Genomic DNA, 115,343 nt, shown 5'->3' with positions numbered 1-115,343 from the left:
GGAATTTATTGACTGAAGACCCGAACGATACATTGGCAGCTGACCGCCAACGTTTCATTAATGAAAGTTTGGTCAAATTTATGACCGGAAAAGATCCTCTTTCTAACTGGGAGAATTTCCTCAATACGTTGGATACCAAGTTTGACATGCAGAAATATAAGGACACAGTAATCAAGCAATTTAAAGAAGCGGGCTTAATTAAGTAAATCAAGTAGAAACGGCTTCGCCGTCCTTTAAAAGGACGGTACCGTTTCAGCAAGAAAGATAAGGAACATTTATGCGCGAAGCATATAAATTCTTATCTTTTAAACAAAGAGAGAGGCTATAAATAGCCCCTCTCTTTATTGAAATATAAGAAAGTATAAGTTTTACTATATACTTTCTCCTTCTATTTTTCGAAGAAACGCTTATCGTCCTTAAAAAGGACGCCGAAGGCGTTTCTTCTTATCATATGCTATTATTTGTTTAATACAGATTTAAAAGGAAGATGATAGATGCGAAGAAGAATCAGCTTGCCTTTAAAATTATTTTTTATCGTATTTGCATTTGTATTAAGCTGCATAATCTTGATAAGTCAATTGTCTTACCACTATGTCCAAAAGGAAATAAGAAAAACTGACATTTATTACACCAACCAAATACTAGACAAGGTAGATCAGTATTTCACAGTTAATTTTTCCTCCTTTCAGACGATCCTGTTCTCGGTCGAAACATCGGTGAAAGCCAACATTGACAATACAGAAGTAATTAAAAAGCAATTAAGAGAGCTGTATGAACTCAATAGTAATTACGTCAGTAATATTTATTTGATCAAAAGCGATTTATCCATTCTAGGCGGGAGTACACCTACCCGAATATTCGATGAACCTTTAGCTGAAAGAGAACCTTTGTTTGATGCGGCTGACAAGAATAGAAGGACTACATTTGTCAGTGATCCTTACAAATCTAAATATTCCGGCTGGACAGTTACGATGGTTCGATATCTGAACAGTGCTCCGTTTCCTATGGCCATTGCTGTAGATTTGGATCTAAATGCCATTGAAGAAACCTTGTTCAAGATTAATAAAAAAGAACAAATGGATTTGGCTCTAATCACCGCATCGGGAAAAATCATTGCCGGATTTTCGGAAAATAAAGGACCCATGAATATTCAAGATCATACTTTTTCAATCGGTGAAACGACGGCGGAACAAATTCTGGATACTACAGAAACAAGCCTTCAACTACATACCAAGGATGGTATTCCAGTCTCCCTTCTGAAAAAACCGACTGAGAAATTCAACTGGACCATTATCTCGATCAACGATGAATCACGCTTGAAAGCTGCTTTGTCCAGATTGGAAACCTATTATATCGGGCTTCTAGCTGCAGGTCTTCTCTTAAGTCTGTTCATTTCCTTTTTTATTGCCAAATATATAAGGACCCCTCTCTATGCGCTCAAAACAAAAATGAAGCGGGTGGAGCAAGGCCTCCTCACAACTACAATATCGATTAACCGAAACGATGAGTTTGGAGATCTCTCCCGCGCATTCGATCGTATGCTTCAGCAAATTGTGGAACTGATACGGGGAGCAGAGCTACATAATGAACTTGAGCGGAAGCTGGAAATCCAAGTGCTTCAGTCTCAAATAAACCCTCATTTTCTGTATAACACGCTTGGTTCTATCAGCAATGTCATACGAATCGGACAAATAGAGAAAGTAGATGTGGTGATCGAGTCTCTCATTTCAATATTGGAATATGGGATAGCTGATGCTTCGGAGAAGGTTTCACTACGTCAGGAATTGCAAAATGTATCGGACTATATCGCGATCCAGAACATCCGCTATAACAGGAACTTCCACTTGATTGAAAATATCGAAGCAGATTTAATAGATTTCCCAGTTTTTCGAATGCTGCTGCAGCCCCTTGTGGAGAATAGTATCTTCCATGGTTACAACGGAGGGGGGATCGAAGGCCCTATTACTATTCATGGGTACAGGGAGGGCGGCATCGTCATCATAGAAGTAGTTGATCTAGGCGAGGGAATTCCAACTGATAAAATAAAGCATATTTTGATTTCAGAACCGAGTGATGTGGAATTGAAAAGGAAAAGAATCGGGTTAAATAATATTCATGACCGAATAAAACTTCACTACGGAGAACAATTCGGGCTTCAAATCATAAGCATACCTAAGGAAATAACCCGTGTTCAAGCCTTATTCCCAGCAGGCTCGTTTAAAGGAGATGCATGATGGTGAGAGACTACACCTGCTTCATTGTTGACGATGAAGATCTAATCATTCAGAGATTGGAATTGTTTTTTAACGAGCTCTCCCATAGGGATAAGCGATTTCATTTAGTGGGAAAAGCAAAAAATGGTCTGGAGGGGATAGAGGAGATCGTAAAGCTTAAGCCGGATATCGTGATATCTGATATCGTTATGCCTCGAATGGATGGAATTTCCATGATTGAGCAGCTAAAACCAAAGCTTCCCCATACCCAATACATTCTTTTGACCGCTTATTCATCCTTTGAATACGCCCAGAGAGCTATTCAAGCCAACGTCTTGGAGTACATTGTTAAGGTTCCGCTCAGGGAAAAGGATTTAGATCGCGCTTTAGATAAGGCAGCCGGGATTTTAAATGAGGTTAAGAAAAAAGAAGCGGAATTTCAATCGTTAAACGTATCCGTGCTTGAAAATAAATATAGAGTCCGAAAGCAATTTTTTAATGAGCTTATCAGAGGCGAAATTCCTTCTCATCGGGCATCAGATTTTGCCAATCGCATGCAATTCCATTTCTTTCAAGCCAACTATTGCTGCTTCATTGTTGAAATGAATTTGTATGAAAGTTTCCGAAACGATTATTCAGCGTCTGATCAAAACATCTTGAAATATGCGATTACGAATATAATCGAAGAAACTGTGGTGAATGGTGGCAGAGGTGTAGCAGCGGATCTATCCGATAATCGTTTTATTGGCTTTCTTTCCTGGGAAAATAATCGCAGCGATATGGACACGGAATATGCTTGCCATTCATTGGGTAGTCAGATCGTCTCCCATTTACATCAATATTTGAATCAAAGGGTATCCGTCGCTTTTGGAGGTCCGCACCGAGGCTGGGAATCTATCAAACAAGCTTACATGGAAGCTAATATCGTGAGTGAGGATTTCTATTATCATGAAGAGAAAGTAGTCAAAACACCCATGCATCGGTTCCATTACCGTAATGACAAAAAGGAGGACTTTCAGCTGAAACTGGCTGATTTTCTCACATGGGTACAAAGGAAAGTTTCCAAGGAAGAGCTGGAGAAAGAACTCTCTGCTTTAAACCAATTTGTAACGGATTATAAGATTCATAAGTCCATCATGGCACCTATGCTTCAAAGCTTGTACAGAGACATTACTGCGAAATTTAAATCAGGGAACTCGTTGACCACGGATGCATCAGAGTTTCCCATAAAATTCATGACATTTCGGGAGCAGCTTGCCTATATTGGCGACTTCACATTCGAATATGTACACGCTGGCCAGCTTTTACATCGTATAGAAATCATGAGTGCTATGCGCTTTATAGAGAAAAACCTGAAACAGAGATTAACGCTTGAGGCTATTGCTGAGGAAGTGAATTTAGCTCCATCGTATTTTAGCAGCTTATTCAAAAAAACAATGAACGAGGGCGTTATCAGCTACATCAACCGCAAAAAAATTCACTTAGCTCTCGAGCTGTTAAATGTTCAGGATTATTCTTTATTGGAATTGTGCGAGGAAGTAGGAATTGTGAATGAAGGTTATTTTTGCAAATTATTTAAAGAATATACGGGTGATACGCCTAAGCAATATCGGATAAAAATGACACGATATGAATCCAAATAAGGTTGCAAAAAATGTATAAATTTCTCGCGAAATCATGTAAAAAAAAGGTCATCAAAAGGCTTACCATGATAGAAGGATATAATCATGGAGGTTATCAAAATGGAGCTTATTAAAGCAGATGTAACCGTCGTAGGCGGAGGTATTGCTGGGATATGCGCTGCCATTGCTGCCGCACGCCAAGGGCTGCAGGTTTCACTTATTAATGATCGGCCGATTCTTGGAGGAAATGCGAGCAGCGAGGTCCGGGTTCATATAAACGGGTCAGCATATCTCGGAAACAGTCCATCCTATTATGCACGCGAGGGCGGATTGGTGGAAGAACTCAAGTTGAATATTTTTCACTATAATCCGTTATACAACAAGAAGCTTATGCTTTCGCTTTCGGATACGGTCTTGTTGGATATGGTTTATGCTGAGCCTAACATTTCTCTATTTCTGAATACATGCGTGCATGAAACGGGCATGGAGAACGGCAGAATTAAATGGGTTGAGGGCCTTCAATTGGCTTCCGAAAGAAAATTTCGTTTCGAAAGCCGAACCTACATTGATTGCTCCGGAGATGGAGTTGTCGGATATCAAGCAGGTGCTCTCTTCCGCTGGGGGAGAGAAGCGAAGCATGAATACATGGAAGAATTGGCTCCTGAAGTGGCGGACCATTACACCATGGGCGATACGATCCTGTTTCAAGCCCGTGACGTAGAATATTCCGTTCCATTCAAAAGGCCTGGCTTTGCGTATGATATTACGAAGTTGGCTTTTTTCGATAGTATCAGAAAAGGCTTAAACCATCGGGCTTTACCAAGAAAAATCAATGGGCTTGGCGGATTGTGGTGGCTGGAATACGGTGGACATATGGATATTATCAAGAATAATGAAGACATCGCATTGGAACTGCGGAAATTGGTGTACGGGATTTGGGATTATATCAAAAATAGCGGCGAATTTGATGATGTAGACAATCTCATCTTGGATTATGTATGCCCGATTCCTGGAAAGCGGGAGTCGAGGCGGTTCATAGGGGACCACATGTTGTCTCAGAACGATCTTACAGCAAAGCCGCATTTCGAAGATGCTGTATCCGTCGGTGGATGGTATATGGATTTACATGCGAATAAGGGCATCTACGATGAGGGGCCAGCTACAGCATGGAATTTCGTGCCAGGATTGTACAATATCCCTTTCCGCAGTTTATATTCACGAAATATTCCTAATCTCATGTTTGCTGGTCGCAACATAAGTGCTACCCATGTGGCTTTCGGATCTACTAGGGTAATGGCAACCTGCGGTTGTATGGGGCAGGCGGTTGGAACGGCTGCTTCGTTATGCTTGAAGTATGAGATAGACCCCGCGGCCATAGTCGAATCTCATATGGAGGAGCTGCAGGCGCTGCTGCTTCGAGATGGCCAAACGATTGTAGGGCTTCAAGAGGAATTGAATCCTTACTTCGCTGACGGATTAACTATTCGTGCCTCGTCTCAGCGCAGCTATGATAATCTTCATCCAACCGAAGAGATTCCCTTGGAGAAAGGGTTATGTTTGGTCTTGCCGATTCAGACATCCGTGGCTGAAAGTGTACGGATCAAAATTAAAAATAGGTCCGAGCATTCGGAAACTTTGCATGTAAAGCTGTTTGGCGGGGAACGGAAGGAAAACTACATTCCCACCAGCGAGTTGAAAGATTACCGCTTGGTTATTGCAGCCGGTCATGACGACTGGATTACGCTAAATTTGGGCTGCAAGAAACCGGCTGACGACAAAATCTACATCGTATTGGAAGGTACGGCGAGCCTTGCCGTCTACGGCAATGAAGAAAAAATAACAGGAGCGGTCAGCTTCCATTATAGGCCGGAAGAGCCGTCCAGGCTGAAGAAATTCAATAAGAGCATTTGCTTCAAGGATCTGTTACCGTCCCAGAGTATGTATAATCCCGAGAATGTCGTCAACGGCTTCTCCAGACCTTATGGTCTACCGAACGGCTGGATTTCTGAACGTACGGAAGAACAGGAATGGTTGGAATTCTGTTTTGCAAGCCCCAAAAATGTAGACGAAATCCATCTTGTTTTCAATTCACAGTTGGATTTGGAGCATTTCAACGACCCGATCGAGTCCCTTATCCAAGATTATGATATGACCTTGACCGTAGAAGACGGAACCGAGAGGACAATCATAACTCGTGGGAATTATCTCACGTTGAATAAACATAAGGTGGATGCGAAACATGTAACCCGAATCCGGATTAATTTCTGCGCAACGTATGGTTCGCCTTATTTTGAAGTGTTTGCAGTAAAATTGTTTGCTCCTAAAATTGATAAATGAGGTCAGGTGAAGTAACGATGAAGGAATTATTCCCACGTAATGGGCTCCCCAATATAATTCAGAAATTGGAAAATGGGGATACCGTAACAATCGTCTATTTCGGCGGCAGTAATACCCGTTCTGAAGGCTACAGGGTCATGACGGCGGATTGGCTTCGTGAGAAATATCCTAAGGCGGATATCCGCACTGTGAATGCAGGCATTAATGGGACAGGATCGGATTTGGGTTGTGCCCGTTTGGAGACAGATGTACTGCGTCATCGGCCTGATCTAGTATTTGTTGAATTTGTCGGTAACGATGGCGGAGATCCCGAATCCAAGGCGCGGATCGAAGGGATTGTCCGTCAGATCCGCAAGCGGAGCCGGTTTACCGATATCCTGTTCGTTTATACGCTGAAGGAGCGGGATGTGGCCTTATTTCAGTCTGGGGAATACCAGAAGGGGGCTCTAATGCAAGAGGAAGTGGCCGACTATTATGGTATTCCTTCGATTCATCTGGGCGTAGCGGTCAGTCACTTGGTTTCGGAGGGAAAACTCGTTTTTACCTCAAGGGAAGACGTGTCCATTTCTGGAGCCGTTGTTTTTACGCATGATTCGATCCATCCGACTATTCCCGAAGGACACCAGATTTACACGGATACGATCACCCGGTCATTTGAGGCAATTATCGAACTCAGAGGTCATCAGGGAAGGTTAGTACATCACTTACCTCAGAATCCGTTGGTTCCGGCTAATCCTTGGGAGTATGCGACCATGCTGTCACTGGATAGTCTTACTACTTTTTCCGCAGGATGGTCTTACATGACGCCCGATGATTTTGCTTTAGTGCGCGAGTACAATTGGTTGTTCCCCGGCCTATGGCGAGCAGTCGATCCTGGAGAGGCTATCACGGTGCAGTTCGAGGGCACCCATATCGGGTTATTCGATATCGGGGGGCCTGATTCTGGCAGATTGAAGGTGTCGGTGGATGGTGGGGAACCCTTTATTATCGATCGATTCACACTACACAACGATCATAATCGAAATCAGTATGTATTCTTGCCGGAGCTTTCGAATGGAAAACATACGGTTCGCTTTGAAATCGATACCGAGAAGACAGACAAAGCGGCCGTGTTTGAAGCATGCGGCAATGAACGAAGTAGAGAGCATGTTCGGCAGCATCCAGATTGGTATGATCAAACGGTGATTCAGCTTGGAAAGTTGTTATTAGTGCAGCCGCCATTATAATTAATCATTAGACTTTGTACAATTGGTAGACCTACATGATAACTGACTGCAGTTGAGCGGGCAGTTATCATGTAGGTCTCTTTTTTAAAGGACGACAAAGTCGTTTCTTCTTGCTTAAAATCTTATAAGAAATTCTTAAAATTAAACAAATTTCACAGTTCTGTAACATGCTATGATAAAACCGACAGAGTGGGCTTAGTCAGAAGGATAAGGCTAATTGCTTCTATACGATCTTCGAACAAAGGAGGGCAACATTATTTTGAAAGCGTTATCAACACAAGGGAGGCTGTGAGTTGTATGATAAAAAGGAAGCTGTTTTTCTTAATCGTTTTCATCGTGACGATATTAGTTCCTTTCAGCCTAGTCGGAATAAGGACCGCATACGCGGAGCCCTTACCGTATAAGACGATTATCATCGATGACGGGAGCATCACGATCAATGATGTTGTGACACCTGATGTGGGTAACGAGAACAACGGATATTCAGCTCCGAATTGGACCACAAGTACAGGGGTGAAGGGATATGCTAACTCCAGTTCTAAATATACGAGTACAGCAGGCAGAGCGATATCCTGGAATCCACGATTGGAAGCGGGAACGGCGAAAATTTCGTTATACAAACTTAACTGGGAAGATAAAGCAGATAACAATGTGAAAATTGAAATCGTCCACAATGGAACGACTGATGTTCTCTATATGGATTTGCGGCCTTCATTTGGTGCTCCTGCGGGATGGGTTGATTTGGGAGAATACTATTTTTCCGGAGATGGTAAAGAATTCGTTAGATTAACTCGGTCTACCAGCACAACCAGCACGATAATTACGCGAGCTGATGCGGTCAAGTTCGAAGGGAATATTCAGCAAAAAGAGCCGCATAAGACGATCATCATTGATGATGGAAGCATCACGATTGATGATGTCGTCACCACTGATGTAGATAACGCAAATAACGGGTTCTCCGCTCCTTATTGGACTACAAGTACGGGAGTGAAGGGATATAATAATTCCAGTTCCAAATTTACCGATGCAGTAGGAAGAAGCATCACATGGAATCCGCGATTGGAAGCAGGAACGGCGAAAATTTCTTTCAACAAACTTGATTGGGCGGATAAAGCAGACAGTAATGTTAAAATTGAAATTGTTCACAATGGGGTTACGGATGTCATGTTCATGGATCTGAGGCCCTCGTCGGGCCCATCGGCCGGATGGGTTGATTTGGGGTCCTATTATTTCAGTGGTGATGATAGCGAATTTGTCAGACTGACTCGAACGCAACCTACGACCGGAAAGATCATTACGCGGGCCGATGCGGTCAAGTTTGAAGGGAATATCCGGCAGCAAGCTCCGCCGTTGCCTCCGCTGCGCAGCCGTACATTGGCGAATCTCAGTTACACGGAAAAAGGCAGCATCGAGAATGCCAGCTACAAAGTAACCTTCTATGAGGCAGCTTGGGATGGTGGCAAATCCATCGTTCGGGATATGTTCTACAAGGACACGGATACGGGGAACTGGGTGCCTGTCAATAATGTGGCGGAAAGACTTGAAGAGCAATGGGTCTTATTGGATGGGAATGCGGGGAGTCTAACCAATTACTACGACACGATGAACAAACGCTGGATTACATTCGACGAGATTAATTTCCCTGACAGCCACACGGCGATATTAACCGATTCTTCACATGGGAGCGATTATGATTTACAAGTGAACTGGTCCATGTCAGGGGACAAACCTGATGTTTCCTTCGACTTTACACCCCGCCGGGATGGTAATTATGTGATCGGCTATCAGTCTTTTACAACTGAGCAAATCTCTGGCATCAATGAAGTGTTAAATGGTTTCAGGTCACACGCCAAAATGGTAGGTTCGGTGGAATCAACAAGCTTAAGGGAGCTAAGTGCTCCAATGAGTCTGGTTGAGAAGAATGACGGTTCGGGGAATCCATTGACGTATGGGGTATTTGTACCTTCGGATGAGCTTCCGGTTGAATTTGAACCGACGGGAGGTGTTACGAAACAAAGGCTTGGCATGAGCCTTGTCAACAACGAAGGCAGCGTGCAGCCAATCTTGTATGCTCCTCAATTAGGGACTTATTCGCAAATGACCGCAGAAAGCACTTATCAATTTCATATGGGACTAATCGCTCAAAAAAGCAATTTGTATGAGTCCTACGCGGATATTCTTCGCAATGAGTACGGTTATTCCGCATACCGGGAAAATGTATCAGATCAGTCGCTTACTGACGCGATGTTCAATATGATCGATTTACTTAAGATAGAGCCGCAAGGGGATGACTCTGTTGATTATGTCCCGTCACCCAGCGGATGGTGGAGCCGTGCCAAGGGCTTTATTGACATCGAAAACGAGGATAGTGTTCGAACAAGCTCGAATGCGGTTCTTTTGGGGGCTTACTATTTGACTGGGGATGACCAGCTTTACGATACGAGAGCATTGCCGTCCGTCCAGTATGGCTTATCGCGAAATGGTATAGGCTGGTCGCCGACGCAGAAGCCAGTATACGGTGTGCCGTCGTTATGGAAAATGGCAACCTTGCCGTTTGATTTTTCAAGCGTAGCCGCTGTCAATCAGATGATGGGGACTACGGCAGGAATTGGAGCGCTGGCACAGGAAGAGTACCTCGTGCGTGATCCTGACCAGAAAGACCGGGGTCCTGTCATTCAGCCCCTGATGATGTATCGTATGACGGGAGATGCGCAGTATTTACAGGCTGCCAAGGATGCAGCCGACAGCTATATCATGCAGCATATTGATACGCCTGCATCCGTAAATGTGAGTAAAAATGAGTTCATTTATTATTATAGCAAGCTGTGGATGGAGATCTTGGAGCTTTACGAGGAAACTCAGGATATCAAATACTTGAATGCTGCTTATAAAGAAGCCAAACGGTATGCAACTATGTTCGTTGCTCGTCCGGTTCCTGAAGGTGCCGTTACGATTCCGCAGCCTGAGACGTATAATTACGCGGAGTCGTTCCATTGGCCGGAAAGTGGTAAATATCAATATCCTCGGTTCAAGCTCCCAGAAGATGTAGCCGGAGGCGTACAAGCGGATAGTTTGCTTGTCTCTCCCAATGGATTGACGTTTGAAGCGGGAAGTACAACTGGTTATTATCGGATGAATGCTCAGGAAGCTCCATTCATGCTGAGATTGTCGCTCTATACAGGCGATAAATTGCTGCAGGATATTGCTCATAATGCAGTCATCGGACGATATTCGAGCTATCCAGGTTATTACTATAAGGGCTTCGCCGTTAGTCAACTTGAACCGGAGTTTCCTCTGGAAGGCCCAAGCGGGGCTACATCCATCTATTATCACCATATACCGGGACAGCTCGGGCAAACGATGGATTATTTGATCAGCGAGCAATCGTTGAAATCGAATGGAAGTATTACATTTCCTTCTGTATTTGAAACTAATTTTCTATGGTTCAAATATCACCTCTATGGAAATAAACCAGGTCATTTTTACGGTAATTCCAACGTTTGGCTCTGGATGCCTAAGGGGATAATTCAGACCAACCATTCTCAATTGAATTGGATAACGGGAGAGAGCGGGAATAAATTCTACATCGGGTTAAGCAACGAATCGGCAGCTGAAGTTCAGACTCCGATCGAATTGAATGCGCAAATCATTGGGTTCAACCCGGCACAAGATTATACCGTAACCATCATCCGCGACAATGGCACACCAGAGCAAGCGGTTATGAGTGGCGGAATCATTCAAGCCACGGTTTCAAGCAAGGGAATAACCGCTATCATAGTGGAAGGACTCAACATTGAAGTGCCGCTGCACCAGGTCAGAACTGCTGAAACATCGGATGCAAGCTATTTCTTCGATATCCACAGTCCAATAGATGCGGTTAAAGGCATGCTGATCGTCAAGCCCGACGAAACGGCTTACGATGCTTATGTGCAGGCAAAAACGACGAAACCAGCGACGATCCATTATTCCTTGGATGGCGGGGCTACGTATACAACTATTCCAGATAAGATCTATCCGATGGAATGGTCGATACGGGTAAACGATTTATCCCAAGCCTTCACTTATTATGTGGAATCGGACGGGAAACAGACTCGCAAGCGGACTCTCTTTCTGCCTGATCAGGTAACCGAAACTCCAGCTCAACCGGATTGGCAGGAGGGTTCATCCATCATTGTGGATAATACGGAGGCAGAGACAGAAGGGATCTGGATACGGGATACAACGGCTAACGACTATTACTATGATAACTATGTGTATGCCAAATCGACTGCCGGCACAGCGACAAGTAGAATTAAATGGCGACCTGAGCTGCCGGAAAGTGTTACTTACAGTGTGTACTATAAGCTTCCGCAAATAACCGCTGCTAGTGAAAATTGGGCAACGAATGCCTCATTTACCGTTTATTATAGCGGAGGCTCCGAGACGGTTACCGTAGATGAGACAGCGGCCAATGGGACTTGGGTGTACCTGGGTGCTTATCCTTTTGCAGCAGGCGATAGTGGGTACGTGGAATTAACCAATAAGGCCAATAAGTCACGGGTAGTTGCCGATGCGATGATGTGGGTGGACCCGAACAAGATACCGCAATTGGAGTCTGCGGTGATCCTGTCGAATCGGAACGAACTGCAGATGACTCAAACCGCACAACTAAGCGTAACCGGCTATTTGGATAATGGTCTGATTGGTGATCTATCACAGGCAAATGTGCAGTATTTCGTTGATCGAACCGATCTGGCTGAAGTGGACAGTAGCGGTTTGTTGACCCTTCTAAGTCTCGACGGGGAAAAGGATCACATTGAGGTATGGGCCACTGTAACGATTGACGGGGTGACCTTAACAACACCGCCTTTGACAATTGCGATCAGGGAATTAACGGTTATTGTCGACAGCACGAATACGACTGGGTTGTACACGACAGAAGGGTCTTGGAGCCAAAGCAATTTAGCCGGATACAAAATTGGTGTGAAGTCCCGTTACTCTACCGTTCAAGGATCATCCGCGACTTGGAAAGGACAGTTTCCAGAGGGGAAATATACGGTCTCCATCTACAAGCTCGTCCATACGACGGCAAATGACAATTATGTCAAAGTGGAAGTGAAGCATCAGTCGGTTACCGAGGTCACGTATATCGATGCAACCGTTGGCTCGTCGGGTTGGGTTAATCTTGGAACGTTCGACTTTACTGGAGACGGCAGTGAGTATGTTCGTTTAACCAGGGTTAGTCCGACAACGGTAGATCCACCAACTCTACCTGCCGATATGATTTATACGAGGGCTGATGCAGTCAAGTTCGAACGTCATTCCAGTAGTCCGCCGTTGCTTGCAAATGGGGTGCCAGGCAAACCGACACTATCGAATAATAGCGGTGTTGCGACAGGCTTACATGATGGCAATTACGAGGTTACGATGAATATGTGGTGGGGAAACAATGGCACACTGTATAAGCTGTACGAGAATGGCCAATTGATCCAAACGAAGTCACTGGGCGATGTTTCGCCAGCTGCCCAGACTTCCATTATTCCTATTCAAGGAAAGCCGAATGGAACCTATGTATATACATGTGAGTTATCGAATTTGTATGGAACGACTTCATGTGATCCACACACCGTCACCGTGACTGATGCGAAGCCCGGCAAACCTGTTTTGTCTAGTGACAACTGGGATCAAGATGGGGACTATAACATTACTGCTAATATGTGGTGGGGCACGAACGCAACACAGTATCGATTATATGAAAATGGCGAACTTATTGAAACGCAATCTTTATCTTCACAAACACCAAGAGCTCAATCGGCCACTACACAAATTTCAGGGAAATCGCCTGGCATCTATCAATATCGCTGTGAGTTTATGAATGGAAGTGGAACAACGGAAAGTGATACTATACAGATTATTGTAAAATAAACCTATGAGCTGAGTGGATGAGAACGATCCATTCGGCTTTTTTATTTCTTGGAATTTAGTATTGAACTATGCAAAATGCTAATCTTTCAAGGCTCTCAACTGAGTGATATTTACACGAACAGGTAGTAGTGCTTCAGAAATCCTAGCTAAGGAATTGAAGCAAGCAGGATTGCACCCGGATGAGGGAGAAGGCGTCGGATATTAGATGGAGAACGGACCAACTCCAGTGTAGTCTACTGAAGGCAGTCCGTTTTATTTATGGTCATGAGAGATAGAGGTGAACATTATGGCCCTCGGGATCAAGTCCCAAGGGCAGGATAGTTGAAAGAGAAACAACCTAACAAGATCCAGTTGTCGAGCGACAACAACATATACCGATTAATTTCCGCGTAAATCGCGGTTTTCTATTCAATCGAAAAGAGCCAAGCTTATGGTCCGATTGTCGTTCTTATATTAACTGATGTTACCACTGCATTGTATTCATTATCCCCATATACCCTAAATTGCTTGTGCAAGAGAATTCATCCGTCCGATCTAAGCCTAGACGCGAGGCAGGCTACGATACTGTGAAGGGGGCATCCCCCGTTTGTTCCGGAATATACGACTCAAATAGAAGCCGTTCTCATATCCGCACAGCTGCGCAATTTTGTCGATACTAAACTCTGTTTCTAGCAGCAATTTGCTAGCCCTGTCCAGCCGTAGCCGAGTCATATATTCAGAGGGGGTCATTCCGTAAGCCGCACGAAAACGTCTCGTCAACTGCACCGGGGTAAGCTGTAGCGAGAGCGCTAAGCTCTTCATATCGACCGGACCGAAAATATTGGCGGTGATGAAGTGGGCCGCCTTCCGCATCTCCTCATCAGCAATCACCACTGTTAACCCTATTTCCTTCGGCACGTTCCTCTCCAGCTCGTACAAACGCCACATATCGCTTACGAGGTGTTGTTTTCGCTCTATTGCGGCCTTATCCTGTTCCAACGCAATTAGTCGCAAGTAGCGGTAGTCGGAGCACAGGCGTTCGATGTCCGCGATCATCAGATTGCCAATCAACGAGCGCTGCTCTTCAAGCGAAGGCTCCGTGTTCCATGTGAAATGAATAAAGTGAAAGGTCAAAGGCTCAAGTGTCTTCCTATGAAACCAGGTGTTTGGAGGACAGACCACCAAGCTGCCGAACCCTGCTTCGCCTTCTTGATCTTCAATGCGGTAAGTGAATCGGCCTTCTTCCACAGCCAATATTGTCCAATAGGAATAAATATCCCGGTCGAGAGCAAACGACTCTTTCTTGTCCCAATAAAAGTGAGTCACTAGCCGGATCGCAAAGTCACTTCGCATTTTATCGCCACCAATGTTATGAAATAAAGTATATACCTTATCGTAACATGGTGCATGGAAATTGAAAAGTTGATAGCATACGATGAAATCATGGATATTATAGTTCTTTAAAAGGAGATGTTCAATCATGAGACAGGAAGTTATCATATCAGATATTACAGTTGTCGGCGGCGGCTTGGCGGGAGTGAGTGCAGCTGTTGCTGCAGCCCGTTTGGGCAGGTCCGTATCACTTATTCAGAATCGTCCTGTGCTAGGCGGAAATTCAAGCAGCGAGGTACGTGTATGGGTGTGCGGGGCTACCGCTCACGGAACGAATCGGTATGCGCGAGAAACCGGCATAATGGGTGAGCTTTTTCTTGAAAACCAGTACTGCAATATCGACGGGAATCCATATATTTGGGATATGGTTCTCCTTGAAACGGTTCGCGCAGAGCCCAATATCCGCTTGTTTTTGAATACCGATGTTCATGAGGTGGAAGCTGACGGCGATACAGACAATAGGGTCATCCGTTCAGTTACCGGTTGGATGATGGGGTCAGAGCAGCGTATTCGTTTTGAAAGTGGCATGTTTCTAGACTGCTCGGGCGACGGACTGGTTGGATTTCTGGCCGGGGCCAAGCATCGTATCGGCCGAGAAGCGAGGGAAGAGTACAACGAGGATTGGGCACCGCCCGTTGCGGATGACATTACACTGGGAAGTACAATGTTCTTCTATACGAAGGATGCAGGCCATCAGGTCAAGTTTATACCGCCAAGTTTTGCGAAGGATATCACGAAGACGACCATTCCGATGACGCGCGTCATCCGCAGTGGCGATAATGGATGCGCTTATTGGTGGATCGAGTGGGGCGGTGAAATGGATACGGTTCTCGACAACGAACGTATCCGTGACGAGTTATGGGCGGTGATCTATGGCTTATGGGACTATATTAAAAATTCCGGCAACTTCAATGCCGACAACATGACGCTGGAGTGGGTGGGCTCGATTCCAGGCAAGCGGGAGTACCGTCGTTTCATTGGTGATTATATGCTCAACCAGAACGATATCGTTGCTCAGCGCGAGTTTGAAGACGGTGTGGCCTTCGGTGGTTGGTCTATCGATTTGCACCCGCCACAAGGGATGTATTCGACTGAAAGTGGCTCCAAGCATTTGCATGCAGACGGAGTCTATCATATTCCGTTCCGTTCCCTATATTCTGTCAACGTGAACAATTTGATCATGGCCGGCCGCAACATCAGCGCATCGCACGTGGCTTTCGGAACGACCCGTGTCATGGCTACATGTGCCGTCATCGGCGAGGCTGCCGGCACTGGGGCTGCATTATGCGCTGAGAAAGGGGTCGTCCCACGTGAGCTATACCAGACTCATCTACGTGAACTTCAGCAAACACTGCTTCACCAAGGTGCGTCCATCATCGGTCTACGCAATGATGATGTGACCGATTTGGCACGGAGCGCGAAATTAAAAGCTTCCAGTACATTGACGCAACTAGTTGTGGAGAAGCCGATCGAAACCTATCCACTTGCTTCCGACACCGGCCTGATTTTGCCGGTCGACCCGGAGCTGAAAGGAATCGCTCTACTCGTCGATGCGGCAGAGAACACGACATTGGAGCTGGAGCTATGGGACACCGGTCGCGGTGAAAACTATGTCCCGCATACGAAACAACTGGCGACATTGACTCCGGTAGCAAAAGGCACAGGACAATATGTGAGCGTGAACCTCCATTGGAAGCCGGCCACCCCACAAAACGCATTCCTCGTGGTCAAAGCCAACGAACGGCTTGCCTTACATCTGTCTAATGAGCAACAATTTGGTGTACTTGCGTTTGCGAAAGGGCAGCGCCCCATTGTTTCCCCTAATCTCGGGGATCAACAGCCAAGTCAGCCGGTCGTGCAGTGGAATATGCGTCCATTTAACCGCAAACCGATCTGCTTCCGCCTCCTCTCGCCAACGCAAGCATACGCAGCGGAAAAGGTAATCGACGGATATCACCGACCGTTTGCTGGGCCGCATCTGTGGTCGTCAGACTCGCTTCGGAAAGACTCTCCGGAGTGGCTGGAGCTCAATTGGCCAGCACCAGTTAACATTAGCACGGTGCATATCACATTTAACGACGATGTGAACGAGGATCTGATCAATCTTCATCATCACCGTACACCGTTCGAAACAATTCCTGAACTGGTCAAGGATTACCTTTTGCAGGTTGATGTGGATGGCGAATGGATTACCGTTGCCGAAGGCCGAGACAACCGAAAACGAAGAGTTGTCCATTCATTAGATCAGCTGGTTTCCTCTGATCGTCTCCGCGTTGTGGTAGAAGCGACGAACGGTTGCCCGAGAGCCGAGATCTTCGAGATTCGCGTATACGAATAGCAGACAACAAAGACCTGTCTGCAGTTCTGCAACTCCCAAGAATCGTTATATGAATCAACAAGTTTTATATCTTCTGGATTCGTTTTAAGATGATATAATCGAATGAATAAAGAAAGATTCATCACAAGATCAATGAATGAGCCTGACTTAAGTATCGGAACTGGCTCTGCAAGGCTAGTATTGTTAACCATACTCCATAAACCAATACCCACGATTGACTGTGGAAAAAAACCTCTTGAAACAGAGGTTTTTTTTGCCTATTCGAGAAATCTGGAAACTCTTCAGACGATAAGAACATTCAACTACATTTTTGGGAGTGGATCCTACACGATGTTCAACTGGCGCTATTTGCTTCCGAACAAATTGAAGTACAGGCTAATCATGGCTTATATCACCCTTCTAATGATTCCTTTGTGCATAGCTATTTTTTATCTGTTCCAGCATTTTGAATCGATTCGTCAGAAGGATATGATGGATCGGATGTCCGAGCACATGCAGCAGGTTCATGTGTCCTTGACAGATATGATGGCATTCGCCTATAAGGCGAATATTATGCTGAGCCAGGACGAGAGCCTGATCCAAATTATGCACGATCCGGACAATTACGATCCCCTTGAGCGAAAGAAAGTCATCGAGAGTAAGATGTTTGGCATCAACAACAGTTTCTTCTTCCATCAAACAGAACTGTATTTTAGATTCATCGACCTGAAGGGCAATGTATACACCTCCTATGCACCTGCCGGCCGGTTGACTAACGAGCTCAAAACCTTACAAGATTGGCAGGATAAGCTACATAGCGGGACACATTCATACCGGTGGGTGGCGGATGATTGGAATGACGTAATAGGCAGTAAAGGAAGCAAGGTTTTAAGCCTGTACATAGTCCTGGATGACCCACTGCGTGGAAAATTCGGACTGGCGCGCATCAGCATCAATATTCAGGAATGGTTCCTGAGCACATTAAAGGATAGTCCGGCTAACCAGGATTTGACCATCTTTACGGGACAAGGAGAGACTGTTCTCCAAAGTAAGAAAACAACCTTCAGTATGGATATGTTGCATAGAATTACGTCGCTACAGGCAAAGGAAGGACACTATGAGGATAAACGTTCCTCATCCCTAGTCAATTACAGCTATCTTGAAGATCTGGATTGGTATGTGGTCAGTCAAATGCCGTTAAGCGAACTGCAGCAGGAAATCCGGCAATTAAGGTTTATCGTATTCCTCTTTTTGACGATTCTGGTCATCGTCTACGTACTAGTAACCATCATCCTATCTGCTCGTATGACGAAGCCGTTGGTTGTCTTAGAGCGGAGCATGGAGGAGGCATTGGACAAGAAGCTGAATGTCAAAATCAGTATCGGAAAGGGGGCAACTGACGAGGTGCGTTCCCTTGGTGACAGCTTTAACCACATGATAGATGATATCATCGCACTCATTAACAAGCTTAAGCTGGAGGAGCGGCAGAAGCAGGCGGTACGTTTTCAAATGCTGCTCTCCCAAATGAACCCGCATTTTCTGTTGAACACCTTGAATACGGTCAAATGGATCGCCAGAAAAGAAAAGCAGGAAGCGATCGCTGGCATCTGCACTTCTTTGGGGCTAATCCTGGAGGCCAGCCTGAACTCGGAAATAGAGCTGATTCCCCTTAAAGAAGAAATGAAGCTGCTGCGTTCCTACGAATCCATTCAGTCCTTTCGCTTCAGGGATCATTTCATCGTCCGCTATGAATTGGATGAGCCGGTTCAACATGCTCTCGTTCCCAAACTTAGTCTTCAGCCTCTGGTGGAGAATGCTATCGTCCATGGCTTTGACATGACGGACGGTTGTGGCACGATTTGGGTGAGGGTGAGAGCGGAGGGTAGAGAACTTATCCTGGAGGTGGAGGATAATGGTATCGGCATGGAAGCGGCCGCACTAAAACCGGGAAGACGTAGCGGTCATGGCATCGGACTGAGTAATCTGAGAGAAAGGCTACAATTGCTTTTTAAGCGGGAAGGTTCCATGGAGATTATTTCAGGCGCGGAAGGGACCCTTGTCCGGCTCCGGCTGCCTTTACTGATAGCAACACCTTATTCACAGGAAGGAGGCGATGGGCATGTGGGCGATTTTACTAGTGGAAGATGAGGCATTTGTCCGGGAGACCCTACGAGAGACGGTGGAATGGGAGCGGCACGGATTTTACGTTGTGGGTGAGGCTGGGAACGGTAAGGAAGCTCTTACGGCTATTCTGGAGCTTAAGCCTGACGTCGTGATCGCGGATATTGTTATGCCGGGGATGGACGGGATTGAACTGTTGAAGGAGACACGGAAAGCGGGAATCCGCAGCCGGTTTATTATGCTGACGGCTATGAGCGATTTTGAATATGCCCGGGATGCCCTTCAATACGGGGCCTTCAACTATCTCTTGAAACTTTCCTTGAATGATGAAGTTCTGCTCGAGAATCTGGCACGGATTAAGGGAGAACTGCTTGAGGAGCTTAGCGTAGCTGGTGAGTTACTTTATCCTTATTATCACCGTATTTGGTCGGGTATCCGGGGAACGGTCGCAGCGTCCGATCAAGATCAGACCGGAACAATTGCGATAACGGAGAAATTCCACGACTTAGAACTTGAAATTTATACCATACTGAGTGGAGCTGTACCCGCTGCAGCGGAAAAGATGAATATTCAGACAGAGGAATATCTGTTGGTTCAACCCTTCCATGAAGGAGGACAGACAACTTTCTTTTGCTGGAGCTTTGGGAAGAAGGCAGCGTGTGCAAACAGACATAAACATAACCTTTCGATTGGAATGGCTTACGGCAGCAGTCTGAGCCAGTTGTCCCAGGATTGGCGCTTAGCACTGAATCAGTTGAACGGATATTGGTACGGCTCAATGGGAGGTCAGGTGAAGGAGCGGCATGAACTGCCGCCGATCGCAGAGCTGGAAGCAGAGCTGATCCGGCGTTTCGAAGCACGCGACGAACGCCAATGCACCGAGGTGACAGCTTTAATGTGGAAGAGCATGGAAGCCTCTTTGTTCTCCCATGTAGAAGTGAAGATACTGGCTGCCCATCTTGTTCATATGCTAGCCATGCTGGCAGGACGAAAATCGGAGTACCGGCAGGAACTTGACTCAGCCATCAGCCATGCGTCGCTGCTTGTTCATGTACAGCAAGTCATACATAAGCTAATCCAGCAATTGAAGGAAGAACATGTAAGTTTTACAGATCATCCTGAGGTGAATCGGGTGATTCAATATATGCTGGAGCATTTCAAAGAACATATCAAGATTGCGGATTTAGCCAAGCTGGTATCCATTAACGTCGACTATCTAAGCACCGTTTTTGGTAAAAAAACCGGACTGACACCGATCGCCTATTTGCAAAACATCCGGATCGAGCAGGCGAAGCGTCTTCTGCTGCATTCCAAACTGAATGTGGAGGAGATCGCTTTTCAGACAGGCTTTGCCGATGATGCATACTTCATTAAGGTGTTCAAGCGCATGGTTGGACAAACGCCTAGCTCCTTCAGGCGTGAGAATAATACCTAAGTTTTGTACTATTCATCTGTAAGTTTCAACCCTAATGAGGCAAGGGATTGATTGGTATAGTTGGGTGGAATCAAACAATCCAATCAAAGGGAGGTTGCAGGGAAGATGAGAAACAGAAAATGGATGATGGCAGGGTTTGCTCTGTTTATGACCGTGCCTCTGGCACTCGCCGGCTGTGGTGGAAGCGGGGGTGGCAAGCAAGCGGAGGGAGCTACTTCTCCTGGAGCAACTAAGACCAGCAGTGAGCCGATCAAACTTACCCTGTGGGGAGCGGTACCATCCGAGAATGGCCCACAAGAGGTCGTAGACAACTGGAATAAGCAAAATCCGGATGTTCAGGTGGAGTATGTGCGGTTCGTCAATGACGATGCTGGGAACCTGAAGCTGGATACAGCTCTCATCTCTAATCAGCCTGTGGACATGTACGTCAACTATGATTTCAGCCTTTACGAGAAGCGGATTAAAGCAGGCAACGCACTTGATTTGGGCATATTCTCCGATTACAACGTGGACGATAAGATGGGGGAAGGCGCTGCGCTATGGAAAGTAGACGATAAGTATTATGGTCTGCCTACCCAAAAAGGCTTGTCTTTTGTCTGGCTGAACAAGGATATGCTCGATGCAAAAGGACTGCCGGTTCCGACGGATTGGGGGCTGGAAGAGTTCAGAGATTACGCTGCCAAGCTGAAGAGTGACAAGGTATGGGGATTGGCACAAAGCGATTATTACTTCACCGTGCCTATCAACGGGTCCTTACAGAAGCAAAGTTTGCAACTGACCAAAGACGATGGTACTTCCGCTTTTGATAACCCGCTAACGGTCAAGACGCTTCAGGTCTATTCGGACATGATGTTCACCGATAAGAGCCTGATGCCTCATACGGAGCAGATCACTTCGAAGCCTGCCTTGGACCAGATGTTCGTGAAAGGAGAAGCCGCAATGTTGTTCTCCACGAACCAGATCTTCCGCACGACGAATAATATAGCTGAATTTCCCCGGTCGTTCAAGGTGGCAGCGGCACCAGCTCCCAAAGTGAACAAGGATCAGACCGATTATATTAACGCCGGTGGCCTGGGAGATGTGATTTCCATCAATCCGAGCTCCAAGCATCAGGAAGCTGCCTGGAAATTTATACAGTGGTATGCGGATGAAGGGATGCTGCCGATGGCGGCGGGCGGAAGAGTACCTTCCTCCAAGGACTTCCCGGTCGATGAGGCTGTCGCACTAATGTTCAAAGGTGTGGAAGACACGTATGATCTGGATTCAATCAAACGGGTCATGTTCGGTGATCTGCCGCTGGGTCTGAGCCGTTTGGACCGGAAGACAGGAAGCGAGCAACAAGCTATCTATGACAACGTGTTTTCTCGGAAGCTGACAGCTGAAGATGGCGCGAAAGAATTAGCGCGGGTGCATAACAAGAATTTGCAGGCATCATCCAAATAGCACAACCTGGCCAAGGAGGGGCGGGTGATTCGTACCGTATCCCTCTATACACCGCTAGCTGCCTGATGATGCAAGTTACTTTATTTAGAGAGAAAGGCGGTGACCGATCGTGAGCTGGATGAAGCGACAGAGGCTGATTGGTTATGTGTTTATCGCTCCCAATCTTATCGGAATGACCGTGTTTATGCTCATTCCAGCCCTGTTCTCCTTTTATTTAATGTTTACGGATTGGGTATTCGCTAGTGGGGAAGCCCCGCATTTCGTTGGATTGGATAATTTCAGGATGCTGGTGAGAGACGATTTATTCCTAGTATCGGTCAAAAACACCTTGCTGCTACTGATCCCTGTACCGATTTCTATCATGCTTGGGTTTCTGATTGCTGTCATGCTTAATAATCGGACGTATTTTCAAAAGACACTTAGAGCGTTCTTTTTTGCTCCGTATTTTACCAGTGGCATAGCCATTGCTTTCGTCTGGATGGTACTATTTCAGCCTAGTAGTGGTCCGATAAATGCCTTCCTGCACTCCATTGGTATAACTGATCCTCCACAATGGTTTGCTTCCCCGGATACAGCAATGTATGCAGTGCTGATTATGATGACCGCAGGTGGCATTGGCTATAACATGATCATTTATTTAGCTGCCTTGCAGGAATTGTCCGCCGAGCAACTGGAAGCCGCGAAGATAGACGGAGCAACATTTGGGCAACTGCTGCATCTCATTATTTTTCCATTAGTGAGTCCAACGACGTTTTTCTTAATGATTACTGGTTTTATCGGCTCGATCAAGGGATTTGGCATGATTTATGCGATTACCCAAGGCGGGCCGGGCAATAGTACGACGGTTTTCTCGATTTTTGCATATAAAAAAGCCTTCAACTTCTATGAAATGGGGTACGCGTCGGCTGTCTCGTGGACTATGTTCCTGATCATCCTGTGCATCACGCTTATTCAATGGGTTGGTCAGAAAAAATGGGTCCATTACTAACAGAGGGGAGACGCACAATGGCTAGGAGAAATGTAAGAGTAATCAGAACACGGGTGATGAGAACCTTCAATACGATCATCATGGCGCTTGCCAGTCTGCTGCTGCTGTCACCAATGATCTGGATGATCAGCACTTCGTTTAAGAAGCCGAAGGACGTTTTTAACTATCCGATTCAGTGGATTCCGCACGATCCTGTATGGACCAACCATTTTAAGGTTTGGACGACTGGAGACGGATTTTCGCTTTTTTATTTCAATTCCTTGAAAATATCTTTCATTTTGATGATTGGAGCTCCTTTGTTGGCCGCTTTTGCCGCATATGGTTTCAGTCGGATTCTATTTAAGGGAAGGAACGCCATCTTTTTGCTGTATCTGTGTCTGATGATGATTCCACAGCAAGTGTTGTTTGTCCCGAAATTCATCATGTTTGATTGGATGAAAATTTATAATACACATTGGGCGCTCATCCTCCCAGGCTTATTTACGGTATTCGGCGTCTTCATGATTCGGCAATTTTTCATGAGCATTCCCCATGAAATATCGGAAGCGGCTTTCATTGACGGAGCCGGTCATTTCCGGATATTCTTTCAACTGTTTCTGCCGCTATCCAAACCAGTGCTTGCAACCTTCGCAATTATTGATTTTACATGGACGTGGAACGATTACGAGAATTCCTTGATCTTCCTGTTAGACAAAAGATTGTTCACGGTACCGCTAGGCATGCAGAATTTCATGCTGGAAGCGGGAGTGGATTATAACATGATGATGGCTGCCGCTACAGCGGGAGTCGTGCCGCTTCTCATTGTCTTCTTCATGGGCCAAAAGTATATTATTCAAGGCTTCTCAAGCTCTGCCGTCAAAGGATAAACAACGATACGAACAATAGAGATAGACGGAGATTAAAGACGCCTCGGGGTCCATTCAAAATGTTTTATGATAGCGCATACAAAAATGTTTTAGGAGGAATTTCGTCTGTATGAAGAGGATATCGATTGTGATTGTCGTGGTTTTATTGTCCAATCTGGTATTGTTCTACAGTCCTGCGCATGCAGCATCGGATTTCAATCATGTACTGAGTGATTTTGAGCAAGGAGACGATAACTGGATTTTTGCTATGGGGGATTCGCCTGAAGTGAAGGGAAGCTTCAATCGGATCGAATCAGCTGAGAGTTATAACGGAGCCCATATGGGACAAATAAAAGCAGATTTCAGCCTAAGACCAACGGGATCGCCATTTGCATCCATAAAAAAAGAGGTGGATGAGCTAGATATTGAACAACTAACATTCTGGGTCAAAACCTCGGACTTGAAATCACTGCGAATCCGAACGACAGATTCGACAGGGCAAACATTCCAACAGCGCATTACATTGCAAAATACATCGGATTGGCAGCAAGTTGTCGTAAGTCAGATGGGATCGAACACATTTACTTACTGGAATGGAGCAAATGACGGTGTATGGCATAAACCGGCAAACGCCATCACAATCCTTTTCGACCGATTTGATATGAAGAACGCCGCGTTACCGGCCACTATCCTGGTTGACCACATGACGGCTCAGATGGGTGATTGGCAGCCAGAGCTGAAAATTCAGCAAACAGCACTTGGAAATATTTTCCTGGATTCTGAACCGAACGTTTTTATTGTAAGAACAAGCAGACCATCAGTAAGTTGGGCCACATATGATATTTATGGCGCACAGATTACTTCGGGAAGCGAGAGTCCGGTCGCCGGGAAAGCTCAGATCACGGTGCCTTTCAGCAAATTGGGCTATTTTACGCTTGAAGTTACTGCGGAGAGACCCGGCAGTGAACCACTGGTCCGAAGTACAGCTTACGCCGTTGTTTCTTCAGCATTGCCACCCGGTAATGGGGAGTCACCGTTTGGTGTCAGCACGCATTTGAACTGGACTGCCTCCGGATGGAGCAAAGAGCTGAGTAAACTGATCCGTTATATGGGCGCATCCTTCGTTCGGGATGGCATGGAATGGAGCAGCATCGAGAAACAAAAAGGCATCTATACCTTCGCCCCTTCACCGGATGATTATATGCAGAAGCTTGCGGAGAATGATCTTAAGCTGCTTTTTGTGGCGGCATTTAACAACCCATTCTACGATAATAATGCAACACCCTACACGGATATAGGAAGAAGGGGACTTGCGGAATACGCTAAAGCTTATATAGAGCAGTACAAGGATCAGCTCATCGGTTTCAATGTATACAATGAGTTCAATGGCGGGTTCGGCAAAAGGGGGAACAGTCCTGCCAATTCGCAGCCGAACTATTACTTCAATCTGATGAAAGAGACCTATAACGTCGTTAAACCGGTCCATCCGAATGTGCCGGTTGTCGGTATCGTCTCAGGAGGCGTCGACCTGAACTGGATTGAAGGTGTACTGAAAGGCGTAGGAAAAGGCGAGGACAAAAACGCAGGACTGAAATATCTGGATGCTGTCTCTGTACAGACCTATATGGACCCGAACGCACCTCGACGTATTTGCAAAATTGAAAGGTCTGAAAACCTTGATTAAGCAATACAATAACGGCAATCTGGTACCGATCTGGGTAACAGAATTCGGATCACCGACACATCAATCTGCAAAAGGCGTCGATGAGAAGACCCAGGCCAATTATTTGCCGCGTGGTTTTGTATCGGGATTGAGTCTCGGCGTAGAGCGGATGTCTTGGTATGATTTTATGAATGACGGACTTCGAGATGATTATAATGAGGATAATTTCGGACTGGTCCGACATAAGAATGACCCGATGGGGGCCTATACACCGAAGCCGGCCTATGCGAGTTATGCTGCAATGAGCAGACAACTTGCCGGTGCAGTATTTGAGGAAATTGAGCAATTCGGAGATCCGATCAGAAGCAACTTATTCACAAAAGGTGGCGAAAATCTTAGAGTTGTCTGGGCGCAGAGTGACACTCAAGCCGTTATCGAAACGGATAACAACCTAGAAATTACTGATTTTATGGGAAATACAGAAATTTACTCCCCGCATCATGGCAAGATCTATATGACGATAACGGGAGAGCCATTCTATATCAAAGGAAGCATCAACCGGATCGTTACGGACGGCACATTTACAATCGCTGGAGGGCAAACAGCAGTAGGAGATCCGCATGCGTTCAACTTAACGATTAATAACGATGATCTGCCTAATCTGACTATAACAGCGAAGATGGAGGAGAATAGCTATCCGATTGAAGCGGTGCAAGATCAAACGGAAGCGCTTACTCTAAGCATTAACGAGACGAGAGAAGGTTTCCGTTCGGTAGTCATTCACTTGTTGGACGAAGTTGGCAACAAGATAGGCAAGCTACAGCATAGCGTTGCAACCGGCGTACCACACAAGGTTACGGTCAGACCTGTGATGCAACAGAAGGAAGGACAGTACAGTCAAACGCTAAATATCGATGTAGAAAACTTCAGAAAAGCCGCCGGTCTTACTGTCGACAGGGTGACTTGGCAGGTTGGAGAACAGTCCGATCAAGAGCTTATCAACACGGTCGTACTGCCAGGCAGCAAACAGCAATTCAGTATCCCGCTTAGTCCGATCACGCTAGGAGGAGATCAACCGACGTCCATCCGCGTCGAGTTTGCGGAGCAGGAGCCATACGTCTATAAAGGGAATTTTAGCTTTAATCCGGTCAACCGGGGGACGATTGCGGTCAATGACCATATCGAACCGGAAATTGAAGCTTTGGCGCCTACAATCGATTTGTCGCAGGGTAAGCCTGTCTTGCTCTCCGGCCATAGCGGAACCATTGGCGTGAGCGGTCAAGCCTGGCTTCACTTTGATCAGGATCACCTGTATCTGACGGCCAAAATTAATGATAATGTTCATTCGGCTGCAGCTTCCGATGCTAATATATGGAATAATGACAGCATTCAGTTTGCGTTATCTCCGGGAATTCCGGGTGAGAGCCGGGGATGGTATGAGTATGGTATATCGGATTCGCCTAATGGTCCGCAAGTCTATCGCTGGACGGCGTTGGGGGGATTGCCAGTAGGGCTGGTGCAACATGGTGAAGCATCGGTAACCAGGAATGAGGAACAGAAGCTGACGATTTATAAGCTAGCTCTACCTTGGTCGGAGCTGACACCGATTGCACCTCAGCATGGAGATGTGATGAGCTTCTCGCTGCTCGTGAATGAGAATGACGGACAGGGACGACGAGGCTGGATCGAATGGGCAAGCGGCATCGGTTCCGAGAAAAGACCGAGTTTATTCCGCTCCATGCAGTGGATGATGCCGACCCAATAAGCAATAAGGAGAAGAACTATGCCACTTGTTGATATGCCGTTAGAACAATTGAAAACCTATGAAGGAACGAATCCACGCCCAGCGGATTTCGATGAATATTGGGAGCGTGCTCTGGAAGAGATGCGGACTGTTGATCAGCAGCTTGAGCTGGTGCCTAGCAGCTTTCAAATACCCCATGCCGAATGCTTTGACCTGTATTTCACAGGCGTGAAGGGAGCGCGAATTCATGTGAAGTACGTGCGCCCCAAGAATATGGAAACCCCTCATCCGGCTGTCGTTATGTTTCACGGCTATTCCGGCCATGCCGGGGATTGGAGCGAGAAACTGGCTTATGTATCGTTAGGCTTCTCTGTGCTTGCCATGGATTGCCGCGGCCAGGGGGGAACCTCGGAGGATGTAGGAGGGGTAAAGGGAAATACGTATCACGGACATATTATCCGCGGGTTAAATGATCACCCGGATGAACTGCTATTTCGTCACATTTTTTTAGATACTGCACAGCTTGCCGGAATAGCGATGAAGCTGCCTGAAGTCGATCCTGAACGCGTTTACGCTGCAGGGGGATCTCAGGGAGGTGGACTTACGATAGCTTGTGCTGCATTGGAGCCGAGAGTGAAGAAGCTTGCACCGATTTTCCCTTTTCTTAGTGATTACAAGCGCACATGGGACATGGATTTAGATCAAGAAGCTTATGGCGAGCTGCGTACGTATTTTCGCTACTATGATGTGCTTCATGAACGCGAACATGATGTATTTAAGAAGCTCGGCTACATTGACATACAATTTCTAGCTGAGCGAATTCGTGGCGAGGTCATGATGAGCGTCGGGCTAATGGATACCATATGCCCGCCATCTACGCAATTTGCAGCATACAATAAAATGAACACGATGAAGCAGCTTGTTATTTATCCTGACTTTGGACATGAGTATTTACCGGGTTCGTCCGACCGGACGATGCAATTTTTCCTGGATTAATGAATCAGAACGAGATATCAACATTAAAATAATCACCCATAATTACATTTAAACGTTGATATCTAATGGCTCCGTCCTTTGTTTTCAGAGGGCGAAGCCATTAGTGTTTTTGTGGATTATAACGGACAGCTCGCTTTAGGCTGTCTTTTGAAAACCAAAATTGAAATGTTACTTTGTCAAAACGACAGTTCCTTTATAAGCTATTGATCCCCTAGCACACACAAAATTGCCAACTAGAACTGTTTTTTTATAAGTCAAATTTGTTTTAATTCAGTCTAAATAAGCGCTTACATTAGAGGGCAGCTAAACTTACAATTATGTCTAACCATTTAAATTTAGGAACTTCTCCAACAACGGCGATGAATTTCACTGTCATAGGTTTATTTGCAAAGCTAGGTTGAATATTTGAAAAGGGGGGGCGTCATGGGGATTACAAAACGAAAAGCAACCGTGATTATCTTGTTTACCACTCTGATTGTTCTTGCTCTACTCGTGTTGAGCTTAACTAACAAAAAGGCGGAGCTACCTGAAGATTGGATATTTACAGTAGATGGATACGCCGTAACAGAGGAAGAATTTCAATTTTATGTCAAGGAGCATAGAGCTATAACGGCAGACTATTTCTTCAGAACTTATGGGGTCCAAGTAGATGAGGGCTTCTGGACACGTCAATACGGAGAAAATCATGAAACCCCAACTGAATACGCCAAAAAATCTGCAATGACTGCATTGCTAAAGACCAAGCAGGAGCAATTTATTGCAGATGAGCGGGGGATCGCCCCTTACAAAAGCTTTGATGAGCTAAAATCCGACATGGAAGATGAAAATGTTAAGCGAGCTAAGATGGATGATTCAGAAGGGACTTACTATGGATTGCCTCAGTTTGATTTAAATCAATACATGCAATATTTAAGTGGCGCCCGTTGGCCGGATTTGGTAGAAACGCAGGTTAAAAAAACGAAAATGAGCGAAGCAGAGTTGCAAGTTGAGTATGCATCAAAAAGTGCGGAATATGTTCGTGTTGCAAATGAATTGACGGCTGCGTTAGCGACAGCGGGACAGGCCAAGGAAGAGAAAGTGCTAAACCGTTTGGATATATCCAAAGAAGAAACCGAGTCTCTTAAGTTCTGGGAGTCTTTAGCTGCTGCTTCTGTAGGTGAGACAGTAATCGGTAAATATATGGGCGAGAATGTCGTTGCAACATTAACCACAAAACCGGAAATCACCAAGCTTAAACTGGAAGAAGTGAAAGATTCCATTCTATACGGATCGGCGGAGTCTGACTTGCGAGCGTTAATTGCAAATACGAATAAGTTGAAGATTGTATATAACGGTAATCGATTCAGTGAATTAGTAGTGAACTAGAATAGTTATGCTTTTAAGTTTATAAAAATCTATGTCTATTGAGGCTTCCATAGATGCAGATTTTTTATAATGATTAATTTATTAATTTCAAAGGGAGGAAGTTTTTGGATGATACGATCGAAATGGATGCAAAAAGCTTTGTCGATGATTACGGCAACTTCGTTGGTGTTCCCTGGTCTGTTCGGCTTGGCGCCTTCATCTGAAGTGTCAGCTGCGGGGGGGGGCGAATCTTTTGACTCTGTTGTACTAGAATTGACACAAGCGGCAGGTCAGGCAGGCAGGGTGAATCTTACCTATAAAGGTTCGCCTTTAAGCAGTCTCGTGAAAGGACCGGTTATTGACGAGGTTAATTATGATTCCAGCAATGCGAATCTTTTAACTGTTAATAATCAGGGGAACATTACTTTAGCTAGCGGTTATACATTTGCGTTGCCAGGTGCTCCAGGCATCCCGGTGACAATCACGGCCGCGGCGAGTTATTACCATGACTCAGATGTATTATTCATGGAGGATTTCGAGAACAACAATGGTCCAATGACATCAACTGGCAAATTAGGTTCGTCATACACGCTTTCCGATGCTCAGTCCCGTTCTGGATTGAAAGCGATTACACCTTCGAATGATACGAATAATGAAAATGTAGCCCAAGACGTGGCATTGCCGGCAGGTAGCAATTATAAGATGACGGCATGGTATTTTGACCCGTATCCTGATGAGGAGAAGACAGCGACGGATAGAACTCAATTTGCTATTGTAGATGGCAAAAATGCCACCTTTGCCGGGACATTCTATCAAAGTTCAGAGGCTGATGTTATTCATAACCCGACTAGATATACTTGGGCATATGCACCATCATCAGCGGGTACAGCAGGCAACCGTTGGAAAGATAGCGGGGCTTTACGTTCTACAGGCTGGCATAAATTCGAGTGGCTCATTACACCGAATGGTGCGACTTTACAAATAGACGGAACATTAATATCCGATTCAGCGCAAAGTAATATTTACAAAGCTATGAAGAGCGGTACAACCATTCAGCCTAAAATAGCTGGAGGATGGAACAACCAGTCAGGTAACAAAGCTTATATTAAAAATAAACATCTAATCGACGATTTTTATGTTGTTAAAGATGTGGCTACAACAACAGGAACCAGAACATTAACATTGAATTTGGTACCTCCCGGTGGATTGCCAAATTTAGAAATAATCACTCAGCCAACAGCGGAAAAAGTGAAACAAGGTGAGACAGCAACATTTAGCGTTGCGGCATCAGCCGCTGCTTCAGCATATCAATGGTATGTATCTGACGACGAGTCTGGCTTGAACGGGACAAAAGTCAGCGGAGCTGATAAGGCGCTATTAACGCTTCCCAATGTGGACGCAGCTTCACAACAAGGCAATTTCTATTATTGCGAAGTGTCTTCGGCAGACGGAATTGTGGTGAAATCCAATGCTGCACCGTTGTTGATAACCACCAATACACAGGTGAATGCGCCAATTAAACCGACGCTTGACTCGGACTCGGGCATTTATAGTGGCGCTTCCAATTACGGTGACACCCTTGTAACACTGTTCAAAGACGGTGGACCTGTTGGTTATTATTTATCGAAAAATGGAGGACCCGACCAGCCTAACAATCACGAAAGGCATCATGTTCTGCCCTATGCAAGGGCACTGGGAGTGGGCAACTACACGGTTACAGCCATTGTCATTAATAATGCGGGGGACATCAGTGAAGAAGTTGCAGCATCCGGAATATTAAAGATCGAGAAATTGCCTGTACCGGTAAATGTCAGATGGAACGGCACATACGCTACATGGGACCGCGTCGCTAACGCATCTGCCTATTCGGTTCAACTCTTCAGTAATGGAGTGGCTAAAGGAAGCCCAATTGCAGCAACAAGCAATGATGCGGCTTTGTCCCCGACTTTAAATGATACATTTAAAGTAAAAGCAAACGGCAATGCAACGTCACGATTCTTGGACTCTGATGAATCAGAAGAGAGTGCACAATATTCAGCCAACATTGCACTAATTCGCCAGAGCGATACTTTATGGGCAGGAGATAGAACACGGTTAATCGTTGACACTGCTGATGTGTTCGTTGCTGATAACATCAGCTTCAGACCGGCAGATCAAGACAAGGATAAGATTGAAGTTGATGATGCCGGATTCGTGACGGTTAAGAAAGGTTATGTTCCGACAGGGAACGAAGAGGTCACTGTTCAAGTAAGCGTTGATTACTTCAATAAGGCTGACACTATGTTTTACGATGGATTTGAAGGGGAGAAGAAATTTTCAAATGGTGCGAACGGATATGTTCACAGCGATGTGATGTCCCGTACCGGAGGAAAAGCCGCAACATCAAGCGGCGCCGGTCAGGTGGCTACTGTTCCAGGTACCTATAATTACGCCCCTGCAACCGGTAAGACAACAATCGTTACTGCTTGGTACTATGATGATGGCAGAGCGGCTTCCAATGACCACGCTGTCTTTGGCTTAACCCCATCATCCAATGAACATATCGCAATAAATTATGGCAATGGAGATGGCGATTGGGCCGCAAATCTGACCAATTACGCAGTCAGACCCGGTTCATCCGGGAGATTCTATCCTGTAGATGTCAAGCGAAGCGAAGGCTGGCATAAATTCCAATGGTTCGTTACATCAACGGGAACGACCTATAAAATCGATGGACAAGACATTCAAAGGCAATCAACAGATGGCGGCAATTTTGATACCCTAGTTAAGAACAATATTTCCAAGATCGATGCATTCCAGCTTGCTACGAACTGGGGCAACAAGGCTGGAACGATTAAGGATATACAGAACAGGCACTTTATCGATGACGTATATGTTATCGATAGTGGAATAACAGCCCAAACCGGAACATCTTCTATTAAACTAAAGCTCATGCCCAAAGAGTATAGCCACTTGGAAGACAGCACATATGTTATTGGTCTGGACGACTATAATATCACCGTAAATCCTGATTTAGCAGATCTAGCTGGAGTGGAGATCGGCGCTGTAACACTGCAGCGGGATGTGGATTATACAGTTAGCGGTAATGTATTGAAAATTAACAAAGAATCATTCGCAAGAAATAATATCGTGCCAGGAAAATATACCATTAGACTGGATCTGAATCCTGCCGAAATCACATTCGAGTTGAACATTCTACCACTTGAAGTCCGTGATTATTATTTCTCCAATAACGGTGACGATCATGCAGATGGACGCACACCGGCTACGGCATGGAAATCAATCTCCAAGATTAATGAATATGTATTTATGCCAGGTTCAACCATTTATCTGGATGCGAATAGCGTATGGAACGAACAAATCAGACTGCGCGGCGATGGTGAGGAAGGAAATCCGATTACGCTTACAAAATATAATACGACCGACCCTAACCAACGCCCGATAATTAATGGTGGAGGAACAGCGTCAAGCCCATCAGGCATTTCCTTAAACGGTACAATTGAGTTATATGACGTTAACTATTGGGTAGTCAGTGGAATTGAAGTAACGAACATCGGCAATAAAGCAGGTGACGGCCGTTCTGGTATCGCTGTAATGTCACGGATTTCCAAGCTGGGACAAGGTCAGTTTAATATTCAAGATTATGCTGATGCTCGTATGCAAGGCATCGTCATTCGAGATAACTACGTTCATGATGTTAATGGGCTGCACCAAGCAAATGGAGCAAGTAAGGTATCCGGCGGCATCATTATTAATGGTTATGTAGATATATTGGTTGAAGGAAATAAAACCCTTCGCTGCGATAACGAAGGTATTCGCAACAATGCCTACGGGCCAAGCAATCCAGGGACGAATAACACAGGCATTACTTGGAGTAACTCAAGCTATCCTTGGGCATCAAACGCTGTGTTTAGAAACAACTGGATTTCTAGTTCGGTTGGAGATGGCATTGTTATGTCCGGCGGGAACAACTCCCTTGTGGAACGAAATGTGGTCACAGACAGCGGATACAGCTATTTAAGCGATAAGAGCGGTAACCTGGTTACGAACTGGGGGCCAAATAATACAACGCCAACATATCTAGGTTCGCAAAACTATGCGGCAGCGTGGATTATGGCAAGTAAAGGCACGATCTTCCGCTATAATGAAGCCGTGGACAACCCTTATCATGCAAGTAATGACGGTATGGCATGGGACATTGACAACTATTGTCAGGACAATGTGTATGAATACAATTACAGCCGAAATAATTATGGCGGTTGGTACTTACAGATGAATGCTGCCAAGGGCAATATCGTTCGCTATAACATTAGCGTGAACGACGGTCGCAGCCCGGATTTTAACAAGAGCTTTAACAGTCTTATATTACTTGCGGGAGGCTCTTCAACGAGCGAGGAATTAAGCGGATTATACTATAACAATGTCATCGTCACACCATTAAAGAATAGCAGTTCGTTAGTATTTGATCCGACGGCCTCCAACTTGCATATTTATTTCCAAAATAATATTTTTGCCTACACTGGGGCAAACAACCAAGTTGGTCTGAAAGGCGGGGGAACATCAGCTTCATTTGCAGCCGGACGTTTTACGAACAACATTGTATATCCGGCTAATCTTTTTGGTAGCATGAACGCAGGTGGAGGCGGGTATCTAGGTGCAGGCGTAACAGCAACAGACAACCGCTATGTATCGGAAGAGGAACTTAACTCTATATTAAATGATTATAAATCTGCGCCGGAACATTGGATTACCAACAGTGGAACAGTGGATGCCAAGCTTGATTACAGTGCGATGAACGGGTTCCGTCTTGCTGACGGAAATAACCTGGCCTATGGTGCAGGTGCCGAGATTGTAAGCCCATATGTGGATCGCGCGAACGCTCTGCCTCATATGACGGAGAGAACAGACTTCTTCGGCAATCCACTTAGCGGCAGAACGCCTTCCATCGGCGCACACAACCCTTATGCGGTAACTTTTGATTCCAACGGTGGCAGCGAAGTGGTGATGAAGTTCGCAGATATGGGCGGGACAATTACCGAGCCAACAGCGCCGACAAAAGAAAACACTATTTTCGGCGGTTGGTATCAAGATGCAGAATTAAACGATGTCTGGGATTTCGTTGCTGATCCTGTTACAAGGGATATTGAATTATATGCGAAATGGGTTGAAGACGCAGGTACTGCGCCAACGATTACGACGAAATCGCTTGCGGATGGCAAGGTAGGACAACCTTATTCGGCAGTTCTTACCACTGACAGCGATAAGCCGATCAAATGGGCTGTTGTAGATGGTCAATTGCCATCAGGATTGAGCTTGGATGAAGATGCAGGTGTTATCTCGGGTACACCGGATCAATGGGGTCAATTTACATTCAAAGTTCAAGCTAACAATGACGCAGGCAGTGACTCGAAAACGTTCAATATAGTGATCACTGAAGATGTCTCAGTTGACACAGCTCCGGAGATTATCACTAAGACTTTGCCGAGTGGCAAAGTTGGACAACCTTATACGGTAACATTAGCGGTATACGGCAGCGAACCGATTACTTGGAAGGTCCAGGGAGGAGATTTACCAGTAGATTTGAACCTAGATGAAGCAACAGGCGTTATCTCGGGTACGCCTCAAGAGGCAGGATATTACGAATTCACTGTTGCAGCAACGAATGATTTTGGTATAGATAAGCGAGTATTGAGCATCGAGATTAAAGAGGATATGCCAGTTGATATAGCTCCGGAGATTATCACTAAGAATCTGCCAAGCGGAAAAGTTGGAGAACCTTATACGGTAACATTAGCGGTATACGGCGACGAACCGATTACCTGGACAGTGAGTGATAATTATTTACCTGCAGGGTTGAATTTAGAAGGAGCTACGGGTGTTATTTCAGGGGTGCCTACTGAAGCGGGAACATACAAATTCACTGTTACGGCCTCTAACCATGCTGGTATGGATACGATAGAGTTAACTATCGTAATTACTGCAAATAATAACGGCGGAGGATCAGGTGGCCAAATCAGCACGCCGACTCCTTCTCCAGAATCACCTGTAGCAGATCTTATTGATACTACAATCAAAGAACAGCTGATGAAAGGCAATTCCATTGCATTGACGATGTCAGCCGGAAAAGATGAGCTTGAGATTCAAAACGATATGATCGGTGCGATTATTAAAGCCAACAAACCGCTAACCGTTACGAATGACACCGTATCTGTTGAATTGTCCCCTGAATTGTTGAAGCAGTTGAATACAGGCAAGAGGATGAAGGTTGTCATTAAACCTGTAAATGATAGAGACGGAGTTATAGGGCGGGGATATGAGTTGAAGATCTTCTCAGATGGCCGGGAAGTAACGGATTATACAGGGCTTATACCAGTAACCTTCGATCTGACAAAAGAGAAGTTGTCGACTAACGATATTAGCATGTTATGCGGTGTCATGCTTCGATTAGACGGTAACATGGAACGCTTAGGCGGCAAATATGACCATAAGACAGGTAAATTTACCTTCACGGCAAAAGGACTAGGCTATATCTTTGTTACAACCAAGCCTGAACCTGTGAAATTAGAACTTACTCTAGGTAAGAAAGGGTATAAATTAAACGGAATCGAAATGAGTATGGATGTTGAGTCGATGGTAGTTAAAGGCAGAACTTTAGTGCCACTGCGCTTCGTTGCGGAGAGCATAGGAGCAAATGTAGGCTGGGATAACATTACGAAAACCGTAATGATTACCTTGGAAGGTCAGACTTTGTCCATTGCGATCGGTGAACTTGCACCAGGAATGGATGTTGCAGCTGAACTTGTAAACGGACGTACTATGCTCCCGTTACGCTTCATTGCTGAATATTTTGGTGCAGATGTATTCTTCAATAATACTACGAAATCCATTAGTATCATGAAGTAGTATTCGCTAACAATAGCAGCTACACACGAAACCCTCTAACATGCACTGCAGCGTCTCATAAAGATTCGCTTCGAGGACGTTGAAAAGGCAATCGCTGAATAATTATGAATATTTCATTTTCAGTTATCATCAAAAAAGTCTTGATGATAACTGAAATGCACCCCTTAGAATAGATATTGGATAAACCCCCTGGTTTGTCCGATGAAATTCTAGGGGGTGCATTTTTATGGCGATTAAAGGGTAGAAGTTTAAGACATCTCAAATGAGATCAAAAAAGAGGCCATTCGTTTACTAACGAACCCCCCGAGAAGTTACATTCTGCTCTTTTAGACAAACAAATCCTGACAGAGTCATATCCGCCAGGATTTGTTCAATTAAGAGCTGTAAACCTCAAAATCGAATATCGAATATCCGTATACGGTCCCTCTAGCAGTACAGAGCACTCTGACGTAACGTCCGCTATTTGCGGTAAATGTAATATCGTCAATAGAACCATTACCGGTCGTTGTTACGTAAGTATCCGTCCATGTTGTTGCGTCGTTAGACACCTGAACTTTGTAGCCTTTAGCGTAAGCGTCTTCCCAATTCAACTTGACGCGGTTTACGCTTTGGGTTGCGCCCAGATCGACGTAAATCCATTCATTGTTGCTTCCTTCGATGCTCGCCCAACGGGTAGTAGAGTTGCCGTCTGTTGCCTTGGAAGCTTCAAATCCTACACCTTCGATAGAACTGGCTACCGCTGTCTTGCCCAGCGCAAGGTTGATACCGGCAGCAGGAGTTGAACTTGTAGTTGCTGATGCGGTATTACTGTTAGCAGACAGGTTGCCTGCGGCATCGACAGCTTTTACCATATAGCTGTAAGCTGTCGATGCGGTAAGTCCGGTATCGCTGAAGGATGTGTCTGTAGGCGCTCCTACTTCCACGCCGCCACGGAATACCCGGTAGCCTGTTACACCGACATTATCGGTAGAAGCAGTCCAACTCAGATTAATTTGGCTGCTTGAAGCTGCTGTTGCGGTCAGATTCGTTGGATCCGAGGGAGCTTGAGTATCCGCTGCACTGTAGGTAGGCTTCCACCAGTTCCCCGAGATGAACAGTAGGTTCAGCATGTTAAAGGAGTCGCTGAAGTAACTTTCCTTTTTGTTCTTCATCCAGTCCCATCCTGCATTGACCCAAGCTTGATGCGTGCTGGTAGTCGTCGCTGCGGAGATAAAAGGCGCTACGAATACCGCTGTCGCATAAGTACCGCGATTCGAACCGTTCAGTTGGTAACCGTCCTTCACATTGTTCGGATTGTTGCCTGTTTTTCCTTTGATCCATACTACCATTTTATTAGCGATATCCTTACCACGGGTGTCTCCGTACAAGGCGTAATCCATTACGATACGAAGTGGTACACGGCTTGCATTGTAGTTGTATTCATTTGTTTCAGGGAACTCTTCCAAATAGTTTGGGGGGGCCGGCTTAGGCGGGTTGCCTACCACAAAGTCCGAAATCAGACCTGTGCTAGACGAATAAGCTGCTGTAAATTGGCTGTATACGTTATACAGATTATTGATGACATTTAGCCAAGTTGAATCTCCAGTAACTTCATTGAAAGCCCGTAGATGACTGAGCATCCAGTCGGAGGGACGCGTATTCAAGGCGCTCTTCGTATCCCAGTCACCAAGGTTCAGCCTGTTGTTAGTTGTCACATTGCTAAGCTTAATAGCGCCAATCATCTTTTTGGCTTCAGCCAAATAATTGATCGTTCCAGTCGAGCCCCATTGGCGATCAGCTAGAATAAGGGAGTAAGCGATATCGAGGTCCCCATCTGTTGCTGAACCGAAGTGCCCTTGAGCCCCAGTACTATCTGCTATTACCCATCCCATCAGGTTCGGATTATTAGAGCTCTTGAACGCTCTAGCCGTTTTGAACAAACCGTCATAGATTGTTCTGGAATTCGTATCGTATCCAGCCATTAGCACGGTAATAACCATACCGTATCCTTGGCCTTCCGATGTGCCGAGAGGATCGAAGCCGTCCGCTTCGCCAGTAATATCACCTTTTACATAGTACCCTCCTGGCAGCGAGGACAAGTTGTTTTTAAGATAAGTAGCCTTCCAATAGTCATAGTAGGAAGATACAGAACTGTTCATCGAGGATTGACTGACGTGGTTTGGTTTAATGATACCCGGATAGCTGACTTGTTGAGGAAACGGTTTCAATTCACCCGCTCCATGAGCTTTCCGTTGAAGCGGTGCAGGGGCGGCTAATGTCGCTAGAAGCATAACCGCCGAAAGCATGACAAGTAACATCACTTTCATTGTGCCTGAGGTCGATTTCAATGAGTACACAAAAATTCCTCCTTTAGTGATGGTTAGTTTAATTAACGTCAATGAATCCTCCTTCCCTTTAGACTGATCTCCAAAGTAAACCGCTTAACAATAAGTGTTATTCACACTTCTAAAGTTTAAGCGCTTTAACTTTGGGGCGGAAGTGACATTTTACATATATGCTGAAGAGATTTGAAGGTACGCGCTTCAATAGGAAATCATCGCATCCTCAACGTCACTTTTCACCTACAGGTTACAAATCACCAGCCAAACAGCATTACTTTATTCACACAAATGTAACACAACTATTTTCGCCGTGTCTAGATACTTTAAAATAAATTAAAAAGTAATGTTCATAAAATAAAAGCGTTTATACTAAACAGATTATAGTAAACAACATGGTCATACTGGATTAGATGGCACGAGGAACATTCTGAAATCATCCAAAAAGAAAAAGAAATATTCATACGGTTTCATAGCATAGTCAGAAAATTGAGCATCAGTCCATCGGTGAACAGACTGGCGCCGGATACGATCAGGACATCAATAGATGCTGTTAATCTCTTGGCATAAATGGCGGTAATTGAGAAGATAAAAGCCGCCACAATTTTAAATCCTTCACCCTTGAAGGAAAGGAATAACTCTAGCAGATTACTATGGAATTTGAGCTGATTACATTGATAAAGCCGAGCAGGCAGCCGTTGAATTTATTTTTGCTCAACCTCATGCTGGCTCAGCGCTCCTTATCTGAATGACCGCATACAGTGAAATGGAGAATTCACAAAGATGTTCCAATTGTCTATTACATGTAGCCTAAGTTCGCGAAATAGCGTAGTGACAAAGGATTCACAAAAATGGTTGTTTTTACCTTGTTATACATTGTACAATGTGTAACGAGCCTGGTGTTCATTATGGTGATCATTTATCAAACTAATAAAAAACCTGGCATTACCTACGCCTACAATAATGAGCCTTCCTGGGACAAGGAAAAACAGCAATCCCGTGCCAAGGTTGTTCAGCTAGCCATGGATATGGGATATCAGGAGGCGAATGCCGACGATACCATTCATATCAGCGAACAAAACGCGGTGACTATTAACGAGCGATTTGCCGAAAATTGCAATATATATGTTTGTGGGGTTTGCTTATGGTGAAGAGAATAAAACTTCGTACGCTGTTTATAGGAGGGTGTATTACCCTCTTTTTTCTTGTTTTGCTCGGCAGAGTGTTCTGGATTCAGGTGCTGGATCGTGATTTCTGGCAAACCAAGGCCGCAAAGCAATGGGCCCATACTTCGGTGTTTAAAGCGGTGCGTGGCACGATCGAGGACCGCAACGGCAGGATGCTGGCTAGCGATGTGCCGGCCTACACGGTAGTGGTCAATCCGGAAGTGATTACCGCTCTCAGTATCGGGGAAGAAGTTATCACCGGCCTGCATGAACTGCTCGGCAAGCCTGAGGATGAGCTTAAGTCGCTCGTGGAAGCCAAAGACGAGAACGGCAAGTATCTGAAGAACCGGGAGATCCGTAATGAAGGCTGGAAGATAAACCAGGAGCTGCGCGACAAGGTCAACGAGTTCATTGAGAAACTGAAGGATGAACATGACACTCTGGAGACTGGCGTTGGCCTGATTAGGGAGCAGAAGCGCTATTATCCGCAACAAACACTGGCCGCACATATTTTGGGTTATACGGACCGCGATGGCAATGCGGTGATGGGGTTCGAAAAGTATTTTGACAAACAACTTAAGGGCGCGGATGGTAAGCTATTCTACCAGAGCGACGCCAAAGGCATCAAGCTGCCTGACTCGGAGGACACTTACCAGCCGGTGGTCAATGGAAGTACTTTCAAGCTGACGATTGATAGCACAATCCAGTATTATATCGAGCAGGCAATGCAGAAGGCCTATGAAGAATATAAACCCAAGAGTATTACGGTAATTGCCGCGGATCCCAGCACCATGGAGATATTGGGGCTAGCGAATATGCCGACCTTTAACCCGAATGAGTTCTGGAAATATGCCTCTGATCCAGGGGTATTCTTCAACCATGCCATCAAAACAAGATTTGAACCAGGCTCCACGTTCAAAATTATACCTCTTGCAGGAGCGGTGGAGGAGAATTTGTTCGATTCGGACGCAACCTTCGTGTCCGGTTCTATCCGCATCAAGGGGTACGGCAAGCCGCTGTATGACCAGAAGAGAAGCGGTTATGGCGAAATCTCCTTCCTGGAAGGCGTGAAGCGGTCAAGTAACGTGGCCTTCGTCAAGCTTGGCTATGAAATGCTCGGTCCGGAAAGGCTGCTGCAATACGTGGATGATTTCGGATTTAACGATCTTACCGGTATTGACCTGCCGGGCGAAATCAGCGGAATCGTCAATCCGACTCCGAATAATGCTTCAGAAAACGCGACGATTGCATTCGGGCACGGTAAAGTGCTTGTTACTCCGATTCAGCAGCTTACCGCCATCTCGGCCATCGCCAACGGCGGAAAACTGATGGTGCCGCACGTGGTCAAGGCGACCACCGATCCGAATACCGGCAAGACTACCGTAACCCAGCCCCAGGTGGTACGTCAGGTTATTTCCGAGGAAAGCGCCAGGGAAACCAGCAGCTATCTGGAGCAGGTCGTTGCAGACCTGGTCCATGGAACCGGCCGCCATGCATACATTGAAGGCTATAGTGTAGCAGGTAAGACCGGTACGGCGATTAAACCCGACGGTAAGGGAGGGTATGACCGCGATAAGGTGCACTCGTCCTTTCTCGGATACGCACCGGCTAATAATCCGAAGATTGTGGTCTATGTCGGCATTGACGAGCCTGCTAATGCAGCTGGCGGTGGTGCTGCGGCGGGGCCGGTGTTTAAAGAGATCGTATCCGAAGCATTGTCATATATGGGTGTGCCAAAAGTTACATCGGGCGATGGAGGCAGTGTCTCCATATCCGTCAAGAATGCACCTTCCGCGCAGCGCTCCGCACCCGATCTGACCGAAAAAAATGATGCAGGCGGCCAGAAAATTCCTGATTGATTAGGGCTTTTATTTTGAAACGGTCGGAGGCTCAATATCTGGACTATGGATCGGTGTCGGTGAACAATAACATAGTCCCATTAGAATCCGCGCCTGGCGCGGTTTTTCTGTTTTATGGGATCAAGTTCTTGTCCTTTGCTTAAGACAAGAACTTGATCCCATTGCCGATTTCATGAGCATCTAAACAAATATTTTTTAGATTGTGTTAATCTGTCTAATAGTGAATTCAATTTAGAGCGAGGGATGTTACTTGAAAAGAAATGTATTATACATTGAAGATAATGAGAAAATAGGCAGCTTTCTAAAAGAAGAATTGGAACAGCGGGGATTTTCAGTTCAGTGGCTGCTTTCTGGTGAAGGAGCTGAAAAAGAAGTAAATCAGCATGAAATCGTTATTTTGGATATCATGTTACCCGGTTTAGACGGATTTACTGTGGGAAAACGATTAAAAAAGGTAGCTCCTGCTGTTCCTATTTTGCTGTTAACAGCTCGAACATCGATAGATGATAAGGTAGAAGGTTTACAATTTGCTGATGACTATTTAACGAAACCATTCCATACGGATGAATTAGTTGCAAGATTAGAAGTACTAATCCGTCGAAGTGGCGGAACACATTCCGAACGCATTTCATTAGGAAATTATATTGAAGTAGATTCAGAAGTCCAAATGGTATTTGACAAACGCACAGGAGAAGAAATTATATTAACAGGGAAGCAACATCATATTTTAATGTACTTCTTACGCCACCCTAATCAAGTTTTACCAAAAGAACAAATCTATGAAGCCATCTGGGAAGAAACATATATAACTGGCGATAAAACACTAATGGTACATATCCATCGACTGCGTCAAAAGTTGGAACGTCATCCAGATTCTCCAGAGATTATTGAAACGTTGAAGGGAATAGGCTATCGGGTGAAACTATGAAACAGACTAAATCATTATTTCGTCATTTTCTAAAAGGACATTTTCTATTTATCTTTTTGCCTCCAATTATACTTATTTTCTTATCTGCGTTCATTGAATCTCCTATTAATGGTGAAGAGCTGAATGCGTTAAATCTATTTTACGTTGTACTACTTTTGTTTGGTTTTATTATTGTCGCATTTGTTGTAATATCTTGGATTTTCTTCTTAAGACTTCGTAAACGTCTCACCCGCTTACAGGAAGCCATGTCATTTTCAGCTAATCATAACTCATTTCCTAGACCAATATCTGTTCAAAGTGATCGTATGGATGAATTAGACCAGTTAGGCAATTCTTTTAATTGGATGATTCAGCAGCTTGAAGACAGCCGCAAGCGAGAACATGAAGAGGAATTGTTACGACATCGACTCATAGCGAATTTATCTCACGACTTACGAACGCCACTTACCATTTTGAGAGGACATGTCACCCGATTAAATAAAGAATCAATGAGTCTAGAAGGACAAAATTCATTAACAGAAATGAATCATACGATTACAAGAGTGGGGGATCTAATGGATGATTTACTTTCCTATACATTGCTTACATCAGGGAAACATCCTTTTAGGCCCACTTCAACAGATATTGGACGTTTAGTAAGAGCATCTGTTGCTGCGTGGTATCCTGTATTTGAAGAAAAAGAAATCCAGATCGAGGTTGATTTACCGACAGAGGCGACTTTTTATTGGGAAGCAGATCCTAAATGGATGACACGGGTTCTGGATAATTTATTTCAGAATATTCTTCGTCATGCAGCAGAGGGGAAATATGTAAATATTGTGGTTGATGTAGAAAAAGAACAAATCATTGTTGCAGACAGAGGTCCAGGTATGGATAACTCTTCCTATGAGCGTGGGGCGGGGATTGGTTTATCGACTTCAAATTATATGTTGAAAAAAATGAAGCTGAAAGCTGATTTTACATCAAATGATAGTGGCACAAGAGTAGCTATCGGAAGATCTTAACCTAAAGTTAACCCAGAAGTAAACAGCATGATAACCGAGATGTAACTTTGCTTCTTTATAATTAGAACCATAACAGAAAGGAAGTGTTATGGTTGCTTACAATTAATAACTTAGTCAAACATCGCGGAACTAGGGAAATCTTATCAGGTATCAGTTTTAAAGCTAGACCAGGTAGAGTAACTGGTTTTTTAGGTCCAAATGGGGCAGGTAAAAGTTCTACACTTCGCATCCTGCTTGGATTAGACCGCACTACCTCAGGGAGCGCACTCATTAATGGAAAGCCATTCGCAGAATTACATAATCCTCTAGCAACAGTAGGTGCCGCACTTGATGGCTTCGGAGCTCATCGTATGCGAACAGGACGGGCACACTTGCGTTGGATTGCTCGTGCCGCAGGATTGTCTAACTCACGTGTCGAGGAAGTTTTGGAAATAGTAGGTCTAACTAATGCAGCCGGGAAACGAGTTGGGCAGTATTCTCTTGGTATGGGGAGAAGACTGGGAATAGCAGCTGCGCTACTTGGTGATCCAAAAATATTGATTTTAGATGAACCCGTAAATGGGCTCGACCCAGAAGGAATTCGGTGGATTCGGACATTTTTACGTGATCGTGCTGAGTCTGGAAATACGGTGTTATTATCCAGTCATCTAATGGGAGAGCTTGCAGAGACGGTTGATGATGTGGTGATTATTAAGCATGGAACCATCGTTGCAGATGGAACATTGGAAGAAGTAATAGGTACCCATTCCACGCTGGAGGAAGCCTTTTTTGCCCTGACATCTGAAATTGCAGGTGATGTTGTATGAGAGCATTTAACGCGGAACTATCTAAATTGTTCTCCTTACCGGGTATTTGGCTTGCTTTTCTCATTGGAGCGTTTGCACCAGCGCTTATTGCTGCCTTGGACAGCATAGCACAAAAAGAGGAGATTATGGCTGGAGTTAGCACACGGCTATCGGAAGTTGGCTATATCGGGTTAGCTCTTGGTGTGCAAGGCGTTATTATTCTTGGTGTGCTTGCTGTCAGCAGTGAGTATTTGACAGAGAGCAGTGAATCTGGTGGAGGACAACAGATAACAACGAGTTTAACTGTTATTTCATCCCGGTTTCATTTTTTACTGGCAAAAGCAGGTGCTGTGACTGTGATCAGCATACTGCTTTGTATTGTTGCTATTATGACAACTGTGTCAGCAACGCATCTTATTCTTGGTGAATATGCCCCCGCATTTGAATTGTCCAGACTTATCGGTGCAGTTTGTTACTGGACATTCACTGCTCTTTTAGCACTTGGAATTACTTTTCTAACTAAGAATGGCATCCTCCCGCTTGCTGTGCTCATAATAAATTCATCCGTTGTATCATTTAGTGTCCTGTTGTATAGGGTTACAAAGTTGGCGTTTTACTTACCAGATAGGGCTGGCGCTGAAATGTTTATGTTTACGGACAACACGTCCACAGGCACTTTATTCGACGGGTTTCACACCCCCTTCACAGGCGGTTTAGTCATGTTTGCCTGGGTACTCGTTGTTTTCATTGTTGCAGCTGTTGTATTCCATAGGAGGGATGTTGCAGCATGAGTGTCTCATCTAGTAGAAAGTTAACACAAATCCTTGGTGCTGAACTGGATAAATTAGTTACATTACCATTGATATGGCTCACTCTTATGGGTACATTCATTCTAAATTTAGTTTTAGCCGCAGCTTTTACTTCTGTTGGTCTACAAGGGGCAACAGGTACGCAAAATATACTGAATATAGGACTTGCTTCTATGGGATATCTTCAAGCAGGGTTCATTATTCTTGGAATCTTAGCTACTTGTTCGGAGTATACTGGTGGACAGATTCGAACTACTTTAATTACGATACCTTGGCGTGGGTTCCAATTATCCACGAAGCATTTGGCATTGGCGATTATAACCATTCCTGTGGCGTTTATTATTGCTGCATCTGGTGTACTCTATACTTTTATTATGATGAGAGACACAACAGTAGTGATAGAAATAGACACAATGATAACAACATTAATAGGTGCAACGGGCTATCTAACATTAACCACACTTCTCAGTGCAGCTGTAGGTGCTTTATTAAGACGAACCACTCCTGCTTTAGTGGTACTGCTTGGTTATTATTTCATTGTCAGTCCATTGACGAGGGTTTTTCTACCTAGTAATAAAATTTTTTTAAATTATTTTCCGGATACGGCAGGATCTTATATGTATATGCCGTCTTCCTCTGATGAAATAAGTGTCCTTACACCAATGCAAGGGACAGGTATTTCAATGTTATGGACACTGAGCTTTATTACAGTAGCTATTGTATTTTACCGTAAACGAGATGCCTAGTTATAATTATATCTTATTCAACTAACGGGGCAGGATTATCGAAGAAGTAAAGGAGGAGTTTCTGATAGAATTCAAAGTAAATAAAAATTATATTTGGGTATATTTCATAATATTTTACGCCCTATGGTGTATCAGAGAATTATGGTTGGTTCAATATTTAGATTTGATGGAACCCGTTCCAAGAGCTATAACATCAGCCACTATTAAAATAGTTGTTTGGGTCATTCCTGTTATTTTATTAGTTATAATTATGGAAAAAAGTAAACCATTTTCCTATTTACAGTTACATCATAACTTTAGAAAAAGTCTAAAATGGACAGGTTGGGTATCCTTAGCCTTGATACTATTCTATTTTGTAATAAATCTTATCGTTTTAAATAATAATATCGATTTTCAAATAGGATTTAACGGATGGCTTAATACTATTCTATTGGTTGGTATTACTGAGGAAATTGTCTTTAGAGGTTTTTTATTAAGAAAGCTTATGGATTCTTTTAGATTCTGGATAGCAAATACAGTTACAGCTTTACTCTTTGTATCGATTCATTTTCCTATTTGGTTTTATAAAGGTCTGTTTGAATTCCCTTATATTCTAAGTTCCATATTAACAGTTTTTGTGTTGGGTATTATATTTGGGTTTGTATATAAGAAAAGTAATTCTCTTTGGTCAGTAATTATTATTCATTCTTTGTATAATTTATTAGTGTTGCTCTTCTACTAGCGGGTGCTTTAGTTGAATAAGACTATAAGACTATACTACGACGATGATTAAACATAGATTCGGATTCAATTTTACAAACAAATCATTTAATGAGCGTTTAAGTGACTAAAATGTCACTTTAATGTCATTTTGGGGAGATATACTAAACCCATCGATGAATTATTAAAGGAGATATTATGGAAGTGAAATTACGGAAACTCCTCTTTGTAGGAACAATTTTGTACACGCTGTTGATATTATATTTTATGTTTTTTGCTTTCAGTAGATTAGATCATTGGAACAGCGATTATGGATACACATTTATACTTGTTCCAGAAGGAGTTCCACTTCGATTTCCAAAACTAACTTTTTCATGGGTATACAACTTTGGAAACATTGCTGCCTTTATCCCTTTTGGAGTAGTAATTCCTCTGTTGTATCGTTCCAGTTTTGGGAAGTTCATATCCTTTTTTGTCTTGACGATTCTCGTTCTGGAAACGATGCAGGCTTTAACTCATCTTGGCAGCTTTGATGTAGATGATGTTATATCCAATACATTAGGTGCAGCGATAGGATTTATCGCCTATAAAGTTGGATGTTCTTCAAAAATTTCTTATAAAAAGCTTATTGCTTCAGCCCTATCTATCGGTGTTCTTCTTGTTGGAGTAATCGTGATCTCGGAAACCATCAATTATGTTGTAGCGAAAAGAGAAAGCCCAATTCAAGCATTACACGATGTGAAAGAAATGAATGGAACCATGCCTATGACTGAAAATCTTCCAAGTTTCACCGTAGCAGGCAAGAAAATAGAACCCAAAATGAACGTGTATTACAGTGAAGGAGATAAAAGAAAATCATACACCTACATCTTGGGGAACAAAAAAGATGTGACGTTCTATTCTTATTTTGGCATTCCAGACAAGGGAGATTCCAAGGGAGAACTCACTATATTGGTAGATGGAAACCAAAGAGTTCATTATCAGTACAATGAACAATATAATAATGGAGCAGAACCTTTAAATATACCATTTTATGACAAGTTGAACGAAATTACGATTATCGTTTCCGGGAACGCTAAACTATGGGACGTTGGATTCAGTGAAATGAAGCATTGGTGGGAGTGAAGAACAAACACGCAACATATAGAAACCGCGATAATCGCGGCAAGGCTGTCAAGAGAGACTCGACAGCTTTTTTTATATCATAATCATTTAATACAGTACCGCGTTAATGTCGCCGGATGATTGTCCAATACGTTTCGTTGCGTCCGCTCGTGACACGTCCCGGACCACCTAAGAGTATGAGAATACACCAAGCTGGACGCTATTCAGGGCTTAGCGTATATTTTCGTTAAAATGTTGGCGGGTCCCCAACTATAGGATTCTGTGCATATAAGATCTGACCTACAAAATTGGCTTCAAGCAATATATGCCATGGGCAAGAAACATAATAATTAAAATGAACATAGGGAGTTGCGAAAATGAAATCTTGCTAAAACATCTAAGGTCGGATGTCGTTTTGTTTATTTCTCCAAATGAAAAGGATCATGTTGTTGATGCTTTTGTTTTAAGAATATTGAATGCTGTATATAAAAATAGCTACAAAGATGTTTCTATGCATATTCGTGAGATGTGAGTGACTTTTTTAAGATTTGATGTCCATTCCAAAAATTGTAGATAAGAAGTTGGAATATTTGAGGGCGATTTTGGCTTTTGACGATTTATCAAGGTTTCATCTTTTTATATAAAGGAGGGAGAGTGCACTCGACAAATGGGAGAACACTTAAATCCGAAATGTCGGAGTGTTTGCTGCTGTCTTCGGGAGACAGTATTCCGCATTTGCCGGGGGTGAACCGATTGAACATGGAATTAAAAAACGAAGAGAACAGCCTGATACGCATTTCATGCCAGACGATAAAGCTACGTGGCGGATGTGGTGACGGTACTGCTGAGAATGTTGAATCTTAGGGAGTTGAATTGATTATGAAAGCTTTAATTATTTCGGATATTCACAGCAACGTCAAAGCGCTGGAATCGATCCGCAAGGCAGAATCCGACTGTGACGTGATTTATTGCGCGGGAGATCTTGTAGACTACGGGCCTTTCCCGCGGGAAGTTATCGAATGGGTGCATAAGAACGATGCGAAGTGTGTTCGCGGTAACCATGACGACATTATTATCGACCTGTACCGAAACGGCAATAGCGGTCACGATGTGGCGGAGGATGAGATCAAGTGGGCGCATTACAATGCAAGGCTACTCGGAGAAGCGGAAATTTCCTTCCTCGAAAGCATACCGGTCTACCGCACATTCGAGATGGACGGCTATAGCTATACAATGCAACATCTGTACGAAAACTATTTGACGATTGATAGCTTGCCCAAGTACGATGCTTTCTGGGCGGAACGCAACGTCAGGACAATTGGGCCCAAAGAAGATCGCCGCATTATTTTCGGACATACACATCGCAGATGCATTCATTATTTGAGTGACGACAGTTTGTGGCTGAATCCGGGAAGCGTGTCCTACCGCCGTCGCGACGATCCGTCGAAAGAAGCGCACTATTTCACGATTACCGATGGCAAAATAGCGATGAAAAGTCTTGTCTATGACCGCACGCCTTTGCTCGAAGCGGCACAAAAGTTGCTGTTGAAAGAAGAAGAGATGAAGGTTGCGTACTTCTTTTTTGGGTAAGCGAACGGCAGAGCAAGCAACAACAATGGGGACGTATCCACGATTTGGTGTCGGGATACGTCCTTTCTCATTTATTGTACACCGGCAGGTTGCGCTTTACAGCTGGCAAGGAGGTAATTCCTGCTCATTTTGCGCCTCAGTTTACATTTTTATGATTGCTTCATTTTTTTACACTATGGCATGGGAAACGTATCTTTCATAATAAAGGTTGTGAAGTTGCGGATATGATCCTGAAGAGGCTGCGGTTCATATCCGCCTATTCTATAGGAAGCAGGTGGGAAAATGACTACTATTTATTGGGTATCGAGTAGCGACGAGTTGGCGGCAGCCATTGGCCGGGCAGAACCTGGTTCTTCGATCTTGTTGGCAGACGGCGTTTACGAACGGAATGAAGATTATATTATTGAAGGCAAAGTAGGATCGGACACCGCAATATTAAGCATTCGCGCTGTAAATAAAGGAAAAGCGACGATCGCTGGAGAATCAAGTATACGCATCTTGAACTCTGCTTATGTAGAGGTATGGGGACTGCATTTCCAGGTCGAGCAGCGCGAATCTATCATTCTGGATGGTTCGCGGCATGTGAGGATTGCACGGAATAGATTTGAGCCGCGACAGGTTGGGGCGGAGTATAGCCTGCTGTCTGTGCTGGGAAGCGGCAGCGGCTGGAACCGGATCGAACGCAACGAGTTCGGGCCAAAAGCCGACCTCGGGCCGCTCGTTATTTTTGATGGCGACGGTGAACAAATCTCGCAGCATGATGTCATTGAATATAATTATTTTCATCATATAGGCCCGCGTGTCGTCAATGGGCTTGAAGCGATCCGGCTCGGCCTGTCCGGCATCTCTCTCTCGAACGGCTATATTACCATTCAACACAACCTGTTTGAAAATTGCGACGGAGAGCCCGAGATTATTTCGGTAAAAAGCTGCTATAATACAGTTCGGTACAACACGTTCCTTAACTCCGCCGGCCAAGTGACAGCGCGTCACGGACATGGAAATCGCTTTCATAATAATGTATTTATCGGCGATGGCGTGAAGGAAGAAATGGGCGGATTTCGCATTTACGGCAACGACCATCACATTTTTGATAACTATATGGAAAACTTGACGTTGGATGCGCTGCTCATTGATGGCGGCAACTACGATGGCGGATCGGACGGCTATCCCGAGGCGCCGACGCATGAGGAACTGAGGAAACATTGGCGCGTCTATCGAGCCAGTGTAGTGAATAATACGATTGTCAATTGTCGTCACGGCATTACGCTCGGCAAACGGATTCCTTATGCGCCGGAGCAATGCGTAATCGCTTACAATCGAATATGCGGCAAGGAGCAGCCGACCATCTATGAATACCGGCCGTCTCCGGCGGTTTGTATTAACAATCATAAAGCGGATGTCGCGGATATTCGTTGTCCGGCTATTCTGACAAGAATTGACGTCGGTCCCGACTCCGACTAAAACTAACATGGAGGAGAACCTATGGCCCAAACTCGAAACCGGTGGACAATCTATCTGAAGCAGCTCCGGCATAAAAATCGCAGTGTATACATGACCTGGATGCTTTCCTACGTCTCGGTGCTGCTCGTGCCCATTCTGATCAGCGGCGTTATATACGGCGCGACGCTGAACGTTGTAAAGGCTGAAATTAACCGTGCCAACCAATCTATTCTTCTTCAGATGGAGCAAGCCATAGATAGCCAGTTCAAAGGAATCGAGAATCTAAGCCTCGAGGTGAGCCTCAACAGGCGAATCGCAGCATTTATTTCGGCCGATACCAATCTGTCTGATTCGGACCACTACGATGTATACCAAATCGCTAATGATTTGCGCGTATACGAAATCGCTAACGATTTTCTTGAAGGTATTTATATTTACTACAAAAATAGCGATACGGTCATCGCCCGCAACAACCGTATGAACATCGAAGCGTTATACGACCATATTCGCCTTGAAGAGCATATGCCCTTCCAGTCGTTACGAGAATATTTTGACCAAGGGTACATTAAAGGCTACCACTCCGTTGTTGTGTCTGAAGAGAATGAGTGGCGGCCAACGGTCATGTATGCCCAAAATGTGAACTCAACAATCATGAATCAACCTGGAGCTGTCTTGCTGTTCATGATTGACCGCAGTAAGCTGCTAGAGCAAGCTTCGGCGCCTGAGAAAGGTACGATCTTTATTCTGGATAAAGACAACCGGTTCATTGCGTCTACGGGCGATTCGCTGTCGGAACCTGCTCTATTATACAGCGATATGTCGAAAGAATCGGGGCAACTTGAGATCGAGACTGACGGTCACCGGCTTGTTGCATCCTACACAACCTCATCCATTACGGGATGGAAATATGTGATGACGCTGCCGGCGAACGTATATCACCAGAAGATGAACGTGGTAGAGCAATTGACGATCGCCAGCATCTTGCTTTGCCTTATTGTTGGCGGTGGCGTGACGTATTGGCTCCTCAAACGGAACTACCTGCCGATCCATGCACTGATCCAGAGCTTGTCGTTCAAGGCGGGTTTTACCTTTGATCGCGGCTCCAATGAATACTCCTTTCTGGAGCAGGCACTGAGCAGCACCTTCCATGAGAAGGAGGAGCTTCATTACAAACTGAATCAGCATAACAATACACTCAGATCGCACTTTTTGCAGCGGCTGCTGAAGGGGCAACTCGACAGCCATATCCCGTTGCACGAATCTTTCTCAGCCTATGATCTGCGTTTCCCGCTGGGCGGATTTTCTGTTATTTTGCTGCGCATCGAGCACTTCGGCAAGTTCCATCGGAAGGATGAGGATCAGGTCCATAATAAGCGGTTGCTGCACTTCCTGATCGCCAACGTGGTCGAGGAGGTCGCACGAAAGTCAGTAAACGCCTATGCGGTAGAGCTGGACCAGGAGTTGCTCGCCTGCATCGTCAACCATCAGCTTGCATCGCCGACGGAACAGCGGGGGGAGCTGGGGCACATCGCGGAAGAAACGATGTCGTTCATCTCCAATTATGCTCATGTACAGTTGACCGCTGCCATCAGCGCGCAACAGGAGGGCGAATATGGCATCTTCCAGGCGTTCCAGGAAGCGATCGAGGCGATGGAATACCGAATCATTGTAGGTAGCGGGGGCATTATTCATTATGGGGACCTGAGCGGTAACGACAACCTAGGGGCTGCTCCAGGTGGTTATTTTTATCCGCTCAAGGTCGAACAGCAATTGATCGTTATGGTTCGCGAAGGGCAGCTCGATAAGGCAAAAGCGTTCGTCGGGGAGATCATTCAGAAAAATGTGACGAAGGAGCCGTTTCCTTTTCATACTGCCAAATGTCTCATGTTCGATCTAATGGCTACGCTGCAAAAAGTAATCGGCGAAATCCGCATCGCGGGCAAGCCGGATATGCCTGACGGAGTGCGCGCCATCGAACGCCTGATGCAATGCCAGACGGTAGGGGAGATGCGCAGCCAGCTTTACGATATGCTAGAGCTTCTGTGCGGCTACGTTAATAATAACCGCGAATACTGCAGCAATCCGCTAATCGATAAGGTCATGAAATATGTCAACGAGTATTATCAGGACGAGAACCTGAACATTTCGATGATCGGGGAAGCCTTCTCCATGACGCCGTCGTATGTTTCCAAACTGTTCAAGGATCTTGCCGGCGAATCTCTGCTCGATTATATTAACAAGACGCGGCTGGTGCAGGCCAAATTGCTGCTTATCGACGGGAAATATACGGTCAGCGAAATATCGCTGAAGGTTGGTTACAACGATGTGAATACCTTCCATCGTATATTCAAAAAATTTGAAGGGATAACGCCCGGGCGCTACAGGGAAGTCAAGTAGCTCTAGGGCTTTTCTTTTCAAGAAAAAGTGGCATACATGCGGTTTTGTTACCCTCATTTTTGAGAAATTGCAGTATATTTTAGGTTTTAACGATAGCTTGCGGCACCGGATTAACGATATGTTGAAAGCGTATTCACACCAACATATTCGAGACGAAAAGAACGGAGGGCACAATGGCGAAAAATCGCAACGTCAAGACTCATAAGAGGCTGCAGCTCACACTGGGGATCGCAATGGTACTTTCATTGTTGTTAACCGCATGCTCCAGTAATGGGGGCTCTGGAAACAAGGATAAGACAGAGCCGACTCAAAGCGCCGTCAGCAATAAGGGCGGCGATGGCGTAAGCAAAGGCAACGAGGGATCGGATATGCCGGTGTATCCCCTGGATACAAAAGATACTTTCTCATACTGGGCTCCAATCAACGGAAACCTGATTACATTTACAACGAATCTGGGGGAAGCGCCGATCGGGAAGGCGATTGCAGAAGCTACCGGCGTGAAAGTGAACTACATCCATCCGACCGAAAGTCAAGCTGAAGAGCAGTTTAATTTGTTGCTGGCTTCCAGCAAGCTGCCGGATGTGCTGGAGTACGACTGGAGTATTTATCCGGGTGGACCGGAAAAGGCGATTTCAGACGGGGTTATCGTACCGCTAAACGATTTGATCGACCAATTTGCGCCTAACCTGAAGAAGATGCTGGAAGCTAATCCAGAGCTGGATAAAATGGTGAAGACCGACAGTGGCCAATATTACGTCTTCCCGATGGTGCGCAACGAGGAAGGATTAGTCTTTCGCGGACCAATGCTGCGCAAAGATTGGTTGGCTGAGCTAGGGCTGCAATTGCCTGTAACGATAGACGATTGGCATAAGGTTCTGACGGCGTTCAAAGAGAAAAAAGGCGCCGTAGCACCGCTGACGGCGCTATACGCGAACAAAATGAATTTGCAGGACGCGTTCTTCGGCGCATACAAAACATCGCACGGCTTCTATATTGACGACCTAGGCAAAGTGAAATACGGTCCGTTAGATCCGCAATACAAGGATGTTATGACGCTGTTCCGCCAGTGGTATTCCGAAGGGCTGATTGATAAAGACTTCCCGATCGTCGAACGCGACACGCTGGATAAGCGGCTTCTGAACGGTGAGTCCGGCGCGACTGTTTTCCTGCTGGGCGGCGGCATGGGCAAATGGCTGGAGTCCGGTAAAGCCCAAAATCCGGCTTTTGATCTTGTAGCGGCTCCTTATCCGGTATTGAAAGCAGGCGAAAAACCGTTCACCGGACAGCGCGATTTCAAATATAACCCGAAAGCAAGCGCGGCCGTGACGACATCGGCGAAAGACCTGGAAACGATCGTAAAATGGCTGGACTTCGCATTTAGCGAGCAAGGAACCATGATGTACAACTTCGGCGTTGAAGGCGAAAGCTACACGCTGGACAACGGCGTTCCGAAATTTACTGATATGATCGTAAAAAACGATAAGTACACTTCACAGCAGATGTTGGCGCAGTATACGGTTCCGAACGGTCCATTTCCGATGCATGAGCAAAAAACAACCAACACGTTCCCACAACAGGACGAGGCGGTCCAGATTTGGTCGGAGACCGATGCGGCGAAACATATTTTGCCCGCGTTCATTACGCCTACTGTAGATGAGAGCAAGAAGGTAGCGCAGACGATGACGGCAATCAACACGTATCTGGAAGAAATGTTCATCAAATTTGTAATGGGCAACGAGCCGCTCGACAAGTTCGACAGCTTTGTGAAGCAGCTGGAAGATATGGGAATTCGTGATGTAATCGACATCTATCAAGGCGCTTTGGATCGCTACAACAACAGATAACTCCATGTATCGTCCCACGGCTGGCTGCAGGATGCCGTGGGGCAAGGGAATGGTGCAGCCATCCCCTGCCGATAATGCTGGATTTGGATAGGAGGAGTAGGAGATGGCTCAATTGAAGCTGGGACGCAGCAAAGTCACGCATGCCGGTCGTCTGCCGCTTAATATTGCGAAAGACATGGTTAAGAACAAGTATTTGTACATGATGCTTACTCCTGTTTTGTTATATTTCATTATTTTTCATTATTTCCCGATGTACGGTTCGATTATTGCGTTCAAGGATTTTAACCCCCGGCTTGGAATCGGGGGCAGCGCGTGGGTAGGACTTGAGCATTTCAAAGACTTTTTTGGCGGGATGTATTTTTGGCGGGTGTTAAAAAACACTCTGATGATTAGTTTGTACGATCTCATTTTCGGTTTTCCCGCTCCGCTTATTCTCGCCTTGTTGCTTAATGAGGTGAAAAATGCACTGTTCAAGCGTTCGGTTCAGACGATTACTTATTTGCCGCATTTTATTTCGCTTGTCATTATTTGCGGCATGATCAAAGATTTTACGAGCAGTGACGGCGTCATTAACGATATTATCGCATTTTTCGGTGGTGAGAGGGTTACGATGCTGCTGGAGCCGTCTTTTTTCCGGACAATCTTCGTTTCGTCGAATATATGGCAGCATATAGGCTGGGGTACAATTATTTATTTGGCCGCGCTGTCTGCAATCGATCTCGAGCAATATGAAGCTTGCAAGATCGACGGGGGTGGACGCTGGAAGCAGATGCTTCATATTACCCTACCCGGTCTGCTTCCCGTTTTCGTTATATTGCTCATCCTGAACATTGGCCGAATTATGAGCGTTGGCTTCGAGAAAGTTATTCTGTTGTACAACCCGACCACTTATGTGACAGGGGATGTCATTTCCTCGTATGTGTACCGGATCGGGCTTCAAGATTTTCAATTCAGTTTCAGCTCCGCTGTCGGATTGTTCAACTCCGTGATTAACTTCGCGCTTGTTATCGGCTCCAACTGGATAAGCCGGAAGTTGAACAATACGGGTTTGTGGTAGAGGAGGGTTCGCATGCGAGTAAGCTTGGGTGAACATATATTCCGGGTTTGCAATACGCTGTTTTTGTCCGCGCTCATGATTGTAACAGTGTACCCAATTCTATACGTGGCATTTGCTTCATTCAGCGAACCAGCGCTGATGATGGCGCATAAGGGCATTCTTTGGAAGCCGCTGGGCTTCTCGCTTGAAACATATGAGGCGGTATTCAGCAACCCGATGATCCTGCTCGGCTACCGCAACACATTATTTATTGTCATTGTAGGCGTGGCTCTCAATTTGCTGCTTACTTCTTTTGCCGCATACGCCTTGTCCAGAAAAACATTGCAATATCGCAAGCAGCTTACGTTGTTTATCGTATTTACCATGTTTTTCAGCGGTGGATTAATTCCGTTCTACTTGCTGGTCAGAGGGTTGGGCATTACGGACACACTGTGGGCGCTGATCCTGCCTACCGCAATAAGCGCATTTAACCTCATTATCATGCGAACATCGTTCGAGGCAGTGCCGGATGCGCTAGAAGAGTCGGCCAAGATCGACGGCGCCAACGACTTTGGCATTCTGTTCCGCATCTTCCTGCCGCTATGCAAGCCCGTGCTTGCAGTGGTAGGCCTGTATTACGGAGTAAGCCACTGGAACTCCTGGTTTAACGCCATGATCTTCCTTCAGGATCGGTCGCTGTATCCGTTGCAGTTGATCCTGCGAGAAATTTTGATTATTGGCGAGGCAAACTCCATGGCGGAAGGAGCCTCCCAAGATGAGATCATCATATTGGGCGAGACATTGAAATACGCCACGATTATGGTAGCAACCCTTCCGATTTTTCTGGTCTATCCGCTATTGCAAAAATATTTCGTGAAAGGCGCCTTGATCGGTGCCATTAAAGGTTAGGAGAAGGGGTGGACTTCAGAGATGAGCAATGAAAATGTGAAACTGAAACCATCCGAGCTGACGGCTTGGTGGGATAAAGTGAAGATTAAAGTTGATCATATGATCGAAGCGGGCTGGACAGAAGCGCCACATGTTTCGGCGGCGGGCAAATATGACCAGATCAAAGTGGATCAGTGGATTTCAGGCTTCTGGCCGGGCATTCTGTGGATTCTGTACGATATGACCGGCGAGCAACGTTATCGGGAGGAGGCGGAGCCTTGGGACGAACGCATGGAGCAATGTTACTTGCGGGACAACCATTTCCACCACGATGTTGGCTTTCAGTTCCTGCCGACATCGGTTATCCGCTACAAGCTGACCGGCGACCCGGACGCTCGGCGGCGCGGCCTGTTCGCCGCCAACTATCTGGCGGGCAGGTACAACCCGGCAGGACAGTTCATTCGAGCCTGGCCCCGCAACCAGACGGGTTGGTCGATCATCGATTCGATGATGAATTTGCCGCTTCTGTTCTGGGCGAGTGAAGAAAGCGATGATCCGCGCTTCAAGCATATTGCGGTCGCCCATGCAGATATGGTGCTTCGCTCATTCATCCGAGGCGACGGCTCGGTGCATCATATCGTTATCTTCGATCCGGAGACGGGCGAAGTGGAGCGTTATGACGGCGGACAGGGCTTCGCGCCGGAATCGTCCTGGTCGCGGGGCCAAGCATGGGCGCTCTACGGGATGAGCTGCGCTTACCGCTATACGGGAGAAGCACGTTACTTGAATGCGGCAAAGGGGGTGGCACATTATTTCATCAGCGCGTTGGCGGAAGACGATGTGCCGCATTGGGATTTCCGTGCGGCGACCGACTTGACGGACGAGCCGCGCGACACCTCAGCGGCGAGCTGCGCAGCATCTGGCTTGATCGATATCGCGTCGCAGGTGGCTCCTGAGGAAGCCGCTTTATATCAGCGCGCGGCCACGCGCATTCTTCGCTCGCTGTCGAACAACTACAGTGCGCTCGACAAGCCGGAGTATGAAGGCATCCTGCTCGGTGCAACCGGTCATAAGCCAGTCAATACCAACATCAACGTATCGCTGATTTACGGTGATTACTATTATATTGAAGCTTTGGCGAAGAGCAAAGGCTGGAGCCAGCATGTTTTTTAAGCGGGATCAAAGGCCGTAATCACGAAGCCGGGAGGACAGGAAGCTCCTCCCGGCTTTCGTATTCTTGAGAGGAGGTGCCGGACGGAACGAAGGGAATGATTCAATAACCATCATTTCATAATGGAAAGGATGAAAATGAATTATGGGAACCAAAAGTATGACGTTCATTATTTTGATCTGTATGCTGGTTGCGTTAATACCAGGAACGGCAAGTGCGGCTGATACGAAGTTCACAATTGGCAGCTCCGACGTGACGGCGAGCGGAGATGACGGCAACGTTCCAGCCAACACGGTGGACGGCGATTTCTTAACACGTTGGTCGGCGAATGGCGACATGCAATGGATCCAGTACGATTTGGGCGTAAATCGCAAATTGTCTTTCATCAAAATTGCATTTCTGAATGGGTCAAGCCGCACTTCTACTTTTGATATTTTGACGTCAATGGACGGTTCCACCTTTACGACCGTCAGCAGCGGAGTTGTGAGCAGCCTTGTGGAAGGTCTGCAAACGTTCGATTTTCCGGATGTCGATTCTACCCGCTATGTGAGGATCGTTGGGCACGGCAATTCCTCCAACCTGTGGAACAGTTATTCTGAAGTTGAACTCTACGGCACCGCGAACGGATCTCCGCCAGGCGTAAGCAAGTTGGCGATTACCGTGCCACAACTTATGGCCAGCGGAGATGACGGCAATATCGTCGCATATACAATCGACGGCGATCTTAACACACGATGGTCAGCGAGTGGCGAAGGGGAGTGGGTCCAATACGACCTTGGATCGAGCAAGCGGGTGGAATACGTGAAGATCGCCTTCACCAATGGGGCGGAGCGAACTTTCGCTTTTGATATCCAGACTTCATATGATGGCTACAACTTCAGTACAGTGCTTTCGGGAGCGGTCAGCAGTCTGAGCAACAGCTTGCAGACGTTTGATTTTGCCGATGTTGCCCCCGTCCGCTACGTTCGTATTGTTGGCCATGGCAACTCGGTGAACGCCTGGAACAGCTTTGCCGAGGTCGAAATTTATGGTAGCGATTCAAGCGGCAGCGGTAGCGAAGGGACGGTCGTCGAAGTTAGCACTTCCACGCAGTTGGCTGCCGAGCTTGCAACCGCTACGGCGGGTAAAACGATTGTGTTGGCAAACGGTACGTATTCGCGTACAAGCCCGTTTGCTGTTCAAAACAAAAACGGCACTGCCAACGCGCCAATCGTCATTAAAGCGAAAAACCGCGGTCAGGCTATCATCTCGGGAGCGTCAGGCTTCCGCATCGAGAACTCCTCGCATGTGGTGCTGGACGGATTAAAGTTTACGAACACAAGCAATGGCGCAGTGGTGTTGGAAGGCTCGCACCATGCGCGGCTGACCCGTAATACGTTTGCGCTTCCCAGCTCGGGGAGCGGCTTGATGTGGCTGCAAGTGCGGGGCACGAACAGCCATCATAACCGCATCGACCGGAACGACTTCGGACTGAAGAGCGACACAGAACCGCTGATCGCTTACGAAGGACAGGATGGCTCAGGGCAAATTTCGCAATACGATATTATCGAATACAACTATTTCCATGATGTAGGCCCATGGGTAGCTAACGGCAAAGAGACAATTCGTCTCGGCTTGTCGGGTCTTACGCTCTCCCACGGCTATAATACGATACAATACAATGTATTTCAGAATTGCGATGGAGAGCCGGAAATCATATCGGTCAAGAGCAGCAGCAATTCGGTGCGCTTCAATACATTCCGCACGTCCAAGGGCAGCCTGACGCTGCGGCATGGCCATAACAACAGCGTATATGGTAACTTCTTCCTCGGGGACGGTGTGGAATCGGATCAGGAAGGCATCCGGATGTTCGGCAATGACCATAAGATTTATAACAACTACTTTGAGAATTTGACTGGCGAAGCAATCTACTTGCCTAACGGAGACTTTGACGGCGGTACTGGAGGCTCACCTCCAAATCCGACGGTCGAACAATTGCGCAAACAATGGAAAGTTTACCGGGCGCTTATCGTCAACAATACGATTGTAAACAGCAAAACCGGTATCGTCATCGGCTCGGGAAAAACGTATGCTCCGCAGGATTCCGTCGTGGCGAACAATATCGTATACAACAACACCGGCACGCTTTATTACGAGGCGGCGACAACAAATACGCTGTTTCAAGGTAACATCGGGTTTGGCAGCACTATTAGCAACATATCGCGCAGCTCGGAGCAGATCCGAAATATCAATCCTCTGCTGACTGCGGTGAACGGCATTCAGAAACTGTCCGCGAGCAGCCCGGCAATTGCTGCAGCTGTGGGGACATATGCGTTCGTGCTGGCGGATATGGACGGTCAAATGCGGGCGACAGCAGATGTGGGGGCGGACGAATATTCCGACGCGCCTCTACTGAATCGCCCGCTAGCAGCCGACGATGTGGGGCTGAATACGCCTTAGGATCGATATATGTGCAAGCGTGCCGGCGGTTGGTTCGCCGGCATGACTATGTCGATCCATTGATGTATGGAGCAGTCCTGTTATTCACTTCATTTGGAAGGATGGGAGACCATGTTTCACAGCAATTATGGAGCAGCGGGAAAAAACGAGGTGACTGCACATGCATACTAGCACAATGTTGCCGGCTCCGCGTGGCGGCGGCTTCCGTATGGAAGGTTATTGGGTATGGTGCGGTTCCGTCGTGCAGGGCGAGGACGGCAAATTCCATATGTTTGCCTCGCGCTGGCCGAAGACACTGCCGATGCATCCCGGCTGGATGACAGCTTCAGAGATTGTCAGGGCAGACTCGGATACCCCCGAGGGACCGTACCGATTCTGCGAGGTGGCGCTTCCGGCGAGGGGAGCGGAATATTGGGACGGACGCTGCACGCACAACCCCCATATCGTCAAGCACAACAACAAATATTTGCTTTATTATACGGGTTCGACCCATCCGCTAAGCGATCCAGAGCCGCCCGGGAATTTCGGGTTAACAGATCCTCAATGCATCGTGGCGCGGGCGAACAAACGGGTAGGTCTGGCTATAGCGGACAGCGTTTTGGGCCCGTGGCGCAGAGCGGACGAACCGATATTGCCAACACGTCCCGGCCGATTCGATAGCTTTCTGACCTCCAATCCGGCTCCGTGTGTCAGGGAGGATGGTTCCGTGCTGCTGATCTACAAGGCACGTCACTACGAAGGCAACCTGCATGGCGGCATGACGATTGGCGTTGCGTATGCGGATCACTACGAGGGGCTGTACCGGGTGCTGAGTGACGAGCCGGTGTTTCCTCCAGAGTCGTTCCATATCGAAGACCCTTTTATCTGGCAAACAAACGAAGGATACAATTTGATCGCCAAAGATATGGAAGGGCATCTATGCGGAGAAAAATACGGCGGCATCTACGCCAAGTCGCCGGACGGACTGAATTGGAGCTTGCATGGGCAGCCGCAAGGCTATTCCCGGACGGTGCGTTGGGATGACGGCACGGTGCAGACGCTGGGCAATCTGGAGCGGCCGTTCCTGTTGTTCCAGAACGGCAAGCCGACTTATTTGTTCGCGGCCGTCTCGGACGGCAGTGATGGTTTTAAGGACGCTTCCGATACGTGGAACATGGTTATACCTTTGAAGCAATGATTCACTGGGGCTGTTGCAGATTATGAACCGGCTTGTGGACAAGGGCAATACAGTTATCGTTATCGAGCATAACCTTGACGTCATCAGTCAGGCGGATTGGATTATCGACATGGGGCCTGATGGCGGCATTAGGGGTGGCCAAATTATATTTGAGGCGAAACCCATACAATTCATTTAAGCGAAACATTCTTTCACAGGGAAATATTTAAAATAATCATGGCTTTTCTGATTGAATCAGACTGTTCAAGCACTAAACACTTCCCTTAAAGTTAAACAGGTTATATAATTAGGCAACTTGTTGGGCCTGAGTTCGGTACTGAACTCAGGCCTTTTAGTTTTGCTTTAATTCGCTTGTTGTTGTAATAATCGATGTAATTTAATAGCTCTTGTTTAAAATGTGCGATACTTTCGAATTCCTTTAAATATAGAAATTCAGATTTAATGATACCAAAGAAGTTCTCGATGACGGCATTGTCGTAGCAGTTACCTTTACGGGACATACTTTGCTTGATGCCGCGTTCTTCGAGAGCATGACGATACTGTTTCATCTGATAGTGCCAGCCTTGGTCAGAATGAATAAGAGATTTATCTTCATCTGATAATCTATCACGATAACTTAAACTATATTTTAAATAACATCTACGCTTAATAGGATGATCTCTGCTTCAAAACGCTTCCATTTAGACAAATCTAAGTCTGTTTCCAAAATAATTGCCCCATCCCTTAACTTCAGTTCAATCGTCATTAATTTGGCTATGCACCACAACTCCGCTGCATCGTGCTTGTGATCTTGAGGCGTCCTGCATGCCTGTTGTTCAATACAGAAAATGCAGGAAAATAGAACATACTTCTTTAAATTTTGAACAAAACAATTGACCTTAGGTCAGACCTAGGGTTTATTGTTTAGGTATTCCAAGCCGCATTCCTTAGGAGTGACGCTAACCGGATACTTCACAGGCATTTTGGGTTCTTCGTTCTGAACCATTGAAGTCTATGCTTATAGAGGTGCCTTATTTTGGTGTATTAGTTTTATCGGATTAGGATACTCACTCGGTTCACTATGGGAAAAGCTGCTGCTATCTATTGAGCGATGTCATGTCATAAAGCGAAATGTATTAAGGGAGAGGATGCGGCATGAGTCAAGCGAAAGAGCGGATAACTGCCTTTGATTTTGCAAGAGCATTGGCGATCTTCGGCATGGTAATGGTGAACTATAAGCTAGCGATGCAGGCAGAGAGTGGCGGACCTGCATGGTTGCAAGCGATAGCGGGCCTTTTTGAGGGGAGAGCATCCGCCTTGTTTGTCGTGTTGGCTGGTATTGGGGTGGCATTAATGACCTCGAAAGCCCGTAACTCAATGAGCTGGGAACTCATTCCTCAAATCCGGAACAGCTTGTACAAGAGAGCTGCTTTTCTGTTTATATCTGGCGTGCTTTTATTGCTAATAGGCTGGAGTGCCGATATTTTGCATTATTATGCGGTATTTATGCTTGTAGCTGCAGTCTTGATCACAGTATCCGATAATATAATACTAGTTTTGTTTTCGATAATCCTGATAGCATCGCAGTTGTTTTTAGTCGTATTCGATTACAGCAAGGGATGGGACTCGAGTTTTAAGGAATACATGGGCTTTTGGACGATAGAAGGGTTTACTCGCAATCTGTTATTTAACGGATTTCATCCCATTTTTCCTTGGCTGAGCTTCTTCCTCATCGGCATGTGGATTGGCAGGAAGCGTTGGCTGAATAAGGAAAACCGTTCGAAATTACTAGTATATTCGTTGTCAGGAACGGTTGTTTTTGAATCGATTTCTTTCTTCTTGGTTAAATGGACCTCCCCAGTACTGAGTAAAGAAGCAGCAACTTATCTTTTTGGAACAAAACCGATGCCGCCCACAATGCTCTATGTTTTCTCTGGCATTTGTTCAGCTGTCGCCATCATTGCGATCTGTCTTTATGTGGTCGATAAATTTGAAAATTCCCTTCTGACACAGGCGATGATCCATACAGGACAGTTATCGTTAACCCATTATATCGGGCACGTAGTGATCGGAATTGGTTTTCTTATGACAGTGGGTTATTTGGAAAACGGAAGTCTTTCTTTTGCAATGGCATACGGAACCGTTTATTTCATTATCTCCATTATCTTTTCGAGTCTGTGGAGAAAGTGGATGAAAAGAGGTCCGATTGAGCTGATCATGAGAAAATGGTGCTGAGTGGTGTAAGAGGCTTGAAAAGTAACATGTGACAACTTATTATTCAATGAACGTTGAGGGAAGATGCCGTCCATTGTTATCGTTTTAGCTACGCTCCCTTGGACGGTCCAACAGGAGGCTTTTTTAGCAAAGAAGGTACAATGGCCATAGTAGTAAAATGAAGTTAGCGAGGGGGGGAAGAAGTATGTCTTTATTCTCACAAACGATAACTGACTTTTGGCGGACGCAATTTTTGAACGGAGACATCCTCTATACCGATGAAGTCGCTACTGTTGCCATCAACACGAACCTGGATAAAGACAGTCTGGTTATGGCGGTCCTGATGCATGCGATGGCCGATAAGGTAAGCCTTTATCAACGACAAGACCTGTCTGTGAAGATCATTCGCCGAAAATTGAATGAAGCGGGAGTCACTCTGCATGGCGGAGATTATCTTTTTTATTTTTCAGAAGCCGATGAGAACGTCTTGCTGCAAGAAAACCTGAAAGGAGACTTTCACTGGTTAACCGAGCAAGATGAGGCGGCTTTCTCCGAGTTCAAATCCTGGTATATATGGAAGCTGAATTATTCCAAATTGTCATTGCGTACCTTTTCCCGTTCCTTTAAATATAGCAGCTCAAATCGATCACCATTTTGTTTATAGAGTTCCGTGTCAGTGAGGTAAAAACATTACGTTGGGAGCTTCCATTGGTGATTGGTTTATCTCTCAATGGGGGATACATCCGCTCATATGGAGTGGAATCATATTCGCTTTGCTTGCTTTCATGTTGATTATGATAAAAATTAAAGCTTTTAGTTCAAGAGCTACATAAGACCCTTTTTTGAAGCCCAACAGGCGCTACTATAACGGCAGCCTGTTGGGCTAGATGTATTGTCAAGCCAAGAGCGGGAGCGGACCTCCTTGGAACGCTGTTTTATCGTGTTACCCACTCATCCATGGGCCGTTTTCTATTCTCTCAATAGTCGTGTTAGTGGAATACACTTGTGCAGAGTATCTGTTTTAAAAAACTATAAGTGATTCCTTTTTAAGGTTAATGTAAGGTTCCTTTAAAACTCGTGTAAAGTAAGAGCTTTATACTAGTCTTTGTACATACTCGAGAATCTACGATCATGATTAGGAACATATCATTAGGAGGAGCAACATGAATAAACTTAAACATTGGAATACTAAACTACCGAAGTGCATGATTGCCGGCAGTCTTGTTGTCGCATTAAGTACAGGCCCTGTTTTCGGGACGGGGATAGCGATGGCGGCGAAACCAACGATTCAGAACGATTCGTTGCTAGAAGCGGATGCGGCTGTTCATCAGCTTGCGCGCTATCAAGTAGACGCAAGGCTTGATGAGAAGAAGATGACAATTCACGGTACAGAAACTGTGACCTATCGAAACAACACGAAGGATACACTGGACAATATTGTATTTCACACCTTTGCAGATGCAAACCGTTCAAAGGAAACACAGTCGGGTATGTTCGAAAATTCGAATGAACGAATGGCAAAGGAAAATCCGGATAAGAAACCTGAAGATTTCCTGGGCGGCATTGACATTAACAATGTGAAGTCGTTAGGTCAACCCTTGAAGTTCGATAATACGAATCAGGCACTTAAGGTTGCATTGGGACAAGCATTGCAGCCCGGGCAATCTATCACACTGGAACTTGAATTCGACGTAAAAATTCCTTATGGCTCACAGCGGTTGTCCCATTACAAGAATATCATCAATGGCGCTCATTGGTTCCCTGTGCTTTCGGTCTATAACCCTGCAGATCATACGTGGGACAAAACTCCTTACAGCACTACATTTGAATCCGATTATTATGATTCTGCGGATTATCAGGTAACCATGAATGTACCCGCCGATTACCAGATCTCCATGCCTGGAACACTGACCGTACAGGATGCCGAAGCAGGCCGCAAGATGGTAACGGCCACTGCGAATAATACGAGAGAATTTGTCTTCTTCACGAGTCCGGATTTTAAAGTAGAAAGTGTTACACGAGATGGTCTGACCATACAATACTATTACTTTGATAATCAGAAAGACAAAAAACAGATTATCGATCAATATATTGATCAAGCGTTTAAAGTCATTAACTTCTTCAGCGAAAAATATGGTAAATATCCTTATCCGGAGTTCAGAATTGTTGAATCGTACGTTGAAGGGATCGCTGTTGAATTTTCGCGAATGATTCAGATGGGCATGATCGAGGGTCAGCCAGATATTTCAAACCATTCAGCATTTGTCCATGAAATTGCGCATCAATGGTTCCACGCATTAATTGGAAATAATTCCGAGAAGGAATCATTTCTAGATGAAGGATTTGCCGATTTCTCTATGGTTTATTTCTATGAGAAACAAGGAAATCCGTTAAATGGATTCAAGGTGATTCAATTCGATGAAGTATCGTTAGATAGTCCGCTTGATGCGACCAATGATAAGGTTGGCGATTCTCCCGACGCCATTTTTTATAAAAAAGGCCGTCAAGCCATCTATGAGTTGTATCGTACGCTTGGCGAAGAGAAGTTTGATGAGTTGATGCAGACATATTTTGACCGGTATGTATACAAAAATGCGACGATTGAAGGACTGCTTCAGGTTGTTGAGAACAAAGCGGGCAAAAAGATCAGAGATGATTGGGAAGCGGATTTGCGCCAGCCCAATTATTCTTTGAAGTCTGAATATCGTCTAACAGCGGACGAGGAAGCCGCTTATATGTACGAGCAATTTAAATCAATATACCATTCGGTGTTTGTGCAGTTTCCAGAGGTTCCGTCTGAAACGATGAGCCGAATTATCGATAAAACGTTGCAGGGCGAGCCGCTAACGATAATCTTGAGCGACCGTTTGACATCGGACAAAGCAACAAAACAACAGGATCAATTGCTCAACCAGTTTCAAGGCTTCTTCCAAATAGCAGGAATAAAGCCAACGTATATAACGGAACGTCAAGTATTAAAAAACAAGCTTAAGAAGGAGCTAGGGGACAGTAATATCATTGTCATCGGCAAACCGGATGCGAATGGGTTTGTACAAGCCTTGAAGTCCGGCATCATCAAGCGTGCTGATACAGTCGGTTTTAAATGGCAGGAAATCATGAATAAGTCTAATCAATCCGGAGCCTACATTATCAAACATCCGTATAACCAGAATCGTCTCATGGTGCATTATTTTTGGACAGGGGACCAATTGAGTGATCAGACGGAAGATCCATTTATGGCTAAAGCATTGGAATCATTGAATTTTTCAAACCATTTCTATCAATATTATGTTCTGAATAACACAGGTAAGAGCAGAAGCGAACAAAAGATCGAAAATCCGTATGCGAAACTATTTGCAGAATAATAAATCACAGGGCAGTCTTAGTCCCGAGGGAGTTCCATGGCAGCCAAAACGTAGCGAACTTGGATAACTTCAAGAACACCGGTTAATTTGGGCTTGCTCAAAGTTAACCGGTGTTCTTTTTTATTTTTACGAGCTTTAAAATTGGAGAAAATTCTGTGACTTTTAATTGACACTAAACATAGAGGAATATGTTGAGCAAGAGAATGGAGAAGAGGAGGCTATGTTTTCATGGACAAGCGAGGACAAGATGAGAATATAACCATTAACCTGCATTTGACTGGTTTATCAATTGATAATAGCTCGGCAAAACTTTATTTTAGAATGAAACACAATGCAGGTTGACAAGATCAGACCACAATTGTACTATTTAAGTGTGACTACAGATGTAGTCATAACTTGATTTTGGAGGGTTTAGGCATGACAAAAATACCACCCATCACGGATGCGGAGCTCGAGGTGATGCGCGTATTGTGGGCCAGTCCGAATTGTCCTTCCAGCCAGGTCGTCAAGCAATTGGCGGAACAAGTGGGGTGGAGCCCGAATACGACAAGGACGCTCCTGAACCGTTTAGTGCAGAAAGAAGCGGCGGGAACAACACAGGAAGAGGGATCCAAACGGAACTTTTTGTTCTATCCACTCATCAGCGAACAAGAATATTTGAAGTCGGAGACTAAATCGTTCATGAAGAAACTGTATGGCGGCGCCTTGAAACCCATGCTCGCTAATTTTTTGCAGGATAAGAAGCTGAACGAGAAAGAAATTGATGACTTGAAAGCTTTGTTTGACGAGAATCGCAACAACGATGATCGATAAGAAAATTGATTAAAGGTAGAACCATTCAGCCTAACGTCGAACCGCCGCGTAAATCGCGGTTTTTTTATTAGTATAATTCCACAAAATTACCCAGCATACAATTGAGACGATGCAACAACTCCTAATTAAAAACCAATTTATGTAAAGACCGACATCGCCGATTTAATCTTCCATGATCTAGGACTGCTTCCAACGCCAGATACGCCGGAACCCGAACCTTGGGGTGGAAAAAAACAGCAATAACGAATCGATCGTTTGATCAAACTGCTCTCCGGAGGAGTTTTTTTTATTTCATGGATACTCGAAAAGGGTCCGATAAAATAGTGTTGACAAAATATAACTACAACTGTAGTATTGAATTATAACTACACGTGTAGTTTTAAAACAGGATCACAGAAAGGAGTTTTTCACATGAAAGCAGCATCAAAATTAGCCATCGCAACCCTCAGCAGTGTTCTACTATTGGGTTCATCGATGAACCTTGAGGTAGACGCGGCTTCTTCCAAGTCAGCCCAGAAGTCGACGGCTAAAAAAGCAGCCGTCCAAGCTCCAACGGCAGCGGAAAAAAAGGTGGTTGACGCAGAAATTAAGAGAGTGAAGGATTTGACCGCCAAGACTGGAGATACCTATGTCATGTATTATAAGTACAAGGCACTCAACAGCGGACTTGATCTTAACTACTGGGGGCTGACGAAGGAATACATTTCCTTTGATGAATATCTCCAGAAAGCATCAACCTTAAAAGGCGTTGTCTTGCAAAAGCCCTCCAACCTGCCAAAAGGTTACACTTTCTCCAAAGCGAGAATCGGAGGACCCTTGGGAGGCAAGTTCATCGATGATTTAAGAGCCGAAGGGAAGAAGAGCGGCAAACCGGTCTTCACGAAAAAAATGGACTGGAAAGAAGCCGACGATATTCGCCTGGAATACACGAACGGGGAAGATACGCTTGCGATTACGAAGTTTGTGGTGGATGCGAAGGAAGGGAAGAAGAAAGGTTATTTTGACGATAACCTTCCGGCTAACATTTTCCCAAAATACATTTATTGGCAAGATGGCGGCAAATTTGGATACAGCCTTTCAACTTCATCCGATATCACCCGAGAACAGAAGATTGAAATTCTAAAAGCAGCGGTCAAGAAGTGATAGGTTGCCTTGAGCATGCGCAGCAGTTCGCCCATCCTATGCATTCTGCGCAAGTTTGATTTGGAGGTTGTATATATGAACCGAATACCATCCATAACGGATGCAGAGCTCGAAATTTTGCGGGTATTGTGGCTAAATCCAGATTGCTACTCTAGTGAAGTTGTTCAACAAATGACGGATCGAATGGGATGGAGCCCGAATACGACCCGAACGCTTCTTAGTCGACTGGTACAGAAGGAAGCGGCGGGCGTGAAGCTGGAGCAGAGTTCGCGGCGTATGCAATTATTTTATCCTCGGTTCAGCGAGCAAGAATATCAGCGTTCCGAGACTACTTCCTTCATGGAGAAGATGTATGGTGGTTCCATTATGCCGATGTTGGCTAATTTCCTCCAAGATGAGAAGCTGAATACGCAGGAAATTGAGGATTTGAAGAGGTTATTTGACAATAGCGGCAGAATTGGGGAACTAGAAAAGAGAGAATCTAAATGAGTCCAAGCTTATACGAAACTGTTGTGTCATTCTTCGGCTGGGTGATCCAGGGATCGTTCATGGCAGGCATTCTGGTCATGCTGATCTTGATTCTGCAATTCTTATTCCAAAACAAACTGGAAGCCAGATGGAAATATTTGCTCTGGATACCAGTGGCGATCCGCTTGCTGCTTCCTTGGGCACCAGAGTCTTCTCTTAGCCTTTATAATGTATTTTCTCTGGAATCCTTCATGCCTGGCATTCACCAGCAAATGCAAGATCCATCGATAAGTGCAAGCGAGACAGGAGAACAAGTAAAGGGTTCAGTGGCGGAGAAATATGGAATTGTCGTTAGGATAACGGAATTAACCGCACCCACGGATACATCGGGAAGCAAGCCGGAGAACCATTTCTGGTGGAATGAAATTACAGCCATGGGCGTTGTTCCAGTCTTGGTACTGATCTGGCTTACGGGTGTACTGCTTCTCGTCGCGAAAACCATATACGATCAGCTGCGATTGCAACATGCCCTGCGCGCTGGTAGCCGTATAGAAACGCCTTTGTTATTGGCCTTGTTCCATGATACACGGCAGCAGCTCGGCGTGAAGCGCAAAGTTGAATTTGTTTCCAGCGAGCGTATTCCCGGTCCGGCCGTCGTTGGGTTTTGTAAGCCGACAGTCGTCATCTCTCCAAGTCTACTGACGTCGCTGCATGAAGGACAGCTTCAGTATATCTTGGCGCATGAATTCGCTCATGTCCGTCGCAGGGATGTAGCCGTGAATTGGATCATGCACTTGGTTCTGATTCTCCATTGGTTCAACCCACTTGTATGGCTTGCAGTGAACAGAGCGCGACAAGATCAAGAGATGGCCTGTGATGCCTTCGTGCTGGATCGAATGAGACCACAGCAAAATAATGCGTATGGGCAGACGATCATCCAAGTGTTGGAACATTTCTCGGGAGATCATCGCCTGCCGGGACTTGCCGGCCTATCTGCGACACATAAACAAATGAAAAGGAGACTTATCATGATCAAACAATTCAATAAAAAATCATATCGCCTTTCTATCTTAGGGATGACAATCATTCTCGCGCTTGGCAGCGTGACGCTGGTCAATGCCAAGGAAAAAGATGATGGGAACGCAACGATAGCTGTTTCAGTACAATCAGAAGCTGGGGATCGTCAATTAGATATCACCTATCCTGAGGAATTCAATGGGTCTAAGGTAGACCGTGCGTTGTATAAGCAAGAAATGGATAAAATGAATAAACTAGCGGCGGATGCAGCTAAGGCACTTCCTGCAGAGGATAAAAAATATATCGACGATGAAATCAATCGCGTGAAGGAATTGGTTAAAGAGACGGGAGACACGTATGTCATCTATCATAAATATAACGCGTTAAACAGCGGACTTAATCTTAGCTATTGGGGGCTGACGAAGGAATATGCTTCCTTTGATGAATATCTTCAGAAAGCAGCAACCTTAAAAGGCGCTGTCTTGCAAGAGCCTTCCAACCTGCCAGAAGGCTACACTTTCTCCAAAGCGAGAATCGGAGGACCCTTGGGAGGCAAGTTCATCGATGATTTGAGAGCTGAAGGGAAGAAGAGCGGCAAACCGGTCTTCACGAAAAAAATGGACTGGAAAGAAGCCGACGATATTCGCCTGGAATACACGAACGGGAAAGATACGCTTGCGATTACGAAGTATATTGTGGACGCCGATGGAACTAAGAATAATGGATTTTTTGACGATGATTTACCGGCAATTGTTTTCCCGAAATACGTTTTTTGGCAAGATGGCGGTAAATTTGGATATAGCATTTCAACCTCATCGGATCTATCACGACAAGAGAAGATCGAAATTCTGAAAGCTGCAATTAAAAAATAACATCTCAAGGCAGGCGCCCATATCACCCTAGAACTAGGGTCGATATGGGTTTTTTATCTTGGAGCAATTGATATAAGTGAATGATTATCTTAGTAAATTCCTTATCATATAAAACAGGTGAGGCTTCTTCGTGAATATCAAGTGACATGACTGGATTTATTATAGGTTCACAATGGTAGTATATATCGAACGTGAAAATATATTTTGTGAGAAGCGCAAATTTGAATTAGCAAAAAGCAAAGATTCTGAATTAGTTGATTCGAATAAAGCATTAGCTATGGAGAATGAATTGGTCTTGAAATATATGTCGATGTATGGTTGGCAAAAAGTAAGGGGAGGTTGTTATACTTTAATAAGTGAAGCGGTTACATATCAAACTTTGTGTATTTCTATATAATAGACATCAAGATGTCTTTATCGTCCGTTTCTCCTGTATTAATTGTGGTGAATTATGGAGAGTACTTATTTAAATGACTTAGAAGAAAATGACTAGGGGAGAAATATTTCGTGGAAACTCACTCATCCAAATATCAAATGAAAAAGAGCTATATAATATTATTGCTAGTTTTCATATTAGTTGTTTTAACCGGTTTTCGCATCTTATGGATGGAAACGTTTCAATATCCTAAACAGGCGTCAATTCATAATGGGCAATTCGATTTACGCAATTGGAATGCAGAAGATGGCAGCATACACTTACTTGATGGGGAATGGGAGTTTTATCCCTCGCAATGGTTGATAGATGGTAGTCAGCAACAATTGTTAGGCGATAATGCGCCAAGGCACATTCAGGTACCGGGAGGATGGAGTGAAGTTTTGCATGCTGACAAGCCATCTCCATACGGCTATGGCTCTTATCGTTTGCTTCTTTATGTAGACCCGGCGAAGCATCTTAATTAAAGATCAATTCCTAGCAAATACTTCTCATGAATTTAAGAACCCGCTTCATAGTATTCTTAATATGTCACAATCCGTTTTAAAACGGGAGCGGCATTTGTTGCAGGAAAGGAGTATCAAAGAGATTTGCATACCACGTCACAAAACCTTGAGAAGATGATCGAAGCATTAAGATCGTTAAGCGAAGGAGCATGCCGCGGCAGCTCCTTTTACTTTTTTCGCCGCTAGCCCCGTTACGGGTGAACCGTATCATAAGTAGGGGAAAGTTTTTACAAATAGATCATTTAATATGGTCAGGGAACACAGAGATACTATGATTTAATTTGACTAGGTGGCATCTTACATTATGTACTCATTTCCTCCAAGAATAGATAAAGAAGCATTGCAACTTGAGGATTTTAACTCAATAGTCTTACTCGAAGCAAGTTAATAAAACAAAAATTTGGAGGGTAACAAAATGACTGTAGATGATCATGCTCACTTAAAGTCTGGTACGAGTTTCTGATGAAAGTCTTGATTGAAGAACATACGGAGGATTCCGGAAGAAAGGTTAGTGAGATTACATCTGTATATATTTGTCAGGGGATAAGAACATAGTCCCATTAGAACCCGAGCCCCGCGCGGTTTTTGTATTTTAAGGGATCAAGTTCTTGTCCTTTACTCCAGACAAGAACTTGATCCTTTAGCCGTTAATGGACAGGAACATGGTCCTATTACCGATTTGGTATTCATAAAATGAGCTTGAAAATAATTACCTATTTCATTAAATGGATGTCTAATGAAAGATTAAATACTTAATGTTGTGGCAACTTTTACTCCTTGGTTTCTTTGTCCTTACCGCCGATTTTAAGTCCTAACTTTCCATTATATTTGCCTACCTGTCCGGCAACACCTAAGCCTGCTCCTTGGCCGCCGCCGAGTTGTGCCTTGGCCTGGGCTCCGAGACCATTTTCGCCGCCAAGCTGCAAATGGGTTTGGAGTCCCGCGCCTTGACTGAACCCCAAGTGTCCTTCGGCATCAGCACTCATACCGTACTCTCCTCCGACCTGCGCCCCCGTATGAAAACCTGCCTCTTGACCGCCACCTATTTGGCTTTTTGCCTGAGCCGCAATCCCGTAATTGCCGAAGGCCTGGGCTTCCGCATTGAGCCCTAGACCCTGGCTGCTGTCCAGATGAGTATTGCCTTGCGCATGGATTCCATATGAAGGAGTGCCCATATGGCCGCCCGCATACATACCCATGCTACCTAAGGCTAAATTCCCGCCAGCATTTAAACCAATGCCGTGTTTACCGCCTACTTCTATCCCGGTATTTAGCTTAATCCCCTGCCCGCTGCATAAATTTTCGTTCATATAACCATTTATAAGTTCTTTTTTGGTGTTTTCGCTATCTGAGGTTATATCTGCCAGACTGCTTTCTGAACGGAAGAGATGGTAGTAATGAGAGTAAGGGAAAGGATTGTAACGGGTAAAGTAAGGGGATACGGATGGATCAGCCTGGCTGTTTGGATATTCGTTCCCAAAGGTCATCCGGGATACCTCCATTATTCAATTTATTACAACAGCCTATTCATGGATGACTTGAAATGATACCCTTCCTAAGTAAATCATATGAATTCAAGGTTCGCAGCCGATGCACAATGAGTCGGGCGAAGTATCACTTATTTTTAACGGGGAAATCAACAACTACCGGGAACTGCGTAAATTGGTACCGGCGGCGTGGCAAGATGCTGTGCGTCGCAGATCTGGTTGCTTCGGACACGTAGGTGGGCGGAATGACCGAAGTCAGGAACCAATCTCGTTAATTTTGTAAGAAAACATGGTTATTGATCAACTCATTTATATGGGTGGATTTTATATGCCGGAAAAAGTGGGGGAATCGGCAAAGGGACAAAGTTCTTGTCCTATAAGGGAATATGTTCTTGTCTTCCGATGTCCAAGGACACCAAAGTGCCTACATTTTGGGATTTTGACATAAAGTCACCTGCATTGTAGCGGTGATTGTACTTACTGATACTTACAAAGTATCTAGAGAGACTTTATAGCCGGATTTCTAGTTCACAAGGTAAGTAGTTCTTTGACAGTCCACAGATTTGAACGGTTGTACGAGGAGTAAGTTTCTGATCGGGGGATTAGATACGAGATATGCGATGGGCAGAGCTACTAATCCCGGCATGGATTGGCAACAGTTTTTATTGACTGAACTACATTCAGTCAGTTATGATTGAATCATATTCAGTCGCGATAAAAATTACATTGGGAGATGGACAATGAAGAGAATATCAAAAGAACCTGATCTAAGACGCCAAGAATTAATGGATATTGGCTTTGAACTTTATATGAAAAATGGTATGGGAGGATTCAGCATAAAGGATGTCGTTAATCATGCGGGTGTTGCAACCGGCTTATTTTATTACTACTTTAAATCTAAAGAAGAGTTTGTTAATGAGATTTTGAATAATTTCATTGTGAAAAATGTAGAAAAAATTCAACATGCACTTAATTCAAATGAATTGACCGTTATGCAAAAAATGAAAGATTCTCTAGAGATATTTTGGACATTTATTGAAAAACTAGCACCATATAAACATGTGAGTTCTTATCAGACAGAACAACACTTCCAACTCGAGAAGAAATTATACAAGCAAATACACCCGCTATTTCAACAGGTAATTGAAGATGGGATGAAAATAGGGATTTTCCACACTGCCAACGCATCGTTAACTTCTGGATATATTTTATATGGCCTTAGTAGTATTGCCCATTCGGAGATAGATTTAAATCTTGATATTAAGAAAGAGATCGTTAATCTAATATTAACCACACTACGATACGATCCAAAACATAAGAATACAGGAGAATTCATATGAAAATTTATATTAACGGAAACGATATTTCACAGGAACAACTTACAAAATGGAAAAGAGAACGTATAAAAAAGGTTTTAAATACATTAGGACATAATGAGCCTGAAATAAATGATACAGACGCCATGATAAAAAAGTTAGCTGAACTAAAGATGAGATATTCCTATAACGAAATGTACGATAAATTGAAATCTAAACTTAGATTGAGTGGAATGATTATGCGTGTCTGTGCTGCTTTATCTGGAGATAGACGGAAATTTTCAAAAACAGGTATCTATTTAGAGGGCATTTCGGCAGAAGAAGCTATAAAGGGAATTGATAGTTTAATGCTAGAGCAATCACGCGAGAATGATAAAGTAAATCTTTCAGCTTGTCCTGATCATTATGTATTAAGACCTTTTGGAGAAAACGAACTGGAGGTCATTGAAACTACTGGTAATTCCCCGTTTCCTGTTCAATTCTTCATTGTCTTTGATGACGAAACAGGATTAAAAACACCTAGAGATAACTCTTATCAATACCAATCAGCAGGTGTTGCCCGTATGAAAGACGGTACTATTATAGGTGGGGTTCGTCATCAATTCAAAGATACCAATACTGGGATAGAAGTAAGTCTTGTTGTTGAGTTCCCAGCGCTTTGTCCTACTAGACTTATAGAATCGCATCAATTGCATTTAGCATGTGAGTTTTCTTATTGGTTACAATGGATCAAGGATCATAAAAATAGTAACTATATTAAATCAAGTTGGAGGTTAACATGTCAGTGAAAAAAACGGAAGAACTATATCAACTTATCGGAAATAAGCTAATAGGAATAATCCCTGATGAGTGGAGTAAGATTTATCTTTACGCAGAAATATTACCTGGTTCAAGAATTATCTATTTTTACTTCGAATCAACTACAAAAAAGGAGCTAATTTATAGTCATAGTATCCCTAAAGTTTATGGAGTAGATGAACTTATATATGATCGGTTATGTAGGGAGTTACAAGAATATTTCGTTGAATTAAATGAGGGTTCTAGAGGCACACTTGATCAAGCTTGGACAAATCTGACGATGTATTTGGATTCTTCAGGTAAGTTTAATATCGATTATAATTATGATGAGGTTGTTTTCAATCCTTCTAAACAACGAACGATCTGGAAATATAAAGTTCTAGGATTACTTCCTACAGATGCATTTCACCAATCGTACTTAGATGAATATCTAAAACAAAAGATTGATTATTTCTCTTGCGGTGTCCCGAAAGCCATTATATGGTTGTTTGGGGCACCTTTCGTTATTTTTATAAGATTTATGTAAACACCAAGACCGTGCACATCCTCACAGAGACCGAATTAGGGATCCGAATACAATGCTGCAAAACAACCACTCTTCTGAGAGTTTCTCCTTTATTCTGTTGCTTCTGTATGCACTAAGAAACAAGGCCTTAAAGGATTATGTAGATTCCTTTGTAAAAAAACATGACTAAACTCCAACCAAATTGCTGTAAGAACACTATTTAACGACTGTAAACAACCGTGATTAACCGGTTGTTTTTTTTGCATTAGAAGGGGGTATTCGGCAAAGGAACCAAGTTCTTGTCCCATTTCCGAAATTGGACAACAACATGTTACTATTGCCGATTTGATGATTATCTAATGTATGTCTTACACCGACTTGACGCAGGCCACAGGAGTCGATTGCTCGCCTATACTCGCGTTCGGAAACAAGGAAGCGTTGTTCAGCCAAGTGCTGGAGCTGCCGACCTCGCGGAGGTAGCCGCACACTTTCTCCTTAGTGAAGATTAATTGAATACTCTTTACTCGTATGGCAGGGGGCTAGGTGTCCAAAAACACCTTGGCTGTCTCAGACGAGGTCGAACCGATTCGACATTTCCAGATCAATGCTTACACAGACAAAGAAGCGTCACTCACTCCGGCAGCCGTGACCTCTGGCACTGCTGCTGACGGCACCACTACTTATAGTGTGAAGATCCAAGCAACGGCAGGCAAGGAAGCAGGAGCTGCCATCGTCAAGTTGGATTCCACTGTAATCAGTGATCTGGTCCTCAAGGTCAAGCAAGCCGAAGCCGCCAGGGCAGAGCTGAAGCTGAATACAGGCATTGCTGCTATTACCTTTACGTCCAACGCAGTAGCTGCTATTGGAAATGCAGCAGAGGATAGCACAATCCTTGCTTCATTAAGCTTGCCGGACAAAGCCCGGAGCAAGCTTGGAGACAGACCGGTTGTAAACTTCTCTGTAACAGCCGGAAATGCTGAAATTACAGCATTCAACGGTGAAATAGTTAAGATCAGTGTACCTTATACGCCAAAAGCAAATGAAAAGTCAAAAGCCATTGTGGTGTATTATAGCGATCAGACAGGAAACCTTCAGTTGGTTAACGGGGGCTACGATGCAGCAGCCGAAAAGGTTAACTTCCAGACCTCCCATTTTTCAAATTATGTTTTAGGGTATAACGAAATCAAATTCAATGATGTTGCACCGGGCAACTGGTATTCCGGTGCCGTTGACTACTTGGCGGCGAGAGAGGTGGTAAAGGGGGTAAGCAGCTATGTGTTTGCACCTGAGGCCCAGGTGAAGCGGGCTGACTTTCTGTATAATATCATGAAGCAGTTGAACCGGCTGCCGGATGGCAGCAACGGTCAGAGCTACGACAGCTTCAAAGATGTCAGTGCGGTAGCCTGATATGCCCGGACAGCAATGAAGCAGTTTGTAGAAGCGGGAATACTCACGGGCTTGGTAAGGAGCTGAGCCCAAGGGCTGCCGCACCCGGGAAGAGGCAGCACAGATTGTATATAATTGCATTAAATAACAAGCTGAATAGCCGTCCGCCAGGAATCTGCTGGCGGACGGCTATTTGTGTGAGTAGATCAGAATAGACCCGGACGTAAAACCAATCCTTTTATGAGTATGACAATGCCGGAAACCGGACTAAGATGATTGCCCCTTTTCCATTTATGGAACGAATCAGTTAAAGAGGGTGCTCCGAAACGGGAAGCAAAACCCAAAAAACATAGGACAATTATTCCTGCTAAGTTATATAATATAAGAGGAAAGTAATATGCTGCTTTTGCTACCTGCGACCTATTCATGAAATGTCTTAGCAAAATTGGTAGATGCTTTACTATTAATAATTAAGCGGGGAGAAGGCTATATGAAACGAAAGAGTTGGATTTATTCGCTAATGCTAGCAATTATAGTATCGGTTGTATTCGGGGTTGGCAGTATTTATGCGGCTGCACAGAACATCACCGACATTGTCAAAGTGACCAAACCTGCTGAGATAAAAGTTGGGGAGTGGAAATCATACGAAATAGCCATCACTGACTGGACCGATGCAGACGTTACGGAACATGACTTCACTCCAATCTCTTCAGATGAGAATGTTGTCAAGGTCGTACGAAAAACGCAATGGGTTTCTGAACTTCATGCAATAAATAAAGGGAATGCTACCTTAACTGTCAATATTGGAGAAAAGTTTGAACCTTATGTATTCACTGTTCAAGTGGTGGATGATTATACAGTCATTCCTGAACCAACTAAGCCGGTAGTTATAAAGGAACCTACACACGAAGAAATTATGTTACAGGATCTTGAAGATTACATTGAGCAGTTGCAGCCATTAGGAAGCTATGAAAAGAAAGCCATAACTACGTTAAATCAAAATAGACTCCTGAACGATTCAACAAGAAAAACACTCTTTCTTACTTTAAACAATACTGTATTGCCCAATTATACTAAATTTGTATCCGGGTTGAAAAACCTCAAAGCTAATAATGTAGAGTTGAAAGAAATACATACCTACTATCTGGCAGGAGCAAAACTCCAGTTGGAAGGGTTCACTATAATGCGGGACAGCTTGAAGACGACCAAAATAAATTGGTCCAAATTCAATGCAGGTGAAAAGAAGGGGGCAGAAGGAATTAAGCAATTGAACAAATCCAAAATGCTTCTTGACAAGTATGCAATTAAATATGTCAAATAAATAAAATAATAAACAGAACCCTTAAAGTGCTTTAAGTTAAGGGTTCTGTTATTTTTTTTGAGGGGCCTGTGCCAAATATATAGACCATTAAGGCATGCCGGCAGGGAGCTGGGGCACGAATGCTTCAAGAATGTAGATTATGTCTTAAAGATAAAGTTCTTATAAATTCTCACATCAGAACAAAAGCTAACTTCAAAATGGCTTTTAAATACCAAGAGGTTAAAGGTAAGAGCGCTGAAAGTATAAACTTTAAGATGTATTATGAGAATACAATCAACACAAGAATCACTGAATATCAATGCCCCAATCATATCTTAAGAAAAAAGAAAGCTATTTCAAAAATGAAATCCTATGTACCAGCAGTGATATCCATTGATTATCCAAAAAATTATGAACTGATTAATTACGTAAGTTCTTATATAAAGAAGCATGATTATTGAAAACTGCTCCAGTTGAGTTGTTTTTTTATGGCCAGAATAGGGGCTTTGTCGGCAAAGGGACTAAGTTCTTGTCCTACAAGGGACTATGTTTTTGTCCACCGACATTTGTACAACATCCTAGATGTAAACAGGGCTTATTCCAACTCATAGACATATGTACAAAATACGGGTTTTGTGAGGAAGTAGTATATAAATTAATGGAGCAAGCCAATTTAAACCATACTAATGCCAATTAGCTGTCCATAATTGATAGCTATACAATATTCAAAATTGTTCATAATAGCTTCCCTTTCATGAACAATTGAATCTCTTTTTAGATATTGATTTGTCTCTAACGAGTATTAAACTTTAAAGTGTATCAGAATCTCGGATTAAACTTTGTGTAGTTATATTTATATGTTTATTGTTGATTGTTCTTTACGTACCTCTTAAATAAAAAAGCTAATTATTACCATTAATTAACTTATATCAGTATCTTCATACCGTTCAGTCTTATAGCTTCAATTTTAAAACATTTCTTTAGCTATCCTTAATTGTCTTTCCCGTTCTTTAGTGGCAGACTCGGCCACTGAGGAATTATTGGATATGTTTACCATTTTAACAGCATAGTCACTGCTTACCATAGCATGTCCTCTCATATGTCCAGTTGCAATGGCTTGTGCAAAAGAACGAGCAGCATACTTACTTGCTTCGGTTGTGGACTCTTTCGCTAATTCATTGACTATGAATCCAACTTTTCTTAAGTCAAAGGCTCTGATACCACCAGCTATACGTTTTTCTAGCGTTTCTATCCCTAAATCAATGCGCGGGTCATTTATAAGATGTTGATCCAGATGATCCAGGTGTTCAACAGCAACGCTCAAAGCCCATTTGGCCAGGAACTTCTGCGGTAATTTTTCAAGTGTCTCTTCAAGTTGATTTCTTAATTCAATATTGTCTACAATCTTTATCTTAGGACTACTGTAAGTAAATTCGTTAGTTGATTTTATTTGCTGCTCATGTTTATTCCAAGCATATTCCCCAATGTTCAAACGATCTCTCCCCCATTACAGCACGGCACTCTTTAATTGTTTCAGATCTTCTTTCATAAAAAGCGTGTACCACACTGAAAAAATGTAAATTAGCCAGATTCTACGCGAATAATCACCTTTATTACTCCGATGCTGGATAAACATTTCTTCGATGATATTCATATTGAATATTTCTTCAATACCACTATAGCGTATTTGCTCAAACATTATATCTGAAATCGGGGTCTTAAGCCAATCACGAATCGGTACGGGAAATCCTAATTTCGGGCGATTCACAATATTATCAGGAACAATTCCTTCCATAGCTTTACGCAAAGCGAGTTTTGTTGTATTTTTGCCAATTCGATTGGAGACTGGAATTTTACTAGCCGTTTCGAAAACCTCTTTATCTAGAAACGGGACTCTTAATTCCAATGAATGTGCCATAGACAGCTTATCTGCTTTTGACAAAATATCGCCAGGCAACCAAAAATTCATATCAATAAACTGCATTCTTGTCGTAGGATCTAGGTGTACTGTCTTATCATAAAAAGGCTTAACGATATCCGTCGGATGTAAAAAGCTATTTTGAGCGTGCACCGACTCATGGAGCAAGTTCATCTTTCCGCTTTTGTTAAAGATATTAGCATTACCGAAAAAGCGTTCCTCTAAAGGTGTCAGCCCCCGAAGTAAATAGTTTTTTCCATAAAAATGATATGGATATATAGACAACGATTTTCGTAACGAATCCTTTATGAAATTGGGCATCCATGAAATGGGTCTTAGTGCATCTGGCTCTCTATAGATCCGGTATCCTCCGAATAATTCATCAGCGCCTTCCCCCGATAGGACAACCGTGACATGATCTTTTGCAAGCTGATTGAGATGATAAAGAGCGATGGCGGAAGGATCCGCGACAGGCTCATCTAGATGCCATACTGTTTTCGGGATACTATCAAAAAAGTCTTCTGTAGATAAAATGTGAAAATAATGATCCGTTCCCAGTTTAGCTGCCGTTTGATTTGCAATGATGGTTTCATTGTTTACCCCTTCAAATCCTATCGAAAAGGTCTTTGTTGATTCTTCTGCTTTCATCATTGCAGCTATAGCTGTGGAGTCAATTCCACTGGACAAAAAACACCCTCTATTCACATCACTTTGTAAATGAAGGTTTACAGACTCTTTCAATTTCCACTTAATTTCTTCCGCATAGTCCGCTAAAGATCGTTTTATCGGATGAAAATGGGGTTCCCAATATTTCTCGATCTTCATTTCACCTTTAGCGTTAACAAATACTCGCTCTGCAGGTCCTAATTTATGAATATGTTCAAACATCGTATCCGGTTGCGGCACATACTGAAAAGTTAAGTAGCTAAATAAACTTTGATACTGAAGCTTTCTTGGTACTCCGTGAACTGCAAGAATGCTTTTAATTTCCGAAGCAAATAAAAGGTTATTCTCATCTTTGTAATAATAAAAAGGCTTGATGCCAAAATGATCTCTGGCAGCAAAAAGCGTCTGTTCCTTAACATCCCAAATCGCAAAACTAAACATTCCTCGTAAATGATGGACACAGTCCTTACCGTATTCCTCATATAAATGCACAATGACTTCTGTATCTGATTGCGTTTGAAAGTGATGTCCCTTTAACTTAAGCTGATCTCGTAGTGTTTTATAATTATAGATTTCACCATTAAAAACAATCCAAAGGGAACGATCTTCATTCGTCATCGGTTGATTTCCATCACGTAAATCTATAACGGATAACCTACGAAAACCGAGCCCAATTTGAGAATCGAGCCATACGCCTTCATGATTAGGACCTCGGTGATTCATTGCACCTGTCATTTGTTTTAAGGTTTCCTCTTGCGGGGGTTGTCCATTACATTTTAAGATTCCTGCTATTCCGCACATGCTATTGTAGTCCTTCCTATAGTAAAGATTAGGATATAGAGTGCCCACAATTGCGTTGATCAATCATCTTTTTTTAGAATCACGCAGGTGAATCGTACTTTAATCCATAAGAAAACGCCGAATGATTCACTATATGAATCGTTCGACGTGTTTGGATAAGGCTATATAAAGTTACTATTCGATATTAAGCTGCTTAACGATCTTCGCCCCCTGTTTGCGTAAGGCATCGTAATCGTATACTTCTTTAATTTCACCTAACTGGCTTTCAATAATAGTTAGATCATTCATTTTAAAATAGTTACTCAAAATCTCGTACGGTGTCATTCCTGGTTTCTTCCCAGGTACATCTTCTATCGCTTCTTTCCATGGTATGTTTGCCTTATCCATCGTTAGCTCCAAAGCAGCCCCAGTTTCATAACGGATACTTCTTTCTAAGAAAGAAGGCGACTCCGCTTGCCCGTTAGCAATAAAATCATACGCTTGCATAAATGTCACATGGTAAGGCTCCTGCTTGGTGGCCAGCACCATTAAATTACCGCCAGTTAACTTACTATAACGATATTCCAAATACCTTGCTGAACCTTCGATAGCCTCTGTCTTCGTCTCGCCAATTAATTGCGGCCATTTATAGTATCTGTAATTTCGTACGACTGTCCAATCATGTAAATACTGTTGAACGAGTTCAGGATTGCTTTCAGCCATTGCTTGATCCAACAGTTTGAACTCGATACCCATCAATGCGTAATTTTCTTCATTTACAGGATAGTTATCGATATACTCAGCGCCATTCGCATCATACGTCCAGACTTTTTGTTTGAAGATATGAAACCCTTCGTGCAATAAAAAAGAAGAAAAATCAAAATACAGCGCGGGATCGCTAAACATTTTGGGATAATACTTAAAATACATTGTTTCCATACCTTTCAGATTTAGCGTTCCAAAATTAGTTGGAAACCATGCTGAGAGGGTTGTCGGTGACAAACGACTGATACGATATACCTTAGGTAAGCCCATCGACTCAGGCAGACTGATCTCTTGAGCAAAAATCCCTTTCTTCATAGGCACATTCACGGATTCAAACGTAGTACGGTAGGTCTTATTTAATAAAATCGATACCGTGCATATTCCAACTATTGCTGCCAATATCGTTAATAGAATGTTTCTTTTTCTATTTCTTTTGCTCATGATTTACCTCGCTGTTTATCTCTTGTTATATGAGTAGTATGATATAAGCTAAAAAAACGTCAAATGATTCACTATATGAATCGTTCGACGTTTTCTTATTCACTCTTATTTTATCTCACTCATGAAGTTTCTGAAGTTCTCCACGATTTCTTTCGATCGGGTATGGTGTAAATAATGATCGCCTTCAAACATCATCATCTTCCCATGTAATGAATCTTTGATCTGTTCTTCGTGTAAAGCTGCCCAGCCCTCAACATCCGAATTATCTTTTACTAAGAAGAACATCACTGGAAGTTCTTTAGGGAACTTTAAGTTTTCTGCGGCTTTGAAGTTGCTTGAGAAATGATCTGCTTCGTTGATGATATTTGGATTCATCATGTTTTTAAGCGAAAGCATTCTATTTTGCTCTTTCGTTTTAGCATCAACATCGGGTGCAATGATTTGATCAGGCGAGAGTTTAACCAGCAATCTGTAGAAACCTGATTGTTTAAGTGATTTTAAGGCTGCTGTTGGAAGTTCATCGCCGGCTCCTTGTGCCGGAACACTGCTGTCGATCCCTACGAATGCACTAACTTCGTTTCTGTATTTGTTTACATAGTCTAGAGCATAAATTCCGGATATGGAGTGTCCCATCAGAATATAACGGTCTATATTTAATTGTTGTAAACTTTCATGTAACTCACTCACTATATTTTCAGTACTTCGTTCTTTTTCGGTGATATCACTTAATCCATAGCCAAATGGCTCAATCACAACCACTTTGTAAAATGGAGATAACTCGTCTACAAGCGGCTTAAAATCAATACCCGGCGCTGCAGTTCCATATCCTGGTAATAACACTACCGTCTCTTCACCACTTCCATGAATCGTGACGTTCATGTTTTTTCCATCTACAGGTACAAGCTGACCATAGGGTTCAATTTTTCCTTTCTCGATTTTGTTGCAGATCACATTAACAGTAAAAACAATGGCTAGAAAAAGCGCTATGGCTATGACTATAACTCCTATTGCTTTCAGTAAAAAGAAAAATGTCTTTTTCATCATGTAATTCCCGCTCCCCACATATTTATATCTTCTCTTCTGTCCATTTCATTCTAACAATCCAGTCTTAGATCCTATGAAACACAAGTTTAAGTGAACCTTAACTTTCAGCATCAGCTAACAAAATCAAATTAAGCTTCCGTTAAGATAACTTTTATAAATATGATTCCACTTTCGTCCATTTGATATCATAAAAAAACACCTTTAGATATTCGCTGATTAGCCCATAAGACCATTCAACGATATTCTAAAGGTGTAAATTTACTTCATTAGCTGAATATTAGTTCAAAGTTTCTTTACGCGATAAACGAATTTTTTCAGGCGTAACATCATTTCCCTCAGGATCTACAATCGTTACTCCCGATAGACTGTTACGAACTTGTCCACGAATTTCACGTAGATAATCTTCACGCAAAGCGATCTGTTCCACCCATTCACTTTTTGTCAGACCTTCTTCACGTTCTTTCCTGGCTAGTTCATTAATACGAGTCAAACTGGTAATCATCTATGTTCCTCTTTTCTAAGTTTTGATTAGCTTGCTAATAAATTACCAACCATCTGTTTCATAAGCCTTCTTAATAATAAACGTTCTTCGGGTAAAATTCCTGTTAATAATTTATCCAATTGCTTATTCCATATACGTTCCACAGGTTCACAAAGATTACGTCCGGCTGGAGTTAGATACACTCGGCTTACTCTGCCATCTTCAGGATCTCTTTTTCGAACAACAAACCCATGACTCTCAAGTGATTTCACCATATTCGTAATAGTTGGAGGCTCACAATTCAGACTTTCGCTTAACTGGATCTGTGTCATTCCATCTGATCTCCATAACCGGCATAATAACTGTTCTTGGCCCACATGAAGATTAAATTCTCTAAGCAATGCTGCATAATCTCTACGCATTTCCGCTGAAATTCTATCCAGTAGTTCTCTTATCTCATTTTCAATCACAGCTTGTTCCCCCGAACCACCTTACAAATTAATTAGCATGCTAATTATATCATGTTTTTAAGAGGATTTCAAAGGTGGACGATTTTTAGATATCACCCACCAACGAATCCTCTTTAGGTTGGTACTTTATCGTATAGAAATGGTCTTCAAGTACTGTTTCTCGGGAGTCTCACTTCAAAGATTGTCCGCACCACACTGCTTTGCGCAGATACGGTTCCATTATGCTGCTCTACTATATTTTTAGTAATAAACAAGCCAAGTCCCGTACTTCCTGTTGGATGTGTTCGTGCACGATCACCCGTGTAAAACATATCAAAAATTCGTGGCAGCTCTTCCGGCTCAATACAATTTCCATAGTTGATTACTTCAACGACTACCTCGTTAGCGTCCAAGTAACCGTGAATATCAATAAATTGACCATCGTTTCCGTATCGGGCCGCATTCGTAAGAAGGTTCTCAAATACACGTGCTAACAATTCCCCGTCACCGTAAATTATCAGATGATGTGTCATATCCATTCTGGAGATTAGACCATTTTTCTCAAAGACTGGATATAATTCTTCATTTAATTGTAAGAGAAGCTCACTGAGATCAATCGAGGATTTCTCAAGCTTAAGCTTGCCATAATTCATTCTTGTAATTTCAAACAGCTCATCGATTAATTTTTCTAAACGTTGAGATTTGGTATAAGCAATCGTCGTGTAATGCCTGGTCTGTTCAGGAGTTAATTGATTATCTTTCAAAATAAAATCCAAATAACCAATAACCGAGGTTAGGGGTGTACGCAAATCATGCGCCAGATTCAACACGAGTTGATCTTTACTGCTCTCGGCAATGTCTCCCCGCTCAATGGCTTCTTGCATATTCTCAATGGCTAGATTGAGATCATGACCAATCATCCCAAATTCATCTTTGGAGGGTATATCTACTCGTTCGGAGAAATCACCTGACGCTAGTTGATGAATCCCCTTTGATATTTCTTTGAAGTATTTTGCATACGGCTTAGTGAATAAGAAGAAAAATAGAATGGCTAGTGGTATAAAGATAATTAAAAATGTATTTACATCTCCAATATCTCTTATTACATAGCGAACTTTGGTTAGTGGATTCTCAAACTTCACCTCAGAGTGATAATATCGCTGGAGCGCCTTATAGATTAAAAAGGTTATCCCACCGGATACTAGCATACTGGCCATCAGTAGCATAATCATTTTTGTACGAAAACTATAAATCATTTTAGGCATTGGATGTATACCCTTCCCCTACAGTATTTATCGTTGTAGTGATAATGGTATATGAATTCAATCTAAATCTCAAATTATTAACATCAGAGATCCTTCTTCTCAAAAATCCGCAAAGAAATGAGATAAGAACAGCTGAGTAAAAACACGTAAGCGAGTCCTAGTATGATATAAGGAATAAAGCTAGACTTCACACCAAAGCTCTGCCAGTTCTCTAATTCAGGAAACCATTGAAGCAAGCTACCAATCACATTCGGACCAACCATTATAATCATCATAAAAACGAGATTAACCACTTGCGTTCCTTTAGCCCCTAGCCAGTAATGAATCGGTAAATAAAGCATAGCGAGGAGCGGGAAAATAGATATCGCAATACCAACCTCTTGCCAGAAATGAGGGGTCACCTCTTTACCTGTCATAATAATCAGGAGATAGGTAAAAGCAGTTGCTGCCAGCCCAACAAGCGCATACGGAAGGATTGAGAAGTATTTAGCGCGGACAAGCTCTTGTCTCCGCACAGGGAGATTAACGAGAAACCGTTGCGTCATCTGCTGAGTATCCATAGAACAGGAGCTAATCAACAACAGCATGGGTGGCATTACCGTAAATAAACTGAAGCTATGATAGTTCGAGTAAGCTATAAAAATAAAGAAAGGGATGAGCAACATCAGAAATTTACGCAAAAGAATGAAGTCTTTTTGAATAAGATACAATGAATGATACACTATAATTCCTCCTTAGCTTATAACTCTTCCCTGCTAAACATTCGTAGTGAAATCTTATATGAGAAGTACAAGATGAATAGATAAACGATCCCTATCAAAGCTGTCTGTACCAGATGATCCTGCAGCTTTAAGTGGGTTATTGTTAAGAAAAAAGATGAATTGTTGAGTGAAGATCCAGCACTTATCGTGGTTATCGTTACAACTACATTAAAAAGGATATTAAAGTGATAGTTCTTGTTACCAAGCCAATAATGAATCGGCAGATAAATAGACGCAGTCAAAGGAATCATAAATAACGTTAAAGATACCCCTATCCAATACACTGGACTAATGGAATATCCAAATGAAAAGGAAATTAGAAACAAAGCTAAAGAGCAAACTAAACCGATGAAACTATAAGGAATCAATGATAAGTATTTAGCCAAGACCATCTCTTGCCGACTTACTGGCAGTCCTAAAACAAACTTTGTGTTGTTATTCTGTGCATCCATTGAACAGGAGTATACGAGCAATAGTAAAGATTGAAATGTAGCAAACATACTGGAGCTATCCAATTGTACATATGCGACAAACAAAATACTCAAGAGAAATAAAGGAATGAAATTCCCCAGGAGAATAAAGTCTTTCCGAATCAACAGCAAGAGATTAGACATACAAAGCGTTTCTCTTTACCGTAAAATACATGATTTCTTCCAGGGTAGGTATTTCGCATATCGCTTGATCTCTAAAATATCGCGCCTCCTCAGAATTGTGGTTAAGAAGCCCCTCAAAACCAAGTGCTGTCTCTTTAATCCCTATGAAACACTTCCGCACATCCCGATCAAGCAACTCCTTGTTGCCTTTTACCAGCATATATTTATTAGGGAGAGATTCTTTCATCTCATTAAAAACTAACCTCCCCTCATTCACAAAAACAATATAATCCGCTATCCGGTCTAAATCAGTCGTGTTATGCGTGGAGAAAAGAATAGATTTCTTCTCATCCTGGATATGATCACTAAGCATATCAAGCAGTTCTCTTCGGAATATGGGATCAAGACCTGCAGTAGGTTCGTCCATGATGAGCAGATCTGCACCGTGTGATAAAGCAATGGCGAGCGAATACTTCATTTTCATCCCTTTAGAGAGTTCTTTAATCTTTTTCCGCGGGGAAAGCTTAAACATCTCTATGTATTTCCTATAAGTCTCTTTATCCCACTGACTATAAAAGGGAGCAATCATCTTACTCATCTGATCGATGGTTAATTGATCGTAAAAGTAGTTCTCATCGGAAACATACCCAATTCGCTCTTTGTACTTTGCATTCTTTACGGTTTTTTCTTTGCCGAAAATCTCGATACTTCCTTGGTCGGGTTGTACCATACCCATCATCATTTTAATTAATGTTGTTTTCCCTGCCCCATTGGGTCCTATTAACCCCGTAATATATCCTTCCTTGATACCGAACGTAAGTTCGCATAGGCTAAAATGGCCATATTTTTTAGATATTTGATTCAATTGAATGACATCGTTCATTCTGTCTCCTCCTCATACAGCAATTTCAACATCTCACTGAACTCAGCAAAATCAATCCCTAACATTTTACTCTCGTCGATAATATCCTTCATTTTGTTCTCCATGATCCGTAACCGTTGTTCACGAATAAACTCCTGATCCGCACCAGAAACAAAGGAGCCTTTTCCCACAATGGAATTGATAAGGCCTTCTCTCTCCAGTTCTTCGTAAGCTCTTTTTGTTGTAATTACGCTAATCTGCAGCTCTTTGGCTAACAATCGAATAGAAGGTAAAGGCGTACCTGAGACTAACTCTCCTTGCAGGATCATCTGGCGGATCTGACTTACAATCTGTGCATAGATGGGTTCACCGGAAGTGTTGGATATCAATATGTTCATGAACTCGTGCCCTCACTCCTAGTTTATGTGTATTCAATGTATATATGTAATATATACACTATACCCATTGTTGTCAATGATCTTTCAAATTCACACAAAACAAGCCGATTCCTATGAACTCAGGGTCAGCTTGCTTGGCATACAGCATATCTAATCATCATCACATCAATCCAGCACTTCTTAAAAAGCGACTAACAATGTCTATCTGATAGCGAATACGAAGGTCACGATCAAGACTCCAGCATGTTTCCACAGTAAATGCCTTCGCTCCTATGATGCGGGAGACGGCTGAACGTGACGAGCCGGGGCGCTCTCGTAAACGGATATTAAAATGATAAGAAGTATTAGCGATTGTACGATTAATGTCTTTTATGAGACGTCTTGCCGTAACCGTACCTTGGCTCCCCGGCTTAATAATAATAGACTGACCGAGGCGTTTCGGATTTCTTTGAGACAAACCGTTCGCTTCATGGAGATCAAGGTACCAGGTGGGGCGATAACGCCGTACTAATTGAAGCAAGGCTACGGATAACGGATGTTTGGCAGATCCATTCCGAGTACGCGGAAACGTTCGGTTCAAATCGGGCACGCCCCGAATTCGTTTGCGATAAGCTTTTTGATTCATGAGGGGAACAATAATAAGCGTACCACGGTAAATATATAGTTCTCCTTGTCTTAAGTGATTCACGATGTTTTTCGCCGCACGAATGCTTGCCGTTTCATTTCCGTGTATGCCGGACACCACCATAAACACAGGACCAGGGAGCCCGCCACTGATCACGTAATAAGGGGTGGCATGGGATGTGGACGATGCTAAGGTATAGTTCTCAATGATCATCATGCTTCACCTCCGCATTTAGGTGTCCATATATGTGTATTCCGTAGGACCCCAGTTGTCCTAGACAGATATATGCAAAAAAAGCCTGATTTCTCAGGCTTTAGATTTTAAAAATTTTAGAAATATGCAATTTATTTATACGCGGGCAACCAGTCTCCATGGGCCGTGATCAGCTCATCACACATATTCGTAATGTCATCCATCGACAGTTCGGCGGCAGTGTGCGGATCGAGCATAGCTGCGTGATAAATATGCTCTCTCTTATGAGTAATCGCTGCTTCGATTGTTAACAATTGTGTATTAATGTTCGTACGATTCAGTGCGGCACACTGCGGAGGCAGATCTCCCACGAAGGTTGGAGTGACACCACTGCGGTCTACAAGGCACGGAACTTCTACACATGCTTCTTTCGGAAGATTGGTGATAAGACCTGTATTCATAACATTACCACCAATTTTGAAAGGTACATTCGTTTCGATGGCTTCCATAATGTAGGACGCATATTCATGCGAACGTTCATGTACAAGCTCTTTGTTATTTACTAATTCTTCACGCATCTTCTGCCACCGTTCAATTTGTTCTACACAGCGGCGTGGGTACTCGTCGAGTGGAATTTGAAAGCGTTCGATGAGCTCAGGATAATTACGTTTGATAAAATAAGGATGATACTCTGCGTTATGTTCTGAAGACTCCGTAATATAGTAACCAAATTTAAGCATCATTTCATAACGAACCATATCCCCGTGATGCTCTTTCTGCTTATCGGCAGCGCGGCGTTTGATTTCCGGATATAAGTCCTCTCCGTCCTTCGTAACCTCGAGTAGCCAAGCCATATGGTTAATCCCTGCAATCTTAGCCTGTACACCCTTCTGATCCATTCCCAGATGCTCGAATAAGCCTGGAATACAATGCTGTACGCTATGACATAATCCAACAGTCTTCACACCACCATAAGTGTTCATCACATTGGTCAATACTGCCATTGGATTCGTATAATTCATGAACAGAGCATCTGGACAAACCTCTCTCACATCTGCCGCAAAATCAAGCATGACAGGAATCGTGCGTAAGTTGCGGAAAATGCCACCGATACCAACCGTGTCCGCAATCGTTTGACGCAAGCCATATTTCTTCGGAATTTCAAAGTCTGTAATGGTACAAGGATCGTAACCCCCGACCTGAATCGCATTAATCACATATTTAGCTCCGCGCAAAGCTTCCTTACGATCCGTATAGGATTTCACGATACAAGTACTGCCACTACTTGCTTTTATATTACTCAGCATATTCTCGGAATCTTTTAGGCGCTGAAGATCAATATCATATAGGGCAAGCTCAAAGCCTTGAAGGGCTGGAGTTCTCATGCAATCTCCTAAAACATTCTTTGCAAATACAGTACTACCCGCTCCGATAAATGTAATTTTGGACATATGAAATATTCCTCCTTAAGTAGTGAGTTCTACGGTCTCGACATCGCTAGCCACTCAGAAAACCTCAATGAATTCCCCTTATAAACACTAGAATGTCAGAGGATATCCGTCTCTCTCTTCACTATTCACTATAAATGAGAGCGGTCTCAATGAGTATGGAGAAATACAATTCATATATGGATGTTTGTTGCATTTTAGTGATATGTCCTATAATCTAATTGTAATTCAAATCATGTATAGGAGGTCAGAAGCAAATGGCTTCAGAGCATTATCATTTCTCAGCAGGGCTTAATCTTGCTCCAGATGAACCCGACCTGACTGTATTGTTCAGCGGTGAAGGCAAACCGGTTCCTGGACATAAAATGGGGCCATCTGTTCACGATTACTACCTTATACATACCGTAATAGATGGAAAAGGCATATTTCAGAGTGGAAGTAACTCTCAGGTATGTGGTACAGGAGATACCTTTGTTATTTTCCCAGGGGTATTATTCAGCTATCAGGCAGACATGGAACAGCCTTGGACTTATGTATGGGTGGCCTTGCAAGGGGAAGCCGTTCAACAGCTATTTAAAGAAGTGGGGATTACACCGGACAAGCCGATAATACACTTAGATAACCTTGTAGAGATACATAACTTGTATGAGCATATTCGTTTTTCCTTTCAGCAGTCTGCTTATCCAAGGTTGGAAAGTTTGGAGGCTTCTGGGTGGCTGCGCCTTCTGGTGCACAAATTCGGTCTTGCGAACATAAGTTCGCTAACCCCTAAATCCGCACAATTACCGGATGTTATCGACCGCCAGATCAATCAAGCGATCCGCTGGATCTCTCTCCAATTTCATCAACAGATCAGTATCGACCATATGGCATCCTCTCTTGGTTATCATAGGGCACACCTCTCTAAGGCCTTTAAGCAAAAGATCGGAATGTCACCCAAGCAATATTTGTTAAAGGTTCGCATGGATAAAGCAAAGGAACTGCTTGAAGGAACGCTCACCATCGACCAGGTATCCTCTTCGGTCGGTTTCAATGATGCGTTATATTTCTCCAAGCAGTTCCGTAAGTGGAGCGGTATGTCCCCCAGTGAATATCGAAGCCATCTTCGATCTGGCATATGATTGCTTATGGGTTATTTCATGGCTTTTGATAAAATCGAGGTGACAAACGCTGTCTTTCCTTCACAGTAAGCATCCATATCGTAGCGATGTTGTTCCGCCAAATGCTGTTTGACTTCTGCATATGCTTGACGTGCTTCCGCATTTGAACGGAGATAGTCTCTAAAAGCGATATGCTCCAAATACCCTTTTCCATCCTTAGGGCATACATACAGATGATATTTCATGAATTCGTCCGCTTGAGGTCTTTTGAAGGCTTCCCTGCCCTCGATTCCCAAGTTCCCTTGATGTTCATAACCATGCTGTTGTAAACGTTCTATGATTTGTGGGAGTACATCGTAGCTATCCATTACAAGATCAAGATCTATGATGGGTTTAGCAGCGAGTCCTTCAATGGAAGTACTCCCCACATGCTCTATCGTAATAATGAGGTCGCCAACATAAGATAATAACTGTTCTCTTATTCTATCGAATTCTACCTTCCACTCTGGATCATAAGGGACAACTTCTACGACTTTCGTCTTCTGAGCGATGCTCATGCACCTCCTGCGTTGAATGTCTTCTTCTCAATTCCTCTATAGACTATCCATATGCATATAGCGGCCACAATTAGCATTCCACCCATCAGACAGACGCCATTCCAGCCCCAATGCTGCCATGCAAAGCTTCCAAGTGTTGATCCAATAGCTCCACCTGTAAAAGTGCTAACCATAAACACCGTATTTATTCGGCTGCGCGCCGCCGGCTCAAGTGCATAGATTCGTGTTTGGTTACTAACCTGTGACCCTTGTACTCCAAGATCCAGGATAATAACACCGGCAATCAGGCTCCAAATTGTAAATCCAGCTAAACCGAAGAATCCATAAGCAATCAATGTCAGCAATAGTAGTATACCTACTATCTTTTTCGGTGCGATCCTATCAGCTAACCTACCGATAAATGGAGCGCCCGCAGCACCTGCTACACCGATCAATCCAAACAAGCCTGTGATAGAGCTACTATAGTGGTAAGGTTCACCTTCTAGAAAGAAAGCCAGTGAAGTCCAGAACACGCTGAAGCCACCAAACATACAAGCACCAATCAATGATGCTTCACGAAGCGTCGAATATCTGCGAATCAAATTCCCCATTGATTTCAGTAGATCTGAATAGGATGAATTATTTTCTGGTTTCGTCTTTGGAATTAGTTGGTATAAGATAAGGGATAACAATAGCATTATAGCTGCGGCAATCCAGTACATGGCTCTCCAGCCGAACATATCTCCTATAATTCCGGATATTGTTCTTGCCAGCAAAATACCAAAAAATAGCCCGCTCATTACGGTTCCAATAACCTTACCTCTTTCTTCTGGCAAAGCGAGCTCCGCCGAGAGAGGAATGATGACCTGCGGCACGACCGTAGTTATGCCAATAGCAAAACTGGCGATATACATCCAAATAAGGTTCTGAGCTGTAGCGAAACCAACAAGTGATAGTGATACAGCAATAAGAAGTCCGGATATTAGTGTTCTTCGTTCACGGATGTCGCCCAACGGAACAAAGAATAACATCCCAAGCGCATAACCGATCTGAGTAAGCATCGATACATATCCTACTGCGTTAGAGGATGCATGGAATGTTCGTCCTATATCAGCCAAAAGGGGCTGATTGTAATACATATTTGCGACGCTTAAACCTGATGCAATGGCTAATATAAGTATAAATTGTTTAGTTAGGCCTCCTCCTACACGAACTGCAGCGGGTGTGATAGATTGTGTCATGAAATTCTGTGCCTCCGATTACGTATGCTGCATCAAACAGCAAGCTTTATTTTCCTAATACATTATAGCAGTCACTGTCAAGCTGACGTATTTCTGCGATATAATAATTATCCTAAATACAATGATCTGCATAAGTGCAATTTATATTGAAATATATTGAGCGGGGAGTAAATAACATGCACCAGAATGACCGAATTATGACCAGATTGCGCAAAGAACCGTTAAAGAATGTCAGTTTATTAAAAATGCTAACCTCATTCCATGAAGTCATGGAGTCTCATCTTGTGGAGCAAGGAAATCAATGGGGTGTTTTATTGCTTCTTCCTGCTTCAGCGTACGCATATGATCATAGAGTATATCCTCAAGCGGATTACATCGTATTTATGGATTACAGCAGCCCAGATGTATTTCCGGCTCTGTTTCAATTGTTGCCTCCACAAGCAAAAATTGTTTTTAAACTGCAAGACGTGAACTATAAAGAGGCATTATCATCACATTTTTCAATGGAGAAAGTCCGGGGGTTCTACTCATACAGTACAGCTGAGGGACAAATCTTTCCGAAGGACGAAGATGTTGTTATCAGTCATGTGGTTGACGACAGTTTAATTCCGCTGTGGGCCGCTAATCATTACACGAAAGACGAAATAGTAGACTATTTTCAAAACGGGGCTTTTTCCGTGTCAATTTTCCTAGACGACAATCCGGTCAGTACCTGCTTAGCGTTCCGCAATGAAGAAACCATCTGGGAAATCGGCGCTGTACATACTTTAGAATCCTCTCAAAGAAACGGATATGCGAAAAAGGTGGTCCAAACCGCCATACAAGAAACGTTAGAACGAGGGTTTATTCCACGCTATCATGTGCTTGAAACAAATCAAGCTTCCATTAGACTAGCTGAATCTATTGGACTCGTTCCTTGTGTACAGCTTGAACACTGGATTAACTACAGCCAATAACACGTTTGATAGGAGGTGATATGCATGAGTTATGGGCCAAACGAGAATCAAAACTATTATCCTCCCCCGCCTCCACCAACACCGATGAATGGCAAGTCAATTGCTGGTTTCGTCTTAGGAGTGCTTTCCATAATTGTTCCTTATATCGGATTTTTGTTAGGGATTGTAGCGGTTATTCTGTCTGCCCTATCCCTTAAAGAAATACGGATTCGGTATGAGCAAGGTAGAGGCTTAGCTATTGCGGGTCTGGTATGCGGGATTGTCGGCACTCTACTTTACGCCATATTAATTTTATTTTTTATTATTTTTATATACGCAGCAGCAAGTTACACCCCCTACTGATCCACACACAAAAAAGGATCTCTATAGCCAACCTAATGGCTGCAGAGATCCTTTTTCCTTTCCTATGAACAGAATTCAGTAGGTTCCGTTGTTAAGCTGCTGACGATACTCCGTAGGAGTTACGAGGAACCGCTTGCGGAACATCTGTGTAAAATGTCGCATGTCCTGATATCCAATACGTTCGGCGATTTCTGCCACCTTAAGCTTCGAGTTTACTAGCAGCAGCTTCGCTTGCTCCAATCGTAAGGATGTCACATATTCTTTATAGCCTTGACCCGTCTTCTGTTTAAATAATTGACTGAAGTAGACCGGATTCAGAAATACAACGGAAGCAATCTTTTCCAAAGTAAGGTCTTCGAAATAGTGTTCCTTTACATACTGCAATGCGATGTCGATGGCTTTTTCGCCACTACCTTTCGCTGGCGTTAAATCCAATACTTGCGAATTCACTGCCTCTCTTAAGCTCGTTACGATCTGAGGGACAGTATTTATATCGTAGCTAAGTCCGGAATGGATCATTTGGAAAGGTGTTTTTAAATATTGCTTCAAATAGGTCCGCCCATCTTCCAGAAAAGATTCTAATCGTGCTTCTTCTCTTAAGGTGATTAATCCCAGCAGACTCTGGCGGTCATAGCTGACCACAAAACCGCTCCCGTCACGCTCTATCAGCTCAGTTAACACATTCTCTACAATAAAATGTTCTATCCGGATGTTTTTATCACCCGCCTCCATTTGTAGCAAAATCAAATAGAAACATTGATGGTCTTCTATTAATTGGCTGATGTCTAAATTACCGAGATTAAAACCAGAAGCGAGCCTCTGAAATACACCTTCTCTTAAATATTTCAGACTTGACTTTAGCCGGTCTTCATCTTTTATGAACTTATGATCCTGCTCTATTTCTAGCACCAAGTCACTGATGATCTCAAGTAGCTTGCTTTTACCGATCGGCTTTAGTAGATAATCTCTCGCTCCAAGACGAACTGCCTCCTGCGCGTAGGCAAACTCACTGTGTGCAGAGATGACCACCCATTTGACATAAGGATACCGCCGCTTAGAAATCCTCATGAACTCTAGACCATTCATACCGGGCATAAGAATATCTGTTAAGACGATATGGATGGACTGTTCCTCCATAATCTTGACAGCTTCTTCTGTCGACGCAGCAACATGTACACAATAATCTGGGTAGATACTTCTTATAGTGCGCTTAATGCCTTCTCGGATCACCCGTTCATCATCAGCTATGAGAATGTTCACGACTAAGCTCTCCTTCCTGCGGAATCGGCAGCATGATAGCAACCTCGGTTCCTTCTCCAGGTAAGCTTCGAATCACAAGACCATAGGATTCTCCGAACATATGCTGGAGCCGCCGATGCAGATTTTGAAGACCGATCCCCATTTTTCCATTTTCTTTCGTTGTTGGTCGATCCAAGGATTCCACCAGCGCATTCAGCTTCTCTGCATCCATACCTTTGCCATTATCTTGAACGACGATGTTCAGCACTCCAGTTTCTTCAAGTATACTCACCTTCAGAATACCTTGACGATCGAGCGATTCCAAGCCATGTTTTACAGCATTTTCAATGACCGGTTGTACAGTCATCTTGGGAAGGCGAACTTCAAGCCATCGTTCATCTATATTTATCTCAATCCGTAGACGACCTTCCAGCCGGATAGAAATAATATTTAGATAGTGCCCGATTTGTTCCAGTTCTTCTCGTAGCGTGACTTCTACGTCAACTTCCCAATGACTGCTGTACCGGAACATCGAAGATAGCGAGAGAACAAGTTCACCTAGTTGCTCATTCCCTTCCTCATCCAGCATCCAATAAATCATATCCAGAGTATTGTATAGAAAATGTGGGTTCACTTGAGATTGTAAGGCATGAAGCTCAGCATTCTTCTCACTGACGGAAGAAAGTTTTACCCGCTCGATTAGTTCTTCGATCCGGCGAACCATCCGATTAAACGAAGCAACAAGAATATTAATCTCTTGATAAGATGAAACATTCACCATTCCCCGAAAATTACCGATCTCCACTTGCTTCATCTCTCGAATCACCTTTTTAAGCGGCAAAGAAATCGTTCGTGAAACAATAGAAGCTATCAAAGTAGAGACGAGAACAAGAATCGAAAATACAATGAACAGATACCGTTTCATCTCTACCAGCTCTACATTTAAATCGCGATTAGGTGTGATACTAAGCACCCACCAACCAGAGAAGGACAGTTTAGAAGCGACAAGCAGACGGTTGGCTGTCTGTTCGACCACAACATTCTGGGAGTTCTGCAAAGACGGTAGCTGAGTTAAATCAGGTTCCTGATCTTCAGCAGAGGATACGAATCGTCCATCCTGCGACATTAAATACACCTGGCTATGCTCACCCAGCTTCACATTATCCAGCGCATCCAGAACAGGCTTCGGATTCGTCTCGTACAGAACAATGCCAATCGGTTTGTGTTCATTGAGATCGTAAATCTGACGGCCGAAGGCAAACACAGGGCTATCCTCCACTTGATCGATAAGAGAATGTTCATAGACGCCGAGCCAGACCATTTTACCGGAGGAAGCTTGCAGCTGGTGGTACCAATCTTCCTTCATATATTCGGGATCAACCACATTCATATAGTTTCCGTAATTATAGATCTTACCTTTATCTGTAATGACATGAATACCTACGAGATCATCCCGAGAATAAAATATAGCTCCTAAAATATTGGTAATTGTCTGTTCATTGATGTAAGCTACCGCGGGCTCTGTGCTTGTCTCATTAATCAAACGTATCAATTCAAAGTTATTGCTGAGTGATTTAGAGAGACTATCATACCCTTTGTACAGTAAGCTGAATAGATCCGCCGTCTGAGCGACATTCTTCTGCGACAAATCACTTATTTTCTCATGAAACTGTACGGTTGTCCGGTTGTAATAGAGCAGACTCACAATTAATAGAATGCTAGACATACAAAAAAGAAACAGCAAAAACAATCGATGGTGGATGGAATGAAAGCTGTTTCTCAAAAAGGCTTCCCTCCTCAAACTCATCTGTCCTGCTGCTTCTTCATTATAATTCCATTATTGTAATTTGCAATATAGATTTATCCTTTTACTGCACCCGCCACCATTCCTTTTGTAATCTGATTGGATAAGAAGAAATAGATTAAAATGACGGGTAACGCACCCATCACTAGAAATGCGCCGATATTCCCATAGTTTACAGAATACTGACTAACGAATGTGTACACGCCAAAGGGCAAGGTCTTCAATTTCTCGGAAGAAATGAAGGTGGCCGCTAAGATATACTCATTCCAAATGTTGATGAACGTTAGAATACACACAGTCATTACCGGTGGTACGGACACAGGAAGAATGATCGTGCGGAAGATCCGATATACGCTCGCCCCATCAATAAAGGCTGATTCTTCGATTTCATGCGGAATGCTCTTCATAAAGCCACTTAATATGAACACCGCTATTGGGGTTGAAAAAGCTACATAAGGCAATATGAGCGATAAGTGTGTATTCAGAATATGCATATTTTTGAAAATGATCATCAGCGGAAGCAAGGTGGCCTGCATGGGGATCATCATCCCCATTAAGAAGATCGTCATGACCAAGTTGCCGTAACGCCAACGGAACCGTGAGATCGCGTAAGCTACCATCGAACTAAGCAGGATGACGAAGATCATTGTTACACCGGTAACCACTACACTGTTAGATAAATACTTTAGATAGCTACCCGACTTATAAGCCTCGCTATAGTTATGCCACTGAAATACTTTAGGAAATGAGAAAAAACTTCCTCCCAAAATCTCTTCGTTGGTCTTCAAGGAATAGAGCATTAGCCATAGCAGAGGATATAGCTGGGTAACGACAGGAATCGCAAAGAGAAGATACACGAGTCCTTTCTTGACATTCCGCATGATCGCGCACTCCTTTGCTAACTGAATTTTTTCTCAAGCTTATTAAAGATAGTATTAATGCTAGCAGTAAACACAAGGCACAGTATGACCAAGAACGAAGCGATAGCACTACCATATCCATATTTAAAGGATAAGAAAGAACTGTTGTACATATGTGTGGAAATAACATCTGTAGCATGAGCGGGTCCACCGGCTGTCATGACCATAACGAGATCAAAAGCCTGCAAAGATCCTATAAAGGCGAGTACGATAGATATTTTAAAGATTGGAATAATCAGCGGAAAAGTAATATATCGATCGGCTTTGAATCCGTCAGCCCCATCAATCTTTGCCGCTTCATACAGCTCATCCGGGATATTCTGAACACCGGTATATTGAATCAGCAAATGGTAGCCAAAATATTGCCAAAGAGATACTGCATAAAGCGCAAACATCGCAATTTTAGGTTCTGTGATCCAATTGTGAGTCCAGCTATCCAGCCCAAGAGAGATCAGGACGCCATTCAACATCCCGCCCATGGAGACAGGGTCATAGATCGTTTTCCAGAGCTGCCCAATGATAACCACCGACAAAATAACCGGCGTAAAGTAAATAGAAACTAAAGTGTTTCCTTTTCTCACGTACCGATTTAGCAGGATAGCCATCAATAAACAAAATGGAATTTCCACCATGGAAGCCACAGCATAGAGTAACGTTCTCTTTACAGATGGCCAAAACACTGGATCATGAAAAAACATCTCTTTGAAATTATCAAGTCCAGCAAATGTTTTCGTAGTCGTAATTCCGTCCCATTGCAGCAATCCTGTATAAAAGGATACTAGTATAGGAGCAAACACCAAGCACACATACAAAAGCAGGCAAGGTAACACGAAGACGGCGATTGTGCGCGCTGGAACCTTTAGTACCTTCATTATTTCCGCCCCCTAGAATGTAAACACGATGCGAAGAAGCGTTTAAGCACCCTCGCATCGCGTTTTCAAAACCTTCTTATTTATTAGCTTCAAATGCGGTTTGATGTTCTTTAGCTACTTGAGCGGAATCCACTTTTTGAACAAAAAGATTTTGGATACTGCTTAGATGGACTTGTGCGGTAGCTGGGTTCATGGTGTTGTCAAAGGCCAAGTCGCCACCTTTAACCTGATTGAACAATCCTGAAATGTTGATCGCCAGATCAGAATATCCTGCGCCTTTCAGGTCTCCATCCACTTTTTGACCAATCCCTACAGCATTTTTAAGTTCAAATTGTTTTTTAGGAAGATTCAGTGTGAAGAAATTCAAGAAATCTTTCGTTTCTTGTAAATGCTCACTGTTTGCAGAAATCGCAAAGGCGCTACCTGGTGCGAGCATGAATTCATTTGGATCCCCTTTACCATTAACACTTGGGAATTGAAAGGCTCCTGCTTTACCAGCAACTGAGGATGCGTCAATTGCACCCGTTTCCCATGAACCGATAACCCACATAGCGGCTTTACCGGATTTGAAGATATTACCACCTGCATTAGCATCGATGGAAGTTGCTCCATCTGGGAATGCACCTGCTTGCACGAGGTCTTGGAAACGATCTACAGCTTCTATGAAAGCAGGATCTTCAAATGTTTTTTTGCCATCAAGTACGTCTTGAAGGAAACCAGGGCCTCCATTGGTGCGAAGCAGGATATTCATGAACAAGAATGAACCCGTCCAGGAATCTTTTTCACCGATCGCGATTGGCGTAATGCCTTTTGCTTTCAAGGTTTTTACATCTTGGAGTAATTCATCGAATGTTTTAGGAGTGTCTGCGATGCCCGCTTGCTCGAAGAGTTCTTTATTATAGTAGACTACCTCGATGTTATTACCATCTGGCAGCGCATAAACATTACCATCGAAGCTGTAGTAATCAAGTAGACCGGATTGATAAGTGTCTTTCAGTCCATTTTGATCCAGCATGTCATTCAGAGGAGCAAACAGCTTTGCATCAACGAAAGGTTTCATTTGTGCAGCCGGGTTAACAATCGTAATATCAGGGATTTCTTTGGAAGCGGCTTGTGTTTTCAATTTGACCTTTTGCTGGTCCGTATTTAAAGTATCCAGTTCGATGTGAATGTTAGGGTTTTCTTTTTCATATTGGTCAACTAATTCATGAAGCATCTTATAAGAAGGTGTTGCTGGATCCGGGTAAATATTTTGAAAAGTAATCGTGACCTTCTTACCGCTTTCGGTTTTTGTAGTTCCGGCATCTGGAGCATTCGTAGCTGTATTTCCTTTCGACTCTGTAGCGCCTTTACTCTCGTTGTTGTTTGAATTTCCACACGCTGCCATACTTAAAACCAAAGCTGCTGATAACGCAATTGTTGAAGTTGCCTTCATTTTTTTGCTGACCATTGTTTGACGCCCCCTATTTTCGTTATAGGCTTATTATTGTACTGTTAAGCGCTTTCAACAAGGTGTCAAATTTAAGATATATGGTTTGTTTTTTCTAGAAAAATACAATATATGTCCGAACATAACGAAACACCCGCTAATTGGGGTGCTTCGATTAACAATATTTTCGATATTCTGTCTGGAAATTCGTTCAATCAGAAGTTGTACCAAAATCGGTAATCTTAAGCTTTAGATCAAAGGTCACTGGAATCCGAGTAAATTCCTCGTCCCAATGATCCTTAATCTGTTTCCAGACATGAGGCTTTTTAATGCTGAACCAATCTCCGAATCCTGCTACATCCACTTTGTAAGTGGATTGCATTTTGTTGATAAGAGCATTGATTTGTTGGGTTAGTTTTTCTTCGAATATCTTCTCTAGTTCTTTGAAATAATCAACATCCGAGGAATGCGCATCAACATTCCAATCCTCTATTAGGCGTCCAGTGGACTCAATTGCAACATGAAATGATATCTTCTTATCATCGGTCTCTTTCAGCGTAATCTTACTCTTAACGGATTTAATCTCATAAGTAATCGACTCGTTCGACTGATCATATGCTTTGAGACTCCCTCCTCTTATATCCCCCTTGATCCAGGCAATACTCTCCACGTCATTTTGGTCGAGATTTCCGATCCAATGTCCTGTATCTCCCTTGATTATACCGGCTCCGGAAAATTTGATCTCACCATGTGCCTCTATAACGTTCTGCAACACAAAGCTTTGCTTGGAGTACATAAGCGCATCTAGATTCGATAGCGTTATGCCCTTCATAACTTTACTGGTTCTGAAATTGTTACGGACCATCTCCACCAGCCGGAAGGAAGGAATCTCCTCCTCAGTCGTCATAAGCGAATCGGACGCGAGCCCCTGGCTAAGAAATATGAGACAACTGGGACGGATATCGTTATCTCGGAGTACAAAATCCATTAACTGTCTGATCTTCGCCTTTTGCACTAGATCCTCTGATATGACGATAACCTTAAGGTGATGGCCTATAATCGGACGGTTCTTGCGAATGGAGAACTGACGGAATATTTCAAGCAGAGAATCCCCTGTTTCTGAAATATTGTAAAAATGGGTTTTGGTTTTTTCGCCTTCTTTACCGGAGTTCCCGATTGTTCTTTCAGGCACAATTTGTACGGTTGCCGTAAGTTTATTATGCTTTGGGTAGCTCCCTCCACGCTCCTCAAATTCCCGTTCGAGCGTTCTAGGTTCCCCCTTATCAAGCGCCAATCCCGTAATAACACTCAGGTCTTCAATCTCTTTACTGCTCCAACAACCAGGCTGCGTAAGCAGAATCATGAATATTATTAGTAAGTGTATTACCCTCTGTCTAAACATTCTGCTTGAGTCCTTTCTTCCTGATCAGTAATACGATCGACAATAACAGTGGCAACAACATAAAAATCAGCACACCCATATAGCCAATCGATTCACCAAGACTGAAGACATCGTTGATGCGTTGAGGAATCATCGTGCAGATGAAAATTACAGGCATTAAGGCGAACATAACCGGATGGATCTTAAGATTAAACACTTGCGAAATTCCAAGTGACGCATTAAAGAAAAAACTGCAAAAATTGCAGAACATCTGCATCAGCCATATGACTAACAAAGGAAATTCAAATCGTTCAAAAAAGAATCCTGAAATTTCCAAGCTTCGTACCAAATCTATCGTAGGCCAGGTACTGGTGATTACAGAATTGATGGACAGACCTCCAATAACCATCACAACAGTTACCAAATACAGTACCAACGGGATACAGAATCCGACCATCATCCCTTTAACCGCTTCCTGCGGATGCTCCATAAAGGCCGTCATGATCATAACAACCTCACATCCAGTAAAGATCAGGATGCCCGACTTCATCCCCCGAATGACCGGCATCAGGCCTTCACTCATAAAAGGGCGTAAATGATGGATATCAAATATTCTGGAGCTTAAAATAAAACAAATAATCAGAATAAAGATACTGATCGGAAACACAATTTGAAACACACGGGCAATGGAATTAATCCCCCCATACACCAAATAGGTGCCTACCCAGATGAACGGCATCACAATCGCCCAAATTGGAGTCCCTTCCAGAAGAAAGAACAACGTTACTTCCGCCAGTACTCGGATTTCGAAGCCCGCAATCACAATAAAGTACAGAATCAACAAAGAACTCAGTACACCACCTGGAAGATTTCCAACAATTTTTTTAGAATACTGAAAGACAGTTTTACCTGGAAATTGCTGGCTAAGCTTCACCATAACCATTATCACTATAAACACGACGACACCACCCAGCACCACAGAAACCCAGGCATCAGGAGTCTGTACAGCCTTGACAAGATCTCTTGGCAAGGTCAAAATTCCGGCACCCAGCATCGAATTGGTCAATACTATGGCAGCTTGCGAAGTTGTGATCTTGTCATCCGTACGTTTGAACACTGTGGTCTCCCCCCTGCTCCTGCAAGAATACATTCTCTAGGATTTGCGATTTTTCTTCTGGGTCTTCAGCATCTCCGGTCTTCGCTTCATAATGGATAACGGTGCACGGATAAATAAATCCTTCCAGTCACTTACCCGAAAGGGCGAGATAGGCGTGATGTAAGGAACCCCGAAGCTTGAAAGGCGAGTCAGATGACTGCAAATCAGCAGGAAGAACAGGATGGTTCCGTACATGCCCAGGACCGCTGCAAATAACATACCTGCGAATCGTAAGATCCGGAGGGTAATTCCAGCACTGTACATCGGTATGGAAAACGAAGAGATAGCTGTCACGGCTACGACAATTACTAAAAAGGGACTTACAATACCAGCCTGTACCGCGGCATCTCCAATGATCAGACCTCCGACAATTCCCATTGCCGGACCTATGGGCTTCGGCAGACGAATTCCAGCTTCACGTAAGATTTCAATGGAAATCTCCAGAATCAGTACTTCAATTAAAGCAGGAAAGGGTACACCTTGGCGTGCTTCAATTATGGAAATGGCCAGCTGAGTAGGAATTAGTCCCGGATGAAAGGAGATAAAGGAAATATAAAGCGCAGGGGCTAACAGCGCCAGAAATGCTGCGCAAAACCGTAACACCCGTAAAAGTGTACCTGGAAACCAGCGCTCATAATAATCCTCGGGAGACTGTAAAAGCATACTGAACGTCACTGGAACTATGAGTGCAAACGGTGTGCCGTCCAGCAAAATTGCAATTCTCCCCTCTAATAAAGAGGCAATCACTCGATCGGGTCTTTCTGTATTCTGTGTTTGCTGAAATGGACTTAAATAATCATCCTCGATTAGCTGCTCCACATAGCCAGATTCCAGAATAAAATCCATATCAATTTTGGAGATCCGTTCATTCACTTCCTGTAGCAGATCAGGATTTACAATGTTTTTCATATAAGCGATAACTAGACTCTTCTTAATTTCGCTACCCACTTCAACCCTTTTCATTTCCAGATTCTTATTGAGCCCTTGACGCCGCAGCATAGAGGTATTCTCACTGAGCACTTCGGTAAAGCCAATCCGAGGTCCCCGCAGTAAAGCTTCCGAGGTTGGCTCAGTAATTGCGCGCACTGCTCCATGTGGAAAGCCAACCAGAAGCATCTCACGCATGCCTTCGACAATCAGTGCAGTGTATCCAAACAGGACAGACTCCTGCAGATGGTCCAAATCTCTAGCATCACTAAGCTGAGCCAGCGGGAGCATAGTCTGTTTCATATAGGTGTATATTCCTTCCGAAGCTTGCATTTCACCGGCAAACATCAGATTTTGCAACACCTGTTGATTGATTAGCTCTTCATCCTGCATGCCCTCCACATAGACCAATGCGGCACGTGCCTGAATACCTTTGACTGAAAATTCACGAAAATGCACATCACTATTCCCCCCCAAGGCCGTTCTTATCGCCGCTAGGTCGGCATCATAATCTTGCGTAAACACTGTAGACGCACCCTGCTGCTGTTTTACTCCCTCATTGTCTGCCTTCTTATGTTCCTCCTGAGAGTCAGCTCCTGACTCCTTGGAACGTCCGCTTCCAACATAAAAATACAAATGCTTGTAAAGGTAATATAACCCTATGGGAAAGAGCAGCGTGATGGCTGCCTGCATAAAAACTGTCCAATCTGGAATATAAGAGACTATTTTAGACCACATCGTTATCATCCTTTAATAGGAATCTTCTAGATACTATTCTCTGCCTGCCCTGTTTTTATACAACTTATGGAATAGGAGGAAAGTCTAGATCGGCGCAAGGAGATACACGTTGCTGTGCGTCCGAACATAAAGAAACGCCCGCATAAGCGGGCGTCTCGATTAAAAATATTTAAGATAGTTACTGTGGTTGCCGCCATTGTTTTAGTACTTCTAGCAGCCCTGGAACATCTAATCCATCCAAAGAAAAAGCTTTGCGCAGCAGCTCATGCGGGATGAACTCGTCATACTTTCCGAGGTAGGGTGCTTCATCTGGAGATAATAATGTTAAAGGATCAACGGCAGCCATACTCTCAGCGATGATCTCCGCTTCCAGCGTTTCTGCATCTGATTTGCCTGCAACCACCATATAATAAGGTTCCATCGGCACGATAGATCGAAGTCCCTGTGAGCTCTTCAAATTGTTTTTGAGAAGGCGCTCTAGTGTACGGAATTGCCGACTACCCGCCCACGGTAAGATAAACATCGAATCACCACCTGCCGGCATAACGGAACGTTCAAGCATTCCACTTTCCTTCGCTAAACGACGAGCTCGTTCAAGCCGCGCAGCCGCACTCGGAGCAAGATACGGATACAAGGATGTTGCGCCTAACACTTCACGTATTTTGGTCATAATTCGTGTATGCACATCCCCGCCCGCTCCAAGCCACAACGTATCCACTTTACCGCGTGAGGTTTTTACATAAACAGCTTTATGTCGATTATCGACCTCTTCTACCTTCCAGAGCTTCCCTGCCAGAGTAAAACAGTAACCCGGTGGTGGTACAGTTGTGATCGAGCCAATCTCTTCAGTCCCGTTATAGACAACATGCTCTTCATCGTCTTTGAAGACTGCGTAGAAGCGGAAGTTGTTCACGATCTTCTCCCCCGCCATCCCAATAATCAAGCTGCCTTCATCCATCTTCTCGATTTGTCCCATGCCCAGCATATAAGTCATGAAGGTATCGTAGTCCGCAGGATCAATGCTATTGAAGGAAGGTAAGCTTAGTACAGCCTCCTTTAAATCCTCCGGCTCCGCCTCCCCCATACTCTTCAATATGCTCATTGTCTGATGGTATAACAGCCCGACTGGCAGCTGGCGCACCACCAGTGGTTCAACCCACTTCTCACGCACATATAGCTCAATAACCGCTATCGCTCGAAGCAGCGTCCAAGGCATCCGTGCCGGAAGCTGTGCTTCCTCATCCTCTTCCTCGGGCGTGACAAAGATCATCTCGGATGCGGCGTCACCGCGCCTGCCCGAGCGGCCGAGTCGCTGCACAAAGCTTGCGCAGCTATAAGGAGCCCCGACCTGGAGCACCCGCTCCAGCTCTCCTAGATCAATGCCCAGCTCCAGCGTCAATGTCGCTGCCGCAACTGCAGGACCGGAGCCTTGCCGCAGCGCGGCTTCCGTCTCTTCGCGGAGCATCGCGGAGATGCTGCCATGGTGAACGTGAAAAACATCCCGTTCCCCACGCTTCGCGGCCGTTCTCCGCAGCTCAAGGGTTGCCGTCTCCGCATCCGAGCGGCTATTCGTGAAGATCAACGCTTTCTTAAGATGCGTATGATCATAAATGAAATCGTAATAAGACTGCTTCGCGCGTTCTAAATGCTCCGCCTGCACTTCATCCCGTGCATCCGGGAAAGAGAAATGCTCCACACTTAAACGGAGCTTACGCCCGCCCTGTGGAGCGGACACCTCTACGCTCTCCCGCGTACCTGCCGCCAGCCACTCCGTCACCGAAGCATAGTCGCTAAGCGTAGCCGATAGACCGATTCTACGCGGATGACATCCCGCCATTCGTGAGATTCTCGCCAGCTGACTCAGAACCTGAATCCCCCGATCAGCACCCATAAAGGCATGCACCTCGTCAATGACAATATATCGGAGATCATGGAACAGCGCCGGGATAGCATTCGGACGGTTCATCAATAGTCCTTCAAGCGATTCAGGGGTAATCTGTAGCACGCCGGAAGGATTCTGCACCAGTTTCGTCTTATCGGCTTGCGGAACATCCCCATGCCAGTGCCATACCGGAATATTGCCTTCACGGAGCAAATCGTTCAGCCTTGTAAATTGATCGTTAATCAATGCTTTCAGCGGAGCGATATACAGAATACCAACCGAACCGGAAGGACGTTCATACAGCTCAGTAAGCGCTGGAAAAAAAGCCGCCTCTGTCTTACCTGAAGCTGTACCCGAAGCAATCAGTAAGTGATGCGGCGTATCAAACAGCACACGACAGGCATCCACCTGCGCCTCACGCAAAGTCTCCCAACGGTTCTTATAGATAAACTCTTTAATAAAGGGAGCCAGCCTATAAAACGGATTATCACTCATAATTCAAACTCCGCGAGGAATCCATCTAACTCATTTTGTTCAGTATCAGCAGGTTTAGAGGTTCGTTCGCCCACTAACTTCTCGAAAGAGATCTCCGGATGCTGGTGTAAGGTGTGAAGTAGATCCATGAAATCACGCACCACTTCACGCGGAGTCAGGAGCTCGTCTGCCCCTAATCTGCCCACAGCTTCTTCCATAAAATGAACCAATTGTTCCTGTGTTAACTGTGCTTCGTAACCATAATGAAGGGCATGAATATCTCTAAGCTTTTGCAAAAGGATCAAAATTTCTTCATGTGAGAGCATGTCCAGTGCAATAATAGGCCCAGTATAATTGTTCAGACCTGCTGCGCCGTATCTTCCTGCAACTAATCTTGAACGCAGCGCTTCATAACTAAATAATCCACGCCGTCCATCCTCCACAAATTGCGGAGTCCCCCCTATAAAAATCCCTAGGCTTTCTGCCTTGCCCTGCATCGTATCGTTGAACATTGTAAGCAGCTTTTCATAGTTACTCTGACGTGAGATACTGTTCGTGATTTTGTAGAGGTTGACGCCTTCGTCAATGAATAGCAGCAGTCCCTTATAACCGATAGCAGAAGTGAATTCCGCCCACAGTTTCATATAATCATACCAATTATCATCATCAATAATCACGCCCACACCAAGTGCTTTTCGTGCTTCCGTTCGAGTAGCGAATTCACCTCTTAGCCAGCGAAGGGAATCCTGCTTCAATTCATCGTCAGCGAGTTTATGTGCATTCCAATAAGTAGCCAGCACTTTGGCAAAATCAAATCCATGTACCAAACCGCGCATTTCGGAGGCTACAGCATAGATTCGTTTCTCAACTTCGTCTCCAAGCTGGGGGTGATCAGGGCCATATTCATTCTCTTGCATCACAGACTGCTGAAGCGTAATGATCCATTTTTGCAAAATAATCTCCAGAGCGCCTCCATCTGGACGTGTCCGGGTAGACAAATGACTCATCAGCTCTCGATATGTAGCAAGACCTTGTCCTTTCGTTCCCACTAATCTTCGTTCAGGGGATAGATCCGCATCGGCTACTACAAAATCCCGATCCATCGCATAATTACGGATCATCTGCAAAAGAAAGCTTTTGCCGCTACCGAATTTGCCTGTAATCAGCTTAAAAGCAGCTCCACCCTCCGCAATATTATCCATATCTCTCAATATCGCTTCAATCTCTGGCCGGCGGCCAACGGCTATATGTTCTAGTCCGATACGCGGAACCACACCGGCTGTCAGTGAATTGACTAGCGCTGTCGTCATACGTTTGGGTATTTTTAAACCATTCATCCAAAGTTCACCCCATTAAATATTAAGCAGATGAATTTTATATTCTTCTGCAATTTCTTCACCATCTATGATCAAATCACCTAGAATGTTCATTGCGATATCATTGATCTCATCAATCAAGAGTTCTGACATCGTGCCATTTGCAGCCGCTATCTTCTGTATGGTTTGTGTTCCATCCTCGTTCATAAACGCAATCAGAGCTTCGTGTTGGAGTGGACTTAAAGCATTAGAGAACTGCTCCCACTCCGTATCTACGTTAGCAGATTGAATTTCTTCTATAGTTAATTCAGGCTCAGGAGACTGAAGCGGTACAATGATTTCATCTTCAATATCTTCAAATTCTTCTTTTTCTACTACTTCTTCAAGCTCGGATTCCTCATTAGTAATCTCAAAACCGCTATCCTCAAGTTCTTCCAGCTCATTCATTTCCTCAACCGTAAGCATAGTTCGTACAATCTCGGAATCACTCTGCAGCCTTTCAAGCTTCTCACGATCAATAACTACTGCCGGCCCCTTATCTTCCTGTTTCTCTTTCTCAAATTCCCGCTTCAGAAAACGAGTGATAAGGTCATCCATATCCGCATCCACATTAACCCCTTTGAGCCGTCCTCGATACCCCAGCAGTTCCCGTAATTTATTCTCAGTCAAACGGAATAGCCTTGTAATCAAACTGCGAAGCGGTGGAGATTTACTGATACGCACAACCGGTATAAGCACTGAATAACCATATAGCGAAATATCATATACGGCGCTACGAAATAAATAACGCTCCCTCATTACTGAGGGGCCTGGTGGGAACATTTCAACCAAATTCGAGCCATGTTTCCGACTGACATAAGCGTTGATTAATGCCACTACCTGTGGAATATATCGTTCAAGGGCTTCTTTACCTTCCCCCATATAAAACTTCGATTTACTAATATCGTAGTCTGACATTGCTGTTAATACCGTAAAGGTTAACTGCTCAGGAGCTACAGTAAGACATCTCTCTAACTCTAGCTCTGCCAGATCTCCGGCAAGACCGCGTGAACGAGCAACGATTAAAGATAGAGGCACATTCAAATGATGAACAAACGAGAAGTCCGCGATCCAACCACCCAAATATTGATCCAGACGTTTATAATTTTCACGATAAGCTTCCCAGATTTGACTGAGCTGCTTATAGCCATCATAAGGATCTTGCCAACCTACACCATTAATAAGCTCATACACGTGCAGAAAAATATATGAAAGATCCGTTTTCGGATATCTACCCTGTCTAACTTCATTGCGCCAATAAAAATACCATCTACTTTGCGTGCCCGTCATATGACCATACGTTGGCCAGTAACTCTTAAAAGGAATAAATAGCGCCGAATCCTCGGTTCTATGTTCCAACTCCTTCGCTCTAGCTACAAACTGACCTTCGGTGGTTGTCACAGGCTCCGGCGTGTCGGTCTCCAGATCCCAAAGCTGAAGCTGTAAAGAAGGTTCAGACGACGCTTTAGGCTTCCCTACATTTGCAGTAGATAACTTTGGCAGCGCTGGTTCTGATGAATTTCGCGGGGGAATAGGAACGTTTTGTTCCGTACTTTCCCAGACTAATTCCGTGAAATGAGGCTGATTCCTATCCTTACTCATGTTCGATCGCTCCGTTCTTATAAAAGAAGGACTAATGCAAGCATAACGCCTTCTTTGCGGGGGCCCTAAATATATAGTTTCTAATGTTAAAAAAAACGGCCCTGTTCACAACTGTGAAGGAACCGTTTTGTTCTTATTAAATTTTAGCATTGTTGGTAGATTAACATCAAGTATGTAATGAAGAATTATCCTCTACAGGAGCTCCGTTCCCTTTGTCTCTTTTCCTAGGAAGAGCACCGCTAACGCACCGATAATAATCGTTACAAAAAATAACATGAAGATCGAGCCAATCGCTATAGATTTACCTACCAGCACCCCTACTAACAAAGGAGCGATGATGCCGCCAATCCGGCCAAAGGAAGTCGCTAAACCAGCGCCTGTTGAGCGAATAGTTGTTGGGTACAACTCTGGTGTATAAGCGTACATGCCACCCCATGCTCCGAGATTAAAGAACGATAAGCAAATCCCGGCCGCCATCAGCATACCTTCTGTAGTTGCATTTCCGAACCATGCCGCACTAACGGCAGTGAACAGCATATAGAGGACCAGGACAAACTTACGTCCGAACTTTTCGATGAAGTAAGCGGCAGTAAAGTAACCCGGCAGCTGAGCTAGCGTCATGATAAGCACGTATTCGAAGCTTTTAACCAAGCTGAAGCCTTTAAGTACCATAACTGTAGGTAGCCATAAAAACATCCCATAATACGAAAACACTACAGTAAACCATAAAATCCACAGCATAATCGTAGAACGACGATACTCTGGTGACCATACTGTTGTGATACGTTTTTTCAAGGACACAGGCGCCTTCTTGATCTCAGCAAACTTCGGTGAATCGTCTATAGCACGTCTTAAGTATAGAGCGTATAGAGCGGGAACAGCACCAATACCGAATGCTACACGCCAGCCATAATCAGGAATCACGAAGAATGCAATTAAAGCAGAAGCGATCCATCCAACCGCCCAAAAGCTCTCTAGTAGCACAACCGCACGGCCTCTCTCACGGGCAGGCATACTTTCAGACACTAATGTTGAGGCGACGGGCAGTTCCCCACCTAGTCCAAATCCAGCGATAAATCTAAGTACACAGAGTATTCCGAAGCCTGTTGCAAAAGCCGATAACCCACTCGCAGCCGAGAAAATTAGGAGTGTCCATAGAAGTATCGGTTTACGTCCAAAACGATCGGCTAATATCCCTGCTGCCGCAGCACCCACAGCCATGCCCACGGAGTTAATACTTGTCAATATACCTATCTGCTCCGGTCCCAGATTCCAATCCTTGGCTAAAGCCGCTACAACAAAAGAAATCATCCCGACGTCCATCGCGTCGAACATCCAGCTTAAGCCTGCACTGAAGAGTAATTTCCTTTGCTTCGGATTCCGCAGCAGTGTCATTTGATTCACTTCTAAGCCCCCTTATATCCAACATATATCATATGAAACTTACTTTTGATTGTTTCACTTATACATATTAAAATTGAAGCGTTCAAAAATCAAGAAATAAAGCTGCATTAAAGTATTGTCTGGCAAGCGATTGAAAATAACATGTCTGAACAGCTATCGTGGCTATCAGAAGTATGTTGCGGACAGACTCTCTCTGAGATCTCGTAAGATGCGTCAGCCGATTGATCACACGATCTGTGGAACTTCTAAGCAGGGAATCTTCTTTCCAGGAGAACTCCTTGTGTAAAAGTTGATCTACTTTACATTGGGTTTGTATAGTTGGATTGCTCTTGATCTCTTCAAACAGCCCAGCATATGCGTAATACAGCTTTGTCGGTTCTATAAGATCATCATCGTCTCGATCTGGCTTTAAGAACATTAATCGGAATAGCTGACGAATACTTTCGAAATTTAGGGCCGATTTGAGATCATCGATCATAAACAGAAGTGCTGCCTGATTAACTGAATACTTCTTTCCTTCTCTTGGAGAACCGAGATACTCCTTAAAATCACGCTTCACCCAATTTTGCATAGTAGTCACAGTCAAAGTGGAATACTCTATTAGATGGCCTAATGAAGCAATTTCACCGAGTGAAAAGCCTTTTACATCATGCCCCTTAATGATCTTTTGAAAAATGGGTGGAACATCTGTAGATAAAAAAGCGGGTAACGAAGTCCCCTTTTGTACTTCATCAAGATGAAATTTAGTCCATGCCTCTTGGAGGATATTCAGCGGTTTCCGGTCTGATAATCCGGTCAATGAGAGCAGAAGACTGGACATCTCCACACGAGTCAATGCAAATGATTCCATATCTGTTTCCCTCCACCATTTGATATTTCTCTGAAAAGTTCGTAGAATAGTTCATAAGAACTCATAATATGAGTATAACCTATTTTAGGAACGAAAGGGATGGTAAAGATTATATGGGTATAGGACTTAGTTTGACGTTGGTGGCTATTTTGATTATTTTAACCGCTTTTTTTGTAGCAACGGAATTTGCATTGGTGAGACTTAGAGGTAGTCAGATCAGTCAAATGGTGATCGAGGGAAAGAAGAACGCGCTAGCTGTACAACGAGTGTCTGCTAATCTTGACGGATACTTATCTGCTTGTCAGCTTGGGATTACAATCACTGCACTGGGTATTGGTGCACTGGCAGAGCCAGCGTTTGAGCAGTTGCTCCTTCCGGTATTCGACTGGGCTAATATTAGTCCAAGTGTGAGTCACCCTCTTGCGTTCTTATTCGCATTCGTCATTGCAACATTCCTACACGTCGTTGTCGGGGAACTTGCTCCGAAGACAGTAGCTATAAACATTCCGGAAAAAATCGGTCAAATTACATCACCGCTGATTATTTGGTTCTACAGAATTTTGTACCCACTCATTTGGTTTATGAATGGTTCCGCAAATCTGCTTGTTCGCCTTTTCGGGATGAAGCCTGCCAGTGAGCATGGAGACGCTCATAGTGAAGATGAGATTCGTTTGATCTTATCCGAAAGCTATGAAAGTGGAAAAATCAATAAAGCTGAATATGGCTATGTCAACCGTATCTTTACTTTTGACGAGATGTTGGCCAAAGAAATCATGGTTCCACGAACAGATATGGTATGTCTTTTCACCAATCATTCATTAAAAGAAAATTTTGAGATTATCCGTAAGGAACAATATACTCGCTTCCCGGTTGCAGAAGGTAGCAAGGATAATATCATCGGAATGATTAATACGAAACAGCTTTATTTGCAATATGACAATAACCCTGATTTTGATTTCAAAGGCTTGAT

The 115,343-nt window shown here is 44.0% G+C and carries 89 protein-coding genes and 3 pseudogenes (2 of these 92 running past the window's edge); 58 read left to right on the top strand and 34 right to left on the bottom strand.

The annotated features are described in order from the left end of the window. The 6 genes from NSQ29_RS11365 to NSQ29_RS11340 form a co-directional block, all read left to right on the top strand. Positions 1–206, top strand: the final stretch of a protein-coding gene (locus NSQ29_RS11365) for an extracellular solute-binding protein (RefSeq protein ID WP_076283685.1). The gene continues 1,381 nt to the left of window position 1, outside the view; the window shows 206 of its 1,587 coding nt (coding positions 1,382–1,587); its start codon lies off the left edge, out of view; it ends in the stop codon at positions 204–206. 288 nt (positions 207–494) lie between these two features. Then, entirely contained in the window at positions 495–2,234 is a 1,740-nt protein-coding gene (locus tag NSQ29_RS11360; RefSeq protein ID WP_341125082.1) for a sensor histidine kinase, read from the top strand. Then, positions 2,231–3,856: a response regulator transcription factor gene (locus NSQ29_RS11355; protein WP_341125081.1), complete on the top strand. Its 1,626-nt coding sequence runs from the start codon at positions 2,231–2,233 to the stop codon at positions 3,854–3,856. Before NSQ29_RS11360 ends, NSQ29_RS11355 begins: the two co-directional genes overlap by 4 nt. 84 nt (positions 3,857–3,940) lie before the next feature. Continuing rightward, positions 3,941–6,172: an FAD-dependent oxidoreductase gene (locus NSQ29_RS11350; RefSeq protein WP_341125080.1), complete on the top strand. Its 2,232-nt coding sequence runs from the start codon at positions 3,941–3,943 to the stop codon at positions 6,170–6,172. A gap of 17 nt (positions 6,173–6,189) precedes the next feature. Further along, on the top strand, positions 6,190–7,398 hold the full coding sequence (locus tag NSQ29_RS11345) for a GDSL-type esterase/lipase family protein (RefSeq protein WP_341125079.1): 1,209 nt from the start codon (positions 6,190–6,192) through the stop codon (positions 7,396–7,398). Positions 7,399–7,695: 297 nt separating this feature from the next. Continuing rightward, positions 7,696–13,302 carry a golvesin C-terminal-like domain-containing protein gene (locus NSQ29_RS11340; protein WP_341125078.1) on the top strand — a complete coding sequence of 1,869 codons (5,607 nt, stop codon included), beginning with the start codon at positions 7,696–7,698 and terminating at the stop codon, positions 13,300–13,302. Between the two features lie 540 nt (positions 13,303–13,842). Here the strand turns inward: NSQ29_RS11340 and NSQ29_RS11335 are convergent. After that, complete coding sequence (locus NSQ29_RS11335) at positions 13,843–14,763, bottom strand: helix-turn-helix domain-containing protein (RefSeq protein ID WP_341125077.1); 921 nt, start codon at positions 14,761–14,763, stop codon at positions 13,843–13,845. Here NSQ29_RS11335 and NSQ29_RS11330 point away from each other — a divergent pair. The 11 genes from NSQ29_RS11330 to NSQ29_RS11280 all read left to right on the top strand — a co-directional run bounded on the left by NSQ29_RS11330 (position 14,762) and on the right by NSQ29_RS11280 (position 36,472). Beyond that, positions 14,762–17,011, top strand: coding sequence for an FAD-dependent oxidoreductase (locus NSQ29_RS11330; protein ID WP_341125076.1), 2,250 nt, complete (start codon positions 14,762–14,764; stop codon positions 17,009–17,011). The two genes, NSQ29_RS11335 and NSQ29_RS11330, sit on opposite strands and share 2 nt — an antisense overlap. A gap of 102 nt (positions 17,012–17,113) precedes the next feature. After that, a complete protein-coding gene (locus NSQ29_RS11325) occupies positions 17,114–19,138 on the top strand; it encodes a cache domain-containing sensor histidine kinase (RefSeq protein WP_341125075.1) in 2,025 nt (674 codons plus the stop codon). Then, positions 19,110–20,546, top strand: a complete 1,437-nt coding sequence (locus NSQ29_RS11320) for a response regulator (protein ID WP_341125074.1) — start codon at positions 19,110–19,112, stop codon at positions 20,544–20,546. Before NSQ29_RS11325 ends, NSQ29_RS11320 begins: the two co-directional genes overlap by 29 nt. Positions 20,547–20,651: 105 nt before the next feature. After that, positions 20,652–21,989 (top strand): ABC transporter substrate-binding protein, encoded by a 1,338-nt coding sequence (locus tag NSQ29_RS11315; protein ID WP_341125073.1) that lies wholly within the window; start codon positions 20,652–20,654, stop codon positions 21,987–21,989. 118 nt (positions 21,990–22,107) lie between these two features. After that, positions 22,108–22,977, top strand: coding sequence for a carbohydrate ABC transporter permease (locus tag NSQ29_RS11310; protein ID WP_341126750.1), 870 nt, complete (start codon positions 22,108–22,110; stop codon positions 22,975–22,977). A 17-nt stretch (positions 22,978–22,994) separates the two neighbouring features. Next, positions 22,995–23,843 (top strand): carbohydrate ABC transporter permease, encoded by an 849-nt coding sequence (locus tag NSQ29_RS11305; protein ID WP_341125072.1) that lies wholly within the window; start codon positions 22,995–22,997, stop codon positions 23,841–23,843. Between the two features lie 109 nt (positions 23,844–23,952). Beyond that, complete coding sequence (locus tag NSQ29_RS11300; protein WP_341125071.1) at positions 23,953–25,506, top strand: hypothetical protein; 1,554 nt, start codon at positions 23,953–23,955, stop codon at positions 25,504–25,506. Continuing rightward, a complete protein-coding gene (locus tag NSQ29_RS11295; RefSeq protein ID WP_341125070.1) occupies positions 25,499–27,250 on the top strand; it encodes a sugar-binding protein in 1,752 nt (583 codons plus the stop codon). The genes NSQ29_RS11300 and NSQ29_RS11295 overlap by 8 nt, the downstream gene beginning before the upstream one ends. Positions 27,251–27,268: 18 nt before the next feature. Then, positions 27,269–28,225, top strand: coding sequence for an alpha/beta fold hydrolase (locus tag NSQ29_RS11290; protein WP_341125069.1), 957 nt, complete (start codon positions 27,269–27,271; stop codon positions 28,223–28,225). Positions 28,226–28,648: 423 nt separating this feature from the next. Continuing rightward, a complete protein-coding gene (locus tag NSQ29_RS11285) occupies positions 28,649–29,590 on the top strand; it encodes a hypothetical protein (protein ID WP_341125068.1) in 942 nt (313 codons plus the stop codon). Between the two features lie 108 nt (positions 29,591–29,698). Beyond that, on the top strand, positions 29,699–36,472 hold the full coding sequence (locus tag NSQ29_RS11280; RefSeq protein WP_341125067.1) for a stalk domain-containing protein: 6,774 nt from the start codon (positions 29,699–29,701) through the stop codon (positions 36,470–36,472). A 374-nt stretch (positions 36,473–36,846) separates the two neighbouring features. Here the strand turns inward: NSQ29_RS11280 and NSQ29_RS11275 are convergent, their stop codons facing one another. From NSQ29_RS11275 to NSQ29_RS11265, 3 genes and pseudogenes are all read right to left on the bottom strand, one after another. Beyond that, positions 36,847–37,458 carry a galactose-binding domain-containing protein gene (locus NSQ29_RS11275; protein WP_445739190.1) on the bottom strand — a complete coding sequence of 204 codons (612 nt, stop codon included), beginning with the start codon at positions 37,456–37,458 and terminating at the stop codon, positions 36,847–36,849. 81 nt (positions 37,459–37,539) lie between these two features. Then, positions 37,540–38,688: pseudogene (locus NSQ29_RS11270) on the bottom strand (glycosyl hydrolase family 8); the annotation flags it as partial. A gap of 572 nt (positions 38,689–39,260) precedes the next feature. Further along, positions 39,261–39,392 carry a hypothetical protein gene (locus NSQ29_RS11265; protein WP_339795897.1) on the bottom strand — a complete coding sequence of 44 codons (132 nt, stop codon included), beginning with the start codon at positions 39,390–39,392 and terminating at the stop codon, positions 39,261–39,263. A gap of 306 nt (positions 39,393–39,698) precedes the next feature. Between NSQ29_RS11265 and NSQ29_RS11260 the strand changes: the two genes are divergently transcribed. The 20 genes from NSQ29_RS11260 (at position 39,699) to NSQ29_RS11165 (ending at position 62,053) form a co-directional block, all read left to right on the top strand. Next, positions 39,699–39,941 (top strand): hypothetical protein, encoded by a 243-nt coding sequence (locus tag NSQ29_RS11260; protein WP_341125066.1) that lies wholly within the window; start codon positions 39,699–39,701, stop codon positions 39,939–39,941. Continuing rightward, positions 39,935–41,815, top strand: coding sequence for a peptidoglycan D,D-transpeptidase FtsI family protein (locus tag NSQ29_RS11255; protein WP_341125065.1), 1,881 nt, complete (start codon positions 39,935–39,937; stop codon positions 41,813–41,815). Before NSQ29_RS11260 ends, NSQ29_RS11255 begins: the two co-directional genes overlap by 7 nt. Before the next feature lie 250 nt (positions 41,816–42,065). Next, complete coding sequence (locus NSQ29_RS11250) at positions 42,066–42,743, top strand: response regulator transcription factor (protein WP_076299854.1); 678 nt, start codon at positions 42,066–42,068, stop codon at positions 42,741–42,743. Then, the gene (locus NSQ29_RS11245) at positions 42,740–43,747 is read left to right on the top strand and encodes a sensor histidine kinase (protein WP_341125064.1); all 1,008 of its coding nucleotides are present in this window, start codon (positions 42,740–42,742) and stop codon (positions 43,745–43,747) included. The genes NSQ29_RS11250 and NSQ29_RS11245 overlap by 4 nt, the downstream gene beginning before the upstream one ends. A gap of 92 nt (positions 43,748–43,839) precedes the next feature. Next, complete coding sequence (locus NSQ29_RS11240) at positions 43,840–44,553, top strand: ABC transporter ATP-binding protein (RefSeq protein ID WP_341125063.1); 714 nt, start codon at positions 43,840–43,842, stop codon at positions 44,551–44,553. After that, complete coding sequence (locus NSQ29_RS11235; RefSeq protein ID WP_341125062.1) at positions 44,550–45,323, top strand: ABC transporter permease; 774 nt, start codon at positions 44,550–44,552, stop codon at positions 45,321–45,323. The genes NSQ29_RS11240 and NSQ29_RS11235 overlap by 4 nt, the downstream gene beginning before the upstream one ends. Continuing rightward, positions 45,320–46,087 (top strand): ABC transporter permease, encoded by a 768-nt coding sequence (locus NSQ29_RS11230; RefSeq protein ID WP_341060892.1) that lies wholly within the window; start codon positions 45,320–45,322, stop codon positions 46,085–46,087. Before NSQ29_RS11235 ends, NSQ29_RS11230 begins: the two co-directional genes overlap by 4 nt. Positions 46,088–46,253: 166 nt before the next feature. Next, positions 46,254–46,808, top strand: coding sequence for a CPBP family intramembrane glutamic endopeptidase (locus tag NSQ29_RS11225; protein WP_339271667.1), 555 nt, complete (start codon positions 46,254–46,256; stop codon positions 46,806–46,808). Positions 46,809–46,984: 176 nt separating this feature from the next. Then, on the top strand, positions 46,985–47,911 hold the full coding sequence (locus NSQ29_RS11220) for a VanZ family protein (protein ID WP_341125061.1): 927 nt from the start codon (positions 46,985–46,987) through the stop codon (positions 47,909–47,911). A gap of 633 nt (positions 47,912–48,544) precedes the next feature. Continuing rightward, on the top strand, positions 48,545–48,754 hold the full coding sequence (locus tag NSQ29_RS11215) for a hypothetical protein (RefSeq protein ID WP_341125060.1): 210 nt from the start codon (positions 48,545–48,547) through the stop codon (positions 48,752–48,754). Positions 48,755–48,769: 15 nt separating this feature from the next. Further along, the gene (locus tag NSQ29_RS11210; RefSeq protein ID WP_341125059.1) at positions 48,770–49,480 is read left to right on the top strand and encodes a metallophosphoesterase family protein; all 711 of its coding nucleotides are present in this window, start codon (positions 48,770–48,772) and stop codon (positions 49,478–49,480) included. Positions 49,481–49,762: 282 nt separating this feature from the next. Then, positions 49,763–50,944 carry a polysaccharide lyase 6 family protein gene (locus NSQ29_RS11205; RefSeq protein ID WP_341125058.1) on the top strand — a complete coding sequence of 394 codons (1,182 nt, stop codon included), beginning with the start codon at positions 49,763–49,765 and terminating at the stop codon, positions 50,942–50,944. Positions 50,945–51,034: 90 nt separating this feature from the next. Next, positions 51,035–53,320, top strand: coding sequence for an AraC family transcriptional regulator (locus NSQ29_RS11200; protein WP_341125057.1), 2,286 nt, complete (start codon positions 51,035–51,037; stop codon positions 53,318–53,320). A 173-nt stretch (positions 53,321–53,493) separates the two neighbouring features. After that, positions 53,494–55,164 carry an extracellular solute-binding protein gene (locus NSQ29_RS11195; RefSeq protein WP_341125056.1) on the top strand — a complete coding sequence of 557 codons (1,671 nt, stop codon included), beginning with the start codon at positions 53,494–53,496 and terminating at the stop codon, positions 55,162–55,164. A 103-nt stretch (positions 55,165–55,267) separates the two neighbouring features. Continuing rightward, positions 55,268–56,221, top strand: coding sequence for an ABC transporter permease (locus NSQ29_RS11190; RefSeq protein ID WP_042188470.1), 954 nt, complete (start codon positions 55,268–55,270; stop codon positions 56,219–56,221). A gap of 12 nt (positions 56,222–56,233) precedes the next feature. Then, positions 56,234–57,109 carry a carbohydrate ABC transporter permease gene (locus tag NSQ29_RS11185; RefSeq protein ID WP_042188472.1) on the top strand — a complete coding sequence of 292 codons (876 nt, stop codon included), beginning with the start codon at positions 56,234–56,236 and terminating at the stop codon, positions 57,107–57,109. A 21-nt stretch (positions 57,110–57,130) separates the two neighbouring features. Further along, positions 57,131–58,261 carry a glycoside hydrolase family 88 protein gene (locus tag NSQ29_RS11180; protein WP_445739160.1) on the top strand — a complete coding sequence of 377 codons (1,131 nt, stop codon included), beginning with the start codon at positions 57,131–57,133 and terminating at the stop codon, positions 58,259–58,261. Positions 58,262–58,403: 142 nt separating this feature from the next. After that, positions 58,404–60,698, top strand: a complete 2,295-nt coding sequence (locus NSQ29_RS11175; RefSeq protein WP_341125055.1) for a chondroitinase-B domain-containing protein — start codon at positions 58,404–58,406, stop codon at positions 60,696–60,698. A gap of 175 nt (positions 60,699–60,873) precedes the next feature. After that, entirely contained in the window at positions 60,874–61,875 is a 1,002-nt protein-coding gene (locus NSQ29_RS11170) for a glycoside hydrolase family protein (protein WP_341125054.1), read from the top strand. Positions 61,876–61,897: 22 nt separating this feature from the next. Then, positions 61,898–62,053: a hypothetical protein gene (locus NSQ29_RS11165; protein WP_341125053.1), complete on the top strand. Its 156-nt coding sequence runs from the start codon at positions 61,898–61,900 to the stop codon at positions 62,051–62,053. Between the two features lie 100 nt (positions 62,054–62,153). Here NSQ29_RS11165 and NSQ29_RS11160 read toward each other — a convergent pair. Beyond that, positions 62,154–62,477 (bottom strand): annotated as a pseudogene (locus tag NSQ29_RS11160) (IS3 family transposase); the annotation flags it as partial. Positions 62,478–63,009: 532 nt separating this feature from the next. Between NSQ29_RS11160 and NSQ29_RS11155 the strand changes: the two are divergent. From NSQ29_RS11155 to NSQ29_RS31520, 11 genes and pseudogenes are all read left to right on the top strand, one after another. After that, complete coding sequence (locus NSQ29_RS11155; protein WP_341125052.1) at positions 63,010–64,089, top strand: DUF418 domain-containing protein; 1,080 nt, start codon at positions 63,010–63,012, stop codon at positions 64,087–64,089. 184 nt (positions 64,090–64,273) lie between these two features. Next, on the top strand, positions 64,274–64,732 hold the full coding sequence (locus NSQ29_RS11150) for a hypothetical protein (RefSeq protein WP_341125051.1): 459 nt from the start codon (positions 64,274–64,276) through the stop codon (positions 64,730–64,732). A gap of 25 nt (positions 64,733–64,757) precedes the next feature. Next, positions 64,758–64,901 (top strand): annotated as a pseudogene (locus NSQ29_RS11145) (MFS transporter); the annotation flags it as partial. A 330-nt stretch (positions 64,902–65,231) separates the two neighbouring features. After that, the gene (locus NSQ29_RS11140) at positions 65,232–67,433 is read left to right on the top strand and encodes a M1 family metallopeptidase (protein ID WP_341125050.1); all 2,202 of its coding nucleotides are present in this window, start codon (positions 65,232–65,234) and stop codon (positions 67,431–67,433) included. A gap of 417 nt (positions 67,434–67,850) precedes the next feature. Next, complete coding sequence (locus NSQ29_RS11135) at positions 67,851–68,246, top strand: BlaI/MecI/CopY family transcriptional regulator (protein WP_042188476.1); 396 nt, start codon at positions 67,851–67,853, stop codon at positions 68,244–68,246. A gap of 411 nt (positions 68,247–68,657) precedes the next feature. Continuing rightward, positions 68,658–69,389 carry a hypothetical protein gene (locus tag NSQ29_RS11130; RefSeq protein WP_341125049.1) on the top strand — a complete coding sequence of 244 codons (732 nt, stop codon included), beginning with the start codon at positions 68,658–68,660 and terminating at the stop codon, positions 69,387–69,389. 75 nt (positions 69,390–69,464) lie between these two features. Then, on the top strand, positions 69,465–69,878 hold the full coding sequence (locus NSQ29_RS11125; RefSeq protein ID WP_076301167.1) for a BlaI/MecI/CopY family transcriptional regulator: 414 nt from the start codon (positions 69,465–69,467) through the stop codon (positions 69,876–69,878). Then, on the top strand, positions 69,875–71,746 hold the full coding sequence (locus NSQ29_RS11120) for a M56 family metallopeptidase (RefSeq protein WP_341125048.1): 1,872 nt from the start codon (positions 69,875–69,877) through the stop codon (positions 71,744–71,746). The genes NSQ29_RS11125 and NSQ29_RS11120 overlap by 4 nt, the downstream gene beginning before the upstream one ends. A 172-nt stretch (positions 71,747–71,918) precedes the next feature. Continuing rightward, positions 71,919–72,143, top strand: a complete 225-nt coding sequence (locus NSQ29_RS11115; protein WP_341125047.1) for a hypothetical protein — start codon at positions 71,919–71,921, stop codon at positions 72,141–72,143. Positions 72,144–72,253: 110 nt separating this feature from the next. Beyond that, positions 72,254–72,646 carry a hypothetical protein gene (locus NSQ29_RS11110; protein WP_341125046.1) on the top strand — a complete coding sequence of 131 codons (393 nt, stop codon included), beginning with the start codon at positions 72,254–72,256 and terminating at the stop codon, positions 72,644–72,646. Further along, positions 72,636–72,803: a histidine kinase dimerization/phospho-acceptor domain-containing protein gene (locus tag NSQ29_RS31520; RefSeq protein WP_445739189.1), complete on the top strand. Its 168-nt coding sequence runs from the start codon at positions 72,636–72,638 to the stop codon at positions 72,801–72,803. The genes NSQ29_RS11110 and NSQ29_RS31520 overlap by 11 nt, the downstream gene beginning before the upstream one ends. Before the next feature lie 652 nt (positions 72,804–73,455). On the opposite strand, the gene NSQ29_RS11105 is transcribed toward NSQ29_RS31520, so the two are convergent. Then, positions 73,456–74,172 carry a hypothetical protein gene (locus NSQ29_RS11105; protein WP_339241247.1) on the bottom strand — a complete coding sequence of 239 codons (717 nt, stop codon included), beginning with the start codon at positions 74,170–74,172 and terminating at the stop codon, positions 73,456–73,458. An 85-nt stretch (positions 74,173–74,257) separates the two neighbouring features. Between NSQ29_RS11105 and NSQ29_RS11100 the strand changes: the two genes are divergently transcribed. The 6 genes from NSQ29_RS11100 to NSQ29_RS11075 all read left to right on the top strand — a co-directional run bounded on the left by NSQ29_RS11100 (position 74,258) and on the right by NSQ29_RS11075 (position 79,498). Then, positions 74,258–74,455 (top strand): hypothetical protein, encoded by a 198-nt coding sequence (locus NSQ29_RS11100; protein WP_339248594.1) that lies wholly within the window; start codon positions 74,258–74,260, stop codon positions 74,453–74,455. 457 nt (positions 74,456–74,912) lie between these two features. Then, entirely contained in the window at positions 74,913–75,512 is a 600-nt protein-coding gene (locus NSQ29_RS11095) for a TetR/AcrR family transcriptional regulator (protein WP_339241250.1), read from the top strand. After that, complete coding sequence (locus tag NSQ29_RS11090; protein ID WP_341125045.1) at positions 75,509–76,276, top strand: hypothetical protein; 768 nt, start codon at positions 75,509–75,511, stop codon at positions 76,274–76,276. Before NSQ29_RS11095 ends, NSQ29_RS11090 begins: the two co-directional genes overlap by 4 nt. Then, the gene (locus NSQ29_RS11085; protein ID WP_341125044.1) at positions 76,267–76,812 is read left to right on the top strand and encodes an immunity protein YezG family protein; all 546 of its coding nucleotides are present in this window, start codon (positions 76,267–76,269) and stop codon (positions 76,810–76,812) included. Before NSQ29_RS11090 ends, NSQ29_RS11085 begins: the two co-directional genes overlap by 10 nt. Positions 76,813–77,334: 522 nt before the next feature. Continuing rightward, positions 77,335–78,198 carry an S-layer homology domain-containing protein gene (locus NSQ29_RS11080; protein ID WP_341125043.1) on the top strand — a complete coding sequence of 288 codons (864 nt, stop codon included), beginning with the start codon at positions 77,335–77,337 and terminating at the stop codon, positions 78,196–78,198. 469 nt (positions 78,199–78,667) lie between these two features. Next, a complete protein-coding gene (locus NSQ29_RS11075; RefSeq protein ID WP_341125042.1) occupies positions 78,668–79,498 on the top strand; it encodes a hypothetical protein in 831 nt (276 codons plus the stop codon). Between the two features lie 946 nt (positions 79,499–80,444). Here NSQ29_RS11075 and NSQ29_RS11070 read toward each other — a convergent pair. From NSQ29_RS11070 to NSQ29_RS11010, 13 genes are all read right to left on the bottom strand, one after another. After that, positions 80,445–80,969: a putative immunity protein gene (locus NSQ29_RS11070; protein WP_076283647.1), complete on the bottom strand. Its 525-nt coding sequence runs from the start codon at positions 80,967–80,969 to the stop codon at positions 80,445–80,447. Between the two features lie 15 nt (positions 80,970–80,984). Beyond that, positions 80,985–82,862: an asparagine synthase (glutamine-hydrolyzing) gene (asnB, locus tag NSQ29_RS11065; RefSeq protein WP_339795944.1), complete on the bottom strand. Its 1,878-nt coding sequence runs from the start codon at positions 82,860–82,862 to the stop codon at positions 80,985–80,987. Positions 82,863–83,036: 174 nt separating this feature from the next. Continuing rightward, positions 83,037–84,047 carry a hypothetical protein gene (locus NSQ29_RS11060; protein ID WP_341125041.1) on the bottom strand — a complete coding sequence of 337 codons (1,011 nt, stop codon included), beginning with the start codon at positions 84,045–84,047 and terminating at the stop codon, positions 83,037–83,039. A 105-nt stretch (positions 84,048–84,152) separates the two neighbouring features. Further along, positions 84,153–85,091, bottom strand: a complete 939-nt coding sequence (locus tag NSQ29_RS11055) for an alpha/beta fold hydrolase (RefSeq protein ID WP_341060915.1) — start codon at positions 85,089–85,091, stop codon at positions 84,153–84,155. A gap of 277 nt (positions 85,092–85,368) precedes the next feature. Continuing rightward, positions 85,369–85,593 carry a DUF896 domain-containing protein gene (locus NSQ29_RS11050; protein WP_042188496.1) on the bottom strand — a complete coding sequence of 75 codons (225 nt, stop codon included), beginning with the start codon at positions 85,591–85,593 and terminating at the stop codon, positions 85,369–85,371. Between the two features lie 26 nt (positions 85,594–85,619). Then, a complete protein-coding gene (locus tag NSQ29_RS11045; RefSeq protein WP_341125040.1) occupies positions 85,620–86,042 on the bottom strand; it encodes a MarR family winged helix-turn-helix transcriptional regulator in 423 nt (140 codons plus the stop codon). A gap of 146 nt (positions 86,043–86,188) precedes the next feature. Continuing rightward, entirely contained in the window at positions 86,189–87,286 is a 1,098-nt protein-coding gene (locus tag NSQ29_RS11040; protein WP_341125039.1) for a HAMP domain-containing sensor histidine kinase, read from the bottom strand. An 83-nt stretch (positions 87,287–87,369) separates the two neighbouring features. Continuing rightward, positions 87,370–88,008, bottom strand: coding sequence for an ABC-2 transporter permease (locus NSQ29_RS11035; RefSeq protein WP_339264906.1), 639 nt, complete (start codon positions 88,006–88,008; stop codon positions 87,370–87,372). 17 nt (positions 88,009–88,025) lie between these two features. Then, positions 88,026–88,661 (bottom strand): ABC-2 transporter permease, encoded by a 636-nt coding sequence (locus NSQ29_RS11030; protein ID WP_341125038.1) that lies wholly within the window; start codon positions 88,659–88,661, stop codon positions 88,026–88,028. Continuing rightward, positions 88,654–89,523, bottom strand: coding sequence for an ABC transporter ATP-binding protein (locus NSQ29_RS11025; RefSeq protein ID WP_341125037.1), 870 nt, complete (start codon positions 89,521–89,523; stop codon positions 88,654–88,656). The genes NSQ29_RS11030 and NSQ29_RS11025 overlap by 8 nt, the downstream gene beginning before the upstream one ends. Then, positions 89,520–89,900, bottom strand: a complete 381-nt coding sequence (locus NSQ29_RS11020) for a GntR family transcriptional regulator (protein WP_341125036.1) — start codon at positions 89,898–89,900, stop codon at positions 89,520–89,522. Before NSQ29_RS11020 ends, NSQ29_RS11025 begins: the two co-directional genes overlap by 4 nt. Positions 89,901–90,060: 160 nt before the next feature. After that, the gene (locus tag NSQ29_RS11015; protein WP_340974854.1) at positions 90,061–90,738 is read right to left on the bottom strand and encodes a succinylglutamate desuccinylase/aspartoacylase domain-containing protein; all 678 of its coding nucleotides are present in this window, start codon (positions 90,736–90,738) and stop codon (positions 90,061–90,063) included. A 131-nt stretch (positions 90,739–90,869) separates the two neighbouring features. Then, complete coding sequence (locus NSQ29_RS11010) at positions 90,870–92,168, bottom strand: alpha-glucosidase/alpha-galactosidase (RefSeq protein WP_339795957.1); 1,299 nt, start codon at positions 92,166–92,168, stop codon at positions 90,870–90,872. A 254-nt stretch (positions 92,169–92,422) separates the two neighbouring features. On the opposite strand from NSQ29_RS11010, the gene NSQ29_RS11005 reads away from it, so the two are divergent. Next, the gene (locus NSQ29_RS11005; protein WP_341125035.1) at positions 92,423–93,286 is read left to right on the top strand and encodes an AraC family transcriptional regulator; all 864 of its coding nucleotides are present in this window, start codon (positions 92,423–92,425) and stop codon (positions 93,284–93,286) included. 11 nt (positions 93,287–93,297) lie between these two features. Here NSQ29_RS11005 and NSQ29_RS11000 read toward each other — a convergent pair whose 3' ends face one another. Beyond that, entirely contained in the window at positions 93,298–93,822 is a 525-nt protein-coding gene (locus NSQ29_RS11000) for a GrpB family protein (protein WP_341125034.1), read from the bottom strand. Beyond that, on the bottom strand, positions 93,819–95,042 hold the full coding sequence (locus tag NSQ29_RS10995; protein WP_076283635.1) for an MFS transporter: 1,224 nt from the start codon (positions 95,040–95,042) through the stop codon (positions 93,819–93,821). The genes NSQ29_RS11000 and NSQ29_RS10995 overlap by 4 nt, the downstream gene beginning before the upstream one ends. A gap of 176 nt (positions 95,043–95,218) precedes the next feature. Here NSQ29_RS10995 and NSQ29_RS10990 point away from each other — a divergent pair, with 176 nt between their 5' ends. Then, the gene (locus NSQ29_RS10990; RefSeq protein WP_341125033.1) at positions 95,219–95,998 is read left to right on the top strand and encodes a GNAT family N-acetyltransferase; all 780 of its coding nucleotides are present in this window, start codon (positions 95,219–95,221) and stop codon (positions 95,996–95,998) included. Positions 95,999–96,022: 24 nt separating this feature from the next. Then, positions 96,023–96,340, top strand: coding sequence for a DUF4190 domain-containing protein (locus tag NSQ29_RS10985; protein WP_042188558.1), 318 nt, complete (start codon positions 96,023–96,025; stop codon positions 96,338–96,340). 75 nt (positions 96,341–96,415) lie between these two features. Here NSQ29_RS10985 and NSQ29_RS10980 read toward each other — a convergent pair whose 3' ends face one another. From NSQ29_RS10980 to NSQ29_RS10920, 13 genes are all read right to left on the bottom strand, one after another. After that, on the bottom strand, positions 96,416–97,600 hold the full coding sequence (locus NSQ29_RS10980; RefSeq protein ID WP_341125032.1) for a response regulator: 1,185 nt from the start codon (positions 97,598–97,600) through the stop codon (positions 96,416–96,418). Then, positions 97,581–99,362, bottom strand: coding sequence for a cache domain-containing sensor histidine kinase (locus tag NSQ29_RS10975; protein ID WP_341125031.1), 1,782 nt, complete (start codon positions 99,360–99,362; stop codon positions 97,581–97,583). Before NSQ29_RS10975 ends, NSQ29_RS10980 begins: the two co-directional genes overlap by 20 nt. Positions 99,363–99,439: 77 nt before the next feature. After that, positions 99,440–100,264, bottom strand: coding sequence for a carbohydrate ABC transporter permease (locus NSQ29_RS10970; protein ID WP_042188564.1), 825 nt, complete (start codon positions 100,262–100,264; stop codon positions 99,440–99,442). Between the two features lie 17 nt (positions 100,265–100,281). After that, positions 100,282–101,175, bottom strand: coding sequence for a carbohydrate ABC transporter permease (locus NSQ29_RS10965; RefSeq protein WP_341125030.1), 894 nt, complete (start codon positions 101,173–101,175; stop codon positions 100,282–100,284). 76 nt (positions 101,176–101,251) lie between these two features. Continuing rightward, on the bottom strand, positions 101,252–102,625 hold the full coding sequence (locus NSQ29_RS10960) for an extracellular solute-binding protein (protein ID WP_340969814.1): 1,374 nt from the start codon (positions 102,623–102,625) through the stop codon (positions 101,252–101,254). A 190-nt stretch (positions 102,626–102,815) separates the two neighbouring features. Further along, on the bottom strand, positions 102,816–104,006 hold the full coding sequence (locus NSQ29_RS10955; protein WP_076283629.1) for a Ger(x)C family spore germination protein: 1,191 nt from the start codon (positions 104,004–104,006) through the stop codon (positions 102,816–102,818). After that, positions 103,999–105,102: a GerAB/ArcD/ProY family transporter gene (locus NSQ29_RS10950; RefSeq protein WP_341125029.1), complete on the bottom strand. Its 1,104-nt coding sequence runs from the start codon at positions 105,100–105,102 to the stop codon at positions 103,999–104,001. Before NSQ29_RS10950 ends, NSQ29_RS10955 begins: the two co-directional genes overlap by 8 nt. Positions 105,103–105,138: 36 nt before the next feature. Beyond that, positions 105,139–106,806, bottom strand: coding sequence for a spore germination protein (locus tag NSQ29_RS10945; protein WP_341125028.1), 1,668 nt, complete (start codon positions 106,804–106,806; stop codon positions 105,139–105,141). A gap of 178 nt (positions 106,807–106,984) precedes the next feature. Next, positions 106,985–109,183 carry a DEAD/DEAH box helicase gene (locus NSQ29_RS10940; RefSeq protein WP_341125027.1) on the bottom strand — a complete coding sequence of 733 codons (2,199 nt, stop codon included), beginning with the start codon at positions 109,181–109,183 and terminating at the stop codon, positions 106,985–106,987. After that, positions 109,180–110,499 carry an ATP-binding protein gene (locus NSQ29_RS10935; RefSeq protein WP_341125026.1) on the bottom strand — a complete coding sequence of 440 codons (1,320 nt, stop codon included), beginning with the start codon at positions 110,497–110,499 and terminating at the stop codon, positions 109,180–109,182. Before NSQ29_RS10935 ends, NSQ29_RS10940 begins: the two co-directional genes overlap by 4 nt. A gap of 15 nt (positions 110,500–110,514) precedes the next feature. Continuing rightward, positions 110,515–112,119, bottom strand: coding sequence for a TerB N-terminal domain-containing protein (locus NSQ29_RS10930; protein ID WP_341125025.1), 1,605 nt, complete (start codon positions 112,117–112,119; stop codon positions 110,515–110,517). A gap of 192 nt (positions 112,120–112,311) precedes the next feature. Continuing rightward, complete coding sequence (locus tag NSQ29_RS10925; RefSeq protein WP_405176754.1) at positions 112,312–113,514, bottom strand: MFS transporter; 1,203 nt, start codon at positions 113,512–113,514, stop codon at positions 112,312–112,314. Positions 113,515–113,605: 91 nt separating this feature from the next. Then, positions 113,606–114,373: a DUF1836 domain-containing protein gene (locus NSQ29_RS10920; protein ID WP_042188578.1), complete on the bottom strand. Its 768-nt coding sequence runs from the start codon at positions 114,371–114,373 to the stop codon at positions 113,606–113,608. 113 nt (positions 114,374–114,486) lie between these two features. Between NSQ29_RS10920 and NSQ29_RS10915 the strand changes: the two genes are divergently transcribed. Continuing rightward, positions 114,487–115,343, top strand: the 5' portion of a protein-coding gene (locus tag NSQ29_RS10915; protein WP_042188579.1) for a hemolysin family protein. The gene runs 469 nt beyond the window's last position; the window shows 857 of its 1,326 coding nt (coding positions 1–857); the start codon lies at positions 114,487–114,489; its stop codon lies beyond the right edge, outside the window.

The sequence above is a fragment of the Paenibacillus sp. FSL F4-0236 genome (assembly GCF_038000135.1).
GTDB lineage: Bacteria > Bacillota > Bacilli > Paenibacillales > Paenibacillaceae > Paenibacillus_AQ.
The sequence above is the reverse complement of the archived record's forward strand: the minus strand, read 5'-3'. Positions and strand labels throughout refer to the sequence as shown.

Excerpts from the sequence above, each read along its gene's own strand:
- NSQ29_RS11245 (WP_341125064.1), top strand. The coding sequence starts at position 42,740 with ATGAAACAGACTAAATCATTATTTCGTCATTTTCTAAAAGGACATTTT.
- NSQ29_RS11335 (WP_341125077.1), bottom strand. The coding sequence starts at position 14,763 with ATGATTGAACATCTCCTTTTAAAGAACTATAATATCCATGATTTCATC.
- NSQ29_RS10965 (WP_341125030.1), bottom strand. The coding sequence starts at position 101,175 with ATGAAGGTACTAAAGGTTCCAGCGCGCACAATCGCCGTCTTCGTGTTA.
- NSQ29_RS11060 (WP_341125041.1), bottom strand. The coding sequence starts at position 84,047 with ATGAGCAAAAGAAATAGAAAAAGAAACATTCTATTAACGATATTGGCA.
- NSQ29_RS10920 (WP_042188578.1), bottom strand. The coding sequence starts at position 114,373 with ATGGAATCATTTGCATTGACTCGTGTGGAGATGTCCAGTCTTCTGCTC.
- NSQ29_RS11225 (WP_339271667.1), top strand. The coding sequence starts at position 46,254 with ATGGAACCCGTTCCAAGAGCTATAACATCAGCCACTATTAAAATAGTT.
- NSQ29_RS11020 (WP_341125036.1), bottom strand. The coding sequence starts at position 89,900 with ATGAACATATTGATATCCAACACTTCCGGTGAACCCATCTATGCACAG.
- NSQ29_RS11315 (WP_341125073.1), top strand. The coding sequence starts at position 20,652 with ATGAGAAACAGAAAATGGATGATGGCAGGGTTTGCTCTGTTTATGACC.
- NSQ29_RS11300 (WP_341125071.1), top strand. The coding sequence starts at position 23,953 with ATGAAGAGGATATCGATTGTGATTGTCGTGGTTTTATTGTCCAATCTG.
- NSQ29_RS11235 (WP_341125062.1), top strand. The coding sequence starts at position 44,550 with ATGAGAGCATTTAACGCGGAACTATCTAAATTGTTCTCCTTACCGGGT.
- NSQ29_RS11285 (WP_341125068.1), top strand. The coding sequence starts at position 28,649 with ATGGGGATTACAAAACGAAAAGCAACCGTGATTATCTTGTTTACCACT.
- NSQ29_RS11220 (WP_341125061.1), top strand. The coding sequence starts at position 46,985 with ATGGAAGTGAAATTACGGAAACTCCTCTTTGTAGGAACAATTTTGTAC.
- NSQ29_RS11075 (WP_341125042.1), top strand. The coding sequence starts at position 78,668 with ATGAAACGAAAGAGTTGGATTTATTCGCTAATGCTAGCAATTATAGTA.
- NSQ29_RS11010 (WP_339795957.1), bottom strand. The coding sequence starts at position 92,168 with ATGTCCAAAATTACATTTATCGGAGCGGGTAGTACTGTATTTGCAAAG.
- NSQ29_RS11015 (WP_340974854.1), bottom strand. The coding sequence starts at position 90,738 with ATGATCATTGAGAACTATACCTTAGCATCGTCCACATCCCATGCCACC.
- NSQ29_RS10945 (WP_341125028.1), bottom strand. The coding sequence starts at position 106,806 with ATGTGGTCTAAAATAGTCTCTTATATTCCAGATTGGACAGTTTTTATG.
- NSQ29_RS11230 (WP_341060892.1), top strand. The coding sequence starts at position 45,320 with ATGAGTGTCTCATCTAGTAGAAAGTTAACACAAATCCTTGGTGCTGAA.
- NSQ29_RS10940 (WP_341125027.1), bottom strand. The coding sequence starts at position 109,183 with ATGAGTGATAATCCGTTTTATAGGCTGGCTCCCTTTATTAAAGAGTTT.
- NSQ29_RS11165 (WP_341125053.1), top strand. The coding sequence starts at position 61,898 with ATGAACCGGCTTGTGGACAAGGGCAATACAGTTATCGTTATCGAGCAT.
- NSQ29_RS11355 (WP_341125081.1), top strand. The coding sequence starts at position 2,231 with ATGATGGTGAGAGACTACACCTGCTTCATTGTTGACGATGAAGATCTA.
- NSQ29_RS10955 (WP_076283629.1), bottom strand. The coding sequence starts at position 104,006 with ATGTTTAGACAGAGGGTAATACACTTACTAATAATATTCATGATTCTG.
- NSQ29_RS11150 (WP_341125051.1), top strand. The coding sequence starts at position 64,274 with ATGTCTTTATTCTCACAAACGATAACTGACTTTTGGCGGACGCAATTT.
- NSQ29_RS10960 (WP_340969814.1), bottom strand. The coding sequence starts at position 102,625 with ATGGTCAGCAAAAAAATGAAGGCAACTTCAACAATTGCGTTATCAGCA.
- NSQ29_RS11260 (WP_341125066.1), top strand. The coding sequence starts at position 39,699 with ATGGTGATCATTTATCAAACTAATAAAAAACCTGGCATTACCTACGCC.
- NSQ29_RS11125 (WP_076301167.1), top strand. The coding sequence starts at position 69,465 with ATGAACCGAATACCATCCATAACGGATGCAGAGCTCGAAATTTTGCGG.
- NSQ29_RS11040 (WP_341125039.1), bottom strand. The coding sequence starts at position 87,286 with ATGCCTAAAATGATTTATAGTTTTCGTACAAAAATGATTATGCTACTG.
- NSQ29_RS11155 (WP_341125052.1), top strand. The coding sequence starts at position 63,010 with ATGAGTCAAGCGAAAGAGCGGATAACTGCCTTTGATTTTGCAAGAGCA.
- NSQ29_RS11135 (WP_042188476.1), top strand. The coding sequence starts at position 67,851 with ATGACAAAAATACCACCCATCACGGATGCGGAGCTCGAGGTGATGCGC.
- NSQ29_RS11030 (WP_341125038.1), bottom strand. The coding sequence starts at position 88,661 with ATGTCTAATCTCTTGCTGTTGATTCGGAAAGACTTTATTCTCCTGGGG.
- NSQ29_RS11185 (WP_042188472.1), top strand. The coding sequence starts at position 56,234 with ATGCGAGTAAGCTTGGGTGAACATATATTCCGGGTTTGCAATACGCTG.
- NSQ29_RS11330 (WP_341125076.1), top strand. The coding sequence starts at position 14,762 with ATGAGACAGGAAGTTATCATATCAGATATTACAGTTGTCGGCGGCGGC.
- NSQ29_RS10985 (WP_042188558.1), top strand. The coding sequence starts at position 96,023 with ATGAGTTATGGGCCAAACGAGAATCAAAACTATTATCCTCCCCCGCCT.
- NSQ29_RS11140 (WP_341125050.1), top strand. The coding sequence starts at position 65,232 with ATGAATAAACTTAAACATTGGAATACTAAACTACCGAAGTGCATGATT.
- NSQ29_RS11005 (WP_341125035.1), top strand. The coding sequence starts at position 92,423 with ATGGCTTCAGAGCATTATCATTTCTCAGCAGGGCTTAATCTTGCTCCA.
- NSQ29_RS11280 (WP_341125067.1), top strand. The coding sequence starts at position 29,699 with ATGATACGATCGAAATGGATGCAAAAAGCTTTGTCGATGATTACGGCA.
- NSQ29_RS11290 (WP_341125069.1), top strand. The coding sequence starts at position 27,269 with ATGCCACTTGTTGATATGCCGTTAGAACAATTGAAAACCTATGAAGGA.
- NSQ29_RS11130 (WP_341125049.1), top strand. The coding sequence starts at position 68,658 with ATGAAAGCAGCATCAAAATTAGCCATCGCAACCCTCAGCAGTGTTCTA.
- NSQ29_RS11095 (WP_339241250.1), top strand. The coding sequence starts at position 74,913 with ATGAAGAGAATATCAAAAGAACCTGATCTAAGACGCCAAGAATTAATG.
- NSQ29_RS11190 (WP_042188470.1), top strand. The coding sequence starts at position 55,268 with ATGGCTCAATTGAAGCTGGGACGCAGCAAAGTCACGCATGCCGGTCGT.
- NSQ29_RS11210 (WP_341125059.1), top strand. The coding sequence starts at position 48,770 with ATGAAAGCTTTAATTATTTCGGATATTCACAGCAACGTCAAAGCGCTG.
- NSQ29_RS11000 (WP_341125034.1), bottom strand. The coding sequence starts at position 93,822 with ATGAGCATCGCTCAGAAGACGAAAGTCGTAGAAGTTGTCCCTTATGAT.
- asnB (WP_339795944.1), bottom strand. The coding sequence starts at position 82,862 with ATGTGCGGAATAGCAGGAATCTTAAAATGTAATGGACAACCCCCGCAA.
- NSQ29_RS11325 (WP_341125075.1), top strand. The coding sequence starts at position 17,114 with ATGAATAAAGAAAGATTCATCACAAGATCAATGAATGAGCCTGACTTA.
- NSQ29_RS11105 (WP_339241247.1), bottom strand. The coding sequence starts at position 74,172 with ATGACCTTTGGGAACGAATATCCAAACAGCCAGGCTGATCCATCCGTA.
- NSQ29_RS11025 (WP_341125037.1), bottom strand. The coding sequence starts at position 89,523 with ATGAACGATGTCATTCAATTGAATCAAATATCTAAAAAATATGGCCAT.
- NSQ29_RS11055 (WP_341060915.1), bottom strand. The coding sequence starts at position 85,091 with ATGATGAAAAAGACATTTTTCTTTTTACTGAAAGCAATAGGAGTTATA.
- NSQ29_RS10995 (WP_076283635.1), bottom strand. The coding sequence starts at position 95,042 with ATGACACAATCTATCACACCCGCTGCAGTTCGTGTAGGAGGAGGCCTA.
- NSQ29_RS11320 (WP_341125074.1), top strand. The coding sequence starts at position 19,110 with ATGTGGGCGATTTTACTAGTGGAAGATGAGGCATTTGTCCGGGAGACC.
- NSQ29_RS11090 (WP_341125045.1), top strand. The coding sequence starts at position 75,509 with ATGAAAATTTATATTAACGGAAACGATATTTCACAGGAACAACTTACA.
- NSQ29_RS11115 (WP_341125047.1), top strand. The coding sequence starts at position 71,919 with ATGGTAGTATATATCGAACGTGAAAATATATTTTGTGAGAAGCGCAAA.
- NSQ29_RS10970 (WP_042188564.1), bottom strand. The coding sequence starts at position 100,264 with ATGCGGAATGTCAAGAAAGGACTCGTGTATCTTCTCTTTGCGATTCCT.
- NSQ29_RS11200 (WP_341125057.1), top strand. The coding sequence starts at position 51,035 with ATGACCTGGATGCTTTCCTACGTCTCGGTGCTGCTCGTGCCCATTCTG.
- NSQ29_RS10935 (WP_341125026.1), bottom strand. The coding sequence starts at position 110,499 with ATGAATGGTTTAAAAATACCCAAACGTATGACGACAGCGCTAGTCAAT.
- NSQ29_RS11350 (WP_341125080.1), top strand. The coding sequence starts at position 3,941 with ATGGAGGTTATCAAAATGGAGCTTATTAAAGCAGATGTAACCGTCGTA.
- NSQ29_RS10990 (WP_341125033.1), top strand. The coding sequence starts at position 95,219 with ATGCACCAGAATGACCGAATTATGACCAGATTGCGCAAAGAACCGTTA.
- NSQ29_RS11310 (WP_341126750.1), top strand. The coding sequence starts at position 22,108 with ATGAAGCGACAGAGGCTGATTGGTTATGTGTTTATCGCTCCCAATCTT.
- NSQ29_RS11340 (WP_341125078.1), top strand. The coding sequence starts at position 7,696 with ATGATAAAAAGGAAGCTGTTTTTCTTAATCGTTTTCATCGTGACGATA.
- NSQ29_RS10930 (WP_341125025.1), bottom strand. The coding sequence starts at position 112,119 with ATGAGTAAGGATAGGAATCAGCCTCATTTCACGGAATTAGTCTGGGAA.
- NSQ29_RS11180 (WP_445739160.1), top strand. The coding sequence starts at position 57,131 with ATGAGCAATGAAAATGTGAAACTGAAACCATCCGAGCTGACGGCTTGG.
- NSQ29_RS10925 (WP_405176754.1), bottom strand. The coding sequence starts at position 113,514 with ATGACACTGCTGCGGAATCCGAAGCAAAGGAAATTACTCTTCAGTGCA.
- NSQ29_RS11050 (WP_042188496.1), bottom strand. The coding sequence starts at position 85,593 with ATGATTACCAGTTTGACTCGTATTAATGAACTAGCCAGGAAAGAACGT.
- NSQ29_RS11170 (WP_341125054.1), top strand. The coding sequence starts at position 60,874 with ATGTTGCCGGCTCCGCGTGGCGGCGGCTTCCGTATGGAAGGTTATTGG.
- NSQ29_RS11085 (WP_341125044.1), top strand. The coding sequence starts at position 76,267 with ATGTCAGTGAAAAAAACGGAAGAACTATATCAACTTATCGGAAATAAG.
- NSQ29_RS11360 (WP_341125082.1), top strand. The coding sequence starts at position 495 with ATGCGAAGAAGAATCAGCTTGCCTTTAAAATTATTTTTTATCGTATTT.
- NSQ29_RS11195 (WP_341125056.1), top strand. The coding sequence starts at position 53,494 with ATGGCGAAAAATCGCAACGTCAAGACTCATAAGAGGCTGCAGCTCACA.
- NSQ29_RS11255 (WP_341125065.1), top strand. The coding sequence starts at position 39,935 with ATGGTGAAGAGAATAAAACTTCGTACGCTGTTTATAGGAGGGTGTATT.
- NSQ29_RS11345 (WP_341125079.1), top strand. The coding sequence starts at position 6,190 with ATGAAGGAATTATTCCCACGTAATGGGCTCCCCAATATAATTCAGAAA.
- NSQ29_RS11205 (WP_341125058.1), top strand. The coding sequence starts at position 49,763 with ATGACTACTATTTATTGGGTATCGAGTAGCGACGAGTTGGCGGCAGCC.
- NSQ29_RS11175 (WP_341125055.1), top strand. The coding sequence starts at position 58,404 with ATGGGAACCAAAAGTATGACGTTCATTATTTTGATCTGTATGCTGGTT.
- NSQ29_RS11120 (WP_341125048.1), top strand. The coding sequence starts at position 69,875 with ATGAGTCCAAGCTTATACGAAACTGTTGTGTCATTCTTCGGCTGGGTG.
- NSQ29_RS11305 (WP_341125072.1), top strand. The coding sequence starts at position 22,995 with ATGGCTAGGAGAAATGTAAGAGTAATCAGAACACGGGTGATGAGAACC.